This is a genomic window from Burkholderia sp. YHN3-13 (genome assembly GCF_055810675.1).
This window is the reverse complement of sequence record NZ_JBVVNQ010000009.1, coordinates 1-115033: the sequence shown is the minus strand read 5'-3', so window position 1 is coordinate 115033 and position 115033 is coordinate 1. Positions and strand designations below refer to the sequence as shown.

At 65.9% G+C, this 115033-nt stretch carries 102 protein-coding genes and 4 pseudogenes (1 of these 106 cut by a window edge); 50 read left to right on the top strand and 56 right to left on the bottom strand.

Features of this window, described 5'->3' with window-relative positions:
• The 3 genes from AC0KUR_RS20980 to AC0KUR_RS20970 form a co-directional block, all read right to left on the bottom strand.
• A protein-coding gene (locus AC0KUR_RS20980) for a sensor histidine kinase (protein WP_069705316.1) crosses the window boundary here: on the bottom strand, positions 1-901 show its 5' portion. Its footprint begins 521 nt before the window's first position; 901 of the gene's 1422 nt are visible here — the first part of the coding sequence; it begins with the start codon at positions 899-901; its stop codon lies off the left edge, out of view.
• The gene (locus AC0KUR_RS20975) at positions 898-1578 is read right to left on the bottom strand and encodes a response regulator (RefSeq protein WP_069705315.1); all 681 of its coding nucleotides are present in this window, start codon (positions 1576-1578) and stop codon (positions 898-900) included. Before AC0KUR_RS20975 ends, AC0KUR_RS20980 begins: the two co-directional genes overlap by 4 nt.
• 125 nt (positions 1579-1703) lie before the next feature.
• Positions 1704-2939, bottom strand: a complete 1236-nt coding sequence (locus tag AC0KUR_RS20970; RefSeq protein ID WP_473376376.1) for a multidrug effflux MFS transporter — start codon at positions 2937-2939, stop codon at positions 1704-1706.
• Between the two features lie 103 nt (positions 2940-3042).
• Here AC0KUR_RS20970 and pdxR point away from each other — a divergent pair, with 103 nt between their 5' ends.
• The 5 genes from pdxR (at position 3043) to AC0KUR_RS20945 (ending at position 10012) form a co-directional block, all read left to right on the top strand.
• Complete coding sequence (gene pdxR / locus AC0KUR_RS20965; protein WP_473376375.1) at positions 3043-4515, top strand: MocR-like pyridoxine biosynthesis transcription factor PdxR; 1473 nt, start codon at positions 3043-3045, stop codon at positions 4513-4515.
• Between the two features lie 216 nt (positions 4516-4731).
• A complete protein-coding gene (locus AC0KUR_RS20960; RefSeq protein ID WP_473376374.1) occupies positions 4732-5832 on the top strand; it encodes an ABC transporter substrate-binding protein in 1101 nt (366 codons plus the stop codon).
• A gap of 113 nt (positions 5833-5945) precedes the next feature.
• Positions 5946-7718: an ABC transporter permease gene (locus AC0KUR_RS20955; protein WP_034191530.1), complete on the top strand. Its 1773-nt coding sequence runs from the start codon at positions 5946-5948 to the stop codon at positions 7716-7718.
• On the top strand, positions 7711-8778 hold the full coding sequence (locus AC0KUR_RS20950) for an ABC transporter ATP-binding protein (protein WP_034191531.1): 1068 nt from the start codon (positions 7711-7713) through the stop codon (positions 8776-8778). The genes AC0KUR_RS20955 and AC0KUR_RS20950 overlap by 8 nt, the downstream gene beginning before the upstream one ends.
• A 142-nt stretch (positions 8779-8920) precedes the next feature.
• Positions 8921-10012 carry a porin gene (locus AC0KUR_RS20945; RefSeq protein ID WP_473376373.1) on the top strand — a complete coding sequence of 364 codons (1092 nt, stop codon included), beginning with the start codon at positions 8921-8923 and terminating at the stop codon, positions 10010-10012.
• Between the two features lie 141 nt (positions 10013-10153).
• On the opposite strand, the gene AC0KUR_RS20940 is transcribed toward AC0KUR_RS20945, so the two are convergent.
• Complete coding sequence (locus AC0KUR_RS20940; protein WP_473376372.1) at positions 10154-11119, bottom strand: quinone oxidoreductase family protein; 966 nt, start codon at positions 11117-11119, stop codon at positions 10154-10156.
• A gap of 46 nt (positions 11120-11165) precedes the next feature.
• Complete coding sequence (locus AC0KUR_RS20935) at positions 11166-11417, bottom strand: hypothetical protein (protein ID WP_034191534.1); 252 nt, start codon at positions 11415-11417, stop codon at positions 11166-11168.
• Positions 11418-11512: 95 nt separating this feature from the next.
• Here AC0KUR_RS20935 and AC0KUR_RS20930 point away from each other — a divergent pair, with 95 nt between their 5' ends.
• Entirely contained in the window at positions 11513-12313 is an 801-nt protein-coding gene (locus AC0KUR_RS20930) for an AraC family transcriptional regulator (RefSeq protein ID WP_301740848.1), read from the top strand.
• A gap of 239 nt (positions 12314-12552) precedes the next feature.
• On the opposite strand, the gene hpaI is transcribed toward AC0KUR_RS20930, so the two are convergent.
• The 7 genes from hpaI to AC0KUR_RS20895 are packed head-to-tail and all read right to left on the bottom strand — an operon-like array spanning position 12553 to position 18459.
• Positions 12553-13359, bottom strand: a complete 807-nt coding sequence (gene hpaI, locus AC0KUR_RS20925; protein ID WP_473376371.1) for a 4-hydroxy-2-oxoheptanedioate aldolase — start codon at positions 13357-13359, stop codon at positions 12553-12555.
• A gap of 11 nt (positions 13360-13370) precedes the next feature.
• Complete coding sequence (gene hpaH, locus AC0KUR_RS20920; RefSeq protein WP_473376370.1) at positions 13371-14174, bottom strand: 2-oxo-hept-4-ene-1,7-dioate hydratase; 804 nt, start codon at positions 14172-14174, stop codon at positions 13371-13373.
• 20 nt (positions 14175-14194) lie between these two features.
• Complete coding sequence (locus AC0KUR_RS20915) at positions 14195-14587, bottom strand: 5-carboxymethyl-2-hydroxymuconate Delta-isomerase (protein WP_034191538.1); 393 nt, start codon at positions 14585-14587, stop codon at positions 14195-14197.
• A 44-nt stretch (positions 14588-14631) separates the two neighbouring features.
• On the bottom strand, positions 14632-15480 hold the full coding sequence (gene hpaD, locus AC0KUR_RS20910; RefSeq protein WP_059556454.1) for a 3,4-dihydroxyphenylacetate 2,3-dioxygenase: 849 nt from the start codon (positions 15478-15480) through the stop codon (positions 14632-14634).
• 42 nt (positions 15481-15522) lie between these two features.
• Positions 15523-16986, bottom strand: coding sequence for a 5-carboxymethyl-2-hydroxymuconate semialdehyde dehydrogenase (hpaE, locus tag AC0KUR_RS20905; protein ID WP_034191540.1), 1464 nt, complete (start codon positions 16984-16986; stop codon positions 15523-15525).
• 22 nt (positions 16987-17008) lie between these two features.
• Entirely contained in the window at positions 17009-17773 is a 765-nt protein-coding gene (locus tag AC0KUR_RS20900; protein WP_034191541.1) for a fumarylacetoacetate hydrolase family protein, read from the bottom strand.
• Positions 17770-18459, bottom strand: coding sequence for a fumarylacetoacetate hydrolase family protein (locus AC0KUR_RS20895; RefSeq protein WP_473376369.1), 690 nt, complete (start codon positions 18457-18459; stop codon positions 17770-17772). Before AC0KUR_RS20895 ends, AC0KUR_RS20900 begins: the two co-directional genes overlap by 4 nt.
• A 152-nt stretch (positions 18460-18611) precedes the next feature.
• On the opposite strand from AC0KUR_RS20895, the gene hpaR reads away from it, so the two are divergent.
• Complete coding sequence (gene hpaR, locus AC0KUR_RS20890) at positions 18612-19052, top strand: homoprotocatechuate degradation operon regulator HpaR (RefSeq protein ID WP_034191543.1); 441 nt, start codon at positions 18612-18614, stop codon at positions 19050-19052.
• A 54-nt stretch (positions 19053-19106) separates the two neighbouring features.
• Here hpaR and AC0KUR_RS20885 read toward each other — a convergent pair whose 3' ends face one another.
• On the bottom strand, positions 19107-20318 hold the full coding sequence (locus tag AC0KUR_RS20885; protein WP_343727329.1) for an SDR family oxidoreductase: 1212 nt from the start codon (positions 20316-20318) through the stop codon (positions 19107-19109).
• A gap of 648 nt (positions 20319-20966) precedes the next feature.
• Here AC0KUR_RS20885 and AC0KUR_RS20880 point away from each other — a divergent pair.
• The 3 genes and pseudogenes from AC0KUR_RS20880 to AC0KUR_RS20870 form a co-directional block, all read left to right on the top strand.
• Positions 20967-21311: a DUF3564 family protein gene (locus AC0KUR_RS20880; RefSeq protein ID WP_034191545.1), complete on the top strand. Its 345-nt coding sequence runs from the start codon at positions 20967-20969 to the stop codon at positions 21309-21311.
• Between the two features lie 422 nt (positions 21312-21733).
• Entirely contained in the window at positions 21734-23626 is a 1893-nt protein-coding gene (locus AC0KUR_RS20875) for a peptidoglycan D,D-transpeptidase FtsI family protein (RefSeq protein WP_034191546.1), read from the top strand.
• Between the two features lie 139 nt (positions 23627-23765).
• A pseudogene (locus AC0KUR_RS20870) lies at positions 23766-24125 on the top strand (SDR family oxidoreductase); the annotation flags it as partial.
• 75 nt (positions 24126-24200) lie between these two features.
• Here AC0KUR_RS20870 and AC0KUR_RS20865 read toward each other — a convergent pair.
• The 4 genes from AC0KUR_RS20865 to AC0KUR_RS20850 all read right to left on the bottom strand — a co-directional run bounded on the left by AC0KUR_RS20865 (position 24201) and on the right by AC0KUR_RS20850 (position 30061).
• Positions 24201-25916, bottom strand: a complete 1716-nt coding sequence (locus tag AC0KUR_RS20865; protein ID WP_034191547.1) for a cation:proton antiporter domain-containing protein — start codon at positions 25914-25916, stop codon at positions 24201-24203.
• A 208-nt stretch (positions 25917-26124) separates the two neighbouring features.
• A complete protein-coding gene (locus AC0KUR_RS20860; protein WP_034191548.1) occupies positions 26125-27546 on the bottom strand; it encodes a cytochrome c in 1422 nt (473 codons plus the stop codon).
• The gene (locus tag AC0KUR_RS20855; RefSeq protein ID WP_034191549.1) at positions 27543-29321 is read right to left on the bottom strand and encodes a GMC family oxidoreductase; all 1779 of its coding nucleotides are present in this window, start codon (positions 29319-29321) and stop codon (positions 27543-27545) included. Before AC0KUR_RS20855 ends, AC0KUR_RS20860 begins: the two co-directional genes overlap by 4 nt.
• Positions 29321-30061 carry a gluconate 2-dehydrogenase subunit 3 family protein gene (locus AC0KUR_RS20850; protein WP_034191685.1) on the bottom strand — a complete coding sequence of 247 codons (741 nt, stop codon included), beginning with the start codon at positions 30059-30061 and terminating at the stop codon, positions 29321-29323. The genes AC0KUR_RS20855 and AC0KUR_RS20850 overlap by 1 nt, the downstream gene beginning before the upstream one ends.
• Positions 30062-30664: 603 nt before the next feature.
• On the opposite strand from AC0KUR_RS20850, the gene AC0KUR_RS20845 reads away from it, so the two are divergent.
• Positions 30665-31249, top strand: a complete 585-nt coding sequence (locus tag AC0KUR_RS20845) for an RNA 2'-phosphotransferase (RefSeq protein WP_069705309.1) — start codon at positions 30665-30667, stop codon at positions 31247-31249.
• Between the two features lie 12 nt (positions 31250-31261).
• Here AC0KUR_RS20845 and AC0KUR_RS20840 read toward each other — a convergent pair whose 3' ends face one another.
• Positions 31262-31678, bottom strand: coding sequence for a DUF3995 domain-containing protein (locus AC0KUR_RS20840; RefSeq protein WP_034191550.1), 417 nt, complete (start codon positions 31676-31678; stop codon positions 31262-31264).
• Between the two features lie 284 nt (positions 31679-31962).
• Between AC0KUR_RS20840 and ald the strand changes: the two genes are divergently transcribed.
• Entirely contained in the window at positions 31963-33078 is a 1116-nt protein-coding gene (gene ald / locus AC0KUR_RS20835) for an alanine dehydrogenase (protein WP_034191551.1), read from the top strand.
• A 53-nt stretch (positions 33079-33131) separates the two neighbouring features.
• Here ald and polX read toward each other — a convergent pair whose 3' ends face one another.
• The 5 genes from polX to AC0KUR_RS20810 form a co-directional block, all read right to left on the bottom strand.
• Positions 33132-34898: a DNA polymerase/3'-5' exonuclease PolX gene (polX, locus tag AC0KUR_RS20830; protein ID WP_473376368.1), complete on the bottom strand. Its 1767-nt coding sequence runs from the start codon at positions 34896-34898 to the stop codon at positions 33132-33134.
• Positions 34899-35050: 152 nt separating this feature from the next.
• Positions 35051-35443: a TraR/DksA family transcriptional regulator gene (locus AC0KUR_RS20825; protein ID WP_473376367.1), complete on the bottom strand. Its 393-nt coding sequence runs from the start codon at positions 35441-35443 to the stop codon at positions 35051-35053.
• A gap of 301 nt (positions 35444-35744) precedes the next feature.
• Entirely contained in the window at positions 35745-36917 is a 1173-nt protein-coding gene (locus AC0KUR_RS20820; RefSeq protein WP_034191553.1) for a glycosyltransferase family 4 protein, read from the bottom strand.
• 153 nt (positions 36918-37070) lie between these two features.
• Positions 37071-38486: an undecaprenyl-phosphate glucose phosphotransferase gene (locus tag AC0KUR_RS20815; protein WP_226193906.1), complete on the bottom strand. Its 1416-nt coding sequence runs from the start codon at positions 38484-38486 to the stop codon at positions 37071-37073.
• 2 nt (positions 38487-38488) lie between these two features.
• Complete coding sequence (locus tag AC0KUR_RS20810) at positions 38489-39271, bottom strand: Crp/Fnr family transcriptional regulator (protein WP_034191554.1); 783 nt, start codon at positions 39269-39271, stop codon at positions 38489-38491.
• A gap of 919 nt (positions 39272-40190) precedes the next feature.
• Here AC0KUR_RS20810 and AC0KUR_RS20805 point away from each other — a divergent pair.
• From AC0KUR_RS20805 to AC0KUR_RS20780, 6 genes are all read left to right on the top strand, one after another.
• Positions 40191-40973: a Crp/Fnr family transcriptional regulator gene (locus AC0KUR_RS20805; protein WP_473376366.1), complete on the top strand. Its 783-nt coding sequence runs from the start codon at positions 40191-40193 to the stop codon at positions 40971-40973.
• Positions 40974-41140: 167 nt separating this feature from the next.
• Positions 41141-41392 (top strand): acyl carrier protein, encoded by a 252-nt coding sequence (locus tag AC0KUR_RS20800; protein ID WP_006490451.1) that lies wholly within the window; start codon positions 41141-41143, stop codon positions 41390-41392.
• A complete protein-coding gene (locus AC0KUR_RS20795) occupies positions 41389-42585 on the top strand; it encodes an acyl-CoA dehydrogenase family protein (RefSeq protein WP_473376365.1) in 1197 nt (398 codons plus the stop codon). The genes AC0KUR_RS20800 and AC0KUR_RS20795 overlap by 4 nt, the downstream gene beginning before the upstream one ends.
• Positions 42582-43556: an amino acid--[acyl-carrier-protein] ligase gene (locus tag AC0KUR_RS20790; RefSeq protein ID WP_034191557.1), complete on the top strand. Its 975-nt coding sequence runs from the start codon at positions 42582-42584 to the stop codon at positions 43554-43556. Before AC0KUR_RS20795 ends, AC0KUR_RS20790 begins: the two co-directional genes overlap by 4 nt.
• A complete protein-coding gene (locus tag AC0KUR_RS20785; protein ID WP_034191689.1) occupies positions 43553-44608 on the top strand; it encodes a DUF1839 family protein in 1056 nt (351 codons plus the stop codon). Before AC0KUR_RS20790 ends, AC0KUR_RS20785 begins: the two co-directional genes overlap by 4 nt.
• A gap of 29 nt (positions 44609-44637) precedes the next feature.
• Positions 44638-47088: a glycoside hydrolase family 2 protein gene (locus AC0KUR_RS20780; RefSeq protein WP_233622837.1), complete on the top strand. Its 2451-nt coding sequence runs from the start codon at positions 44638-44640 to the stop codon at positions 47086-47088.
• 60 nt (positions 47089-47148) lie between these two features.
• Here the strand turns inward: AC0KUR_RS20780 and AC0KUR_RS20775 are convergent, their stop codons facing one another.
• Both AC0KUR_RS20775 and AC0KUR_RS20770 read right to left on the bottom strand, forming a co-directional pair.
• Positions 47149-48540, bottom strand: a complete 1392-nt coding sequence (locus AC0KUR_RS20775) for a sigma-54 dependent transcriptional regulator (protein WP_034191559.1) — start codon at positions 48538-48540, stop codon at positions 47149-47151.
• Between the two features lie 698 nt (positions 48541-49238).
• Positions 49239-50456, bottom strand: coding sequence for a glycosyltransferase family 4 protein (locus AC0KUR_RS20770; protein ID WP_082744626.1), 1218 nt, complete (start codon positions 50454-50456; stop codon positions 49239-49241).
• A 239-nt stretch (positions 50457-50695) separates the two neighbouring features.
• Here AC0KUR_RS20770 and AC0KUR_RS20765 point away from each other — a divergent pair, with 239 nt between their 5' ends.
• Together AC0KUR_RS20765 and AC0KUR_RS20760 are read left to right on the top strand one after the other, a co-directional pair.
• A complete protein-coding gene (locus tag AC0KUR_RS20765) occupies positions 50696-51358 on the top strand; it encodes a GNAT family N-acetyltransferase (RefSeq protein WP_080288009.1) in 663 nt (220 codons plus the stop codon).
• Positions 51355-52917: a mannose-1-phosphate guanylyltransferase/mannose-6-phosphate isomerase gene (locus AC0KUR_RS20760; protein ID WP_034191560.1), complete on the top strand. Its 1563-nt coding sequence runs from the start codon at positions 51355-51357 to the stop codon at positions 52915-52917. The genes AC0KUR_RS20765 and AC0KUR_RS20760 overlap by 4 nt, the downstream gene beginning before the upstream one ends.
• 36 nt (positions 52918-52953) lie before the next feature.
• On the opposite strand, the gene AC0KUR_RS20755 is transcribed toward AC0KUR_RS20760, so the two are convergent.
• The 7 genes from AC0KUR_RS20755 to AC0KUR_RS20725 form a co-directional block, all read right to left on the bottom strand.
• Complete coding sequence (locus tag AC0KUR_RS20755; protein ID WP_473376364.1) at positions 52954-54156, bottom strand: right-handed parallel beta-helix repeat-containing protein; 1203 nt, start codon at positions 54154-54156, stop codon at positions 52954-52956.
• 74 nt (positions 54157-54230) lie between these two features.
• Positions 54231-55289 (bottom strand): acyltransferase family protein, encoded by a 1059-nt coding sequence (locus tag AC0KUR_RS20750; protein ID WP_473376363.1) that lies wholly within the window; start codon positions 55287-55289, stop codon positions 54231-54233.
• A 108-nt stretch (positions 55290-55397) separates the two neighbouring features.
• Positions 55398-56750 carry a hypothetical protein gene (locus AC0KUR_RS20745; RefSeq protein ID WP_034191562.1) on the bottom strand — a complete coding sequence of 451 codons (1353 nt, stop codon included), beginning with the start codon at positions 56748-56750 and terminating at the stop codon, positions 55398-55400.
• A 61-nt stretch (positions 56751-56811) separates the two neighbouring features.
• Positions 56812-59079, bottom strand: coding sequence for a polysaccharide biosynthesis tyrosine autokinase (locus tag AC0KUR_RS20740; RefSeq protein ID WP_473376362.1), 2268 nt, complete (start codon positions 59077-59079; stop codon positions 56812-56814).
• A 55-nt stretch (positions 59080-59134) separates the two neighbouring features.
• The gene (locus AC0KUR_RS20735) at positions 59135-60343 is read right to left on the bottom strand and encodes a polysaccharide biosynthesis/export family protein (RefSeq protein ID WP_059556445.1); all 1209 of its coding nucleotides are present in this window, start codon (positions 60341-60343) and stop codon (positions 59135-59137) included.
• A 98-nt stretch (positions 60344-60441) separates the two neighbouring features.
• On the bottom strand, positions 60442-60849 hold the full coding sequence (locus AC0KUR_RS20730; protein WP_154233833.1) for a hypothetical protein: 408 nt from the start codon (positions 60847-60849) through the stop codon (positions 60442-60444).
• Positions 60850-61041: 192 nt separating this feature from the next.
• Positions 61042-62892 carry a serine aminopeptidase domain-containing protein gene (locus AC0KUR_RS20725; protein WP_034191565.1) on the bottom strand — a complete coding sequence of 617 codons (1851 nt, stop codon included), beginning with the start codon at positions 62890-62892 and terminating at the stop codon, positions 61042-61044.
• Between the two features lie 488 nt (positions 62893-63380).
• Here AC0KUR_RS20725 and AC0KUR_RS20720 point away from each other — a divergent pair, with 488 nt between their 5' ends.
• The 3 genes from AC0KUR_RS20720 to AC0KUR_RS20710 all read left to right on the top strand — a co-directional run bounded on the left by AC0KUR_RS20720 (position 63381) and on the right by AC0KUR_RS20710 (position 68423).
• Positions 63381-64637: an oligosaccharide flippase family protein gene (locus AC0KUR_RS20720; protein WP_034191694.1), complete on the top strand. Its 1257-nt coding sequence runs from the start codon at positions 63381-63383 to the stop codon at positions 64635-64637.
• A 75-nt stretch (positions 64638-64712) separates the two neighbouring features.
• A complete protein-coding gene (locus AC0KUR_RS20715) occupies positions 64713-65771 on the top strand; it encodes a glycosyltransferase family 2 protein (RefSeq protein ID WP_034191566.1) in 1059 nt (352 codons plus the stop codon).
• A 450-nt stretch (positions 65772-66221) separates the two neighbouring features.
• Positions 66222-68423 (top strand): glycoside hydrolase family 3 C-terminal domain-containing protein, encoded by a 2202-nt coding sequence (locus tag AC0KUR_RS20710; protein WP_473376361.1) that lies wholly within the window; start codon positions 66222-66224, stop codon positions 68421-68423.
• 65 nt (positions 68424-68488) lie between these two features.
• On the opposite strand, the gene AC0KUR_RS20705 is transcribed toward AC0KUR_RS20710, so the two are convergent.
• Positions 68489-68614 carry a hypothetical protein gene (locus AC0KUR_RS20705; protein WP_257786268.1) on the bottom strand — a complete coding sequence of 42 codons (126 nt, stop codon included), beginning with the start codon at positions 68612-68614 and terminating at the stop codon, positions 68489-68491.
• Positions 68611-69189: a DUF4865 family protein gene (locus tag AC0KUR_RS20700; protein ID WP_175029055.1), complete on the bottom strand. Its 579-nt coding sequence runs from the start codon at positions 69187-69189 to the stop codon at positions 68611-68613. The genes AC0KUR_RS20705 and AC0KUR_RS20700 overlap by 4 nt, the downstream gene beginning before the upstream one ends.
• Positions 69190-69319: 130 nt before the next feature.
• On the opposite strand from AC0KUR_RS20700, the gene AC0KUR_RS20695 reads away from it, so the two are divergent.
• Positions 69320-70177 (top strand): LysR family transcriptional regulator, encoded by an 858-nt coding sequence (locus AC0KUR_RS20695; RefSeq protein WP_059556698.1) that lies wholly within the window; start codon positions 69320-69322, stop codon positions 70175-70177.
• Positions 70178-70951: 774 nt separating this feature from the next.
• Complete coding sequence (locus AC0KUR_RS20690) at positions 70952-71203, top strand: topoisomerase DNA-binding C4 zinc finger domain-containing protein (RefSeq protein ID WP_431643447.1); 252 nt, start codon at positions 70952-70954, stop codon at positions 71201-71203.
• A 4-nt stretch (positions 71204-71207) separates the two neighbouring features.
• On the opposite strand, the gene AC0KUR_RS20685 is transcribed toward AC0KUR_RS20690, so the two are convergent.
• On the bottom strand, positions 71208-71831 hold the full coding sequence (locus AC0KUR_RS20685; RefSeq protein WP_431643449.1) for a hypothetical protein: 624 nt from the start codon (positions 71829-71831) through the stop codon (positions 71208-71210).
• A gap of 353 nt (positions 71832-72184) precedes the next feature.
• On the opposite strand from AC0KUR_RS20685, the gene AC0KUR_RS20680 reads away from it, so the two are divergent.
• The 7 genes from AC0KUR_RS20680 to AC0KUR_RS20650 all read left to right on the top strand — a co-directional run bounded on the left by AC0KUR_RS20680 (position 72185) and on the right by AC0KUR_RS20650 (position 77744).
• On the top strand, positions 72185-72994 hold the full coding sequence (locus AC0KUR_RS20680; protein WP_431643451.1) for a hypothetical protein: 810 nt from the start codon (positions 72185-72187) through the stop codon (positions 72992-72994).
• A gap of 117 nt (positions 72995-73111) precedes the next feature.
• Positions 73112-74077 (top strand): DUF932 domain-containing protein, encoded by a 966-nt coding sequence (locus tag AC0KUR_RS20675; RefSeq protein WP_431643453.1) that lies wholly within the window; start codon positions 73112-73114, stop codon positions 74075-74077.
• A gap of 72 nt (positions 74078-74149) precedes the next feature.
• Positions 74150-75142, top strand: coding sequence for a YqaJ viral recombinase family nuclease (locus tag AC0KUR_RS20670; RefSeq protein WP_440658747.1), 993 nt, complete (start codon positions 74150-74152; stop codon positions 75140-75142).
• 12 nt (positions 75143-75154) lie between these two features.
• Positions 75155-75382: a hypothetical protein gene (locus tag AC0KUR_RS20665; protein WP_440658746.1), complete on the top strand. Its 228-nt coding sequence runs from the start codon at positions 75155-75157 to the stop codon at positions 75380-75382.
• 59 nt (positions 75383-75441) lie between these two features.
• Positions 75442-76347 carry a recombination directionality factor gene (locus AC0KUR_RS20660; protein ID WP_431642885.1) on the top strand — a complete coding sequence of 302 codons (906 nt, stop codon included), beginning with the start codon at positions 75442-75444 and terminating at the stop codon, positions 76345-76347.
• Positions 76347-77345 carry a hypothetical protein gene (locus AC0KUR_RS20655; protein ID WP_431642888.1) on the top strand — a complete coding sequence of 333 codons (999 nt, stop codon included), beginning with the start codon at positions 76347-76349 and terminating at the stop codon, positions 77343-77345. Before AC0KUR_RS20660 ends, AC0KUR_RS20655 begins: the two co-directional genes overlap by 1 nt.
• Positions 77346-77444: 99 nt before the next feature.
• On the top strand, positions 77445-77744 hold the full coding sequence (locus AC0KUR_RS20650) for a hypothetical protein (RefSeq protein WP_124470068.1): 300 nt from the start codon (positions 77445-77447) through the stop codon (positions 77742-77744).
• A 54-nt stretch (positions 77745-77798) separates the two neighbouring features.
• Here the strand turns inward: AC0KUR_RS20650 and AC0KUR_RS20645 are convergent, their stop codons facing one another.
• Positions 77799-78128 (bottom strand): helix-turn-helix domain-containing protein, encoded by a 330-nt coding sequence (locus AC0KUR_RS20645; RefSeq protein WP_124470067.1) that lies wholly within the window; start codon positions 78126-78128, stop codon positions 77799-77801.
• A 220-nt stretch (positions 78129-78348) separates the two neighbouring features.
• On the opposite strand from AC0KUR_RS20645, the gene AC0KUR_RS20640 reads away from it, so the two are divergent.
• The 5 genes and pseudogenes from AC0KUR_RS20640 (at position 78349) to AC0KUR_RS20620 (ending at position 85167) form a co-directional block, all read left to right on the top strand.
• Positions 78349-80115 (top strand): hypothetical protein, encoded by a 1767-nt coding sequence (locus tag AC0KUR_RS20640; protein WP_431642883.1) that lies wholly within the window; start codon positions 78349-78351, stop codon positions 80113-80115.
• Positions 80116-80271: 156 nt separating this feature from the next.
• Complete coding sequence (locus tag AC0KUR_RS20635) at positions 80272-81429, top strand: toxin-antitoxin system YwqK family antitoxin (protein WP_431642881.1); 1158 nt, start codon at positions 80272-80274, stop codon at positions 81427-81429.
• Between the two features lie 568 nt (positions 81430-81997).
• Positions 81998-82549 carry a DUF1003 domain-containing protein gene (locus AC0KUR_RS20630; RefSeq protein WP_234743373.1) on the top strand — a complete coding sequence of 184 codons (552 nt, stop codon included), beginning with the start codon at positions 81998-82000 and terminating at the stop codon, positions 82547-82549.
• Positions 82550-83395: 846 nt separating this feature from the next.
• Positions 83396-83984: pseudogene (locus tag AC0KUR_RS20625) on the top strand (BPSL1445 family SYLF domain-containing lipoprotein).
• 463 nt (positions 83985-84447) lie between these two features.
• Positions 84448-85167, top strand: a complete 720-nt coding sequence (locus tag AC0KUR_RS20620) for a Crp/Fnr family transcriptional regulator (RefSeq protein ID WP_234743372.1) — start codon at positions 84448-84450, stop codon at positions 85165-85167.
• Between the two features lie 99 nt (positions 85168-85266).
• Here the strand turns inward: AC0KUR_RS20620 and AC0KUR_RS20615 are convergent, their stop codons facing one another.
• Entirely contained in the window at positions 85267-85695 is a 429-nt protein-coding gene (locus tag AC0KUR_RS20615) for a PRC-barrel domain-containing protein (protein WP_027792673.1), read from the bottom strand.
• A 244-nt stretch (positions 85696-85939) separates the two neighbouring features.
• Positions 85940-86122, bottom strand: coding sequence for a hypothetical protein (locus AC0KUR_RS20610; RefSeq protein ID WP_011548865.1), 183 nt, complete (start codon positions 86120-86122; stop codon positions 85940-85942).
• Positions 86123-86462: 340 nt separating this feature from the next.
• On the opposite strand from AC0KUR_RS20610, the gene AC0KUR_RS20605 reads away from it, so the two are divergent.
• The 4 genes from AC0KUR_RS20605 (at position 86463) to tkt (ending at position 90547) form a co-directional block, all read left to right on the top strand.
• Entirely contained in the window at positions 86463-86840 is a 378-nt protein-coding gene (locus AC0KUR_RS20605; RefSeq protein WP_011548864.1) for a Spy/CpxP family protein refolding chaperone, read from the top strand.
• Positions 86841-86930: 90 nt separating this feature from the next.
• Positions 86931-87293: a hypothetical protein gene (locus AC0KUR_RS20600; RefSeq protein WP_226153368.1), complete on the top strand. Its 363-nt coding sequence runs from the start codon at positions 86931-86933 to the stop codon at positions 87291-87293.
• A 323-nt stretch (positions 87294-87616) separates the two neighbouring features.
• The gene (locus tag AC0KUR_RS20595; RefSeq protein ID WP_473376360.1) at positions 87617-88396 is read left to right on the top strand and encodes a PRC-barrel domain-containing protein; all 780 of its coding nucleotides are present in this window, start codon (positions 87617-87619) and stop codon (positions 88394-88396) included.
• A gap of 75 nt (positions 88397-88471) precedes the next feature.
• Entirely contained in the window at positions 88472-90547 is a 2076-nt protein-coding gene (tkt, locus tag AC0KUR_RS20590) for a transketolase (protein ID WP_234743371.1), read from the top strand.
• A gap of 264 nt (positions 90548-90811) precedes the next feature.
• Here the strand turns inward: tkt and AC0KUR_RS20585 are convergent, their stop codons facing one another.
• Entirely contained in the window at positions 90812-91030 is a 219-nt protein-coding gene (locus AC0KUR_RS20585; RefSeq protein ID WP_125381365.1) for a hypothetical protein, read from the bottom strand.
• Between the two features lie 281 nt (positions 91031-91311).
• Between AC0KUR_RS20585 and AC0KUR_RS20580 the strand changes: the two genes are divergently transcribed.
• Positions 91312-92601 (top strand): cation:proton antiporter, encoded by a 1290-nt coding sequence (locus tag AC0KUR_RS20580; protein WP_125381367.1) that lies wholly within the window; start codon positions 91312-91314, stop codon positions 92599-92601.
• A 127-nt stretch (positions 92602-92728) separates the two neighbouring features.
• Here AC0KUR_RS20580 and AC0KUR_RS20575 read toward each other — a convergent pair whose 3' ends face one another.
• From AC0KUR_RS20575 to AC0KUR_RS20565, 3 genes are all read right to left on the bottom strand, one after another.
• On the bottom strand, positions 92729-92887 hold the full coding sequence (locus tag AC0KUR_RS20575) for a DUF3309 family protein (RefSeq protein ID WP_088924800.1): 159 nt from the start codon (positions 92885-92887) through the stop codon (positions 92729-92731).
• 15 nt (positions 92888-92902) lie between these two features.
• The gene (locus AC0KUR_RS20570; RefSeq protein ID WP_006413579.1) at positions 92903-93103 is read right to left on the bottom strand and encodes a hypothetical protein; all 201 of its coding nucleotides are present in this window, start codon (positions 93101-93103) and stop codon (positions 92903-92905) included.
• A gap of 208 nt (positions 93104-93311) precedes the next feature.
• Entirely contained in the window at positions 93312-93458 is a 147-nt protein-coding gene (locus tag AC0KUR_RS20565) for a DUF3096 domain-containing protein (RefSeq protein ID WP_006413561.1), read from the bottom strand.
• Between the two features lie 582 nt (positions 93459-94040).
• Between AC0KUR_RS20565 and AC0KUR_RS20560 the strand changes: the two genes are divergently transcribed.
• A complete protein-coding gene (locus tag AC0KUR_RS20560) occupies positions 94041-94217 on the top strand; it encodes a CsbD family protein (RefSeq protein ID WP_027792671.1) in 177 nt (58 codons plus the stop codon).
• 121 nt (positions 94218-94338) lie between these two features.
• Here the strand turns inward: AC0KUR_RS20560 and AC0KUR_RS20555 are convergent, their stop codons facing one another.
• Both AC0KUR_RS20555 and AC0KUR_RS20550 read right to left on the bottom strand, forming a co-directional pair.
• Entirely contained in the window at positions 94339-94686 is a 348-nt protein-coding gene (locus AC0KUR_RS20555) for a hypothetical protein (protein ID WP_011548858.1), read from the bottom strand.
• Positions 94687-94744: 58 nt separating this feature from the next.
• Positions 94745-94939 carry a hypothetical protein gene (locus tag AC0KUR_RS20550; protein WP_034196223.1) on the bottom strand — a complete coding sequence of 65 codons (195 nt, stop codon included), beginning with the start codon at positions 94937-94939 and terminating at the stop codon, positions 94745-94747.
• A gap of 262 nt (positions 94940-95201) precedes the next feature.
• Between AC0KUR_RS20550 and AC0KUR_RS20545 the strand changes: the two genes are divergently transcribed.
• Together AC0KUR_RS20545 and AC0KUR_RS20540 are read left to right on the top strand one after the other, a co-directional pair.
• Positions 95202-95474 (top strand): hypothetical protein, encoded by a 273-nt coding sequence (locus AC0KUR_RS20545; protein ID WP_006413577.1) that lies wholly within the window; start codon positions 95202-95204, stop codon positions 95472-95474.
• 67 nt (positions 95475-95541) lie between these two features.
• The gene (locus AC0KUR_RS20540; protein ID WP_006413543.1) at positions 95542-95721 is read left to right on the top strand and encodes a hypothetical protein; all 180 of its coding nucleotides are present in this window, start codon (positions 95542-95544) and stop codon (positions 95719-95721) included.
• Between the two features lie 64 nt (positions 95722-95785).
• Here the strand turns inward: AC0KUR_RS20540 and AC0KUR_RS20535 are convergent, their stop codons facing one another.
• Both AC0KUR_RS20535 and AC0KUR_RS20530 read right to left on the bottom strand, forming a co-directional pair.
• Complete coding sequence (locus AC0KUR_RS20535) at positions 95786-96967, bottom strand: DesA family fatty acid desaturase (RefSeq protein ID WP_027792669.1); 1182 nt, start codon at positions 96965-96967, stop codon at positions 95786-95788.
• Positions 96968-97058: 91 nt separating this feature from the next.
• Positions 97059-97277, bottom strand: a complete 219-nt coding sequence (locus tag AC0KUR_RS20530; protein WP_059236745.1) for a glycine zipper 2TM domain-containing protein — start codon at positions 97275-97277, stop codon at positions 97059-97061.
• Between the two features lie 425 nt (positions 97278-97702).
• Here AC0KUR_RS20530 and AC0KUR_RS20525 point away from each other — a divergent pair, with 425 nt between their 5' ends.
• On the top strand, positions 97703-98422 hold the full coding sequence (locus AC0KUR_RS20525; RefSeq protein WP_011548853.1) for a Crp/Fnr family transcriptional regulator: 720 nt from the start codon (positions 97703-97705) through the stop codon (positions 98420-98422).
• Between the two features lie 140 nt (positions 98423-98562).
• On the top strand, positions 98563-98766 hold the full coding sequence (locus tag AC0KUR_RS20520) for a hypothetical protein (RefSeq protein WP_006413539.1): 204 nt from the start codon (positions 98563-98565) through the stop codon (positions 98764-98766).
• Between the two features lie 174 nt (positions 98767-98940).
• On the opposite strand, the pseudogene AC0KUR_RS20515 reads toward AC0KUR_RS20520, so the two are convergent.
• From AC0KUR_RS20515 to AC0KUR_RS20500, 4 genes and pseudogenes are all read right to left on the bottom strand, one after another.
• Positions 98941-99287, bottom strand: a pseudogene (locus tag AC0KUR_RS20515) (transposase); the annotation flags it as partial.
• A gap of 240 nt (positions 99288-99527) precedes the next feature.
• Positions 99528-99845 (bottom strand): hypothetical protein, encoded by a 318-nt coding sequence (locus tag AC0KUR_RS20510; protein WP_226153369.1) that lies wholly within the window; start codon positions 99843-99845, stop codon positions 99528-99530.
• Positions 99842-100213, bottom strand: a complete 372-nt coding sequence (locus AC0KUR_RS20505; protein WP_127479540.1) for a hypothetical protein — start codon at positions 100211-100213, stop codon at positions 99842-99844. The genes AC0KUR_RS20510 and AC0KUR_RS20505 overlap by 4 nt, the downstream gene beginning before the upstream one ends.
• A 189-nt stretch (positions 100214-100402) precedes the next feature.
• Positions 100403-100744, bottom strand: coding sequence for a hypothetical protein (locus AC0KUR_RS20500; protein WP_234743370.1), 342 nt, complete (start codon positions 100742-100744; stop codon positions 100403-100405).
• Between the two features lie 140 nt (positions 100745-100884).
• On the opposite strand from AC0KUR_RS20500, the gene AC0KUR_RS20495 reads away from it, so the two are divergent.
• Complete coding sequence (locus AC0KUR_RS20495) at positions 100885-101946, top strand: helix-turn-helix domain-containing protein (RefSeq protein ID WP_226153370.1); 1062 nt, start codon at positions 100885-100887, stop codon at positions 101944-101946.
• A gap of 126 nt (positions 101947-102072) precedes the next feature.
• Here the strand turns inward: AC0KUR_RS20495 and AC0KUR_RS20490 are convergent, their stop codons facing one another.
• The 3 genes from AC0KUR_RS20490 to AC0KUR_RS20480 form a co-directional block, all read right to left on the bottom strand.
• The gene (locus AC0KUR_RS20490; protein ID WP_234743368.1) at positions 102073-102288 is read right to left on the bottom strand and encodes a glycine zipper 2TM domain-containing protein; all 216 of its coding nucleotides are present in this window, start codon (positions 102286-102288) and stop codon (positions 102073-102075) included.
• Positions 102289-102450: 162 nt separating this feature from the next.
• Positions 102451-111078, bottom strand: coding sequence for a GH36-type glycosyl hydrolase domain-containing protein (locus AC0KUR_RS20485; RefSeq protein WP_234743367.1), 8628 nt, complete (start codon positions 111076-111078; stop codon positions 102451-102453).
• A gap of 62 nt (positions 111079-111140) precedes the next feature.
• Positions 111141-111593 (bottom strand): type II toxin-antitoxin system HicB family antitoxin, encoded by a 453-nt coding sequence (locus AC0KUR_RS20480; RefSeq protein ID WP_234743366.1) that lies wholly within the window; start codon positions 111591-111593, stop codon positions 111141-111143.
• 327 nt (positions 111594-111920) lie between these two features.
• Between AC0KUR_RS20480 and AC0KUR_RS20475 the strand changes: the two genes are divergently transcribed.
• Positions 111921-112793: a slipin family protein gene (locus tag AC0KUR_RS20475; protein WP_473376359.1), complete on the top strand. Its 873-nt coding sequence runs from the start codon at positions 111921-111923 to the stop codon at positions 112791-112793.
• A 620-nt stretch (positions 112794-113413) separates the two neighbouring features.
• Positions 113414-113614: pseudogene (locus AC0KUR_RS20470) on the top strand (transposase domain-containing protein); the annotation flags it as partial.
• Here the strand turns inward: AC0KUR_RS20470 and AC0KUR_RS20465 are convergent.
• Genes AC0KUR_RS20465 through AC0KUR_RS20455 form a run of 3 tightly spaced genes read right to left on the bottom strand, consistent with a single transcriptional unit; the run spans position 113611 to position 114492 of the window.
• A complete protein-coding gene (locus tag AC0KUR_RS20465; RefSeq protein ID WP_234743365.1) occupies positions 113611-113862 on the bottom strand; it encodes a hypothetical protein in 252 nt (83 codons plus the stop codon). The pseudogene AC0KUR_RS20470 and the gene AC0KUR_RS20465 sit on opposite strands and share 4 nt — an antisense overlap.
• A 43-nt stretch (positions 113863-113905) precedes the next feature.
• Positions 113906-114289, bottom strand: a complete 384-nt coding sequence (locus tag AC0KUR_RS20460; RefSeq protein ID WP_234743364.1) for a type II toxin-antitoxin system VapC family toxin — start codon at positions 114287-114289, stop codon at positions 113906-113908.
• Positions 114286-114492, bottom strand: coding sequence for a type II toxin-antitoxin system VapB family antitoxin (locus tag AC0KUR_RS20455; RefSeq protein ID WP_234743363.1), 207 nt, complete (start codon positions 114490-114492; stop codon positions 114286-114288). The genes AC0KUR_RS20460 and AC0KUR_RS20455 overlap by 4 nt, the downstream gene beginning before the upstream one ends.
• Positions 114493-115033: the final 541 nt, after the last annotated feature.

Sequence of the window (115033 nt, the reverse complement as noted above, 5' to 3'; positions counted from 1 at the left end):
GCAGTTGCTGGACGATCTTCGCGGCCTGCCGCACCGCGCCGTTCGCACGCCGCAGGTGCCCGTTCGCGCGCGGCTGCTCGTCCGGCCGCAGCGCGAGTTCGACGCCGGCCTGCACGGCCGCGAGCGGCGTCTTCAGCTGATGGGCCGCATCGGCGAAGAAGCGGCGCCGCGCGACCTGCATCCGCTGCGTGCGGCCGATGTACTGGTTGATCGAATCGACGAGCGGCGTGAGCTCGCTCGGCATCGCACCGGTATCGAGCGGCGTCGTGTCGTCCTCGCTGCGCGCGGCCACGGTGGCCGACAGCCGGTTCAGCGGCCGCAGCCCGCGCCCGACGCCGAGCCACACGATCCCGAGCGCGAGCACGACGAGCAGGCCCTCCTGCAGCAGCGACCCGACCAGGATCTCGCGCGCGAGCGCCTGGCGCGCCTCGATCGTCTCGCCGACCATCACCCACACGATGCGCGACTGCGCGGTCGGCACGTCGTGCACCGGGATGCGCAGCGCGGCCATCCGCAACTGCTCGCCGCGATACACGACGTCGTAGTAGCGCGTGACGAACAGTTCGCCGTCGCCCGCGTCACGTCCCTGCGGCAGCGGCAAGTCCGGGTAGCCGGTGATCGTGTGGCCGTTGTCCTCGCGGATCAGGTAGTAGATCTTGCCGCCGTCGCTCGATTCGAGCATTTCGAGCGCGAGATACGGCAGGTCGACCTCGATCTCGCCGTCGTTGAGCCGCACGCCTTCGCGGATCGACTTCAGCGACGACGACAGCGTACGGTCGAATGCGACGTGCGCGGCGTTCATCGCGCGCTGGTACGTGAGCCACGAGTCGAGCGCGAGCAGCCCGAGCAGCGGCAGCAGCAGCCACAGCGCGACCTGCGTGCGCAGGTTCGGGCGAATCATTCGTCGTTCTCCGCCTTCGCTTCGAGCAGATAACCGAGCCCGCGCAGCGTGACGATCGCGACCCCCGTGTTCTCCAGCTTCTTGCGCAACCGGTACACGTAGATTTCGATCGCATCGGCATTGACCGACTCGTCGAGCCCGAAGATCTTCTCCGACAGCGTGTCCTTGTTGATCGCGCGGCCGTTGCGCAGGATCAGCACCTCGAGCACCGAGCGCTCGCGCGGCGTGAGCGACAGCGGCTCGCCCGCGAGATGGAAGCTGCGATCGATGCTGTCGTACGAAAGCGGCCCGCATGCCACGAGCGAATGCTCGTGGCCGAGGCTGCGCCGGATCAGCGCGCGGGCGCGCGCCTCCAGCTCGGTCAGCTCGAACGGCTTCGCGAGATAATCGTCGGCGCCGAGATCGAGCCCCTTCACGCGGTCCTCGACCGACCCGTGCGCGGTGAGGATCAGCACCGGCACCGGGTTGCGGCGCGCGCGCAGCCGCCGCAGCACCTCCAGCCCGTCGAGCTTCGGCAGCCCGAGATCGAGGATCACCAGCGCGTAATCCTGCGTGCGCAGCACGTGGTCCGCCGCCTCGCCGTCCGCCATGTGATCGACCGCGAAGCGCGCGGCGCTCAGCGCATCGCTCAGCGACTGGGCCAGGTTCGGATTGTCTTCGACGAGCAGCACGCGCATGGGGATTCCGGTAAGGTCAGCGACAGGCCGCTACATTACATGATCCTTTCCATGTCGACGCCTCGCGGAAACACGGGTTGCGCGGGGGCCGCCAAGCCGCCGCGCGCGCCGCCGACGGCCGCCGCTCAGCGTTCCGCGGCGGGATGACCGGGCGCCGCGAAGCGTGCATCGCCGGCCGCATGCCGCTCGCGAAGGCCGACGACCACCGCGACGAACGCGACGCTCGCGCCGGCCGTCACGACGATCATCGGGTGCGCGGTGCCGTCCGACAGCCACGCCAGCACGCCGCCGCACGCGGCCGTGATCGCCATCTGGATAAAGAAGAACAGCCCCGACGCGGTGCCGGCGATCTGCGTATACGGCTGCATCACCGCGAACTGGCACGCCGGAATCGCGATCCCGACCGCGATCATCACGACGAACATCGGCACGACCAGCGCGGCCACCGACATCGGGGCGAGCGCGCCGCCGGCCCACAGCATGGCGGCGCCGGCCAGATTCACGGCGGCCGCCGTCGCGATGACCGAATCGGCTTGCCAGCGCCCGCCGGTCCGCGCGAACGCGCTCGAGCCGATCAGGTAGCCGAACACGGTCACGCCGAAGATCGCCGCATAGACCGGGCCGGACACGCCGATCTGCCGCTGGAACAGCGTCGACGATTCCGCGATGAACGGGTAGTACGTGCAGTAAACGAAGCTGATCGCGAGCGAGTAGCGCAGGAAACGTCGCTCGCGCAGCAGGCCGGCGTAGGTCCGCAGGAGCCCGCGGCCCGGCGCCGGCCGCGCGGCCTGTTCGCGCGTCTCGGGCAGCGCGCGCAGCACCATCGCGGTCGCGACCAGCCCGCCCGCCGCGAGCCATCCGAACACGCCGCGCCAGCCGAGCCACGCGGCGATCGCGCTGCCTGCCAGCGGCGCGACCACCGGCGACAGCGCCATGCCGGCCGAGATATGGCCGAGCATCGTGGCCTGCGTCGCGGCCGGAAAGCGCTCGCGCACGATGACGCGGCCGATCACCGTGCCGGTGCAGCCGCCCAGCGCCTGAAAGATGCGCGCGACGATGAGGGCCGCGACGCCGCTCGACAGCGCGCATGCCACGCTCGCGACGACGTACACGCACAGACCGCCGAGCAGCACGGGACGGCGCCCGTAACGGTCGGACAACGGCCCCGACACCAGCATCGACAGCGCATAGCCGACCATGTAGAGGGTAAGCGTGAGCTGCAATTGGGCGTCGGTGCCGTGCAGCGCGTCCGCCATCGCGGGCAGCGACGGCAGGTATGCATCGATCGTGACGCGCGGCAGGCACACGACGAGCATCAACAGGAACAACCAGCCCCGCTGGGGCAATGAGCGTGTCTTCATGCGGCAAGTCCGTTTCCGGTCCGAGGAGAAAGGGTCGACAGCAATCTAAGGGGAAAGTGATATAAGCTGAAGGACCATTAAATCGACCACCGACTGGACCACTATGCCGCGAGGCAAAGCCGCGATTCCGCTCGACCTGCCGCGCCCTTCCAGGCTGTCGGCCGGCAGCCCGTCGTCGAAGCAGGAATGCATTGCCGACACGATTCGCGACGCGATCCTGAAGCGCCTGCTGCCTGCCGACAGCCCGCTGCCGTCCAGCCGGACGCTGGCCGTGCGCTGGGACATCGCGCGCGGCACCGTCGAAGCGGCGTACGACATCCTGTGCGCCGAGGGCTACATCGCCCGCACGCGAGGGTCCGGCACGCGCGTCTGCGCGGTGGTGCCGGACAGCTATCTGTGCGCGGCCGCGCAGCCTCGTCCCGGCAACGCACACCGCGAGCCGGCAGGCGGCCCGGACGAGTCCGAATCCGAACATGGCGTGCGCCCGGGCGTCCCGTTCGTCGCGCGGCTCGCCGATCCCGGCCTGATGCCGATGCAGCAATGGAAGAAGGCGCTCGGCGCGAGCCTGCTTGCCGCGACGGCCAACGAGCTCGGCGCGACGCCCGCGCAAGGCGTCGACAGCCTCCGCGACGAAATCGCCGCGTACCTGCGCGAATATCGCGGCATTCCGTGCGACGCCGGCGACATCTTCATCACGACCGGCATCCGCCATTCGATCGATCTCGTCGCGCGCACGGTGCTCGCGCCGGGCTCGACGGTACTGATGGAAGATCCCGGCTACGTGTCGGCGTGGCAGATCTTCACGATCGCGGGCGCGACCGTGATCGACGTGCCGGTCGATCGGGAAGGCATCGACACGGCGTCGCTGCACCGGCATCCCGATGCGCGTGCCGTCTACGTGACGCCCGCGCATCAGGCACCGCTCGGCGTCACGATGTCGGTGTCGCGCCGGCTCGAACTGCTCGACTGGGCGCAGCGCGGCCGCGCGTGGATCGTCGAAGACGACTACGACGGCGAATTCAGCTACCAGACCGCCCCGCTGCCCGCGCTGAAATCGCTCGACGCGTGCGACCGCGTGATCTACTGCGGCTCGTTCAACAAGACGCTGTTCTCGGGGCTGCGCATCGGCTTCATGGTCGTACCGAAAGCGCTGCGGCCGGCGCTGTCGGCCGTGTGGCATGCGACCGCGCGCGCGGTCGGCGCGGCGCCGCAACTGGCGCTGGCCCGCTTCATCGCCAGCGGCGATTTCGCGAAGCACCTGCGCGCCGCGCGGCACACGTACCGCCAGCGGCGCGACATCGTGCTCGAGCAGCTGGCGAAGCACGCCGGCGGCCGGTTCGCGGTATCCGGCGAGCACGCGGGCTTTCATTTCGTGCTGTGGCTGCCGCCCGGGACGGACGACGCAACGGTTGTCGCCCGGGCCCGCGCGGCCGGCATCGCGTTGCAGCCGATCCGCGAATTCTGCCGAAGCGCCCGGCGTGAAGCGGGTGTCGTCGTCGGATATTCCGCGCTGACGGCCGCGCATGCACGGCATGGCGGCCGGATCCTCGGCCAGTTGCTGGCGGCCTCCGCCTAGCGGTCGTTGCGGGCGTTCCCGCGCCTGCCCGGCCCCGCTTCTGTTCCCGTCCGAACCATGCCGCACGCCGCGCAACCCGCGGCGGCGGCCGCCGCGACCTCGGGAAATCCATGACGCAAACGACGCGATTGTGAACGGGAATGAAAGCAGGCTGAAAGTGCCCCGCAATTAACATCCGCGTCACTCGAACAACACCACGCATAACTGGAGGAAGACATGTCGTTTGCACCGAAGCGCGTTGCCGCCGCACTGGCGATCGTCCTGGGCACTGCCGCCGGCGGCGCCGTCGCGCAGGTTCCGGCCGGGTATCCGGGTAATTACCAGGGCGTGATCGACGCCGCGAAGAAGGAAGGCAAGCTGATCGTCTACTCGACGACCGACACGGGCCTCGTGCGCCCGCTGATCAAGGACTTCGAAAGCCTGTACGGCGTGAAGGTCGAGTACAACGACATGAACAGCACCGAGCTGTACAACCGCTACATCAGCGAAAACGCGGCGAGCAGCACCAGCGCCGACGTGCTGTGGAGCTCCGCGATGGACCTGCAGGTCAAGCTCGTCAACGACGGCCTGATGGCGGCCTACGATTCGCCCGAAAGCCCGAACGTGCCGCAATGGGCGCAGTACCAGAAGCAGGCGTACGGCACGACCTTCGAGCCGCTCGCGATCGTCTACAACAAGCGCCTGATCCCCGAGAACGAAGTGCCGAAGACGCGCGCCGAGCTGATCAAGCTGCTCGCGTCGCAACCGGACAAGTTCAAGGGCAAGCTCACGACGTACGACGTCGAGAAATCCGGCGTCGGCTTCAACGCGCTGACGCAGGACGCGCACCTGAACGAGAAGGTCACGTGGGAACTCGTGAAGGCGATCGGCGCGACGGGCCCGAAGCTGCAGTCGAGCACCGGCGCGATGATGGAGCGCATCTCGTCGGGCGAGAACCTGATCGGCTACAACATCATCGGTTCGTATGCGTACGCGAAGGCGAAGAAGGACAAGTCCATCGGATACGTGTTTCCGAAGGACTACACGCAGATCGTGAGCCGCCTCGCCACCATCTCGAAGAAGGCGAAAAACCCGAACGCCGCCAAGCTGTGGGTGGACTACCTGCTGTCGAAACGCGGCCAGACCATGATCGCGAACCAGGCGAACCTGTACGCGATCCGCGCGGACGTGACCGGCGAGACGTCGGCCGCGAGCCTCACGAAGGAACTCGGCGATTCGCTGAAGCCGATCCAGATCGGCACCGGCCTGCTCGTCTATCTGGACCAGTCGAAGCGGCTCGCGTTCCTGAAGCAATGGCAGCAGGCGATCAAGAGCTGATCCGCTGACCGGCTCCGGCCGACCCACGGCCGCCCGCCGCACGTCGCGCGGGCGGCCCTTCCCCTTACCGACTTCCTTGAGGCGGCCATCCGGATGGCCGCAGGGGCGAACTCATGCTTTCAACCAGCACCCCCGGCACGGCACCGGCCGCGCCACCCGCCGCCGGCCCGCGCGACGCGATTCCCGCGCTGCCGGTCAACAGCCTGCAGCCACTCGCCGGCATGCTGCGCTGGATCGTCGTCGCGGTACTCACCATCGCGGTCGCACTGCCGCTCGGCTTCATCCTGTTCCAGAGCCTGCTGTCCGCGCCGTTCTTCGACGCGAACAAGACGCTCGGCATCGACGGCTTCCGTTTCGTCTTCAGCGATCCCGATTTCTGGTCGGCCGTGAAGAACTCGTTCATCATCGCCGGCGGGATGCTGTTCATCTCGATCCCGCTCGGCGGCATCCTCGCGTTCCTGATGGTGCGCACCGACCTGCCCGGCCGTCGCTGGCTCGAACCGCTGCTGCTCACGCCCGTGTTCGTGTCGCCGATGGTGCTCGCGTTCGGCTACGTGGTCGCGGCCGGACCGGTCGGCTTCTACTCGGTGTGGTTCAAGGAACTGTTCGGGGTACAGAACATCCCATGGAACGTGTACTCGGTCTTCGCGATCACGGTGATCGTCGGCCTCACGCACGTGCCGCACGTGTACCTGTATTCGTCGGCCGCGTTGCGCAACCTCGGCTCGGACGTCGAGGAAGCCGCGCGCGTGGCGGGCGCCCGCCCGTTCCGCGTCGCGCTCGACGTGAGCCTGCCGATGACGATGCCCGCGCTGCTGTTCGCCGGCGTGCTCGTGTTCTTCCTCGGCTTCGAAGTGTTCGGGCTGCCGCTCGTGCTCGGCGATCCGGAAGGCCACCTGGTGCTCGCGACCTACCTGTACAAGCTGACCAACAAGCTCGGCGTGCCGTCGTATCACCTGATGGCCGCGGTCGCCGTGTGCATCGTCGCGATCACGTTCCCGCTCGTGCTGCTGCAGCGCCGCCTGCTGAAGACCGCGAACCGCTTCGTCACCGTGAAGGGCAAGGCCGGCCGGACGACGGTGCTGCCGCTCGGCGTGTGGCGCTGGGTCGCGCTCGCGATCGTCGTGCTGTGGCTGATGCTGACCGTGATCGTGCCGATCTCGGGCATCGTGCTGCGCGCATTCGTGACCAACTGGGGCGAAGGCGTCGCGCTCGCCGAAGTGCTGACGCTGTCGAACTTCATCGAGCTGTTCGAGCAGGACAACCTGGTGCGCGCGATCGTCAACACGCTCGGCATCGGCGTGATCGGCGGCGCGCTCGCGATCGGCTTCTACTCGCTCGTCGCGTTCGCCGGCCACCGCCGCCCCGACTGGGCGACCAAGCTGCTCGACTACCTCGTGCTGCTGCCGCGCGCGGTGCCGGGCCTGCTCGCCGGTCTCGCGTTCCTGTGGATCTTCCTGTTCGTGCCGGGCCTGCGCGAACTGAAGAACTCGATGTGGAGCATCTGGATCGCGTACACGGTCGTGTGGCTCGCGTACGGGATGCGCCTCATCCAGAGCGCGCTGCTGCAGGTCGGCCCGGAACTCGAGGAAGCCGGCCGCAGCGTCGGCGCGACGCGCAGCCGCGTGTCGCTCGACGTGACGCTGCCGCTCGTGCGCTTCGGCCTGCTCGCCGCGTGGCTGCTGATCTTCATGATCTTCGAGCGCGAATACTCGACGGCCGTCTACCTGCTGTCGCCCGGCACCGAAGTGATCGGCGCGCTGCTCGTGTCGCTGTGGGCGACCGGCGCCGTCGACCAGGTCGCCGCGCTTTCTGTCATCAACATCGCGATGGTCGGCGCCGGTCTCGGCGTGGCCCTGCGCTTCGGAGTGAAACTTCATGGATAAGCTCATCGTCGACGACCTGCACCTCAGCTACGGCGCCAATCCGATCCTCAAGGGCGTGTCGTTCGAACTGAAGGCCGGCGAAGTCGTGTGCCTGCTCGGCGCGTCGGGCAGCGGCAAGACCACGCTGCTGCGCGCGGTGGCCGGCCTCGAACAGCCGTCCGACGGCCGCATCCAGCTCGACGACCGCGTGTTCTTCGACGGCGCGAAACGCGTCGACCTGCCCGTCGAGCAGCGCTCGCTCGGCCTCGTGTTCCAGTCGTACGCGCTGTGGCCGCACCGCACCGTCGCCGACAACGTCGGCTACGGACTGAAGCTGCGCCGCGTCGCCCCGGCCGAACAGAAGCGCCGCGTGCAGACCGCGCTCGACCAGCTCGGCCTCGGCCATCTCGCGGAACGTTTTCCGCACCAGCTGTCGGGTGGCCAGCAGCAGCGCGTCGCGATTGCACGCGCGCTCGTCTACAACCCGCCGGTGATCCTGCTCGACGAGCCGCTGTCGAACCTCGACGCGAAGCTGCGCGAGGAAGCGCGTGCGTGGCTGCGCGAGCTGATCGTGTCGCTCGGGCTGTCGGCCCTGTGCGTGACGCACGACCAGACCGAGGCGATGGCGATGTCCGACCGCATCCTGCTGCTGCGCAACGGCCGCATCGAACAGGAAGGCACGCCGGCCGAGCTGTACGGCGCGCCGCGCTCGCTGTACACGGCCGAATTCATGGGCAGCAACAACCGGATCGATGCGCGCGTCGCCGCGATCGACGGCGAATGCGTGACGCTCGCCGGCGACGGCTGGGAGCTGCGGGCGCTGGCCCGCGACACGCTCGCGCCGGGCCAGGACGCGCAGGCCGTGATCCGCCTCGAACGCGTGCAGGTCACCGACGGCCCGGGCGCGAACCGGCTGCAGGCCGACCTCGTCACGTCGATGTATCTCGGCGACCGCTGGGAATACCTGTTCCATTGCGGCGACATGCGCCTGCGCGCGTTCGGCCACGTGCCGCGCGCGGCCGGCAAGCACTGGATCGAATTCCCGACCAACGACTGCTGGGCGTTCGCGAAAGCGGGCTGACCCGGTCGCGGCGGCTCACGTGCCGCCGCGCATCCCGCCACGCATGGACTTCCCGTCCGGCGGACGCCTCCCGGTGTCCGCCGCGGGCGGATGCGCGCCTAACCGACTCACCCAACCCACAAGAACCAAGGAGACACCGCCAATGAAATCATGCGCAAAGCGTTCCCTTCGCGCCGCCGTCCTGACCGGATCGGCCGCCGTCGCCGGACTCGCGGCAGGCGCCGCGCACGCGCAGTCGTCGGTCACGATGTACGGGATCATGGATGCCGGCATCGAATACACGAACCATGCGGCGCCCGAAGGCGGCAGTTCGGTCAAGCTCAAGTCGGGCAACAAGAACACCTCGCGCTGGGGCTTGCGCGGCGTCGAGGATCTCGGCGGCGGGCTGAAGGCCGTGTTCCGACTCGAAAGCGGGATCGACCTCGCGAACGGCGCGCTCGACGACGGCCCCGACTCGATCTTCGCGCGCCGCGCGACGGTCGGCCTGAAGAGCAAATGGGGCGAACTGACGCTCGGCCGCAACTACACCGTCACCTACGACTACATGCTGCCGTTCGACCCGATGGGTTACGCGCAGAACTACTCGTGGGCCTCGGCGTCGACGGCGACGGGCGGCCGCAAGGACGGCATGTTCACGCGCTCGTCGAACGCGGTGCGCTACGACGGCGAATTCAGCGGCTTCAAGTTCGGCGCGTTGTACGGCTTCGGCAACGTGCCGGGCAGCGTGAAGACCAGCTCGAAATACGACTTCGCGGTCGGCTACGAGAAAGGCCCGTTCGCGGCGGTCGTCACGTTCGACCGGCAGAACGGCGCGGCCGACAGCGTCACGCCGGCCGATACGGTCAACTATATCCAGGGCGTCCATGCCGGCCTGAGCTACGACTTCGGCAACCTGAAGACGATGGCCGGCTACCGCAACTACAAACGCACGTTCCGCACCACGGCGGCGAACCAGCTGAGCGACACGTACTGGCTCGGCGGGTCGTATCAGTTCACGCCGGCGTTCTCGCTGATCGCGGCCGTCTATCACCAGAACATCAAGGGCGGCAGCGATGCCGATCCGACGCTGGTGTCGATGCGCGCGAACTACGCGCTGTCGAAGCGCACGGTGCTGTACGCGGCCGGCGCGTTCGCGATCGCGAAACACGACCAGAAGGTTGGCGTGTCGCGCGATTTCGCGGGATACGGCACGACCCAGGTCGGCGTCACGGCGGGGATCCAGCAGCGGTTCTGACACCCGGGCCGGCGGGCGGCGGCAGTCGGTCGACCGCCGTTCAGCCAGGCCACGCGCGGCGGCATCGCGGCGAACCGCCGGCCGCCGCCGCCCAGCGTGCCCCTCGCGTCACGTCCGGCGCGCTGCGTTTCGATGCGCCGCTCACTCGCCGCGCATCGTGAACACCGGGCGCACGAGACTGTTCGTATCGCCCCAGTGTTCGCCCACGGCCGACAGCGGCACCGTGCGCGTGTCGATCGCGAGGCCGGCCGGCCCGGCCGCGTCGAACACACCGCGCACCGACGCCAGCAAGCGGGGCAGCGATACGCTGCCGATGCCGCTGCCCATCAGTTCGATCGCGGTCGCCCGCAGCACCGCGCCCGGCAGCAGCACGTCCGCGCCGCCGATCGAGCCGATCTGCACGAATCGCAGCCGGCGGCCGTCGGGCGTCGCCTTCGCGGCGGCAAGCAACAGCGTCTGCGCGCTGGCGCCCCACAGATAGTCGAGCACGACGTCCACACCTTCGCGGAAATGCGGTTCGAGCGCGCGTGCCAGATGTGCGTCGTCCTGCTGCAGCGACACGACCGCATCCGCACCGGCGCTCGGCAATGCCTGCAGCGCGGCTGCGTTGCGGCCCGTCGCGATCACCTTCGCGGCGCCGAGATGCTTCGCGATCCGCACTGCCAGCCGCCCCGACGTACCCGTCGCACCGTTGACGAGTACCGTCTCGCCCGCGACGAGCCGCGCGCGCTCGGTCAGCGCCGCCCACGACGACATCCCGGGAATCGCGATCACCGCCGCCGTGACGTCGTCGAGCGAATCGGGCAGCGGCACGCACCGCGTATCGGGCGCGATCGTGCGCTCGGCCATCGCGCCGAACGGGGCGGGTGCGCCGAAGAAGTAGACGCGCTGCCCGTCGTCGAGACGGCGGCCCACCCCGTCGACGCCGACGACGAACGGATAACGCCCGTCCGACGAGTAATGCGTGCCGGCCGCGCGCGCCTGCGCGAGCCGGCTCAGCGCGGACGCCGTCACGTCGATCAGGCCGTGGCCCGGCATCGCGCGCGGCGCATCGAATTCCATCTGAACGGGACGCTCGCCGGCGCCCGTCACGACTGCTGCTTTCATGGTGACTCCTTGAATCGGGGATCTCGATCGACGGTTCAGCTGCGCATCAGCGTGCGTCGAGCCACGCGCGCAGCGCGGGATCGCGCACTTCCAGCACGTCGAACAGGCCGAGCGCGCGCAGCGCCGGCAATGCGTCGATCGCGTCGGCCTCCGCGCGCGCCCGGTCGGCGGGCTCTGCGTGCGGGTCGGTCAACACGCGCGCGTTGACCAGGAACGCGCCGACGGTCCCCTTGCGGATCGTCGTTCCGCCGGTTTCGATCCGGTCGGCATGGTCGGGAAGCATCTGTTCGGCTCGCATCGCGTCGTACTCCGGTTGTCATCGATGGATGCAGTGTAGGCGTGCGAAGCCGGCCAATCTCCGGTATAACAGCCATTCGATACCGATATCCGGCCATGTCCGATCCGCTTCTGCCCGCCCGATTCGTCACGTCCGACGACGGCCCGTTCGTGGTCGCCGCCGTGCTGTCGCAACGCGACCCGCGCGTGACCGCGCCGCATTCGCATGCGCGCGGCCAGCTCGTCGGCGCGCTGAGCGGGCTGCTGACGATCGGCCTCGATGACCAGGCCTGGGTCGTGCCGGCCATTCACGCGATCTGGATTCCGCCGCATTGCCGGCATTCGTTGCGTTCGTTCGGGCCGATTTCCGGCTGGTCGGCGTTCGTCGCCGAAGCACGCTGCGCGGCACTGCCGGCCGCGCCGCGCGCGATCCGCACGACACCGCTGCTGCGTGAAGCCGTGCAGCGCGCGGCAAGCTGGGGCGATTCGGAACTGGATGCCGCGCAAACGCGCATCGCCGACGTGATCCTCGACGAAATCGCGTCGTCGGAGGTCGAGGCATTGGGACTGGTACGGCCGCGAGACGCGCGGCTGATGAAGATCACCGATGCGCTGGCCACGAATCTCGCGGACAACCGGCGGCTGGAGGAATGGGCCGCATGGGCCGGCATCAGTGCGCGAACGATGAGCCGCCGCTTCGTCGCCGAGACGGGGCTGACGTTCGCGCAGTGGCGTCAGCAGGCCAGGTTGCTGCGGGCGCTGGAGAGAATCGCCGATGACGTACCGGTGACGACGATCGCGCTCGATCTCGGGTACGACAACGTGAGCGCGTTCATCGACATGTTCCGGCGGGCGTTGGGGACGACGCCTGGACGGTATTTGGAGAACGGGGGGACATCGACAATCGACGCACGGTAACAACACACGACCGGCTTGAAACGTCAAACGATTCGCGGAATCCGGTTCAATTCAGATGATCGTCCGGTAGGCGCGCTGCCCTTCGACAGCCGCCCGCATCTCGCGCTCGACGGGCAAGATCGTAGCGGACATCGTGGTGTGGGGCATCGCGCGCTCCAAACTGGGGTTCTGGATGTCATGATTTTTTCGCAATAAACGAAAAGTGATATCGCCCTCTATAAACGGTCTGTCCGTTTCGTTCAATACGTGCCGTCGCCCTTCTCCGCGGCCTTGCCCCCCTTCCCCTTGAACTGCGCCGCCAGCCGCTCCGCGCTCCTCGCGAGCAGCGTCGTATCGACCCCGACCGCGACGAATAGCGCGCCCGCATCCAGATAGCGTCGCGCGGCCGCCTCATCCACGCTCAGAATACCCGGCGACTTGCCGGCCGCCTTGATCATCCGGATCGCGCCGTCGATCGCGGCCTGCACGACCGGGTGGCCCGGATTGCCGAGATGCCCGAGATCGGCGGCCAGGTCAGCCGGCCCGATGAACACGCCGTCGACGCCTTCGACCCGCGCGATCGCATCGATCGCATCGAGCCCCGCGCGTGTCTCGACCTGCACGAGCACGGCCATCTCGTCGTTCGCGCGATGCAGGTAGTCGCCCACACGACTCCACCGCGACGCGCGTGCCAGCGCACTGCCGACGCCGCGCATCCCGTGCGGCGGGTAACGCGTCGCGGCCACGGCCGCGCGCGCTTCGTCGGCGCTCTGCACCATCGGGACCAGCAGCGTCTGCGCCCCGAGATCGAGCACCTGCTTGACGATCACCGGATCGTTCCACGGCACGCGCACGACCGGATGCGACGGATACGGCGCGATCGCCTGCAACTGCGCGAGGATCGTCGGCACCGTGTTCGGCGCATGCTCGCCGTCGATCAGCAACCAGTCGAATCCCGCGCCCGCGACGACCTCGGCGCTGTACGGATTCGCGAGCCCGAGCCACAGCCCGATCTGCGCGTCGCCGCGCGCGAGCGCGGCCTTGAAGACATTCGACGGAATCTGCATCGTTCGCTACCTCACGCGAAATGGCACTGGATCGTCCCGAGCGGGCCGTAGTCGACGCTGAACGTATCGCCCGGCCGCGCCGCACACGGCCGCGTGAACGACCCGCCAAGCACGATCTGCCCGGGTTCCAGCGCGACGCCGAAACGCGACAGCCGGTTCGCGAGCCACGCGACGCCGTTCGCCGGATGGTTCAGCACGCCGGCCGCGACGCCCGTTTCCTCGACCACGCCGTTGCGCGACATGATCGCCGCGACCCAGCGCAGGTCGACGTCCTGCGGCCGCACCGGCCGGCCGCCGATCACGACGCCCGCGTTCGCGGCGTTGTCGGCGATCGTGTCGAACACCTTGCGCGGCCGTTTCGTATCGGGGTCGATGGACTGGCTGCGCGCGTCGATGATCTCGAGCGCGGGCACGACGTAATCGACCGCGTCGTACACGTCGAAGATCGTGCAGTTCGGGCCCGAGAGCCGCTTGCCGAGCACGAACGCGAGTTCGACCTCGACGCGCGGCACGATGAAGCGGCCGGTCGGGATCGTGCCGCCGTCGTCGAAGAACATGTCGTCGAGCAGCGCGCCGTAGTCGGGCTCGTCGATCTGCGACGTGTTCTGCATCGCCTTCGACGTGAGGCCGATCTTGTGCCCCTTCAGCGTGCGGCCTTCCGCGAGCTTGAGGGTCACCCACGCGCGCTGGATCGCATACGCGTCGTCGATCGTGATGTCGGGATGGTCGAGCGAGATCTGGCGGATCTGCGTGCGCTCGCGCTCGGCGTCGTGCAGACGCCGCGCGAGCTGGTCGATGAGGGCGGGTTCGAGCATGGTCGGATCGGAAATGGGGTTCAGCCGGCCCGCTTGTAGCGGGCGTGGATGTTGTTGTGCTTGTACGAGCCGCTTTCGCTGAACTCGGTCAGTTCCATCGACAGCGCGAGGTAGCGTTTCGCGTACAGCTCGGCGAAATGCGCCTTGATCGCATCGAACAGCGCATCGCACGCGGCCTTCTTCTGCGCGTCGGTACGCCCCGAGCCGATCTTCAGCGTCACGTGGACGAAGGCGTCGTCCTCCGTGCCGTCGGCGACGCAGTAGTCCTGCAGTTCGAGCGCGCGCGAGCGGATGCCGCCGGTCGGGAACACGCCGCCCTGCGCGATCAGCGTCGCGTTGATCGTGCGCAGCAGCGCGGGAATGCGCGCGTCGTCGCGGATGTTCGCGGTGTATTCGACGACGATGTGTGGCATGGCAAATCTCCGTTCGGATTCGATTGCTTGGCAGGCGGCAGCGCTCAGGCGAGCGGAAAGATCGCGTTGATCTGCCCGGTGCCCGAACTCGCGAAATAGTCGGTGACGATCTCGACCGGCTTGTCGTAACGATCCCAGCCGAGCAGCCCGAGCAGCATCGCCGTGTCGTGCATCCCGCCTTCGCCGTGGCAATGGAGGTTGTACTCGGGCAGCATCGCGCAGAAGGTCTTGAAATCGCCCTGCTTCCACAGCTCGACCACGCGCAGGTCGACCTGGCGGAAGAATTCGCGGCTGATCTGGTGGATCGATTCCTCGGGGCTGCCGTTGTCGTTGAAGCGGTGCGACAACGAGCCGCTCGCGAGGAACGCGACGTTCGAATCGCTCTTCTCGATCGCCTCGAGCAGCGCCTCGCCGAAGCGGCGGCTTTCGTCGAGCTGATGCCACATGCACCAGCCGGCGATCGACACGACCTTGAAATGCTGGTCGCCGTTCATGTAGCGCATCGGCACGAGCGTGCCGTATTCGAGTTCCAGGCTGTCGATCTCGTGCGCGCGCGTCGCGATGCCGCGCCCGGTGGCCGTCTCGGCGATCAGCCGGCCGAGCGCCGGGTTGCCCGGATACGCGTACGTCATGTCGCGGATGAAATGCGGCAGCTCGTTGCTCGTGTACGTGCCCGAGAACCGCGCGTTGCAGTTCACGTGATAACCGGCATTGACGAGCCAGTGCACGTCCGACACGACGATCGTGTCGACGCCGAGCGCGCGGCAGCGCTCGCCGATCAGCTGGTGGCCGCGGATCGCCGCCTCGCGGCAACCGTGATGCCTGCCGGGCAGTTCCGACAGATACATCGACGGCACGTGCGTGATCTTCGCGGCGAGGGACAGTTTGCCCATCGTTCAGTCTCCATTTGGTTCGTTATCGCGGCGAAACGACCGTCACACGCCCCAGCGCGGGATGTGGTGCGAACCCATCGAGATGCACACGTTCTTGATCTCCGCGAACACCTCGAAACTGTACTCGCCGCCCTCGCGCCCGGTGCCCGACTCCTTCACGCCGCCGAACGGCTGGCGCAGGTCGCGCACGTTCTGACTGTTCACGAACACCATCCCGGCCTCGATCCCGCGTGCGAGACGATGCACCTTGCCGACGTCCTGCGTCCAGATATACGACGCAAGGCCATACGCGGTGTCGTTCGCGAGCCGCAGCCCTTCGTCTTCGTCCTCGAACGGAATGATGCAGGCGACCGGCCCGAAGATCTCTTCCTGCGCGATACGCATCCGGTTGTCGACGTCGGCGAACACGGTCGGGCGCACGAAGTTGCCGTTGCGCAGATGCGCGGGCAGCCCGGCCGGCTTGTCCGCGCCGCCCGCGACCACGCGCGCGCCTTCCTGCTCGCCGATGCGAATGTAGCCCGTCACCTTCTCCCAGTGCTGGCGCGTGATCATCGCGCCGAGATTCGTGCCCGGATCGGCCGGGTCGCCGACCACCAGGTTGTTCGCGCGGCGCGCGAATTCCTGCACGAAGCGGTCGTAGATCGTGCGCTGCACGAAGATCCGCGAACCGGCGGTGCACCGTTCGCCGTTGATCGAGAAGATCGTGAACAGCGACGCGTCGAGCGCACGGTCGAAATCGGCGTCGTCGAAGATCAGCACCGGCGACTTGCCGCCGAGCTCCATCGAATACTTCTTGAGGCCCGCGCGCTCCATGATCCGCTTGCCCGTCACGGTGCCGCCGGTGAACGACACCGCGCGCACGTCGGGATGGCGCACAAGCGCGTCGCCGGCCGTCGCGCCGTAGCCCTGCACGACGTTCAGCACGCCGGGCGGAATGCCGGCTTCGAGCGCGAGCCGGCCGAGCTGGTCGGCCGTCAGCGGCGACAGTTCCGACATCTTCAGCACGGCCGTATTGCCGAGCGCGAGGCACGGCGCCGTCTTCCACGTGGCCGTCATGAACGGCACGTTCCATGGCGACACCAGCGCGCACACGCCCACCGGCTGGTACAGCGTGTAGTTCAACATCTGGTCGTCGACCGGATACGTGCGGCCGTTCATCTGCACGCACACTTCCGCGAAGAAATTGAAGTTCTCCGAGGCGCGCGGAATCAGCTGCTTGCTCGTCTGCGCGATCGGCAGGCCGGTGTCCTGCGTCTCCAGCGCCGCGAGCATCGGCACGTTCTTCTCGATCAGCTCGCCGAGCTTGCGCATCAGCTTCGCGCGCGCCTTCGCGGGCGTGTTCGCCCATTTCGGGAACGCCGCCTTCGCCGCGCGCACGGCCGCGTCGACCTCGGCCTCGCCGCCCGACGCGACGTCGGTGATGACGTCGCCCGTCGCGGGGTTCAGCGTCGTGAAGGTCTCGCGGCTCTCGACTTCGCGGCCGTCGATCCAGTGCTTGATGGTCATGTGCTCTCCTTGAGCGACGGGCTCAGCCGGCGCGATAGTAGTCTGCTTCGCCGACGATCGTGTTCACGAGCCGGCCAATCCCTTCGATCTCGGTCACGACCTCGTCGCCCGGCTGCGTGTCCGCCAGCCCCTCGGGCGTGCCGGTCAGGATCAGGTCGCCCGGCGCGAGCGTCATGAAGCCGCTGATGTGCTCGATCAGCGCCGGCACGTCGAAGATCATGTCGCGCGTGCTGCCGCGCTGCGTCTCGTGGCCGTTCACGGTCGTGCGCAGCATCAGGTCGCCCGCGTCGCCGATCTCGTCGCGGCTGACGAACCACGGCCCGAGCGGCGTGCAGGTATCGCGGTTCTTCACGCGCAGGTTCGGGCGATAGTAGTTCTCGAGATAGTCGCGGATCGCGTAGTCGTTCGCGACCGTGTAGCCGGCCACGTAGTCGACGGCCTGCGCACGGCTCACGTTGCGCGCGGGCCGGCCGATCACGACGGCCAGTTCGCACTCGTAGTGCATGTGCGTCGCATCCGCCGGGCGCACGGTGCGCGACCGGTGGCCGATGAACGTGTTCGGTCCCTTCAGGAAGATCAGCGGCTCGCTCGGCGCCTTGAACGCGAGTTCCTTCGCGTGGTCGGCGTAGTTGAGGCCGAGCGCGAACGTCGTGCGCGGCGCGACGGGCGGCAGCCACGCCACCGCCTCCTCGGCGACCACGCGCCCCGTATCGAGGCGGATCGTGCCGTCGCCGGCCGGTTCGGCCGCATGCAGTGCGCCGTTGTAGATCACGCGCGCCGTCTTCATCGTGCTTCCTCCGCAATCAGCGTATGCCGCAGCGTGCCGATGCCGGCGGCCGAAATCTCGATCGTGCTGCCCGCGCGGGCGCGCGGTGCGCCGCCCGCGACGCCGAGCAACAGCACGTCGCCCGCGTCGAACGACATGAACGCGGTCACATCGGCGATCAGTTCGCGCACCGGGCGGATAAGCGTGGCGGTCGACGCGGACACGGCCAGTTCGCCGTCGATCCGCACCGTCAGGCCGATCGCGTCGACGTCGCCGAGCGCGGCGGCCGGCCCGATGGCCGGGCCCAGCGGGCAGAAGCCGTCACGGCACTTGAAGCGCACGGCCGGGCGGTAGTAATCGGGGTGCGGCACCGACACGTCGCTCGCGAGCGTGAAGCCGTGCACGTAGTCGAGCGCCTGCGCGGCCGGCACGCGCGTCGCGCGCCGGGCGAACACGACGGCCACCGACGCGCCGATTTCCAGCGCGTCGACGCCGGCCGGCACGACGACGGCGGCGCCGTCGCCCGCATGCGTGTTCGCGGGTTTGATGTACAGGATCGGCGCCTGCGGCGGGCGGCCGTAAGGCGGCGCGTTCACGGCGTCGCCGAGCGCGTCGAGCGCGACGCGCTCGTTGAGCAGTGCGCCATAGACGGTACCGATGGCGACCGGCAACGGCGGCGCCGCGGCGGTCGTGCAAGACAGCTCCATGCGTCATTCCCCTGCCGCGCGTCGCGGCGCATCGTCAATATTTAATATCTTAAGTAAACAATCGAACGCTGGCAACCTCGATTACCCTGATACGCGAAATCCATCTCCTTCGGCTGTTAAGATTGATACGTCCCCGTCCTTTACCCACCCCGATGAACCGTACGCTCGACCATCGCAACCTGGCCATGCTGCTGCTCGAGGCCCGCGAAACGCTGATGGGTCTGTTTCGCCCCATTCTCAAGGAATTCGCGTTGACCGAACAGCAATGGCGGATCATCCGCGTGCTCGACGGCGAACCGGCGCAGGCGCTCGAGGCGGGACAGATCGCCAGGCGCTGCTGCATCCTGAGCCCGAGCCTCACCGGCGTGCTGGAACGGATGGAGCGCGACGGCCTGATCACGCGCACGCGCGCGCAGGAAGATCAGCGCCGGCTGCTGGTCAGCCTGACGCCGCAAAGCAGGAAACTGGTGACGGAGATCGGTCCGCGCATCGACGAGCAGTACCGGCAACTCGAGTCGCGCTTCGGCGAGGACGGCCTCGAAGACATCTACCGCGCGCTCGACCGGCTCATCGAACTCGGCGGCAACGCATAAGGAAAGCGCCCGCTCCCGCCGCGCGCGGAAACGGGTGCGGTGCGGCGCGGGCAGTCAGTGCAACGCGCCGCGCATCAACTCGGTCACGGCCACGCCGCGCGACGTGCGCATGCACTCCTCGACGTAATCGATGAACGGCAACGGCTCGAAATCGATTTCGTCGCGCACGCGGCGGTTGTCGAACACGCGATCGACCGTCGCGAATTCCCCGCAGCGCTGCAATGCACGGCCGATCACGCGTTCGAGTGCCGGATCGGCCCGCCCGAGCACGTCTCGCACCACGAGCGGCAGTTCCGCCGGCGCACACGCGGCGTAGCGTGGCGCACCCGTCATCCCCGCCGCCTCGTCCATCGCCCGCACGATCTGCGCGACCTGCGGCGCCTCGTCGCCGGCCGACACGTGATAGACGTCGTGGGCGAGCGTCGGCTTCACGGCCAGCAGCATCGTCGCGCGCGCCACGTCGTCCACCGACACGATGTCGATGCGCGTCATCGGCCGCGCGGTGAAGCGACGCGCGGCATGCGCGAGGCGGAACATCCAGAACGAATTCGGCGCGGGCCGCGTGCCGAGCACCGTATGACCGACCACATGCGACGGCCGCACGACGACGAGCGGCAGCCCGAGCGCGCGCAGGCGCTGTTCGGTTTCGGCCTTCGCGTGCAGATAATCGGCCGCGAGCACCGCACCCGGCAGGCCTTCGTCGTCGTGCGCCGGGTCGTTCGCCACAGCGCCCGCCGCCTGTTCCTGCACGATCCCGCCGCGGCCCGCGTGCGCATAGGCCGTGCCGACGTACACGAAACGCTGCAGGCGCGGCGCGCGCGCGAAGCGTTCGGCGAAATGCACCGCATCGGCGATGTCGGCCTGCAGATGCGCGCCGTCGGCCGGCGAAGCATGGCCGGCGCAGTGAATCACGTGCGTCGCCCCGGCGAGGCGCGGCGCATCGGCGCCGTGCCACACGTCGCCGAGCGCGCCGACGATCACGTTCGCATCGGTCAGGCGCGACGCCCAGTACGGCGCAAGCCCCGCGCGCAGCGCCGCCTCGCGCAGCCGCGCGACGGCGTGGCCGCGATCCTGCGCGCGCACGACGCACACGATGCGTTCGAGCAGCCCCGCATTGACGAGCGCCGTCAGCACGGTACTGCCGATGAAGCCGGTTGCGCCGGTCAGCACCAGGCGCCCGACGTTCGCCGCCGCGACCGGTGCGCTGGCCGGCGACACGAGGCTCGTCCGCCAGTTGAGCGACAACGCGGTTTTCCAGATCAGCACGATAGTCTCCTTCGAAGAATCGGCCGGGCGGCGCGGTGCCCGCGGTTGCGGGCCGCGCACGGCTCACCGGCCGGGCCGGGGCTGACGCGGCCCCGGCAGTCCCGATCGGGCGTGCGGCCTGCGATCGCGTCGATCGCTCTCTGGCACGAGATGGCGGCAGCCGCCGCGGACGGGCGTCCGCGGCACAGGATCGGGACCTTCCCAGTGTGGGGCCCGACCGAATGCAAGTCTGTCCCGAAAGTTTCGTGAAAGTGTGCCGATTTGTACGCGATTGTCGGAGTGTGTCGTGCCGGACCCGCCGTCGGCACGACGAAACGTCCGCCCGGTCGGTGTCCCGACTGCGCCGTGTCGCATCCGTCGGCACCGTTTCGGTGGCCGGTCGCGCGCGACAGATCGACGCGCCCCGCGCGCGGGTCATCCCATCTCTCGACCGCCTTCGACGCGCCTCTCGACACCGCGATCCCCGCTAACGCCCGTGATGGCAAGTGCCTCCGAAACGACCATGAATCGTCAGACGTCGTTCCATCTGAAACCGGAATGAACTCAATAAGGATTGTTTGAGGATTATCACTTGCGTTTCACACCAGTCTATCTAGACTGATCAAGTCAAAACGGTCGAATGCGTCAATTTTTCAGGAGACGATCACAATGCGCCTCACCATTCGGATTAATGGCAGCGAATCGGCAACCCGGCACGCTTTCGCGGTTCTATGGGTCGATACCGACGAGGGACTGTGGTCGCGCGAGGCACATCAGGGCATCGATCTCCCTGCCTGGGGCAAGGTCCGCGACGTCGAGGGCGCGATGGCGCTCTGCGCGGCCGATGGCGGCAACGCCGTGTGCCAGTTGAAGGGGCTGTCGTTCGGCGCGACGCAGCGCGAACAGGGCCCTGCCGTCCTCGCCGGCGACCACGCCGGTGCATGGCGGCTGCAGGCGGTCGATCGCTGCACGACCCAGCCGGAATACCGGGAATTCATTTCCGTTGCCCGATAGCATTCATCGAGGTAAATCGTCTGCGGTTTTCGGGTTTATTCCGGTGCCAGTGATATTCATTTCGATATTCATGATTATCGACGCCCCCTTTCGGGGCGTTTCTCATTTTCGGGCATAAAGAAATAATCGAGGCCCGGGCAATTGATCGCGCTGCGTCGGCGGTCGCGCTCGACCGGCACCCGAATCCGCCTACCCGGATCGCCCCCCCTGCCGAGCATCCCCCCGTTGCCTGCCGTGACGTCGGCCGCCCGCTTTCGTCGTGCTTTTTTACTGCCTTCGTTTTTCATGTCCGGCCAAGTCGCCGTTTTGACGTTTTTTCACGGGGCCGGAACACACTTTCCCCACACGACGTTTACTCATTTATTACAATCGCATTATCCAGACTGATTTGCCGCCGACGGGCGGCCCGAACCGGCCATTGCATGAGCGTGAAAAAGAAGACCCACCCCGCCGATCCGTACGCGGCCGCGACCAAGAATCCGATGCTCGCGTCGCGCCTGCCGATGTGGCGCTCGAGGTTGATCGTGATCGTCGTGTTCCTCGCGTTCGCCGCGCTGATCGCGCGGGCCTTCTGGGTGCAGGTCGCGAACCAGGATTTCTATGTCGGACAGGGCCAGAAGCGCTACCAGCGCACGATCGAGCTCGACGCGATGCGCGGTCGCATCGTCGACCGCAACGGCGCGATGCTCGCGGTCAGCCTGTCGACCTATGAAATCTGGGCGAACCCGAAACAGGTCGCCGATACCGACTACCCGCAGATCGCCAAGCTGCTCGACATGCCGCTCGTCGAGGTGAAGCGGCGTCTGGGCAACGAGAAGACCTTCGTGCTGCTCAAGCGGCAAGTGGACGCCGATACCGCGGGCCGCCTCGACAAGCTCGCGATCGACGGCATCACGCAGATCGCCGATTCGAAGCGCTTCTATCCGGAAGGCGAATCGGCCGCGCACGTGGTCGGCTTCACGAACGTCGAGGACAAGGGCCAGGAAGGCGTCGAACTCGCGGCGAATGCACGCCTGCAAGGCACGTCGGGGCAACGCGAGGTGATCCGCGATCGGCTCGGCCGCATCGTGTCGGATACGCGCCCGCTCGTCCCCGCGCAGCACGGCGCGACGATCGAGCTGACGATCGATCGCCGCATCCAGCAGCTCGCGTACAGCCAGCTCAAGGCCGCCGTGATCGAGAACAACGCGGTGGCAGGCAGCGTCGTCGTGCTCGACGCGCAGAACGGCGAGATCCTCGCGCTCGCGAACTACCCGACCTTCGACCCGAACGATCGTGCCCGCCTGACCGGCCAGCAGTTGCGCAACCGCGCGGTGATCGACACGTTCGAACCGGGCTCGACGATCAAGCCGCTCGTCGTCGCGCTGTCGATCGACGAACGCAAGGTCACGCCGAACACGATCATCAACACGTCGCCCGGCACCTACAAGATCGGCCCGGCCGTGATTCACGACACGTCGAACCACGGGTCGCTGACGGTTTCGCAGGCGCTGCAGAAGTCGAGCAACGTCGCGCTCGCGAAGCTCGCGCTGAACCTGCCCGCCGAAACGATCTGGAACAAGTACCAGGAGTACGGGATCGGCCGCGCGCCGGAACTGACGTTCCCGGGCGTCGCGTCGGGCCGGCTGCGCGGCTACAAGCGCTGGCGGCCGATCGAGCAGGCGACGATGGCTTACGGCTACGGCCTGTCAATGTCGCTGCTGCAGATCGCGCAGACCTACACGGCTTATGCGGGCGACGGCACGCTGCACCCGGTGTCGCTGCTGAAGAACGGCACCGATCAGCAGACGATCGACGCGCATCGCGGCCACCGCGTGACGTCGCCGCAAACGGCCGCGTCGATCCGCTCGATGCTCGAGATGGCGGTCGGCGAAGGCGGTACGGGGCGCCGCGCGCGCGTCGACGGCTACCGGATCGGCGGCAAGACCGGTACCGCGCGCAAGCAGGTCGGCGCGACCTATGCAAAGGGCAAGTACCGCGCGCTGTTCGCGGGGATGGCGCCGATGAGCAACCCGCGCCTGATCGTCGCCGTGATGATCGACGAGCCGCGCGGCAAGGGCTACTACGGCGGCACGGTGGCCGGCCCGGTGTTCGCGTCGGTCACGAGCGGCTCGCTGCAATTGCTCGGCGTACCGCCCGATGCGCCGGTCGAGCCCGAGAAGAATGCGCCGGCAAAAGCGGCTGCGCCGCAGAAGACGGTAGCCGCGCCGAAGGCTTCGCCGGCCCGGACGGCTGCCGCGCGGAAACCATCCGCGCCGCTCGAGACGGCCGCACGATCCGGCACGGCCGCGCCGGCGAAGGCTGCCGCAGGCTGACGACGCCGTCCGGGCGATGCCGGATGCGCGTCACTCCTTCCCGCTTTCATCTCACGTTCCAGGAACGCCCCGCATCATTTGAGGGTTCCCGCCGCGTCCTCCTGCAATATTTGCGCGCCGCAGGTGGCCTTGCCTGTGCGCCCGACTACAACATCCGGCCTACAGCGCGGCCCAGGCCGGGCTGATCAGCGGCACGAAATCGCTGGCGATCGAATAGGGCCGCGACGGCGTGCGCGCGAACATCGTGCTGCCCGGCACGGTGAAGACACCCGCGTCGGAAGCGCGCGTGCGGCGCAATCCGCAGGTGTTCGAGCAATCGAGAAAGGGGTATCCGCCCGACGATTTCGCGACGCCCGACGACGTCGCGCAGGCCGCGCCGTTCCTGAGTTCGCCGGCCGCTCGGATCATCACCGGCGTCGCGCTGCCGGTGGGCGGCGGCCTGCTGGCCGGCAATCGCGTGGTGATGGCGCGGAAACCGACGCTCGAGACGTTCTACTGACACCGAAGCCCGCAGGGCCGGCGGCCGCCCGGGCCGCCGCGCGCTGCCCGGTGCGCGGCGCGATGCCGCGCGCCGTCAATGCGCGGCCGCGACCGGCTTCACCATCCGGCCGAGCACGTGCTCGGTCATCCCGCGCGCGAGTTCGGTCTCGCCCATGAACACGGTGCCGACACCCTCGCTGGACAGCAGCGCGGCCTCGTCGCCGCTGTTGGTGCACAGCACGACTTCGAGCGTCGGGTTGAGCGTGCGCGAGATCTCGACGATCTGCCGCACGTCGAACACGTCGGGCAGCGTGACGACCAGCATCCCGGCCCGCGCGATATGCGCCTGCACGAGCACGATCGGCTCGATCGCGTCGCCCGACACGGCCGCGATGCCGTCCGCGCGCAGCTTCTCGACGAGCTCGCGATTCTGCTCGACGACGACATAGGCGATCCCGCGCTCGTCCAGCGCATGCGCGATCCGCGTGCCGACCTTGCCGTAGCCGACGATCACGACCTGCCCGGTCAAGTGGGTCTGCGGCGTCGACATCGGCAGCGCGGCGAGCGGATCGTCGCGCGCCTCGAGCTTGCGCGCGAACGCCGAATGCTTGCGGATCCACACGAGCGCCGGGTCGATCATCGCGAACAGCAGCGTGTTCATCGCGATCGAAATCAGCGCGACCGCCAGGATCAGGCTCTGCCCCTCGGCCGACAAGAGCCCGAGCGCACGCCCGAGCCCCGCGAGAATGAACGAGAATTCGCCGATCTGCGCGAGGCCCGCGCCGACCGTCAGCGCGGTGTTCAGCGGATAGCGGAACGCGATCACGAGCGCGACGGCCGCGAGCGTCTTGCCGACCAGCACGATCGCCGCGACCTCGATCACGTGCAGCGGCTCCTCGAGCAGCACCTTCGGGTCGAACAGCATGCCGACCGAGATGAAGAACAGCACCGAGAACGCGTCGCGCAGCGGCAAGGTCTCATCGGCCGCGCGCCGACTGAATTCCGACTCGCGCATCATCATCCCGGCGAAGAACGCGCCAAGCGCGAACGACACGTCGAACAGCTTCGCCGCGCCGAACGCGATCCCGACCGCGGCCGCGATCATGCACAGCGTGAACAGCTCGCGCGAGCCGGTGCGCGCGACGAGCCACAGAATGCGCGGAAACACGCGCTTGCCGACCACCAGCATCAGCGCGATGAACGCCGCGACCTTCAGCATCGTGACGCCGAGCGTGCCCCACACGCTGCCGCCCGCCGCATGCGTATCGCCGGGCGGCGTGCCGCCGAGCAGCCCCGCGACGGGCGGCAGCAGCACCAGCACGAGCACCATGACGAGATCCTCGACGACCAGCCAGCCGACCGCGATGCGCCCGTTGACCGTCTCGACGAGCCCGCGTCCTTCCAGCGCGCGCAGCAGCACGACGGTACTCGCGACCGACAAGGCGAGCCCGAACACCAGCGCCGCGCCGAGGCTCCAGCCCCACGTGAGCGCGAGCCCGCCGCCGAGCAGCGTCGCGACGGTAATCTGGACGACCGCGCCCGGCAGCGCGATCTTGCGCACCGCGAGCAGATCGCCGAGCGAAAAATGCAGGCCGACGCCGAACATCAGCAGCATCACGCCCACTTCCGCGAGCTGCTGCGCGAGCGACAGGTCGCCGACGAAACCGGGCGTGCCGGGGCCGATCACGATCCCGGCAAGCAGATAGCCGACCAGCGGCGGCATTTTCAGCAGCGACGCGAGGTAACCGAAGATCATCGCGAGACCGAAACCGGCCGCGAGCAACGCAATCAGGCTGACGTCATGAGGCATCCCCCCTCCCAAGCTCTTGTAACTATTTAGTAAGGTTCAAGAGTGAAAGGATAAGGGATGAGGCGGAAGAATGGCGCGCGGCCGCGAAAAATTCACGCTGCCGCGCGCTTTTGCGGGGTGCAACCCCGGCGAAACGACGGGCGCCGCACGTCGCGGCCGGCGCCCTGAAACGGGTCGAACCGGCGGGGCCGGCGCCCCGCCGCCCGCGTCAGCGCGACGCTTGCGGGAACCGCGCGCCCGGCGGCGGCTCCGGCCGCGTCGACGGCACGCTCTTGCGCACCTTCGCGACTTGCGCGGCCGTCACCGGCGCACCCGTGTTGCCCCAGCTCGTGCGCACGAAGTTCGACACGTCGGCGACTTCCTGGTCCGACAGGCGCCAGCCGAACGGCGGCATCGTGAAGGTCGACGGCGCGGTGCGCGTCCCCTCCAGCGCGCTGCCTTCCAGCACGACGTGGATCAGCGAGGTCGGATCGTCCCCCTGCACGACCGGGTTGCCGGCCAGCGCCGGGAACACGCGCGTGTAGCCGTGGCCGTCGCTGCGGTGGCAGGCCATGCAGTTGTCGCGATAGACGGCCGCGCCCGGCTTGCTCGCGTCGCCCGTCTGCAGCGCCTTCGCGGCGGCCGCGTCGTATACGTGCGGCTGCTCGCCCTGCACGCGCGGCGGCAGCGTCTTCAGGTAGCGCGCGATCGCGTTCAGGTCGTCGTCGGTCATGTGCTGCATGCTGTGGCCGACCACGTCCGTCATCCCGCCGAACGCGGCCGTGCGCAGCGTGCGGCCCGTCTTCAGGAACTGCACGATCTCGGCTTCGTTCCACGTCCCCAGGCCCGTGCGCGGCTCGCCGCGCAGGCTCGTCGGCACCCAGCCGTCGATCGCCGCGCCGCCGGCCAGGAAGTCCGGGCCGTCCGCATCGGTCAGCCCGCGCTCCTGCATCGTCGGCGCGCGCGGCGTGTGGCACGCGCCGCAGTGGCCGAGGCCCTGTACGAGATACGCGCCGCGCGCGACCACCGGATCGGTGTACGGCGCCGCATCGAACGGCTTCGGCGCCGGCGCGAACAGCTTGCGCCAGATCCCGAGCGGCCAGCGCATCGACAGCGGCCACACGATGTCGACCGCGCGGTTCTCGTGCTCGACGGGCGCGACGCCGTGCATGAAGTACGCGTACAGCGCCTTCATGTCGTCGTCGGTCAGGCGCGAATACGACGGGAACGGCATGGCCGGATACATCGTGTCGCCGTTCTTGCGCACGCCCTCGCGCACCGCGCGCGTGAAGTCCTCGTAAGTCCAGCCGCCGAGACCCGTCTTCGGGTCCGGCGTGATGTTCGTCGAGTAGATGCCGCCGATCGGCGTGTCGAACTTCAGCCCGCCGGCGAACGGCTTGCCGCCGCTCGCGGTGTGGCATGCGATACAGTCGCCGGCGCGCGCGAGGTATTCGCCGCGCTTGACCAGGCTCGCGTCGGCCGACCGGGCCACCGGTGCAGCCGCCGGGCCGGAAGCCGCGGCGGGCGCCGCCGGTTGCGCGACGGCCGTCGTGCCGGCGAGGCCGAACACGGCCCAGCTCGCCGCGGCCGCCAGGGCACGCGACCACGAGGACATGCGGCGCGTGGCGAGGGAATTCATCGTCCTCTTCATACGGTCACCAGCGGGGCAGGATTTTTCAGGTATTGCTCGCGGATCGCGCGTGCCGACCAGTAGGCCAGCGCCGCGATGATCCCGGTCGGGTTGTAGCCGATGCCCTGCGGCAGCGCGGACGCGCCCATCACGAACACGTTGTGCACGTCCCAGCACTGCAGGTAGCGGTTCAGCACGCTCGTCTTCGGGTCGGTGCCCATGATCGCGCCGCCGACGAGGTGGGTCGTCTGGTAGGCGCGCGAATCGAAGTGCTTGCCGAACTCGCGCGTCGACACGCTGATCGCCTTCGGCCCCATCGCTTCCGCGATCTTCTTCATCTGCCCGGTCACGTATTGCGCCATCTTGATGTCGTTGTCCTTCCAGTCGAACGTCATCCGCAACAGCGGCTGACCGTACGAATCGCGATAGGTCGGGTCGAGGTCGAGATACACGTCGCGGTACGACATGTTGGTGCCGTGCGCGTCCATCGAGATCGTGTGCGCGTAGTTGTCCTTGACGGCCTTCTTCCACGCGGAACCCCACTGCGGCGTGCCGGGCGGCGTCGCGATGCCGCTGATCGGCTTCACGCCGGCCTGGTTCACCCACAGCGGCGAACCGCCGACGAAGCCGAGCGGGCCGTGGTCGAAGTTGTCCGCGTTGAAATCGTCCACCGCGACGCCGTTGCCGCCCGCGCCGATGAACGGATTCGTGTAGGTGTCCTTGTCGAAGAACGCCTTGATCGTCGACAGGTTCTGGTACGCGAAATTGCGGCCCACGACACCCTCGCCCGAGACCGGGTCGTACGGCTTGCCGATGCCCGACAGCAGCAGCAGGTGCACGTTGTGATACTGGAACGCGGCCACGATCACGAGATCGGCCGGCTGGTGCACTTCGCGCCCGGCCGGATCGACGTAGGTCACGCCGGTCGCGCGCTTCTTCGTGTCGTCGAGGTCGACGCGCAGCACGTGGCACTTCGAGCGCAGCTCGAAGTTCGGCGCCTGCTTCAGCGCGGGCAGGATGTTCAGGTTCGGCGACGCCTTCGAGTACATGTAGCACGCGTAACCGCTGCAGTAGCCGCAGAAGTTGCACGGGCCCATCTGCACGCCGTACGGGTTCGTGTACGGGCCCGACGTGTTCGCCGACGGCAGCCGGTACGGATGCAGGCCGAGCGACTTGGCGGCGTCGAAGAAGCGCTGCGCCGAATACGTATTGAGCTGCGCGGGCAGCGGGAAGTTGTCGCTGCGGTTCGCCTCGAACACGTTGCCGTCGCCGACCACCTTGCCGCCGACCTTGTACGCCTGCCCCGACGTGCCGAACACCTTTTCGGCGAAGTCGAAATGCGGTTCGAGCTCGTCGTAGGTCACGCCCGTATCCTGGATCGTCATCCCTTCGGGGATGAACTTCCGGCCGTAGCGCTCTTCATAGTGGCTGCGCAAGCGCAGCTCTTCCGGCGTGATCCGGAAATGCACGCCCGACCAGTGCAGCCCCGCGCCGCCGACGCCTTCGCCCGGCAGGAACGCGGCGAGCTGCCGGTACGGCAGCGCGGTGTCCTGCAGGCCGTGGCGGATCGACACGGTCGTCTTCGACAGGTCGAGGAACAGCTTCTTGCGGATGTTGTACGTCAGCTCGTCGATCGTGTTCGGATACGCGCCGTCCGGGTACGTATCGCGATATTCGCCGCGCTCGAGCGCGACGACCTTCAGGCCCGCTTCGGTCAGTTCCTTCGCGAGAATCGCACCGGTCCAGCCGAAGCCGACGATCACCGCATCGACATGCGGCTTTTTCTCTGCGGCCATCAGCTGCGCTCCCCGTTGATCGAGACGGGCCCGTACGGATAGGGCTTGCCGCTCTGGTTGACGAAATCCATGAAGTCCGCGCGTGCGCCCGGAAAGCCGATCATCTTCCACGCGGCCATGTCGTGATTGCCGCCGTGCACCGGATCGCAGAAATAACCTTCGCGCGTGTTCTGCAGCAACTGGCCGAAGAACACGCCGGGCGGGACGTCGTCGATCTGCGCGGCGCCCTTCTCCAGCGCGCCGAGCACGGTGTCGCGCGTCGGTGCGTCGAGATCCGCGAACGCCTTGCCGTGCGCCTTTTCGCAATAACGGTTGACGGCCGCGATGCCGAGCCGGTAGATGTCGCGGGGCACCAGCTTCAACTGGTAACCCAGCTCGGGCACGCCCTGCTGGAACGGCCCCTGCATGTACCACGTCGCGCCGTGCGCATACGGCGTCTCCATCTGGCGGTCGATGAATTCGGGCACGCCCGATTCGAGCGCGCCGGGGCCTTCGGCGTCGGCCGGGATGAGCCGGTCGACGGCGGCCTGGACGAACGCCCACTCCTTCGCATCGAAGAAGGTCGGCTTGTACGGGGCGCGCTCGGCGCTGGACGATGCGGCGGGCGCGCTGCCGGCCGTCGTCGCGGACGGCGACGACGAGCGCAGGTCGCAGCCGGCGACCGACGCGATCGGCACGAGCGCGACCGACGTGCGCAGGAAACGGCGGCGCGAGTTGGGTTTGTCAGGTGGCGTGGACATGGTCGGATGTTGATCGTTGGGGATCGGCGCCGGCCACGCGCATTCCGCATGCCGCGTGGCCGGCCGGAAGCCGTGCCGCATGCGGCTGGCCGTCCTGTTCTTCATATGTTGCGAACAACCTCGATGCGGGCAACGGCCGCGCGATGCACGGTGACGCCTTCATGCGGCCGCGCGTCGCGCCGGCGACGGCGGCGCGCTGCACGGATCGACCTCTTAACGGGCCCTATCGTCAGACAAATAGCGGCCTTTCGACCGGCATCTGCTGCCATCGCCATGACCCTTGTTCAACTTAGACGCCGCGTTTGCCGACGGCAAGCGCAACGTGCACGACCCTCTTTAGGGCCCGGCGACGAGTGCGGCGAATTATAGCTGGAACCGGTTCCATTGCTACAGGGTTCGATGCAATTCAATGCATCGAAAATCGCAACAATTGAAAAATCTGAAAACCGGAATGCGCAAGGATGCGCGCGATCGCAGGTGGATGAAGGGGGCAGGCAGGCGTTCGTTGCCTGGAGGACCTACCCGGAGAGCTGCCTCTTTCCAGTCACGCGGCACCACGCGACGGCGTCGGAGCGCGCCGTGCTCTGGTAGCCTCCTCCGCTCATGAACACCCGGAAAAACAAATCGCTGGCGCCCGATTCGACCAGCATCAGCAAATATCTGAGCTACCTGCTACGCCACGAGCCGCAGGCGATCGGCCTGCAACTCGATGCGCAAGGCTGGGCCGATATCGGTCGGTTGATTGCCGGCGCCGCCCGTCACGGACACCGGCTCGATCGCGCGACGATCGAAAGCGTCTGTGCAACCAGCGACAAGCAGCGCTTCGCGCTTTCCGACGACGGTCAGCGCATTCGCGCGGTGCAGGGCCATTCGACGCCCGTCGTGCAACGGCGTTATCCGGCCGCGCAGCCGCCCGAGCGCCTCTATCACGGCACGGCGACGCGCTTCCTCGATTCGATTCGTGCGCAAGGACTGAAACCCGGCGCCCGGCATCACGTGCACCTGTCGGCCGACATCGGGACGGCACGGGCGGTTGGCGCGCGCTACGGCGTGCCGGTGATTCTCGAGGTCGACGCGCAGCGCATGCACCGGCAGGGCCGCACGTTCTTCATTGCCGAAAACGGCGTCTGGCTGACCGACGCCGTGCCGGCCGAATGCCTTGCGCCGATCGATGCGCCCGCGGGTTGAACCGCCCGCCGCTCACCGCGTCCAGAACATCGACGCAATGGACAGCGCCAGCGCCGCGCACAGCGGCGAGTAATACAGCGAGTCCATCCGTGCGAAACGCGACCCGCGAATGCGCTTGAAGAAGCCGACGTAGCGGAAATCGCCGACGGCGCGCACCGCGAAGATCAGTGCGAGCGCAACGACCGCGAACGCGATCGTGCCGGGATACGCGTTACGCCCCAGCCAGCCGGCACGCGCGGCCACCACGCATGCGCCGCCCAGCAGCGCCGCCGCGACGGCAAGCGTGCCGATCGCGGTCGGCCGCAGCAGCGGCACGCCATCCAGTTCCGGAATCGCCGCACGCTTGCCGCGCCGCCCGCCCAACGCCCAGTAGACGTGTACGAGCGCGATCGCGCAAAGCGTCGGCACGCTGAAATACGCGCCGGTCATGTCGTTCGTGTCCTTGTCTCGTTGTTCTGCCGGAAGGGTTCCGGCGCGCGGCCCCGGCCCGCGCCACGCATGACGATACCGAAACCCGGCGACGCGTGCATTGCGACCTGCGGTCGCAACCCGTGGCAGCACGTGGTGCGATGCAGTGCGCGTGCCGGTCGCCCGGGCCGGCCGCTTGACTTCCCTTCGCGCGCTACTACCCTGTTATTCCAGTACCGCGGTCGGCACGCCGCAGCATCGTACCGACCGCACGACAACGATAATGAAGGCCATGGAGGCGACTCATGCTGATCGGTGTGCCGAAGGAGATCAAGAACCACGAATATCGCGTCGGCCTCACGCCGGCCGGCGCGCACGAACTCACGCGGCACGGCCATCGCGTGCTCGTGCAGCGCGGCGCGGGCACCGCGATCGGCCTGCTCGACGACGACTACACCGCCGCCGGCGCATCGCTCTGCGACGGCGCCGACGAAGTCTTCGCGCGCGCCGACATGATCATCAAGGTCAAGGAGCCGCAGCCGGCCGAATGCGCGATGCTGCGACGCGGCCAGATCCTCTACGCGTACCTGCATCTCGCGCCCGATCCCGACCAGGCGGCCGCGCTCGTGAAATCCGGCGCGGTCTGCATCGCGTACGAAACCGTGACGGGCCCCGGCGGCGGCCTGCCGCTGCTCGCGCCGATGAGCGAGGTGGCCGGACGCATGTCGATCCAGGTCGCGGCAACCCACCTCGAAAGCCCGCGCGGCGGCCGCGGCCTGCTGATGGCCGGCGTGCCCGGCGTGCCGGCCGCGCACGTCGTCGTGCTCGGCGCGGGTGTCGTGGGCACCGGCGCGCTGCAGATGGCGGTCGGCCTCGGCGCACGCGTCACCGTGCTCGACAACAACGTCAACCGGTTGCGCCAGCTCGACCTCGTGTTCGCCAACCGGATTTCGACCGTCTGCTCGAACGCGCATACGGTCGACGCAGCCGTGCGCGACGCCGACGTCGTGATCGGTGCGGTGCTCGTGCCGGGCGCATCGGCGCCGCGCCTCGTCACGCGCGACATGATCGCGACGATGCGCAAGGGTGCCGTCGTCGTCGACGTCGCGATCGACCAGGGCGGCTGCTTCGAGACCTCGCATGCGACGACGCATGCCGACCCGACCTTCGTCGTCGACGGCGTCGTGCACTACTGCGTCGCGAACATGCCCGGCGCGGTCGCGCGCACGTCGACCTTCGCGCTGAACAACGCGACGCTCGGGCATGCGCTCGCGCTCGCCGACAAGGGCTGGAAGCAGGCGATGACCGACGATCCGCATCTGCGCGCGGGCCTGAACGTCTGCGACGGGCACATCACGTACGAAGCGGTCGCGCTGGCGCTCGGCCTGCCCTATGTACCGGCGACCGGCATGCTCGCGTGACCGTGCCGGAATGACATGAACGCACGGCGGGCAGCATGCGTTGCCGCCCGCGTTCATCCCCCCTTCGACCGGCTCCGCTTCGTCCCGCCGCCCTCGCCCATCGTCCGTGCCAGCAGCGGCCGCAGTTGCGCGAGCGTGCACGTGTTCAGCACATCCCGCCGCGTGAGCCAGCCGCGTCGCGCCTGATCGATGCCGTACGCGAGATTGTCGAATTCGTCCGTGCCGTACGCATCGGAACCGATCGCGACCCGCACGCCGGCCCGCGCGGCCTCGCGGCACCAGATGTCGGGCAAATCGAGCCGCCGCGGCTGTGCATCGAGTTCGACGAAGCAGCCGCGCGCCGCGGCCTGGGCAATCACGCGCGGCACGTCGAGTTCGACTGCCTCGCGTTCGCCGAGCATGCGGCCGGTCGGGTGCGCGAGAATCGTGAAATGCGGGTGGTCCATCGCGCGCAGCAGGCGATCGGTCTGTGCCTGGCGCGGCAAGTCGAAGTGATCGCGGACGGCTCCGACCACGAGATCGAGCCGGCCGAGCATCGCGTCGGGCACATCGAGGCTGCCGTCCTCGCGAATACCGGCCTCCACGCCCCTGAGCAGCACGAAATCGTCGAACGACGCATTGATGCGATCGATCTCGTCCAGCTGTCGCGCAAGCCACTCGAAGTCGTGGCGGCCGCCGTCGGCAGGCGGGGCGCGATCGGTGATCGCCAGATAAGCGAGCCCGCGCGCACGGGCCGCGTCGGCCATCGCGCGCAGGCCGTCGCGGCCGCCCGACGCGTCGGTATGCGCATGCAGGTCGCCGTGGAGATGCCTGCGTTCGACCAGGGCCGGCAGCGTGCCGGCGCGCGACGCATCGATCTCGCCGCGATCCTCGCGCAGCTCGGGCGGCACCTCGTGCAACCCGATGGCGGCATAGACCGAGGCCTCCGTGTCGCCGGCAATCCGCTCGTCGCCGCGAAACACGCCGTATTCGTTGATCTTCAGCCCGCCGGCCTGCGCGATCCTGCGCAGCGCAATATTGTGCGCCTTCGATCCGGTGAAGTAGACGAGCGCCGCGCCGAACGCATCGGCATCGACCACGCGCAGGTCGACCTGCAAACCGTTGGCGAGTACGACGCTCGACTTCGTCTTGCCGTGCGCGAGCACACGCGCCACATCGCCGTGGCCGACGAACGCATCGGCGACGGCGGCCGAGTCGCGTGCGGTGACGAGGATGTCGAGATCGCCGACGGTTTCGCGGCGACGACGAAAACTGCCGGCCGGCACGGCCTTGCCGACGCCCGCGACCGCGCGCAGGCGGTCGAGCAACGGCATCAGCGACCGCGCGGCGTCGGGCAGCAGGAAGCGTTGCGGCTCGCGCTGCAGGCGATCGTCGATCGCTTCGAGCAGATGGGCTTCGGTTTTCGCGCCGAAGCCCGGCAGCTCGCGCACGTGACCGTTTTTCGCTTCGGCACGCAACTGTTCGAGCGAATCGACGTGCAGCGCATCATGCAGCGCCTTCACGCGTTTCGCGCCCAGCCCCGGCACGTCGAGCAACTCGACGATCGCACCCGGCAACGCATGGCGCAGCGTTTGCTGCAGCTCGCAGGTGCCGGTCGCGGCGATCTCGCGCAGCTTCGACGCAAGATCCGGACCGATCGACGGAATCTTGCCGAGATCGTCGCCGTTCGCGATCATCGTCGGAATATCGCGACCGTAGTCGGCAATCGTCCGTGCGGCGTTGCGGTAGGCCCGCACGCGAAACGGATTGGCGCCCTGGATCTCGAGCATGTCGGCGATCTCGGCGAATACGGCCGCGCACTCGGCATTGTGGATCGGCATGATCGGCGTGGCTCCCTTCCACGTGGATGGCGCCGCGTACTGGCGCCACGGCGCCTGCCCGCCCGTCGGCATCGCAGGTCGACGCCACCGGGCGCCCGTCCTTCATCGTACGCCCGCTGCGCATCGCGTGCAGCGCCGTTGCGGCCGCGACGTCAGAGGGAAGCGCGCGGGGTCGTCGCGTAGTGCCGCTCGTAGATCGACTGGCAATGCGTGCAGCGCTCGGCGGCCGGGCGCGCCAGCAGCCGCTCGTAGCCCACCGCGCCGTCGCAATCGATGCATTCGCCGTAGCTGCCGTCGCGCATCCGCTGCAGGGCGCGGCCGATCGCGCGCAGTTCGGTCAGTCTCATGCCGATCAATGCGTGATCGACGTCGACGAACAGGTCCGCGTTCGCCTCGTCGCCCTCGTCCGGCGCCGCGCCGGCAAGGTCCGCGTAGGATTCCGACGCGCGCTGGTCCTCGCTCGCGCGGATCTCCGCACGCAGCGCCTGCTCGCTCTCGTTCAGCCGCTGTTTCAGCGTCTGCCGTTGTTGTGGGTCGAGCGACATGGCCGTCTCTCCTGTTCCGGGTTCCGCGCGAAAGCGTACGGCGCGCGGTGTCGCGCCGGTGCGCGGCGAAACTGCGTGACCGCCGTCGCCGCGCGTCCGGATACGCGCCCGGCAGCACGAAGCGCCGGACGCATTCGACGCAGGATAAACCCATTGAACACGCGTGTGTTGACCGGAATCAGCAGGCCGTCCGCACGCCCGAAAATCGGGGACGGATATGAAACGCGGCCTCGCCGGATTCGTCCGACGCAGACGCCGCCGGGATCGACCCAGCCGTTGCGTCGGACCGCGTCACCGCCCGTCAGGTATCGGCACGGACGATATCGAGCAACGCGCGCGCCGAGCGCTGCCAGCTGTACCGCCGCGCATGCTCGCGGCCCGTCGTGCGCAGCCGCGCCCGCAGTTCGGGATCGTCCATCACGCGAGCGATTGCGGCGGCGATGTCCGGCGGCGAATAGGCATCGCAGAACAGCGCCGCGCCGCCGCAGACTTCCGGCAGCGAGCCCTCGTGAGACACGATGACGGGGCAACCGCACCGCATCGCCTCGAGCGGCGGCAAGCCAAATCCTTCGTACAACGATGGGAAAACGAAGCATCCGGCGTGCTCGTACAGCGCTTTCAGTTCGCCATCGGTCACGTAACCGGCCCACGTGACGTAGGGATCGTCCTCGCGCAGGCCTGCCTCCCGTACCCCGAATATCTTCGCATTGGCACCGCCCGCGATCACGAAGCGCAACGTCGGGTGCGACGCCCGCATCAACGCGATCGCGGCCAGTGCGCGCACGAGATTCTTTCCCGGCGCGAGCGACCCGACGAACAGCACATAGCCGTCCGTCTCGAGATTCAGGCGCGACAGCACGCCCGGATCGGCGTCGATCCGGTCGATGTGATCGACCGCGCCCGGTACGACGGACAGGCGCGCCGGCGGTACCCCGAGCCGGGCGGCCAGCCGTGCCCGCGAAAAATGCGACACCGTCACGATATGACGCGCGCGCCGCTTCAGGATCGAGAACGCGAAGCGGTACCACAGACGGAATGCGAGCGAATAACCGGCCGGCAGATCGAAGACCGCCGCATCGTGAATCATCAGCAGCTGATCGCGCTTCACCAGCGGGCCGATGTTGCACAGGCTCAACAGGGTTCGTCCGCGCGTCGTGCGCGGCAGCGTCCATTGCTCCCACAGCGCGCCGTGCCGGCGCCCGACGGTCTGCGGCCGTGCGCCGGCCGGCATGGCCGCCGGATCGTGATCGACCGGCACGACGAGCGACGGTTCGTCACCGGCATTCGCGAGGCGCGCGAGTTCGGCCGTCAGTTCGTAGGCCACGCGCTGAACGCCGGTCATGCGCTGCGCCGTGAATTTTCCGTTGATTGCGAGGCGCCGCAACCGCGCGGTTTGCGCGGCGGCGCCGACGCCCCGTTCCGCGCGCGCTTCCTGCAGTACCGGTGCGCTGCGCTCCCGAATCGACGTTGACATGATCGTGACTGTTCCGATGGCTGCGGCACGATGAGGCGCCGCCGGACACCCCGCTGAGCGGAATGCTGCTGTGCCGTCAGTGTGTCCGCCGCCGCCGATCCGGTCGGTACGTTCGACCGCACAACGCCCGGCTTTCCGGACGATTCGCCATCCTCAGAAAGCGTTGCGGCCGATGAAGCCGCGCACGACCGTCAACAGGATGATCTTCATGTCGAACCAGAAGCTCCAGTTCTGCATGTAGAAAAGATCGAATTTCACGCGCGCCGCCATCGCCTCGACCTTGCGCGTCTCGCCGCGATAGCCGTTCACCTGCGCCCATCCGGTGATGCCCGGACGCACGCGATAGCGGTACATGTAGCAGTCGATCAGTTGCCGATAGAGGTCGTCGTGTTCGATCGCGTGCGGGCGCGGCCCGACGACCGACATCTGCCCGAACAGCACGTTGAAGAACTGCGGCAGCTCGTCGAGCGACGTGCGCCGCAGGAATGCGCCGACGCGCGTGATGCGCGCGTCGTTGCGCGAGGCCTGCCGCAAGACGCCCGGCTGCGCGCGATGCACACGCATCGTCCGGAACTTCAGGATGTCGAACTCGCGGCCGTCCACGCCCTTGCGGCGCTGCCTGAACAGCACGGGCCCCGGCGACGACAGCTTGACCGCGATCGCCAGGATCGACAGCAGCGGCAGCAACGGAATCAGCACGCCGAATGCGAACAGCCGGTCGAACGCGAACTTCGCCCACAGCTCCGGCGCCGAGCTCGGCGTGGTCGCGAGATTGATCGCCGGCATGCCGAGCACGTCGGTCGCGGAGCGATCGACGACCGCCATCTGCCGCACATCGGGCAGCAGCCGCAGCTCGACGAACTCGTCGCGCAACTCGCGCACGATGCGCTGGATCCGCCATTCGTGCGACATCGGCAACGTGAGCCACACTTCGTCGATCTCGCCGTTGCGGATCATGTCGCGCAGCGTGGCCCAGTCGTCGATCACCGGCACGCCGCCGATGCCGTTCGCGGCGGCCGGTGCGTCGTCATCGAAGACGCATGCCGCCACGAACGGGCCGTTCGGCGCGAGCTGCATCCGCTCGACCGCCACGCGCCCGTATGCCGTTGCGCCGACCACGGCGACACGGCGTTGCCGCGCACGCGGGTCGTTGCGTGTCAGCACGACGGCCAGCAGCGCGGCGCGGCCGAGCAGCAACGCCGCGTCGCCGGCCAGCACCGTGTGCACGAGCCAGCGTGTCGTGACGGTGCCGCCTCGATTCATGATCCACATCGCGGCGGCCACCGTCAGCACGCTCGCGCAGACGACCGCCACCATCGTCTGGGTCAGCACGTGCGCGCCGCCCCGCACCGCCACGCCGCCACGCACGGCGCGCAGGTAGCGCGGCAGCAGCGCCACCGTCAGCACGCACAGCAGCGCGATCGCACCGCGCTGCGCATCGGACAACTCACGCCATGCGAGGCCGGACGCGGCCTGCGCCGCAAGCGCCCCCGCCAGCACGAGCACGACATCGAGCGCCGCGATCGCGGCACGCCGCATCGCATTCGTTCCACCGGACGTCGACTGCATCGTCATGCACCATGTGCCGGGAATCCGCGATGCACCTCCGGCAGGCGCGGGCGAACCGGCGCCGGCCTCGCATTCCCGCGCGCCCCGAGCAACCGGCGATAGTCGGCGCGAATCAGGTCGTAGCATTCGCACGCATGGTGTTCGAGACCGTCGCGGTCGAGCACCGTGATGCGGCCGCGGCGCTGCCGGATCAATCCGGCTTCCTGCAGGTTGCCGGCGGCCTCCGTCACGCCTTCGCGCCGCACGCCGAGCATGTTCGCGATCGTCTGCTGCGTGACGGCCAGCTCGTCGCCGTCGATGCGATCGTGCGCGAGCAGCAGCCAGCGGCTCAACTGCTCGCTGACCGAGTGATGACGGTTGCACAGCGCGCTGCGCGAGATCTGCGCCATCGTCGCCTGGCAGTAGTTGAGCAGCAGCCGGTACGTCTGCGGCGATCGCTCGAATTCGGCACGCATCACGCAACTCGGCACGCGATACGCCATCCCGCCGATGCGCACCTCGACCCGGTTCGACGCCGCGATGCCGCCCACCAGCGTCCCGAGGCCGACCACGCCTTCACGGCCGACCACCGCCACCTCGACCATCGCGCCGTCCTCCATCAGGTGCTGCACCGACATCATCGCCGTCGTCGGAAAATACAGATGACGCATCGGCTCGCCGACCCGGTCGAGCATGCCGGCCTTGATCCGGACCAGTTCGAGATGCGGTGCGATAGTGCGGATGCTGTCCTCCGGGAGTGCATCGAGGATGGCGTTCGCCGTGTAGCTCGAGTGAAGATGAAGCATGTCTGTATCCCTTTATTGTCCGCACCGCCTGCAGCCGCGTGCACGGAACTCGTTATCGCAATGCGCGTCCGGACGTTGACAACGGTTGCGGCCCACAACCCTGATTCCGACCGACCATCGACTTGTTACCGCCGAATTGAGTCGGCCGCCCCGTTTCGACACGCGAATTCGAATAAGCGATTTACGTGCCAATAGCCGCCCATCCTTAATATATGAATCACACTCGATTTGGATCGCCCGAATATTCGGCCTCGCACCATAAAAAGCGTCTCATTTCCGGACACTCTTCCGGCGACGGACACCGCAATTGATTTGACTGAACAATTCTTCTGCATCGAGCCGGGGCAAACGGATCGGGGCCGCGAAGCTTGTCGTTCAAACACTTACAGCCGATTTTCAATTGTTTCCGTGATGTTCAGGACCACGCTTCCCGATGTCGCCGTGCTTCACACGTTCGTTTGAAACTGTCTCAAATTTGAATCGGCATACGCATTCCCCGTTCTGTAACCTGTCGCACACATCGCATGCAAGCCATTGATCCTGATGGACATTCAGGCAGACCCCGTTTATTTGTCAAATAATGTTCAACGTGCGCCCGATGATTTTCACGTACGATGCACACCGTCATCCGATTGATTCCCGAACAAGATCGAATGACGGACCCGCTCGGCATTCCATTTCCGGATGATTAATTCGACGGAAATGAACCATTAAATCCGCATGACGTTTGCACTCGACCAAAATCGTCAAACTTTGCAAGATGACGTAATGTGCAATTGATCGATTTCAATCGCGTGCTAGCCTTTTCGCAGCATCGTCATTCGATTTTCGATGAACACAAATTCGCACGATCGTGCTGAATCCCGTTTTCACGGGACCGCCACGACGACGCGAGATCGCCACCCTACGAGGATGTGCCGTGACTCTCCAGGCCAACGACGCCGTCGCCTATGCGAACGGCATGATCGAGCTTTCCCACAGCTTCGATGCCAACCGGTTTCTCGCGGCCATCGACCGCGACGAACTCGCCACGCTGGCACCCCACCTGCAGCTCGTTCACCTGAAATCGGGGCAAGTGCTGTGCGAACCCGGTGAAACGCTCACCGCGGTGTACCTGCCGGTCACGACGGCGATCTCGCTGCAGTACGTGTCGTCCGGCGGCATGACGCTGGAGGTGGCGGAGATCGGCAGCGAGAGCGTGGTCTGCGACGACGTGATCGGCGGCAGCGGCCGGATGCCCTGCCGTGCGGTGGCCTGCCGCGACGGCTTCGTCTACCGGCTCGACCGGCGCGTATTCGCCGCCGCGTTCGACGCATCGCCGGTGATCCGCCATCTCGTGTTCGTCTGCGTGCGTCTGCTGATGGCGCAGGTGTCGCAGATCACGTTCTGCAGCCGGCATCACGTGCTGAAACATCAGCTATGCAGATGGTTCCTGCTCGCGTACGACCGCACGCGCAGCATCGAGATCCAGGTGACTCACAGCATGCTCGCGCAGATGCTCGGCGTGCGGCGCGAAACGGTCACGGATGCCGCCGGCGAAATCCAGAAGCTCGGCCTGATCCGGCAATACCGCAGCTCGATCGAGCTTGCCGACCTCGACGGCCTCGAAAGGATGTCGTGTGGCTGCCGCGCGATCGTGCGCGACGAAATGAAGCGCATTCTGTCGGCCGACTCGGGCGTGCCGGCCGCATCGCGCGCGTGATCGACGGACCGGCCCGGCACCGCGAGCACGCCGGGTCAGCCGATTGTAGGGTGGCGAACAGAACGCCGTGCCTGCCAATGGTCTACTGATGCCGGACTGCCGGGGGGACGTCAGCGCACATCGCGCGTCTGCCCGAGCGGACGACACCACGCACGCCGGAGCAGCACGTGAAAAACGAAATCAGAACCATCCTCAAGCACGTCGCCCACCTCGAAGCCGCGATCGATTCGATCGGCGACGGGGACGACCTCTACGAAGCGGGCCTCTCCTCGCTCGACACGATCCAGCTGATGCTCGCGATCGAGAAGCAGTTCAACATCGAGATTCCCGACGAGATGCTGAACCGCAACCTGTTCCGCAGCATCGACGCACTCGCGGACACGATCGCCACCCTGCAACGCACCGAGCATTCCGCATGAGCGCGCCGCTTCCCGAACTCGCGGCCGACAGCGAATCGCATCGGCTCGACGAGGCCGCGCACGCCGTCGCACAGATCGCCGCGCAGCACGCGGATGCGGTCGATCGCGACGCGCGCTGCCCCGTCGAGGCGATCGAGGCAATGCGCGCGCGCCGGCTGCTCGGCGCGATGGTGCCGACCCATCTCGGCGGTGCGGGCGCGTCGCTGGAAGATATCGCGTCGGCCTGCTCGATCCTCGGCCAGGCCTGCGCGTCGTCGGCGATGGTGTTCGCGATGCACCAGATCCAGGTCGCCTGCATCGTCGACCATGCTGCCGACCAGGGCTGGCACAAGCTGTTCCTGCAACAGCTCGTGCGCCACCAGTGGCTGCTCGCGTCGGCGACGTCGGAAGACGGCGTCGGCGGCAACCTGCGGGCGAGCCAGTGCGCGCTCGAAACCGACGGCGGCGGGTTCCGGCTGCACAAATCCGCGCCGACGATCTCGTACGGCGACTATGCGGACGGCATCCTCGCGACCGCACGCCGCGACGCCGACGCCCCGGCCTCCGAGCAGGTGCTCGTCACGCTGCTGCGCGACGGCTATACGCTCACGCGCCGCGGCGAATGGGACACGCTCGGGATGCGCGGCACCTGCAGCAACGGCTTCGTGCTCGATGCGCAAGGCGCCGCCGTCCAGTGCCTGCCGGTCCCGTTCACGAAGATCGCCGAAGAAACGATGGTGCCGGTGTCGCACATCCTGTGGGCCGCCGTCTGGATCGGCGTGGCCGGCGACGCGTTCCATCGCGCGCACCAGTTCTTCCGCGCACAGGCGCGCCAGACCGACGGCGCGCCGTCGCCCGCGGCGCGGCGCATCGCCGAATCGCTCGCGCTGATGCAGGCGATGCAGGCCCGTGTCGACGCCGTGCTGCGCCTCCACGCGAACGCGTCGACCAGCTCGTGGTCGGCCAGCATGGCCCGGGCCGCCGAGATCAACACGCTGAAGACCTACGTGTCGACGACCGCGCTCGAAGTCGCGCACCAGGCGATGATGATCTGCGGGATGGCCGGCTACAAGCAAGGCACGCCGTTCAGCATCGGCCGTCACATTCGCGACCTGCTCGCGGCGCCGCTGATGATCAGCAACGACCGCATTGCCGTCAACACTGCGAGCCTGCTGCTCGCGCTGCGTCCTGCGACGCTGGAGAAACATACGTGAACGATCGCCTCGCCGTGCCCTCCGCCGCCTCCACTCCCGCCGACGCGCCGCTCGACCGCGCGGGCGTCAACCCGCTGCGCGACGAACTGATCGACGCGGGCCTGCTGGTCTCGACCGGCATCCAGGGCCTGTTCGGCCGCAGCGAACGATTCGAGCGCGTCGTCGAAGCGCTCGACGCATTCGTCACGCGCGTCGGCGCCGACCAGCAAGCCGAAGTGCTGCGCTTCCCGCCGGCGATGAGCCGCATCGAGTTCGAGCGCAGCGAATACATGAAGAGCTTCCCGCAGCTGGCCGGCAGCGTGCACGCGTTCTGCGGCGACGAACACCAGCACCAGCGCGTGCTGCAGTGCCTCGATCGCGGCGACGACTGGACCGAAAGCCAGAAGCCGACCTACGTCGTGATGACGCCGGCCGCGTGCTACCCGGTCTATCCGGTCGTCGCGCGCGCGGGGGCGCTGCCCGCCGACGGCCGGATCGTCGACGTGTTCTCGTACTGCTTCCGGCACGAGCCGTCGCTCGACCCGACCCGCATGCAGCTGTTCCGGATGCGCGAGTACGTGCGCATCGGCACGCCCGAACAGATCGTCGCGTTCCGCGAAACGTGGATCGAGCGCGGCACGCGGATGATCGAGGCGCTGCGCCTGCCGAATGCGATCGATCTCGCCAACGATCCGTTCTTCGGCCGGGGCGGCAAGATCGTCGCGAACAGCCAGCGCGAGCAGAACCTGAAGTTCGAGCTGCTGATCCCGATCGAGCACGACGACCGTCAGACCGCGTGCCTGAGCTTCAACTACCACATGGACCATTTCGGCCTGCTGTGGAACATCCGCACCGCAACGGACGACGTCGCGCACACGGGCTGCGTCGGCTTCGGCCTCGAACGGCTCACGCTCGCGCTGTTCCGCCACCACGGCTTCGACATCGACGCATGGCCGGTCGAGGTGCGCGACGTACTGTGGGGCGCGCGATGAGGTTCGTCTCCCGCGACGGCGAAGACGCGTCGTTCGAGGACGTGCGCCACCGCGCACGCCACTACCGGCCGCACCCGCTGCACAGTCAGGAGATGGTCTGGAAGCAGACCAACTGCTACGTCGACATGTGGCTCGAGGTGCTCCGGTGGTGGGGCCTGAATCCGTACGCGGCGCTGCCGTTTACGATCGCGCTCGATTTCGAGGGCGACCAGTTCACGTTCTTCAAGTTTCCGCACGACGAACTGGAGCGGCTCTACGGGATCGTCGTGCAGGAACATTCGATCTACGAACCGCTCGACCAGCACATCGAGACCCAGGTCGCGCGCGGGCACCTGATGATCGTCGAGGTCGACGCGTGGTTCCTGCCCGACACGCGCGGCAGCAGCTATCGCACACAACACACGAAGACGACGATCGGCATCGACGCCATCGACCGCGTGAAGCACCAGATCGGCTATTTCCACAATAGCGGTTACTACGTGGCCGAGGATTTCGACTACAACGGGCTCGTCGGCGGCAGTTCGCCGATGACGCTGCCGCCGTACGTCGAATGCGCGAAACGGCGGTTTACGCCGCTCGACGAGCGCGCGCTCTGCGACGCATCGCTCGCCGCGCTGCAGCGTCACCTGCGGCGCCTGCCGGTCGTCAATCCGATCGCCGCCTTCCGGCGGCAGTTGCAGACCGATGCACGGACCCTCGCCGATGCACCGCTCGAGCACTTCCACGCATACTCGTTCAATTCGGTGCGGCAGCTCGGCGCAAACTTCGAACTGTTCGGCCACTACGCACGCTGGCTGCAGGCCAGCGGCTGCGTCGGGCCGTTCGCCGAGATCCGCGCCGCGTGCGATCGCATCGCGTCGGAAGCGATGGTGCTGGAATTCCGGCTTGCGCGCGCCTGCGCGCGCGGCAAGGAAGAACGCGGCGACTCGACGCTCGAGGCGATCGAGGCCGCGTATGCCGACCTCGTCGCCTGCGCGCGGCAGATCGGCGCGCCGCTGCGACATGTCGCGCCCGTGCGCAGCGACGCGGCGCCCGTGCCGGTCATGCGGTGACGCGCGCGCGAGCCCTGCCCGCGTGGTCGATGCTCGCGACGGCCGCGGGCGCCGTGCGGGAACCGTGCGACCTTCCGGCGGATGACGCCGGCTGGATCGCGGCGCCCGTGCCCGGCACGGTCGCGCAGGCGCTCACGCTGGCCGGCCGGGTCGACGATGCGCGCTCGCTCGACGAGCGCGACCACTGGTACCGGATCGAGCTGCGCGGGCACGGGCCGCGCGTGCTGCGCTTCCACGGCCTCGCGACGCTCGCGCAGGCCTGGCTCGACGACACGCCGATCCTCCGCTCCGACAGCATGTTCGTCACGCACGACGTACCCGTGTCGCTCGACGGCACGCACCGGCTGACGCTCTGCTTTCGCGCGCTCGCGCCGCGGCTGCGCGACGCGCGCGCGCCGCGCCGGGCGCGCTGGCGCACGCGGCTCGCCGAGCCGGCCGCGTTGCGCACGGTCCGCGCATCGTTGTTCGGGCACATGCCGGGCTGGTTTCCGCCGGTGGTACCGGCCGGCCCGTGGCGGCCCGTCGAGGTGCTCGATCCGGCCCACGGCCCCGTCCTGGTCGATGCGCGCCTGCAGGCGCGCATCGAAGGCGACACGGGCTGGCTCGACGCGGAACTGGCGTTCGCCGCGCCGCTGCCCGACAGCATCGCCGCGCGGCTGTCGTGCGGCGAGCATCATGCGACGCTGGAACGCACCGGCACCGACCGCCTGCGCGCCAGCGTCGCCGTGCCCAGCGTGCGTCGCTGGTGGCCGCATACGCACGGCGAACCGGCACTCTACGAGATCACGCTGCATATCGGCGACGAACGGCGGCCGCTCGGCTCGACCGGCTTCCGCACGATCGAGGTCGACGGCGGCGCCGACGGCAAGGGCTTCGGGTTGCGCATCAACGGCGTACCGGTGTTCGCGCGCGGCGCGTGCTGGAGCAGCGCCGCCCCGCTCGCGCTGCACGCGGACGACGCGGCCTACGGCCGCCTGCTCGGGCTCGCACGCGACGCCGGCTTCAACATGATCCGCGTCGGCGGCACGATGACCTATGAGGCCGACGCGTTCCACGCATGGTGCGACCGGCTCGGGCTGCTGGTCTGGCAGGACTTCATGTTCGCGAACTTCGACTACGCGCTCGACGATCCCGCGTTCGCGGACAACGTCGATCGCGAGGCGGATCAGTTTCTCGCGCGCCGCGGCGCTTCGCCGTCGCTGGCGGTGCTGTGCGGCGGCAGCGAGATCGCACAACAGGCCGCGATGTCGGGACTCGCGCCGAAGCAGCGCTTCCTCGAGCTGACGGCCGAGCGGCTGGCCGGCCATGCGGCCGCACGCCGCCCCGACGTCCCGTACGTGCCCGATTCGCCCGACGGCGGCGTGCTGCCGTTCACGCCGCGCGAACGCGTGTCGCACTACTACGGCGTCGGCGCGTACCTGCGCCCGCTCGACGACGCGCGCCGCGCCGACGTGCGCTTCGCGAGCGAATGCCTCGCGTTCGCGAACGTGCCGTGCGATGCGACGCTCGCGGAGCTCGGCTGGCCCGGCGTGCACGAGCCGCGCTGGAAGACGGCCGTGCCGCGCGACCCCGGCACGTCGTGGGATTTCGAGGATGTCCGCGACCACTATCTGCGGACGCTGTACGACGTCGCGCCCGACCGGCTGCGGCGCGAGGATCCGGCCCGCTACTTCGAGCTGTCGCGCGCGGTGATCGCCGACCTGATGCGCGAAACGTTCTCGGAGTGGCGGCGCACCGGCTCGCGCTGCGCCGGCGCGCTCGTGTGGCAGTTCCAGGACGTGATGCCCGGAGCAGGATGGGGGGTGATCGACGCCGCGCACCGGCCGAAATCGGCGTGGTATGCGCTGCGGCAGGTGCTGCAGCCAGTCCAGGTGCTGCTCGTCGACGAAGGCTTGAACGGGCTCGACGTGCATGTGGTCAACGAGCACCCGGCGCCGCTGTCGGCGGCGATCGAGCTGGTCGCGCTGCGCGACGGCCGCACGCCGGTCGCGCGGGCCGGCTGCCCGGTGCGGATCGCCGCGCACGACGCGATGCGGATCGGCTCGGCCGACCTGCTCGGCCGTTTCTTCGACTGGACCTATGCATACCGTTTCGGGCCCTGCGAACACGACACCGTTGTCGCGACGCTGCGCACCGACGACGGCACCCTGCTGTCGCAGGCGTTCCATTTCCCGTCCCGCACCCATCCGGCCGTACTGGCGCGCCGCGAACTCGGAATCGAGGCGTGCGTATCGCGCACCGGTGGCACGTGGCATGTCGACATCGACACGCGGCACGTCGCGCGCCACGTGCAGATCGACGCACCGGGCTTCATGCCGCGCGACGACTGGTTCCACCTCGCGCCGGGCACGCCGGCGCGCGTCGCGCTCGTTCCGCTGCAATCGGCCGGGCACAACCCGGCGAGCGACGACGTGCCGCCTGCGGTGGACATCCGTGCAGTGAATGCCGCGCGCGCGGTGCGCGCGACGCACGCCGGTTGATGCGGCGCTCGCGGCCGCCGTGTGCCGCGAGCGTGTTCCATCCCCGCCCGATCGAACCGCTCAGTCGGACGAGCCCGTCCCGCGCGGCCGCTCGATGCCGTACGCCTCCATCCAGCGATACAGCGTCGCGCGCGACACGCCGAGTTCGCGCGCGGAAGCCGCGACGCGGCCGCGCGTGCGCAGCAGCGCCGTTTCGATCGCCTCGCGCTCGATCGACTTGCGGATGTCGGCCACCGACGGCGACGCCGCATCGAGACAGTATTCGAGCTCGAGATCCCGCGCGGTGATCAGCCGCCCTTCCGTCATCACGACCGCACGGCGCACGCGGTTGATCAGTTCGCGGACATTGCCCGGCCAATCGTGCTTGTACAGCGCGGTGATCGCATCGGTCGAGAAACCGCGCACGCGATGGCGCGCGTCGCCGCGGAAACGTTCGAGCATGTGATGCGCGAGCAGTTCGATGTCCTTGCCGCGCGCGCGCAGCGGCGGCTGGTCGATACGCATCACGCACAGACGGTGGAACAGGTCGGCACGAAAACGGCCCTCCTCCATCGCATCGCGCAGGTCGACGTGCGTGGCCGACACGATCCGGACGTCGACCGGCACCGGATCGCTGCCGCCGAGCCGGTGAATCGAACGCTCCTGCAGAAACCGCAGCAGGCTCGCCTGGCTCTCGTGCGGCAGGTCGCCGATTTCGTCGAGCAGCAGCGTGCCGCCGTTCGCGGCTTCGACATAGCCGATCTTGCGCGCGTTCGCGCCGGTAAACGCGCCGCGCTCGTAGCCGAACAACTCGGACTGCAGCAGATGCGGCGGAATCGCGCCGCAGTTGACCGCGACGAACGGGCCGTTGCGCCGTTCCGAATGGCGATGGATCGCGACGGCCGTCAGTTCCTTGCCGGTGCCCGTTTCGCCGAACACGAATACCGGTGCGTCGGTGCGCGCGAAACGCCGCACCGTATCGAACAGCCGCAGCATCGCGCTGCAGGTGCCGACGATGCCCTTCTCCTCCGATTCGAGCTGTTCGCGGTCGCGGGCAAACAGGCACTCCATGCCGTACGCATGGCCGACCGTATCGGCGATCCGCTGATGCGACGCGGGCAACGTGACGTAGTCGAAGCAATAGTCGCGCAACAGTGCGCGCACGTTCGGCGACGCGGTCTGGCCGACGTCGACGAGCGCGACCCACACGACGTCGCGCATCGACGCGCAGGTCGACGCGATGCTGCCGATCGCATCGGCATGGCCGCCGCTGAGATCGAGGATGCCGCAGGTGATTTCGCCGGACGTGTCGCGCAACTCGTTCGCATGCGCGACGACCGACACTTTCCAGTCGCGGCGCGACAATTCCTTTCGCAGCATCACGGAAGGCGACTGCGTCCAGTAGATCAGCGGACGCTGCCCGTTACCGCTCCCCGCGCCGGCGCTCTTATCGCGCGTTATTGGCATATTCATAACGACCCATCACTTTCTTCACTCCGTGACCCGTTCGTGTGCGCCGCGGCCGGCGGCGCATGGCCGCCTTTTCGCGCTGCGTTGCCGCAGTCTTGGCGAAGATCGAATCTGCACACGGCGAGAACCCCCGGAGGTCGAGCCGGATGTGTCACCCGGCCTCGTTGTCATCGAACTCGAACGAAACGCGCGGCTGCGGGAGCCGCGACATTCCGGCTTTGAAGCGACCCGCCGTCAGGCGGGACACGTCGGCAAACGGAACATCCGTCCGCATGTGCGTCGCGTCGTACACGACAGTCGCGCCCGATGCTGAACCGGACGGCGGCCAACCCGCTTGCGGAATGACCGCCGCATGTGATCCGTTCGTGAATTTACACCCCGTTTCGCGATGGTCTTGTTACCAAAAGATAATCCTGAATCAGGCGGTTACGCAGCCGGGTCGCCCCGCGCGACACCCCTTTGGCCACTGAGATTTGATTATCTACGAGCATTCCCGTCAATCAGTGCCAAATACTACTTTTCCGCGAGATTGGCGCCGTCGATTGGATGTGATTTTCATCGAAATCCGAGAAAAAACCGGCACCGCATTCCATGTACCGCATAATCGTGCGTGCCGCCGGCCGGCCGGGCCGTCTCGGCGCCGCGCGCGGGTCGCCCGACCGTTACATACCGTAATCAACCGGCACGATCGCCGCCCGGGCTCACAGTGCCGTCTCGCCCTGCCGGACCGGCCGGTCGCGCATGCCGTCCACGGCGGATGCGTCGTCGCCCGGCGTGAAACCGGCGGGGCCGGCCATTTCCTCCTGTAACGCAGCATAGCCGTCCATCACGAAGCGCGTAAACTCGTCCCGAAAGCGCGCAGAGCCGAAGAATTCGGCATTCGCGCGACATGCATGCGGATCGATCGACCCGCGCGGCAGCGCTTCGAAACGGACCAGTGCGTCGAGCAGCGCGTCGACCGTCTGTGCGCGGTAGAACAGCCCCGTTGCGCCGGTGCCCGGCCATGCGCGCACCGATTCGCGCACGCCGCCCTTCCCGTACGCGATCACCGGCGTGCCGCAGGCCTGTGCCTCGACCGGCGAAATGCCGAAATCCTCTTCCGCCGCGAACACGAATGCGCGCGCGCGCTGCAGGTGGTCGTGCAGCACGTCGAACGGCTGGTAGCCGAGCAGGGTGACGTTCGGCCCGGCCAGCGCACGGATTTTCGCCATCTCCGGCCCGTCGCCGATCACGACGAGGCGGCGTTCGGGCGTACGCGAGAACGCCTCGACGATCAGGTCGATCCGCTTGTACGGCACGAGCCGCGACGCGGTCAGGTAGAACGCGTCCTTGTCCGGGCGCAGCGACAGGTGGTCGACGTCGACCGGCGGATAGATCACCGTCGCGTCGCGCCGGTAGGTCTTGCGAATGCGGCGTGCGATGAAGTGCGAATTCGCGGCCACGCGATCGACGCCGTTCGCCGAGCGCGCATCCCAGTTGCGGATGTAATGCAGGAGCGCCCGCGCGATCGCCGATTTCGGCCCGCGCGCGAGCCCGGCCTCGTTCAGGTACTGGTGCTGCAGGTCCCATGCGTAGCGCACGGGCGAATGCACGTAGCTGGCGTGAAACTGGTCCGGGCCGGTCAGCACGCCCTTCGCGACCGCATACGAGCTCGACAGCACGACGTCGTAGGCCGACAGGTCGAACTGCTCGATCGCCAGCGGAAACAACGGCAGGTAGCTGCGGTAGCGCGTGCGCGCGAACGGCAGCTTCTGGATGAAGGACGTGCGCACCGCGCGGCCGCGCAGGCAGTCACGATCCTCGAGGAAATCGACGAGGCTGTAGACGTCGGCCTGCGGAAAGCAGTCGATCATGTGCGCCAGCACGCGTTCGGCGCCGCCAGGCACGACCAGCCAGTCATGAACGATCGCAATCTTCAAGTACCGCTCCCGATTCTTCATTGACGTTCGATATGGGTCAGCCGCGCAACACGGCCCCATGTCGTGCCAATTATCGGAAAGCCCCGCCACGACCGATGTGTGCTATCGCACATTGCGCTGCTGTCGGCGCGCCGGAACCGTCGTGCCGTTCACGGTCCGGTTTGCCGGACTGCGAGCGGGACGACAAACCGGACCGTGAGTGCGCTTTCGAACAGACCGGCGCGCACGCCATCCGCATCATGGTCATCGCCACACCGCACGGAACGAACGCGTCCGTGCGGCACGGCGTGCTGAAGGTTTCACACGAGGACCGCATCATGGAATGGCATTGTTGTGAATTCGAACATCTGAGCGCCGTCGATCTCTATGCAATCCTGCGCGCACGCAACGCCGTGCTGGTCGTCGAGGATGCGCATACCCATCTCGACATCGACGGCAAGGACGCGGGCGCATTGCACGTCTATGCGACCGTGTGCAACGGCGACACGGCGGAAGTCGCGGCCTACGCACGGATCCTGCCCGGCGACGACATCGATCCGGACGTCGTGATCGACAAGGTACTGACGAGCGAAGCGTGCCGCGACGGCGATACGCTCGAGCACCTGCTCGAACGTGCCCTGACCGCCGCGCTGGCCGCGTGGCCGGACGCCGCGCTGCGCATGCATGTCCCCGAGCCGCGCCAGGCGTTCTACAAACGTTTCGGATTCCGCAAGGCATACGGACCGTATCTCGAACAGGGCGCGCCGTTCGTCGGCATGATCCGGCCGGCCGACCGCGCCGCCGGCGCGCTGCGCCAGCTGCTGTCCCGGGCCGTTTCGACCGCCCGGCCCCGAACCGAAGACGCGCGCGCCGACGGCCGCGTACACAACCGGCTGCCCGCCGATACCGGAGCCAACCGATGACCCGCACCCTACGCCCGGTTCCCGAGCCTGACCTGCCACGCATCCTGCCGGTCATCCTCGCCGGCGGTTCCGGCACGCGCCTCTGGCCGCTGTCGCGCGAACAGTATCCGAAGCAGCTGATCGAACTGACGTCGAACGAATCGCCGCTGTCGGCGACCGCACGCCGCCTGAACGGCATCGCGAACGCGGCGCTGGGCGACACGCTGTTGCTGGTATGCGGCGAACAGCATCGCATCATGAGCGCCGCTCAAGTGGTCGACCGTGCGGCGCCCGCGCGCATCCTGCTCGAACCGGCCGCGCGCAATACGGCACCGGCGCTCACGCTCGCCGCGCTCGACGCCAGCGCGCTGGCGGACGATCCCGTGCTCGCCGTGATGCCGGCCGATCACGTGATCGCCGATGTCGGCGCGTTCCAGGACGCGATCGCACGCGCGGCGCGTTACGCGCAGGAAGGCGCGATCGTCACGCTCGGCGTGCTGCCGCGCCGCGCGGAAACGGGCTACGGCTATATCCGGGTGGGCGAGCCGCGGACGAGCCGCCATGGCGGTCAAGGCGGCTATTCGATCGGACGCTTCGTCGAGAAACCCGACGCGGTGCTCGCCGAGCGCTACCTGCAATCGGGCGACTACTGGTGGAACAGCGGGATTTTCGTCACGCGCGCCTCGGTCTGGCTCAACGCGATTCGCGCGCTGGCGCCCGAGATCCACACGGCCTGCGAGTCGGCATGGCGAGCGGGCGTCGCCGAGGATCCGTTCTTCCGGATCGACGCGGCGGCCTTCGACGCCTGCCCGTCCGACTCGATCGACTACGCGGTCATGGAGCGTCTCGCCGACCACAGCGAACTCGGCATCGAGGGCATCGTGGTGCCGCTTTCGGCCGGCTGGTCGGACGTCGGCACGTGGGATGCGATCTGGGAAATCATGCCGAAGGACGATCACGGCAACGTCGCCCGCGGCCCGATCGTGTTCGAGGACACGCAGGACAGCCTCGTGCGCTCCGAGGGTCGTCTCGTCGCGTGCGTCGGGATGAAGGATGTCGTCGTGATCGAAACGCCCGACGCGGTGCTCGTCGCGAACAAGCACGACGTGCAGCGCGTGAAGAACATCGTCGCGCGCCTGAAGAGCGACCGGCGCCCGCAGGCGAGCGAGCACCGCAAGGTGCAGCGTCCGTGGGGGCACTACGATTCGATCGATCTCGGCGAGCGGTTCCAGGTGAAGCGGATCGTCGTCGAACCGGGCAAGCGGCTGTCGTTGCAGATGCACTATCACCGCGCCGAGCACTGGATCGTCGTGCGCGGCACCGCGAAGGTGACGCGCGGCAACGAGACCTTTCTGCTCAGCGAGAACGAGTCGACGTACATCGCCGTCGGCGAAGTCCATCGTCTCGAGAATCCCGGCCGGATTCCGCTGGAAATCATCGAGGTGCAGTCGGGCAACTATCTCGGCGAGGACGACATCGTGCGCTTCGACGACCAGTACGGGCGCCCCGTCGTCGACACGCTGCCGGAACGGCACGCGGTGTCGAACGTGCAAGTGGTGGAGGGAGACGTCGTCCGCTAATCGCGGGCCGCGCCTGCCGGCGCGTGCATCGAGTCGTCAATCGATGCCGCGCCGCGACGGGCGCGCCTGCCTGAGCGCTTCACGCACGCGCGGCAACGCCGAGGGGTCCGCCCCGACCTTGTCGGCCAATGCTTGCTGCACAACCTGCGCCCCGCACGACCCGGCCTGCGCGCTACCCGAGGGGCAGCCTCCGCCCCCGCCTACCTGCACGGGCATGCCGCCGATCGCGGAGAAGCGGTTGTCCGCGATCCGGTACTGCGATACGTTTCCCCACACGCGAATGCCGGCGAACCGTGCGCGCGACACGCGGTTGCCGATCACGGCCACGCGCGTCACCGAGCCCGACCACGTGCTGACGTCGATCGCGGCCTGCTGCGTGAGCGGGCGCGGATCGGTACGCACGGCCGCGGTCTGGATATCCGAAATCTCGTTGTTCTCGACCAGCACGCCGGATGCGCCGTAAGTCCGGAAGCTGTCCTCCTGCGCGACGAGAATGCCCGCGCTCACCTGCACGTTGCGCACGACGTTGTTCTCGATCGTCACGTCGGCACCGCCGACCACCGTGATGCCGCGCCCCCACGCGTTGCCTTCGAGCGAGTTGCCGGTGATCAGCACGTTGCGGCTGAGCACGCCGTCGCCCTGGTAGCTCACCACGGCGATCATGTCGTCGCCGGTGCCGCGCACGAGGTTGCCCTTGACCAGCACGTTGCGCGCGCCATGCGTGATGTGGATGCCGTCGGCCAGCGTCGACAGCACCTCGTTGCCGACGATCGCGACGTCCGTTCCGCCGAATACGAAGATGCCGCCACCACCACCGTCGATCGCGTTGTCGAGCACCTGCACGTCGTGCCCCGTCACTTCGATCTTGGTCGACCCGGGCGTGCCCATCCGCGTCGTACCCGTTCCCACCAGCCTGAATCCGGCGATCGTCGTGCCGGTGCCGCGCATCTCGATCGTCTGGTCGTCCGGCACGGTCGCGATCAGCGTCGCGCCGTAGCCCGACAGCACGACCTGCGCCTGCCGAACGACGAGCGAGCGGTCAACGATGTAGCGCCCCGGCGCGAACACGAGTCGCTGGCCCGGCTGCAGCGCATCCAGCGCGCGTTGCAGTGCGTCGGCCTGATCGGCGCCGTCGGGCGCCGGGGCGACACGGGCATCCGGCACGGCCGAGCCGATCGACGTCTGTTCGGTTTGAAATGCCGTCCCAGCGTGGACCGTGACGGTGGGACCGGTGATCATCCACATACCAAGCATCACACAGCAAAGACGGGAACGGCATCGGCGCCCGGTCTTGTGAGTCAAGCCCACGCGTGTCATGCCGGTTGCGGACGCGCCGCCGCGCCGCGCCCAGGCCACGCCGGAAAGCCGGCGATACGCGCGGTGCCAGTGCGCAGCGCAATCAGATAAGCCATCATCGGCACCGCCACGCCGGCGAGCGTACCGAGCACGAGGTGCGTCGCGAGACTGCCGACGCCGACGCGCATCAGCACGATGCGCACGCCGGCCATCACCAGGATATGCATCAGGTAGATCGGCATCGACGCGTAGCCGATCGCCGCGAGCCAGCCGGCACGCGCGGACGACGCTGCATGGCGGTATGCAAGCTGCAGCATCAGCGTGATGCCGGCGAACGCGGCGGGAACGGCCCAAATGCTCGTCGCGCTTCCGACGCCGTGCGCGAAGGCGACTGCCGCGACAAAGGCGACCGCCGTCAGCCCGCACATCGCAGGATGGCTGTTGCGTTCGAGCCAGCCCGGCAACGCACGCGACGCGACGACGCCGGCCACGAAGAACGGCCAGTTCATCAGCGCGGTCGACACGATGCCCCATTGCGTCACCGTTCCGATCGCGAACCCGAGCACCGCGCTTGCCAGGAGCGCACCACGGATGCGCGGCGCCATCGGCACCTGGGGGAACACCGGCACCCATCGTGCAAACAGCCACGCGGCGATCATGCATAGCATCAGCGCGTACAGGAACCAGAACTGCGCGAACGGCCGCCATCCGATCGAGAGCAGGTCTCCGAACGTGAACGGATGATTGGTGCCACGCGACGCCATCGCAATCTGCACGCCGCCTTGCAGGACCGACCACAACAGGTACGGATAGACGATCGTGCGCACTTTCGATCCGATGAACCGTTTCGGCGCGCCACGCAACGAGTGGCAGACGTGCAGCCCGGACAGGAAGAAGAACAGTGGCATGTGAAACGTGTAGATCACGTAGTCGATCCACGCAAACACGGTATCGGGCACGCCGGCCGGCACGAGCCCCGACGAAACGGCGCCGCGCAGGACGTGCCCGTATACGACAAGAATGATGCCGGCGCCGCGGGCGACATCCAGGCTGGTTTCGCGTGCAGTCGTATTCATGTAAAGGTCGATGCCGCGGCCCCGTCCGGGCCCGCTCGCGTGGCGAATGGTCGTGAGAAGCTCCACTCTATGCACGCTCGCCGCGGAATACTGTGGGCTGGACGACAGTTAACCGATGTCGGGCGTGTGCCGGATCGCTGCGCCGCGTACGGCCACGGACGATGTCCGTTCCGGCCGCTTTACGAAGTATCGGAACACGACGACCAGCAGCACGATCGGCACGAAGTCCCGGCCACTGAACAGGTTTGGAATCCGCAGTATTTCCATCAGAGACACGTACAGCACCGCGTGCGCGCAGCACCAGAATCCGCTCCCGCGACGCCACCCCGCGTAGCCGCGCCCGAACACCCAGCCGGCGAACGCCGCGTTCAACAGCCCGAACCAGCCCCACTCGTAGAAGTGGACGAAGATGCCGGATGGATTGTTGAACTCGGGATCGGCATAGCTGTTCAGGAACAGGTCGACACTGTCGCCCGAGTCGAGCCACGGCTGGAGCGTCGCGCCGATCAGCGGAAAGTGCAACAGCCAGTCGAACGTGAACATCGGATGCCCGCTGCCCCAGCCGAGCACGTTGAGGATCCCGGCACCGTTGTTCAGCGACGTCGAGTAGTACAGGCCCAGGCGTTCGAGTGCGAAATCGAGGATGTTGTCGTAGATGTTGATGTAGTAGGTTTCCCACGACCGGTTGTATTCGTTCACGATGAACAGGCCGAGCAGCAGCGGGATCGCCGCGTACGGCCCAAGCGCCAGCAGTCGCAGCCGCTTGCGGCCGAGCCGGAACCGCACGACCATCAGCGCGAACGGCAGCGCAACCTCGATGATCGCGAGCCGCTCCGCGAAGATGAAACTGCGCAACAGCGTCAGTACGACCAGCACGGCCAGGTACGCCTTGTAGCGGTTGAAGCCCTTGACCGGCGTCCTGAATACGTAGAAATAGAGCGCGACGAACGGTGCCGTAGCCTGCGTGAACGAACTCAGGCCCGTGACGCGCCCTTTCAGTTCGATCAGCTCGAACGTGTTCGCCGTGCCGGTGAGGAACGACAGCAGCACGGCCGGATGTGCAAGCACGCCGCTCATCATCACGAGATAGCCGAACAGCGCGAGCGCGAACACGAAATCGAGCACGTGCGGCGACAGCTCGGCCGCTCTGTCGCCTGGCCCCTTCCGGACCTGCGCATCGGTCGTCGCGAACCACGCGGCCGCTGTCAGCACCAGCAGGAACAGGCCGCCCGCAAACGCGGAATACCCGTCGAAATAGATGCGCGCGATCGACTTCTGATCGCCGAGCAGGCTCATCGAAAGCAGCCCGTACAACGGCAGGATGAAGAGCAGCACGAGCCGTGCCGGATCCTCCCACCAGTAACCTGCGTAACCGGCCGCGCGGCCGGTGTGCGCCGCTCCGCCGCGCCTCGCCGGCCGCTGCAGTCGCGCTCGCGAGCCGGCCGCCACTCGTTTGTTCATGATGTCCGTTCCATTGCTTCACGCACATGCGCCTCGCCGGGCGACGCCACGCATCCGCCGCTCAGCGGGCCGGGCCGCGCGCGCCCATTACGCCTGCGTAGCCGGATGCGGCCTGATGAGTGTTCTCATGCGTGTAACCGTAGTCGTACCGCCCCGGCGAGCCCTTGAAGTCGTTCAGGATCACGCCGCGTACGGCGATTTGCGCGTGCTCGAGCCGTCGCGCGCTTTCGTCGAGTTCCGTCAGCGTCGTCACACCGCTGCGCGCGACGAGAAACACGGTTCCGGCCAGACGCCCAAGTACCAGCGCGTCGGCCACCGGCAGCAGCGGCGGACCGTCGATCACGACCATGTCGTAATGTGACGCGGCGCGCTCGATCAGTTCGGTGAACGCGGGCTGGAGCAGCAATTCACCCGGGTCGGGCACGACGTTGCCCATCGGCATGAAATCGAGACCGGGCATCGCGTCGCGCTTGAGCGCATGGTCGAACCCGTGCGTGCCGGCCACGACATCCGACAGGCCCGGCGCACGACTGAAGCGGAACTGCTCGTGCAGTGAACCCTTCCGCAGATCCGCGTCGATCAACAGCACGCGCCGTTTCGCGGCGCCCGCCAGCGACGCGAGATTCGCCGCGACGAACGACTTGCCGACGCCCGTCGTCGGCCCTGAGATCAGCACGATGCGATTCGGCGCGTCGGGCATCGCCAGTTGCAGCGCCGTGCGGAAATTGCGCAGGCTTTCGAGCGCCGCGCCCTCCGGTGCCGTCGGCAGTGACGGCTGGCGCCCGTTGCGCCGCCGCGCGGCCTTCGACGGCGGCGGGTTCTGTCCAGACGGCGGGCTGTGTGGCACCGCCGCGAACACCGTCAGGCCCGTCGACCATTCGATTTCCTCGGCATCACCGATCGTGCCGGCAACGCGCTGTCGCACGATCACGATCGCGGCGCCCGCCAGCAGGCCGAGAAGCAACGACGCGATCACGGCCATCCCGCGATGCGGCCCGGTGGGCGTCTCGGCGATCCTTGCCGCATCGACGATGCGCACCGTTCCGGTCTTGCTAGCCCGCGCGAGGATCATCTGCTGACGCGTGTTGAGCAGGTTCGTATAGAGCGCGGTATCGACGGCCACGTCACGCTGCAGCTGCAGCACGCCCTGCTCGACGGTCGGCAGTTGCTGGATCTGCTTGCGCACCGTGTCGAGCGAGTGTTGCGCATCGGCGAGCTGCGCATCGACGGCCACGACGGCCGGATGCTTGGGCATGAACCGCGTCAGCAATTCCTCGCGGCGCTGCTGCAGCGTCTGCACGCGCGTCTCGATGTCGACCGACTGCTGACGCAACGCGAGCCCTTCATCGCTCGTATTGACTGTGCCGTGCGATGCGCGAAACGCGTTGAAGCGGCTTTCGGCCTTTTCGAGTTGCGCCTTCAGTTGCGGCAGCTGTGCATCCATGAAGCGGATCAGCTTGTCGGCCGCTTCGGACTTGCGCTGCGTGTTCTGCGCCAGATACGCGTCGCCGACCGCATTGAGCACGCGGCTGTCGTGCACGGGATCGGGGCCGTCGAGCGTCACGCCGATCATGTTCGACTGCTTGCCGCGCTCCGAGATCAGTGCGTTCTTCTGCAGCCACGCGGTCGCCTCTTCGTCGCCGTAGCGCGTCAAGTCGAAGCGTGCGCCCGGCTCGCCCGCGACTTCGCGCACGAACACGTCGAGCGGCCCCTGCGGTGTCTCGACGTGCAGTGGTTGGCCGATCCTGCCCTGCCAGACGGGCCCGCTCCTGCCGAGCCACCCCGTGCGCTGCAGCGTATAGGTGCCGCCGTTGCCGACGACGAGTGCGAAACGCTTACCGACGAAACGCTTCGGCACGTCGAAGGTCGGGACGTCGATGCGCTCCGTGCCATACACGTAACCGCCGGGCAGCGGCGACGACAGCCCGTCGGCCGCGTTCACCAGCCGCCAGCCGATGACCGGCAGGTAATGCGGCCGCGCATCGATGGCCAGATTGGTATCGTCGACCGCACGCGCCATCACCGCTCGCGATTTCAGCACCTCGATCTCGGTCGATGCATCGGTTTTCAGGTCGAACACCGAAGACGGATCGCCGGGCGGCGAGTTCGTTTTCGACTCGGTCGGGCTCTGCTCGACCTGAAACAGGATGTCGGTCCGGTAGACCGGGCGCGCGCAGAGCGCATAGAGGGTCCCGGCCAGCGCACCGGCGAGCGCCGTGCACAGAATCAGCCGCCGCCCACCATGGAGCATGGCCCAGTAGCGGCGGTACGGATAGGACGGCCGCAACGTGGGTCCGTCGTGCGGGTCGGGGAGAGTCTGAGCGTTCATACAGGATCGGTCCCGTAGACGCGACGCATCGCGATTATGCGATCCGTCACGAGGTTCACGGCGAAATGGCCTTGGCCGTCAGCGCACCCTGCGCGGACGACGGAATCAGCAAGTTGACGACGCGGCTCCAGCGCACCAGCGACGACGCGTCGACGAACACCACATCGCGGCGCTCGAGCGGGAACCGGTCGGCCAGCGCGAACGACGCCGGCGAGCGTCCGTCGAGGTGATAGACCTGCGGCCGGTTGCCGGGCCCGCGCCGCACCACGAACACCTGCCGCGCATCCGCGGTGTACTGGCTGACGCCGCCCGTGTCGCCGAGCGCTTCGCCAAGGCTCATCCGGCCATCGGTCAGCGTCAGCGTCGCCGGACGCGACACTTCGCCTAGCACGAACACCTTGCTGTCGCTCGCCGCGCGCACGCGCACGAGATCACCGTCCCGCAGCAGGATGTTCGTCGGGTTGATGCCTGCGGCCAGCATCGCCGGAAGGCTCACCATCACGGTCTTGTCGCCGCGCGTCACTGATACCTGCGAGCGGTCGGCCGTCGCGGTAAATCCGCCTGCGCGGTCGATTGCCTCGGGCAGCGTCATCGGCATGTCGTTGACGATCTGCAGCCCCGGAGTGCGTACTTCGCCGTCGAGATAGACGCGCTTGCTGCGATACGCCTGGACGCGCACCGCGATCTGCGGATTGCGCACGTACTCGCCGAGCCGCTTGGTCAGCACCGCGCGCGCTTGCGCCTCGGTCAGCCCCGCCACGTGCACGAGGCCGGCATACGCGAATTGCACGCTGCCGCTTGCGTCCACCGTGTAGCCGGTCGCGACCGAACTCGCGCCCACGCCATCGCCGCCGCCCGTCGTCTGGGTCGTCGGCAGGTTCAGTTCGGGGTGATCCCACACGACGATGTTCAGCACGTCGCCGGGGCCAATCACGTAGGGCTTCGGCGTACCGAACAACTGGCGGATTTCGGCGTCGACGTTCGCATGCTGTGCCGCATGCTGCTGCTCGACGAATGCCGGTGTGATCTCGATCAGGTCTTCGCTCGACACGTTCTGCACGCCGTCGAGGCCACCCGCGCCCGATGCGTCGGCGCTCACGCGCGCGTTCGCGTCGCGTTCGGCCGGCGGGTGATACGTCATGCCCGGTGAAAGCGCACACGCGCTCAGCGTGCACACGGTCGCCGCCAGCGCCACGTGCGACAGCCAGCGCGTGCGTGACTGCCGCATCGCGTATGTCGATTGCCTTTGCGTCGTCGTTGACATGGTGTCCTTCCGAAACTGTGCGGTAACCCGCCGAATGCGACAGGTTCCGGCATTACGCTTGCCTGCGCGGCTCGCATTGCGGTGCCGCGCGCCCCTCGTCACCGCACGTCTTCCGTACGATTCGTCATGAACTGCTCTTTATCGCTTTCGTCGCTCATCTGCATCCTGTCGGCCGGCATCGCCTGCGCCGCCGATGCCCAATCGTTGCACCCCGACCCGGCCGATACGTCGACCTTCATCTCGCCGAGGGCAGTCTTGCCGGCCCTGCCGATCCCCCGGCAACGTTCCGCCCAGACGGCGACGGTCAGCTCCGCGACGCCGAATTCCGATTCCGCTGCGCCCGGCCTTGCGCTTCCCGGCATCCACGCCGACGCGGAGCCGGAATCGCGTGCCCGCGGGGCGCTGCGCCGGCCGCTCGTGCCGAAGCGGCCGGGCCGCCCGAAAGAGGCCAGCGCACCCGGCGATGGCGCATGGGATACCGGCACGCTGTACGCATCGCCGTACACCGCTTCGCCCTATACGCAACGTGGTGACACGAACTGAAGCCGCCCCGTCGCGCGCCGACGCAATGGCTCGGGCGCCGATACGGGATTGGACACCAGCGCGACAGGCACGTCTGTGATCAAGCCCACCGAAAGCCGATCTTCATACGAACGAGGATCGCACCCCGCTAACCGCCCAGCGTCGCGCGATGCGCATCAGGAACTTCTGACCGACACGTTCGCATAAGGTCGATCGGCCGTGTCGGGTGCCGACGGATTGGCGTCGCGTACTACCATCCAGCCCCAGTCGCCGCTCAACGCCTGCGTGCAGAGATCGATCACGGCGGCGGTTCCCGCAATGCCATACAAGGCGTGGTCGACCTGCGGCATCAGGTGCAGGCGCACGTGGCGCGAGCGCCGAAACGCATGTTCGACCGCGCCGAAGTGACGTCGGACGTCGTCGATACCGGGATCGAGTGCACCGTAGACGAGCATCGTCCGGACGTTGCGTTGCGCAAGTTCGCGCATCACGCCGCGCGGCGTACCGGCGCGCGGCTTCCAGCCGACGCGCGCGGCCGCCGTCTTCACGGGCACGCTGACGCGCGCGATAACGTTGGCGGCCACCGCGCGCAGGATCGGGCGCACGTCGCGCCGTTCGAGGACGAGCCGCTTCCAGCGCCGCCAGTCACGCACCGACAGCCAGTAGCCGCGCACCGAGTTGATCCGCTGCTTCTGCGCCGCTTCGAGCGTGAGCCCGGCCGGCCACACGAAACGCGCGAGGTTGATCGCGATCACGCCGCCGAGCGATACCGTTTTCACTGCCGCATGCAACGCCGCATAGGCGCCCGAACAGATGCCGGCCGCGACGACGTCCGGATGACCGAGCGCGCGCAACCAGTCCGCCGCTGCCGCGACGTCGTCGATCGCCTGCGGCGAATACACGACGCCCGACTGGTCGTCCGGTGCATCGGGCCCGCTGTCGCCGACACCATTCACGTCGATCCGCAACGTCGTCACGCCGGCCCGCGCCAGCGTGCGGGCCAGTCGCACGCCAAAGCGCCCTTCGCCACTGCGTGGATTCGTCGACGTGTTCGCGATCACGAGCGCCGGACCGACCGGCGTGGCAGGCGGCATGTCGGCCGGGCGGCACAGCACGCCAACCAGCCGGCCCGGGCCGACCGCGACGACTTGCTCCGTCATGTCGCCCATGTCGAGCGCAACGGCCGACTCACCACTCCATGCGTGGGCGGCGCGTAGCGGAACGCCGGCAGCGACGCCCCGGCCCGGAGCACGCGCGACGACCCAGTTCACCACCGTGTCGATCGCCGCGTGTGGCAGGTGCGAGCGCGTGCCGTCCAGCATCGTCGTCGGCCATTCACGGAACGGTTCGCACGTCACGTTCACGCCGCGCGCCAGCAGTGCGTCGCGCAACGCCGGTCCGTCGCCCTGCTCCGGCTGGATCAGCAGCATCGCGCCGGGCAGCGCCAGCGCATCGCGCACGACGTCGCACAGATCGACGGCCTTCAGCGCATCGACAAATTCGGCCGGGAAGCGATGTCCGAGCACGTTCATGCACGGTTCGTCGCGATGCGCGGCGCGGGTCGCAGGCGGCATCGTATCGAGCCACTGACGATGCACGAACGACAGCTCGCGCAGGTACGCACGGCCGCGCACGACCGGCGACAGCGCGACCACCGCATCGACGCGCGGCAACGTGCACCGACCTGCAGCGGCCAGCATCGCGAACAGCGCGCCCGCCCGAATGCCGACGAGCGTCACGGTGGTCACGCCGGCTTCGTCCCGCAACAGGTCGATCGCACGATGAATGCTGTCGATGCTGGCGGCATGCCGCCCGGCATCGAGGTCGTCGCCGGGCGAATCGCCGGCGCATGGATAGTTGAACCGCAACACCGTCACGCCCGCACGGGCGAGACGCTCCGCGACGGCCCGCATGAGCTTGTGCGTCCATGCAGCTTCGTGGCCCAGCGATTCGCACAGGATCACGCCCTGCGCCGTCTGTCCTTCGTGCAGCCACCCAACGCAGCTGCCGAACGTTATCGGCTTCACTCGGTACTCCTCGGAGCAGTATTTGTTATTCCGTGCACAACCGTGCCAGCGGCGACACCGGAATACACGATGTCGCGACTCCGGCCGCTGGCCGGTGCTGGCAGGAACCGGCCGCAGTCATCCGCCGCGCCCCTGCGCGGCCCGCTTGCCGTGTTCCATGCGTGTGATTAGATCATTGGGCCCGATCGGGCTTCGGTGCGCCAGCTTACAAATGCATTCATCACCGACACGACGCAACGCCGTGCCCCTTTAGCGATTCGTTCCGTCATGCGAACGGAATCCGCGAACGGTAGGCTCGCGAACAATGCCGCGTTGCTCGCCCCGTATCATGGCCACCATCCGATGTGGCCGTGCCGGCATCGCCGGTCGAAACCGGCACCGGAACGGTTCGCGAATCCTCGCAGCCGGGTCAGCGCCGACCGGCCGCGCATCCGTACGGCTGCACGCAACCCGCCGCCATGCGATACCCAACGGCGCCGACCGAGCGAATGTCAAACCTCAAGAAGAACTTCCTGCTGCTGCTGACGCTGCAGATTTCGATGTATGCGGTGCCGCTGCTGATCGCGCCGCTGCTGACGCACGCACTGGGCCCGGAAGGCTATGGCCAGCTCGCGTTCTCGCTGGCGGTGATCGCGTATCTCACCAACTGCACGAGCTACAGCTTCGACCTGACCGCCACGCCGCGCATAGCACTCGCACGCGACGACCGCGCCGAGCGCTCACGCATCTTCTGGGCGACGCTGTATGCGCAGATCGGAATCGCGGCCATCTGCTTCGTCGTGCTGGTGCTGCTGACCCTGCTGATCGGGCGCTTCGGCGATGACCGCGACCTGCTGCTGATCGGCTTCGGCATGGTGGCCGGCGTCGCATTCACGCCCGGCTGGTATTTCCAGGGCATGGAGAAGCTGCGCGCACTCAGCGTGATCCTGTTCGTCGGCCGGGTGTTGAGCCTGCCCGCGATGTTCGCGCTCGTACACAGCCCGGCGGACATCGATCGCGCGATGATCGTCAACGCCGCTGTGCCGGTACTATCGGCGATCGCGCTGGCCGTCTACCTGTACTTTCATCGCGAAATCGACTTCGTCCGCGTCGGCGTGGCCGACATCGCCGAATCGCTGAAAGGCGGCTGGCAAGTGTTTCTCGCGTCGACGTCGATTGCGTTCTATGCGTCGACCAACACCGTGTTGCTCGGCTTCGTGTCGGGCAACGTCGCGGCCGGCTACTTCGCGGCCGGCGACAAGCTGATCCGCGCGGCGCTCAGCCTGCTCCAGCCGCTGAAGGCCGCCACCTATCCGCGCATCAACTACCTGATGCGGCATGCGCGCAACGACGCGTTCTCGTTCCTGCGCAAACTGTTCGTCGTACAGGTCGTGATGGTGCTCGGCATCTCGCTCGTGATTTTCTTCGGGGCGCCGCTGGCCGTGCGTATCCTGTATGGCCCGTCGTACGAGCCGACGGTTCACGTACTGCGCTGGATGGCATTCATCCCGTTCATGGCCGGCATGACCGACCTGTTCGGCGTGCAGACCATGCTGCCACTCGGCATGAAGACGGCATTCACGCGTATCCTGATGTCGTCCGGCATCCTGAACATCGTGCTGCTTCCCGTCCTCGCGAAGTACTTTGCGGAACTGGGTGCCGCGGCCGCCGTTCTGCTCGCGGAGGCCGCAGTCGCCGCCGCGCTCGCGGCCGTCGTCTATCGTGCCGGCATTCCGCTGCCCGGCAGTTCCATTGCGCGCCGCTAGCACGCGGCCGCACGATGGCGTGGCACCCGTTCCCCGCGCCGAAATGCCTGAACCGAATTCACGCGGGAGCCGCTCATGGCAGACCTGACCATTGCAATCTGCAACTACAACCACGGCGTCTATCTGCGTGCCGCGATCGACTCCGCGCTTGCCCAGACCGCCAACGACATCCGCGTCCTCGTGGTCGACGACGGTTCGACCGACGACTCCCGCGACATCATCCGCTCGTACGGGGATCGCATCGTGGCAGTCTTCCAGGAGAATTGCGGCCAGGTCGCCGCCTACAACCGCGCGCTGGAGCATGTCCTGACCCCTTACGTGCTGCTGCTCGACGCGGACGACCTGCTCTACCGCGACGCGGCCGCCCGCGTGCTGGCCGCGTTCGCCTCCGGCGACTTCGTGAAGGTGCATTTCCGGCTCGACGTGATGACGCGGGAAGGCATCGCGACGGGCGTCACGGTCCCACAGTCGGGCGTGGCCACCGATTGCGGCCGCCTGCTGCGCGCGGGCTGGCTTTATCCGTCGCCGCCTGCGTCGGGTAACGCATACCGGAGCGACGCGCTCAGGCGCATCTTCCCGGTACCCGTCACGCCCGACAACCTGCACGGCGCCGATTTCTATGCGATCTACGGGATCGCGCTGCTCGGTGCCATTCACATGATCGACGCGACGCTCGGCGGCTATCGTGTTCATCGGCCGGCTACCCCTGCCGATAGCGAAGTCAACCGCGACACGGCCGATCTTGCATTTGCCAATGCGGAAGATGCGGCCACGGGTGCGTTGAAGGCGGCGCGCCGATGGTCGACGCTGCGTGCCATTGCCGGCTCGCGGCTTCACGAAGCGCTGCCGGGCGAACCGTTCGACTTCTCGATCGAAAAGGCGCACTTCGCGAGCACGCTGTACCGCGCGCCGCTCGCGCGCCGCTGGCGCTGGTTCCTGTCCGATTCGGGACGCTACTGGCATACCGTGCTGCGCAATCCGTTCTGGCGGCCGTTCAAGAAACTGGCCGTCACCGGCCTGTCTCTCGCGTGCCTGCTGCCATCGTCGACGCTCAGCGACCGCGCGATTCGCTATATCGCGAATCCGCTCGCGCGCGTTCGCCCGACGACCGAACCGCGAACCGCGGCCCGCTAGCGACGGCTGGAGTCAATTCGATGCACGCGCAACGAGACGGGTCTCCTGCACCGCTGCATTGCCGCATGAAAACACCTGTATCCAGGTACTTCTTACCCCGCCATCCGATCCCCATCGGGAACGTTGACCGCCTTTTCCTCCCACCGCTCCACCGCGTCGAAAAAAGATCGTACGTATCGGTACAAACACCGATGCTGTAGTCAAACTACATTCGTACGATTGGTCGCTGCAGAGAATCGCTACATCCGATTCGGCAGTGTCGGACGGTCCGCGTCGCCGTCCTCGATGTTCGATCGGGCCCAACCGGCCGTAACGATTCCCCGCCCGGCCTGGCATGCCGACGCGCAACCACCCTGCATCGCCAGCCGAATACGTCCGGTGCGAATCCATCGGACGTACGCAGCTCCAGACATCATTCGAACAACCGGCAATACGATCATGGAGAGCAACATGCGGGACACCCTCTGGCCGGCCGTCGTGCTGGCAGCGACCCTCTGCACCACCGCCTACGCCGGCAACGCCGATTTCAATTCGCAGGGCGACGCGACCGACGCATTCGCGTCAGCCGCCGCGCAGCGGCGCGCCGACCTGCTCGTGCGCAAGATGACGCTCGACGAGAAGCTCCAGTTCATTCATTCGCAATACGAAATGTCCAAGGTGCCGGGCGGCGGTGCCGGCTACATTCAGGGTGTGCCTCGGCTCGGCATTCCCGATCTCAACATGGTGGATTCGGCGACGGGCTCCGGCAGCACCTCGCAGGCCAGCACCACGTTCCCGGCGACGATCGCCGTCGCCGCGAGCTGGGATCGCCGGCTGTCGTACGACTATGGCAAGCAGGTCGCGATCCAGTTGCGCGCGCAAGGATTCGGCATGGGCCTCGCGGGCGGCACCAATCTCGCGCGCGAGCCGCGCGGCGGCCGCCTGTTCGAGTATCTCGGCGAAGATCCGCTGCTTGCCGGCGACCTGCTCGCCGAACGCACGCTCGCCACGCAGCGGCAGAAGGTCATCGCGACGATCAAGCACTACGCCGGCAACGAACAGGAGCACGGCCGGATGGGCGGCAACACGCAGATCGACGAACGCACGCTGCGCGAGCTTTACCTGCTGCCGTTCGAGATCGCCGCGAAGCGCGGCCGCCCCGGCAGCGTGATGTGCAGCTACAACCGCCTGAACGGTGCGTATGCGTGCGAAAACCCTCACCTGCTGAACGACGTGCTGAAGAACGAATGGGGCTTCCAGGGCCAGGTGCAGTCCGACTGGGGCGCCGCGCACAGCACCGCGGCCGCGATCAACGCCGGGCTCGACGAGGAAGAAGACGTCGGGCCCACCGTCTACCTCACCCCGGCGACCGTCAAGCAGGCGATCGCGAACGGCTCGGTGTCGACCGCGCGCCTCGACGACATGGTGCGCCGCAAGCTCGCCGTGATGATCCGCGTCGGCGTGATGGACGATCCGGCCAAGGGCGGCGGCACGATCGATTTCGCGGCCGCGAACCGGTTCGCGCAGGCAGCCGCCGAGCAGTCGATCGTGCTGCTGAAGAACGACGGCAACCAGTTGCCGCTGGCCGCGGCGGCGCTGTCGCGTATCGCCGTGATCGGCGGCCACGCGGATGCGGCCGTGCTGTCCGGCGGCGGCTCCGGCAACACGCGCGATCCGGTTTCGGGTTCGTTCGCGGGCTGCGGCGGCCTGACGTTCGGGTCGTCGACGGGCTGCAGCTGGTGGCGCAATCCGTGGCTGAAGGTCGACGTGCCGATCGTCGCGGCCATTCGCGCGCTCGCGCCGGCCGCGCAGGTCACGTACGCGGGCAACAGCGATCAGCAGTCGCCGTTCCGCGCGTACACGCAGCAGGAGATCGACCAGGCCGCGGCGCTCGCGGGCCGCTCGGACGTCGCGATCGTCGTGGTCGCGCAACCGGCCGGCGAGGATTTCGGCGACCTGCAGAGCCTGAGCCTCGCGAATCCGTCGAACCAGGATGCGCTCGTCGAAGCCGTCGCGCGTGCGAATCCGCACACGATCGTCGTCGTCCAGAGCGGCAATCCGGTGCTGATGCCTTGGAAGGACAACGTATCGGCGATCGTCGAGGCGTGGTATCCGGGCGAAGCCGGCGGCAAGGCGATCGCGAACGTGCTGTTCGGCGCGGTGAATCCGTCCGGCAAGCTGCCCGTCACGTTCCCGGCGCGCGATCAGGACTCGCCGACCTGGGGGCAAAACGGCGCGTTCGACAACGATCCCGTCTACGCGGAAAAGCTGAACATGGGCTATCGCTGGTACGACGCGCGCAACATCAAGCCGATGTTCGAGTTCGGCTACGGGCTGTCCTATACGCACTTCGCGTACTCGGGACTGTCGGTGTCGAGACAATGGGACGGCTCGCTGAGCGTCGCATTCACGGTGCGCAACGACGGGCGTGTCGCCGGCGCGGAAACGCCGCAGGTCTATCTCGGCGTGCCGTACAAGGACGAGCCGCCGAAACGGCTGGTCGGCTGGGAGAAGATCCGGCTGAATCCGGGCGAAGCGCGGCGCGTGCGCGTGACCGTGTCGCCGCGGATGCAAAGCGTGTGGGACACGTCGCGTAACGGCTGGCGGGTCGTCTCGGGCGGGACGGTGTATGTCGGTGCGTCGTCGCGCGATATCCGGCTTCAAGGCAACTGATCGCCGGTGAACCCACGGGGAGCCGCGTGCCCGGCTCCCCGTCTTTGCCGATCATTCGAGCGGCGTTACCGGAGCAGCAGCGCCAGCACCGCCGCGAGCGCGGCCATCGCGACGATCGCCGCGGCCACGCCGGCCAGATGCGCAGCAACCACCAGGCCGGCCGGCAATCGCGACCCGATGCCGGCCATCACGCACCACCCGCTTCCAGCGTATCGAGCAACGGCCGCGCCAGGTGCAGGACCTGATACACCGTACCCGCGCCACCCTCGTCCGGTTCGTGCTCCGTGACGACGGCCCGCGTCAGTCGCCAGCGCAGCGGGTCGAGACTGACGACAGCGGCCACCACGCCCTGCCGTGCCGCCGTTTCGCGATTGCGCGCGATCTCTCCTGCAAGCGTCGCGTCGAGGTCGGCATCCGGCGGAATATCGAGGGTTTCCAGACGCGCGAAGCGTCCCGTCGACGCACGGCCCTTGCGCGCCTCGAGCACGACCTGGGTTTCGATCGGCGCGCGCCCGAAGCTGTCCGTCACGACCCGATAGCGGCCGGCCGTCACGAACCGCGCGAACGCCTGTTCGTGACGCCACAGATAAAAAGACGCATAGCCGTTTTCCGTCGCGCCGTAACGGCCGGCCTCGCGCAGCAGGAACCCCTTGAACAGCAGATCGGGCGTGTCGTCCCAGAGCGCGCCGCGTTCGCGCACGCGGTTGCGGATGATGTCGAGGTCGTAGTCCGCCGGCAGGCGGTGCACGTAGTACGCGGTCAGCATGGTCGACTCCTGGCGAAAGCAACGGGTGACATTCAGGAAAACGTGCGAACAGCGTAGAAGACCTTGAATCATTTGAAAAGACGATGGCATCATATTTCAATGATTCGATTCTTAAATGGATGAGTGCGCGATGAAAACGCTCGACATCGAAGCCGTGCAAGCGTTCGTGCTGACCGCCGACCTCAAGAGCTTCACGCGAGCCGCGGAAGCGATGGACACGACGCAATCGGCCGTGAGCCTGAAGATCAAGCGGCTCGAAGAGGGGCTCGGCCGCCGCCTGCTGGAGCGCACGCCGCGGCAGGTCCGCCTGTCGGCCGACGGCACCGCGTTCCTCGAGCCGGCGCGCGAGCTGGTGGCCGCGCACCACGGCGCAATCGGCGCGTTCGGCACGGGCCAGCGGCGGCTGGTGATCGGCGTCAGCCACCATGTCGTCGGCGCCGATCTGCCGATGCTGCTGCGACGCATGAGCGAAGCGGAGCCGACACTCGTGCTGGAGATCCGCGTCGCGGCGTCGCGCGACGTGCTCGATGCATTCGACCGCGGCCAGCTCGACGCGGCCGTCGCGCTGCAGCACGACAGCCGGCGGCTCGACGGCGAGACCATCCTGTCGGAGTCGTTCGGCTGGATGGCCGCAGCCGATTTCGAGTACCATCCGCCGCAACCGCTGCGGCTGGCCACGCAGGCCGAACCTTGCAGCGTGCGGCGCATGGCCGTTGGCGCACTGGACGAGGCCGGTGTTCCGTGGACCGAGGTGTTCGTCGGCGGCGGTATCGCGACGATCGGCGCGGCGGTATCCGCGGGGCTGGCCGTCGCGGCGCTCGGGCATCGCGTGGCGCCCGCCGGCACGGTCGACGTCGGAACGCGATACGGGCTGCCGCCGTTGCCGGCGCGCGACGTGGTGCTCCATTCCAGCCTGACCGACGCGCGCGCCCGGCAGGCACTGCGCACGCTCGGCGCGGCGCTGCGGTCGTCGATCGGGGTACGTTGACGTCGCACGCACGGGTGCGTTCCGAAGCCCTCACGGGGAAAACCATGCGCCCGCTGCGCGAACGGTTCAACGAGCGCGGGGCCGCCCTTCAGCTATCCACGCGATCGACCTCGGGAGCCCACGGTCGTTCGACGGGCGGCATGCTCGCGCACGGTGGCCATCTTCGTCTTCGTCTTCGTCTTCGTCTTCGTATCCGGCACATCGCCCGAGCCGGGTTTCGACCGCATCGAAATGCTTCGATGCGCACCACGGTAAAATCCCCGTTTCGTCCCGTCCGCGCGTGCAGGTGCCATCCACGTGCGGGCCGATATCCCACGCTAGGCCATCATCACCTTGACTTCCTTACCCGTTGCTCGCGGCGCATGAGTTACACGCTCGCCACCACCTATATCCGCGAACTCGAGATCCGCAAGATTCGCGAGTCAAGACACAAAAAATACATTTAAAAACAATACGTTAATAGAGTAACACCCTAAAAAGAAAATATGTTATCAAGCCTGTGTAGGCGTGATGTAGGCATCTTAGAGCACTGCCAAACCATGCCAATCAACATCGCCACCCGGCTCCACCGTCCTAGAAGCCCTATGGACAACGTCGGGCACGTTGCTGAAGCTCAGCGCTCCCACATGGGTTTGGTTACGGTAGCTTCCCGAACACGCGCGCTGACGATCCAGTACTGGCGTTGGCCATGCCCGCCGGGGACAACTACCCGGACGGGGAAGAGCGCCGACTGTTCTACGTGGCCCTGACTAGGGCGCGGCGCAGCGTGGGGCCATGTTCACGGCACGCGGTCAGCGTTCGAGCTTCTTGCGGGAACTCGAGCAGGACGGCGCGGTGTCGATCACCGACACCGACGACCAGGTCGTTCAGGAGGAGGAATGCCCCTCGTGCAAGCAAGGGGTTCGGGTGTTGCGCAACGGCCCCTATGGGGAGTTTCGTTCCTGTTCCAACTTCCCTGCCTGCAAGTACAAGAAGCGGGGAAACGCGCCACTGCTTGCGTCGGAGAAGGCGATAAGGGCTCGCTGAATAGTCAACCGAACTCGCACAGATAGGCGCTTGGTCGCGTTCCGTACCTGCGCCTTTTACTCGTTGGGTTGCCGCCGTTTTGCCTTCGGTCTTGCCAGGGTTCAGTGCTCGTTGCCCCGGAGAACGCTGGGCCACGGTCCACCCGCATGATTCGCCCCAGGCGGTCGGTAGTCGCCGGGTGATTCGACAAGATCATGTCCCATTGTCGATCACGGGCATTCTGCCCGGTACACGAGACGACGTCCTGACGGATCTCGCTTGACATGCGCTCGTCGATACCAATTGGCTTGTCGGCAACGAGCCAGCGCGCACGTTCGGCCGCCTCCTGCTGCCGCCTACGAGCCTCCGTTTGCTCCCGCTGCCGTGCAGCCTCCGCCTGCTCCGCGCGCTCCAACAATTGCCCCTCCTCGCGCCCCTTCTCAAGGCCACGATCGAAGCCCACTGAGTCACCGTCGTCTTTTCCTTCACCGTAGCCCTCTGCTTTAGCTACCTGAACTCGTTTGTTGACTTCGGCCGTGTGGAGCTCCGCATTGGTCTCTAGGATTTCTTGGTGGCGAGCAAGCCTCATCAACGACAGTTTGCCTAACCAGCGGTCGACCCTGGACTGCAACTCGTCTTCCTCTTGCATCTACGTCCTCGTAAATTCCTACCTGTTCCGACACCCCAAGCGGCAACGAGCCACCGAATTATCAGACGATTCTACGTCGAATGGGGCCGGGAATTGAAGGAGGCAACACAGCAAATAGCAACCGCAAGCCCCAAGGGGAAGGGCATGCTTGTTCATTTGGCGGCCACACCGCAGCCGACCGACGTGTCACGCCTAGCCTGTCTCGTGTCAATCACGGCCCTCCTCATCCTATCGTTCGTGTTCTCGCGTCAATGTAGATTTTCTCGGTCACATATGACCTATCTGAGTACGGTTGGCTACAGCCGCTCCACCGCTGCACTCCCGCATCGGCGCACTTCGCTCAGGAACTCCCCATGCATCCCATTCTTACCTTCGCCATTGGCAATGCCGTTGTCGCAATTCTTATCTCTACCGGCATCCTGCTGTTTCTCAGGCGGCGCGCAACTCCAACGCCCACCCCAACGTCGCCTACACCTATCACCGTTACCTCCCCGGTTCAGTACGAGCTACTCGATCCAACGATCGAAGAATGGGAAGCCCAAACCCCCTACCCTGATCACGCACTACATGCTTTTCGACATACGCCGCCGACATCCTCTCAGACATCAGACTACCCCACTCGCTGTTTACCCGATCCATTTCCCGACGACAGTGAATCGTTCGAAACCCAATCCTTTCGACGCCGTTTTGAATCGCCAGCACGCAACGAACCTCTCGACTCTCCATCGTCGTTCCCGGCTACGCCCCATTCGTCCAAAACAACAGCTACCGATTCCACTCACTTCTCGTACGCGCCTGCGTGGGCGACAGGGGCTCTGTCGCCTAGCGGAGAGACACGAGCCTGTCCTCAATGTGACTCCCCCCATGTCGACGTGCTCAACGTCGGCCGGAAAGCTGGCAGTACGCTTGGCAGCGTCGCCGGCGCGACGAGCGGTGTCGCCATGGCGCTGTCCGGGGCCGAGGCGGGCGCGGCCGTCGGTGCCATTGGTGGTCCGCTTGGCGCTGTGTTCGGTGGCCTGACGGGCGCCGTCATCGCCGGGTTGATTGGCAGCGCAGCCGGCTCGGTCGCTGGTTCCGCTGTCGGCGGCGTACTTGACGACAGTCTTCTCGACAATTACCGGTGCGTATCGTGCGGTCACACCTTCGGCGCGCAATACCGCTGATCACCGCCGTCGTGGCAGTCGTTCTCGCCATCCGCCTCTTCCGCTCCCCGCTCATTCAAACCAATCTGCCCGACATTAGTCGGGCGCTATGCCATTTCTATCGAAAAGGAGTATTCAATGCATCTCCTCCAAACCATGGCCTACGTCGGTCGAGAGCCCTGGCACGGTCTCGGCAACCGCCTCGCCGCCAACCAACCGATCGACGTCTGGGCCGATCGCGCCGGTATGAACTGGTCGATCGAATCGTCCGAAGTCCGGTACGTGTCCGGCTCCGCCGGCATCGGCTCGATCCACGCCTTTCCCGACCAGAAGGTGCTGTATCGGTCGGATACCAAGGCACCGTTGTCCGTTGTCTCCGCGCGCTATCAGGTCGTCCAACCCCGCGAGATCCTCGAGTTCTACCGAGACCTGACGGAAGTCGGCGGATTCGAACTCGAAACGGCTGGCGTGCTCAAGGAGGGTCGCAAATTCTGGGCACTCGCCAACACCGGTCAATCCGGCATATTGAAGGGTAAGGATAACGTCAAAGGCTATCTGCTGCTGGCGACCGCCTGTGATGGCACACTCGCCACGACGGCGCAATTCACCTCGGTCCGAGTTGTCTGCAACAACACGCTGGCGATCGCGCTCGGTGACGGCACGGGTGTCGTCAAGGTACCCCATCGTTCGCAGTTCGATGCCACCGCCGTCAAACGTCAGCTCGGAATCGCCGTGTCGTCGTGGGATGCATTCATGGTCCGCACGAAGGCGATGGCCGAGCGCAAGGTAACCGATTCGGCTGCCGATGCCTTCTTCCGGCGGGTGCTGACCTACACCGTCACGAATCCCGGCGAGCGTGACGGGACGACAGTCAACGAACGGGCACTCCGTGCGGTGAGCGAACTCTATGCCGGGCGCGGCAAAGGTGCGCAGCTGCCCTCCGCATCCGGTACGGCTTGGGGGCTGCTCAACAGCATCACCGAGTATGTCGACCACCATCGCCGCGCTCGCAGCGACGACCACCGGCGCGATGCCGCATGGTTCGGGCAAGGCGCGCTTATCAAGCAAAAAGCCTGGGACGAAGCGCTCAAGCTCGTCGTATAGCTCCCGTCTCGTATTCACTCACCCCGGCCCGGTCAGGTTCGCCTGCCGGGCCGTTCTGTTTCTGGAGGTTTCATGAGCATACCATCCAGTCGCGTTCGTTCGCGACGCCCTGCATTGAAGCTTGCCAGAACCGCCGAGCTATCGCGCGAGGACTGGCTCGCGGTTCGACGCACCGGCATTGGTGGATCGGACGCCGCGGCAGCAGTGGGCCTGAATCCCTATATGAGTCCGCTTGAGCTATGGCTCGACAAGACCGGCCGCGCGGACGGTTTGCCCGGGCCCGATCCGGACGACACAAGTTCGCCGACCTACTGGGGCACGTTACTCGAACCTATTGTCGCCGCGTCCTACACCAAGCAGACCGGCAATCGAGTTCGACGGATCAACGCCGTGCTGCGTCACCCGACGATCCCTTTCATGCTCGCCAACCTCGACCGGGAGATCGTTGGCGTGCCCGACGTCCAGATTCTCGAATGTAAGACAGCGGGAGAGTTCGGGGCCCGGCTCTGGCGGGAAGGCGTGCCCGAGTACGTACAAATTCAGGTTCAGCATCAGCTTGCAGTAACAGGCAAATCTGCTGCACACGTCGCCGTCCTGTTGTGCGGCCAGGCACTGGAAGTTCATCGGATCGAACGGGACGAGGCATTGATCGAGCGACTGGTCGAACTCGAAGCCCGTTTCTGGCGTTTCGTGGAGAGCGATACGCCACCGCCCGCAGACGGATCGGAGTCAGCCGATCGCGCCCTACGCCATCTGTATCCCGGCAACGGCGAAACGATCGATTTCAGCGGTGATCGTCACCTGTCTTCCGTGTTTGCCGATCTGGTCGTCGTACGGACCGAGATCGAGACGCGCCAGCAGCTCGAGGCGCAGTTCAAGCAGGCAATCCAGGAAGCCATGGGGGACGCCACGCGAGCCCTGTTCGAAACCGGCTCGGTCTCATTCAAGCGCAGCAAGGATTCGTCGTCGATCGATCTGGAGCGGCTACTGGCCGATCACCCCTCGCTCGAACAGCAATACGCCATCTCGAAGCCCGGTTCTCGGCGCTTCCTCATTTCTACCTAACCCCTACCGACCATGACAAATCTCGAATGTCTCACCGACATCATGACTTTTTCACGATATGGCGCGCTTGCCCAGGCGTTCGTCATGGACGCGCTCAGCAAGCATGCCGAGCGGGTTGCGACGGTGCCACTCGACCAGTTGCAAGCGCAATTTGGCGTTCACCCGATGATCAGCGTTCAAGCCTGGCAAGGCGTCGCGCGCGAGATCCACGACAAGCTCGAAGCACATTTCGCTCGGTAGCCAGTGCGGCAACTCGAAATCGCATCCCTCCACTTTACCTATTCAGCTTAGAGGCCATCATGCTCAAAGGTCTTGCTATCACTCCGCCCGTTGTCGGGCGCATCTCCATCGGTCGCATCGTCGAGAAAAACGGCAAGCGCATTCCCGAGAAGGACGACCAGTTCACGCTCACCACCCAGGTACAACAGCGTGGCGAGTGGATGTTGCATCCACTGAATGAAACGCTGCGCAAGGCGGCGTCCGGCAAGCTCCGCGCGATTCCGGTCCGCATGCTCTTCAACGATCCGGATCTCAACCTGCGTGCCGACTACAGCCTGTTCGACCGGGACACCGGGCGGCCGGTGTGCGTCGGCAACGGGGAAACGTGTCGTCGCGCGGGTGACGCCGGCATCGAAAACCTACCCTGCCCGTCGCCGGACGGCTGTGCCTTCGCGCGCCAGGGCGGTTGCAAGCCCTATGCGCGACTGAATGTGATCGTTGGCGACGAAGACGAGATGGGTTCGTTCATCTTCCGCACCACCTCGTACAACTCGATTCGCACCCTTGCCGCTCGGTTGCACTACTTCCGTGCCGTGTCCGGCAACCTGCTCGCCAGTCTGTCGCTGGAGCTTCGGCTGCGCGGAAAATCAACCACGCAGAGCTATCGGTCCGCAATCTATTACGTCGATCTAGGCGTGCGATCGGGCAGTACGCTCGAAGACACGCTGATGCAGGCGCGCGAACTCGATGCGCGGCGGCGAGCGGCAGGGTTCGATCAGGCCGCACTCGACGCGGCAGCACGGTCTGGCTTCGCGAATGGCGCGTTCGAAGACAGTCCTGACGAACGCGCCGCCGTGGCCGAGGAGTTCTATCCCGAGTCGGCGGGCCATCCGGATACCGGAAGCGGCGACGATACCGGTCAATCCGCGACGCTGCGCGGCAAGCTCGAGCGCAAAGCCGTGTTGCTGGGCGGCAAGGCAGCATGATGCGGTCATCTCGCTGGATTATTGCTCTGGCGATGTCGGCCACGGCCACTGCGCTCAGTCTGTCTGTATTGGCGGGTTGGCAACGCGGTGGCACGTGGCCGGAACGGCTCATCTGGATCGCGATTGGCGTGGTGCTCATCACGAGCGCGCATCTACTGCCGGCGCTCATCCGAGGTAAGCCGCTTGGCGTCAGAGTGATCGGCGGCCTGTTGTGGTTGGCATGCATGGCAACCGCCTGTTACGGCCACGTCACCTTCTTTCTGCTTGCCCAGCAGCATGCAGGTGCCCGGCGGATGGCCACTGCAGTTGCTTTCCCGCCCGCACCGCGCCGTAGCCTGACCGTCGTCATGGATGATCGGGCCACGATCATGCAGCAGCTCGCGACAATCGACGCACTACGGTGTCGTCGTGACTGCGTGATGCAAGAGGCACGCCACGTGACGCTGGTCGCGAAACTTGACGCGCTGAACGCAGAAGCCGACGAGGTGCGACACGTCGAAGCCGAACGCGATCGAGTCACCGATCAGCGCGACGCGTTACTCGTCGATCCGGTCACGTCGCGACTCGCGGCGTTACTCGGTGCGACGACTGCGCGTGTCGATCTGCTGTCGGGGTTGACGTTCGCGACCGTACTGGAAAGCGCCGCCTGTTTGCTGTGGGTCATCGTGCTCGGGCGCTCTTCTGCCGAAGCGACGTCCCGTGACGCGACTCCCATGGAAATCCCGGTCGTCGCAGCCATGACTACGGCGGTACCCACAGTCGCGGCGGCAAGTTCGATGATGGAAACGGGTGAGACCGTTAGTCGCAATTTAGACGATCCGAATGAAAGGCCGTCGATCGTGACACGGCCTGACGACGCGGTGACTCGACTCGCGCACGACGTTGCGGCCGGTCTGGTCCGCCCCACCGTCGCAGACATCCGTATCCACCTCGGCTGTTCACAAGCCAAAGCGTTGGCACTTCGCCGGCGACTCGCCGAACTCAACCTGCCGGCATAAACCGGGCTTTCGCCCGGTTCTCTTTTCTTAATTCCCCCGGACGTCCTCGCATCCAGCCAAGCCTGGAGGCCGTTGCTCGTCCACTCACTGGAGAACACCATGAATTCGACATCCAACCGTCTGCCCGGCCCGCGCTTCAAGCTCGGCCGAGTCCTTGCCACACCCGCCGCGCTGAGTGTCGTCGCCAATGCGAACGTCTCGATCATCAATCTGTTGATCCGACACGCCTGCGGGGACTGGGGAGATCTATCTGAATCCGATCGGGAACAAAACGAACTGGCCGTCGATGCTGGATCACGGATCCTGTCCAGTTATGTCCTCGCTGATGGACAGACCGTTTGGCTCATTACTGAATGGGATCGGTCCGTGACAACGCTTCTGCTACCTGGCGATTATTGAACGGCACTCCGCCTAGCGAATAGTCGCCGTCTAGGCAACTCGAGGCGGTGACCGTTAACGCAGACGCTGCCGCTTGATTTCCGGCGGCGTCGCCGCATTCGCTCGGCGCTCTCCCGTCGGTTTCAGCGACACGCCATCCAACGGCGCAAAGAGTTCGGCCAACGTCACATTGAGGACGTAGCAGATGTTCGCGAGCGTTTCGACAGATGGATTGGCGATACCACGCTCGATCGCGGAGATATACGTGCGGTCAACGTGCGCTTCGAAAGCCAATGTTTCCTGAGATTTCTCGGCCGCATGTCGACACTCCTTGACTCGCTTGCCAAGAGCAATCGAGATCGGGGCAGGTCTTGATGCAGCGGAAGTTGAGCGCCTAGTAGCCATGGCGTGCAGGATGCCCGCCCGTCGACTGATTAACGACGCTGTAAACACTTCAATTATAGACGTATATAATCTACATTACGACGTCCATTGGCTGCCTCGAGCGTCCTGCTGGTTCGAGCTCGTATCGATCCAGCTATATCCGTGCGCCTTGAATTGTCGAGTAAACACTACATCCAATGTGCCCATCCGTACGGGACGAGCACGTCAAACGGAGAAAGCAATGAAAGCCAAAAAACATACGGGGTTCAGCAAACACATCCTGGGCCTGTCTGTCGCGACCGCCCTTGCCGCCTGCGGCGGTGGCGGCAATTCTAGCCCCAGTCAGCCGTCACCCGGGGGCGGAGGCACGCCGACAACGCCGGCACCTGCGGTCACCGGTAAAGCCATCGACGGTTACCTGGTCGGTGCAACGGTCTGCTTGGACCTGAACAACAACGGGGTTTGTGATTCTGGAGAGCCCACGGCGGTCACGGACGGGACCGGCCAGTTCTCGATTCCGTATAGCGGCGACACAACCGGAAAAACGCTACTCGTCCAGGTCACACCGACGACCAAGGACCAGTCTCGCCCAGCGGGATTCCAGTTCCCCGCCACCTTCACGCTGTCGCAGGTCATCCAACCCACGACATCGCAGGTTATCAGTCCGCTCACGACACTGGTTGGCGCCCAAATGCAGACCGGTTTGAGCCACCCGCAGGCCATCGCTGCCGTGCAAAACCTGCTTGGCAAACAGGTCGATCCGAATGCCGACTACCTCGCGAACAGCGATGCGGCGACCCAAGCGCTCGCAGCGCAGATCGTGGACAAGCTCGGAACCTTCTCGGTCAAGGGCGCGGTCGATGCCGCGACGCTTCGCAATGCCCTGAACGCCATGGTCGCCAAGGGCAGCGTGACGGCGATCACTCAGGACGATCTAGCCACCCAAGCGGCAAAACCGGTCTACCAGATCGCGGACGCCTCGCAGGTCCTCGCCAAACCCACCTACAGCTTTGTCGATTACCTGATCTCGTTCTTCGGCGGATACAACCCGACGCCGGGCTCGACCAATCAAGCGCTGGTTCGCAATGTCCGCCAGATCGTCAATGGGGCCCTGCAGACCGATCGACAGGAAAACCTGCCGGCCGGAACCGACAACTGGACCAATGTCGGTCTCGGTGCGTACAACGGCGACAAATACGACGGGCTTGCCGGCGAGTACGCGCTGAAGAAAGACGGAACGTGGTCGAACCTCGTCTCGGAGACTCAGCGGCTCACCCCGCTGCCTCTTTCGCGTATCGGCGCGACGCTATCCGGCTCCGACCCGGTATCGGGTATGGGGTTCACGTATGAGGCACGTTCCGTTGACCTGTCCGGCCAACCCTTGTCGTTCGCCGCGCCTGCCGTACCGGGCTTCTATGACTTCGCTCATGCATCGCAATTGACCGGCACCATATTCCCGAGTGGCACGACTGCATACCTCGGCATCCAGACCTATTCGGCCGACCGCGTCGTACTGCCGGTATCCGTTCCGATGTGTGACAACGCTGTTGTGCAAGGCGGGTTGGTCTGCGGTGGAGTTCCCGCCTATATGGACGGCAACACGATCGTCATGACGTCCGGCAGTTCGACTACGACGTACAACTCGGTTCAACAGGCTGTCGGCATCGCTATGGCCGGACTGAATGTCGGACTGGGCACGATTCAGCTGTCGGCAGATCATCGCGCCGTCGTCGACAACACGCTTGGCACGTGGTCCGCATACGCCAGAAACGCCAATGTGCTGGTACTCGACTTCGCGACCGCCGATATTTCGGCACTGACTTCGGGGAACGCTCGACTCCAACCTCTCGCCCTCGGCGCCAAGCTTGTCGTTGCACTTCGCGCTGGACGACTGCAGGTCGGCTGGCTGTACCCGTCTACTTACACCGACAAATCCCTGCAGTTCGCATCCGATCTTCCTGGCACCTTGTTGACCGCACTTAACTCGGTCGTCGCCGCGCCGCATTGAACTAAACAGCTTGCAATGCTTGGCCTGGGTTCTGGCATGTACCCCCCTCGGATAGCCAGAACCATTTCAGCCGACCGGCTCGCCGGTCGGTTTTTTTGTACCCGCGGTCGCTCAAACCACCGCGTCACGATCGCGTCTTCAATCATATTTCCAGCCATGGCAACCACCCACTTTCGCCAACGTCTCGCAGTACCAATTGCGATCGCTTTCGCAGCCCTCATCCTCAGTGGCTGCAAGGGCGATGCCCTCGACTACCGTAACACTCAGATCGTCAACGGCAAGGTCTATGCTGGTGACGCGAACTCACCGTTCTCCGGAAAAGTCACAAACGTGCCAGTCCCCGACATTCTGAATAACCAGCCGGGCTACCAACGGATGATGCAAAGCAGCGCGTACGTCGTGCCCGAAGCTTATCGTGATGGCATCAGTCCGATGGCCATCCATCAGTTCCTCTGCGATGCAAAGGTGACCGAGGGCATACTCGATGGTGATGTCGTCTGCAAGGCGCCGCAATCGGATACCGTTCGCATGAAAATGTCGTTCAGCAGCGCTGCACTCACCGGCTCGATGCAGGTCTTTGATAACACCGGTGATCGTACCGTCCTAGATGTCAATTTTAGCAACGGCAAGCCGGACGGGGCAGAGAAGGTCTACTACGCACCGACCAGACAGCTCATCGGGGAATTTCCATGGAAGCACGGATGGCTCGACGGCACGGTCAAGACGTACGACGGCAAGACCGGAAACACGCTCCTGGAAGCACACTATGAAAACGGTGCGGCCAACGGGCAAATGATCCGCTATGCACCCGATGGCAAGCGCGTCATCTACCGCTCATCATTTTCCAACGACAAACTCGACGGTGCCGAGGATCGATTCGATCCCAACACTGGCGAACTCATCAGCCACGACGTATGGCAAATGGGCACGCGGGTACCAACGCCAGAAGAAGCACAGACTACAGCGAACACGCTCGCAACCCTTGAGCATAGCAAAAAGGTGAAAGCCTGTATCCGCGACCTTCGAAACGCTACGCCACCGGACCCGATGGACGTTAGTGGTCAGCAAGAAGCAAAGTGGTCAGAGGAATGTGAGCAACGCTTCCCGCCTGTCGGCAACAATGCAGCAGCATCCGCGTCGCCCTCTTCATCGGCCCCTACCGAGGATCGCAACGCGTGGCCGACCGAAGAAAACGCGTGTACACAAAAGTGGCAGAATAATTTCGTAGCCAAGAATGGTCCCGATGCGATCATCCCGTACGACATGGCATGGGAATGGGTCGACAACTGCCGAGCCGGGAAGCAGCCGTCGTAATCCACCGTTTCCGGCGGGTCTGCGGGATATCGTTCGAAGATTCGCCGTTTCATTTTTTTGACTATTCGCGCTGAATCTGGACGTAGATGGATTATTCGATTCAGAATAACGAACAATTAAGCGAGCGGTATTCTTGGCCAGTCGGTGCTGGTGATCCAGACTCGGATGCTCCGCGACTACTCGTTTCAGACGAGAGATTCCATTATGTCAAATTAAAATGATCCAAATGGAATCCGCGAGCCGCTGCCGCTCTTTTCCGTAAAGCTGTTCCCGTTTCTATTGCAATTTGTTCCTGGCTGTCGGCCACGCTCGGACTTCGCTCTCACCCGTGGTTTATGCGCCGCAGTCGGCGCCAGGCGTCAGCCTGTTCATACCGCTCCGGTTCCGGTAGGGTGCGGGATCGCGCGGGACTTTGTCCATTGGGTCGGATGGCAACGAAACCGGGAGAGGCCGCTGTTCGGGCCGTTTCGGTTTCGTTGCTTCGCGGTTGCCGAGCAACCAGCCTTTTGCAATGACCTGACTGCGGTTCTATTCTGTTCTGATTGTGCGACCGCGCGCGGAGAGCAACATGCGTAAACCTGCGGAGCTTGCCGAAAAATTCTTTGGCGTCCCCTATGAATCACTGGACGAGCGCACGAAGAATGTTGCACATCTCATCTCGGAGCGAAAGCACGTCGCGAGAGACCCCACGAAAGAACTGGATGCAGCGGCAACGCGCGGCCAGCGCGCAGCGGATGCCGTTGCCGCCTTCGGCGGGTCGTGGATATTCATCACGTGCTTTGTCGTCGTCATGGTCGCCTGGGTCAGTCTGAATTCGCTGATTCTGGCAACGTACAGCAAGGCCTTCGATCCTTACCCGTATATCCTGCTCAACCTGTTTCTCTCGATGCTGGCAGCTATCCAGGCACCCATTATCCTGATGGCGCAGAACCGGCAGTCATACAAGGACCGGGTCTCTGCCGAACACGATTACGAAATCAATCTGAAGGCCGAACTCGAGATCATGTTGCTCCATGAAAAATTGGACGGGTTGCGCGAGGAGCAATGTACTGAATTGCTGAACATGCAGAAGGAACAAATGGCGGCGCTGAAGAACCTGCTCGAGTCTGGCAGGACGTGAGCAATGGGGTATCCGGGGCGCCAGCTTCGCGAAACGACGCGATCGAATGGCGAACGACGCGGCCCGGCCATCCATGGCGACTGCCGGTCGTTTCTTCCGATCGATCTGTTTGGGAGAATCGCCGTACAACGGGATATGAAAGGAGAACTTCGACACGGCGACGTGTGCGTTGCCGAGCCGCGGCATCGGTCATGATGAAGCGCACCGGAAGGACGCTGTTTTCATGTGACGCCCGCAGCCCTGACCTACCATCCTTCCCGTTGCCCTGCCCCATGCGGCCCCTGGTCATCGGAACGCCCGGAATGATTCATGTGGTCGCGCGAAGTGTCGCCTCGATTCCATCCGCTTTCGTGATTGCCGCCATACGCACCGCCATACCCCCCGTTTCGATCGCCGCGATAGCCCTCACCGGGTACCCAAAAGCATCCGGCAAGCACGGTCGCAATAGCCGCAAGACAGACGTAGACAGACGCACGCATGTTGCTCTCCTTGCCGGTCGGATCCAGGCACGTTGCTTCGTTTGATCGACCGGAGACGAATGACGGAATCATTCACCGCTGACGTGAACCACGTCGATGTGCGTGTACAGGTCACGCACGAACGAACGGATGGTTGCAGAGGACATCGTCCCGACAACGAGATGGCGTGTCTGTACGGTGAAGGACGCTTGCGGAGACGGACCGGTTGCGCGGCATCGACCGACATTCACCCGCACACGCTGCACGTGCCGCGAAGCCGAACGCGACGCGGGACAACGCGGATGTTGCGCCTTTGTACGCTGTCGTACCGCATCCGTGGCCGTCCTGACGTAGCCTCGAAAGCTCGGGCAACAATCAGGAGACGATGATGCTACGACGAACATTTCTATGGGGTACGCCGGGATCGATCCTGGCTGTTTCCCCTCGCGGTTTCAGGTTGCACGATGACCGGAACATCCGACGCCAGCGGCCACCAGACCGACAAACGCCACACCATCGATGCGGGTGTCGACTCGACCCTCGCACGTCTTTACTCCAGCGCCAACGGCTTACATGAACTTGTCGGTAAGGCGCGTGGCGTGCTGGTGTTCCCATCGGTCATCGCGGCCGGCTTCTGGATCGGCGGTCAGTACGGTGAAGGCTCGCTGCGCGTGGCCGGCAGCACCGTCGGGTACTACAGCACCACGACCGGCTCGATCGGGCTGCAGATCGGCGCACAATCGAAAGCCATCATTTTCCTGTTCATGACCGAGGACGCGCTTAATCGGTTCCGTAGCAGCGAAGGCTGGTCGGCAGGCGGCGACGCATCAGTTGCAGTCCTGAAAGTTGGTGCGAACGGCAATGTCGACACCATCACCGCGACCGCGCCGATCGAAGCATTCGTGCTGACGAACAGCGGGTTGATGGCGGGTGTGACGCTTGAAGGAACGAAGATCTCGAAGCTGAAGACACTGTAGTGCTCAGCGTGAGCCGGCAGACGCGGCGCCCTGAGGACGCGGCGGCGGATCTGAATTCGACTCGCCTGAACGGCGCGTAACCGTGCTCGTGTGGCACCTGTCCGGCAACGGAGCGGACGCGCGCGCGCTTCATCGCGGCTCATCCTTCCGCGGTCGACACCGCTCAGGCCTGCCGACCGCGATCGATTTCCCGTCAACTGCTCCGTGAAATATCGGTTCCGTATCGAGTGCGCGTGATTGCGCCCACCTTGATGAGACATGTGCCGGCACTATAATTTTTGATGCAGGATTCCCGCTCGAACGGTCTCCCGAACTCATCGAGAAAAGGGACATATTGCTGCCGCCATCCCGTCCGGTCGTCGGATCGGTAAAGTGTGAGGATTGGCCTCTCCCGCCGATTCCCACTGCGCCCCTAATGGCTGGATTCTTCATCGTCGCCCGAGCGCGAGCGCAGGAGCCACGCATGCAGGACAACCCGCCCATCACCGAAAATCACCTGCTTGCCGCGCTGCCGGAAAACGAACGCGCTCACCTCGCCGCTTACCTGACGCTCGTCGACATGCCGTTGGGAAAGGTGCTGTACGAGTCGGGCGGCCAGCTTCATCACGTCTATTTTCCGACCACGTCGATCGTGTCGCTGCTGTACGTGATGGAGGACGGCTCGTCTGCGGAAATCGCGATCGTCGGGCATGAGGGCATGATCGGTGTGTCGCTGTTCATGGGCGGCGAAACGACGCCGAGTCGCGCCGTCGTGCAAAGCGCTGGGCAGGCCTACCGGCTCGACGCGAGCGTCCTGAAAGAAGAATTCAGGCGTGGCAATGCGATGCAACGCCTGTTGTTGCGCTATACGCAGGCGCTCATCACGCAGATGGCGCAGACCGCGGTGTGCAACCGCCATCATTCCATCGATCAGCAGCTGTGCCGCTGGCTGCTGCTCAGTCTCGACCGCCTGCCGTCGAACCAGTTGCGCATGACGCAGGAACTGATCGCCAACATGCTGGGCGTGCGGCGGTCGGGCGTGACGGAGGCTGCATTGAAGCTGCAGGACGCGGGCCTCATCCGCTACAACTACGGCCATATCGAAGTGCTGGACCGACCCGGGCTCGAAACGCGCGTGTGCGAATGCTATGCGGTGGTCAAACGCGAATTCGATCGCCTGCTTCCCGATCTGAAGAGACTCTAGCCGCCACTGAGCCGCATCGTGCCGGCCTTCCCCGCAACTGCACTCGATGCCCGAGAAGGCCCGGAAGCGGCCGATCGACACCTTGCCGCCAACCTCGCCTCATCCGACGACCCAGTACGGCGCCCGATTGTAGTACTGGTGAAGCGACAATCCCCACTGCGATTGCGTCATCACCGGCCAATGCTCGTCGTCGAAGCCAGGGGTGCTTTTGACATGCGCGGCGGTCACGTCCAGGTGGAAACATTTGTCACCGACATCGTATTTCATCGCACTCCACGGAATGGCACAAAGCATCTCGCCCATGCCGCCGCTGGACGCTACCGCGTAGGCAATTTTGCCGTGGTGCAAATCGAGCACGATGTCGAACACGTTGCCGATATCCTCACCGTCCGACGCGATGATCTTGCTGCCCCTCAGGACATCGGCGGTCGTCACCATATGACCGGGTTCATCGCCAGCATCGCGTTCGACGAGCTTGCCCCCGTTGCCGTCATCCCCGGATCGGTCGGGGGTGTGGAGCATCCTCATGATGTCCTCCTTGGACAAGTTCCGGGAATATCCGTCTCGTACACGGCCTCGACATCGAAAGCGGCACTCGACGCACGAGGAAACGCTGCGCGCACCGGCATTGGAAGTCGGTACGGTTCCGTACCCGAGCACCTCGGGAATATTGGCTCGCCGACGCTCCGACCGATTCCGCCACGCTTATCGATATCGCCGAATACCGGCGACGACTCGATCCTTCGTAGTCTCGCAGGGCGCTGCCCCTGCGCTAGCGGTGCTTGATGTGCAACGACTTCCGGTGATGCTTTCGATGGGCCGGGCGGGAGATCATCCTCGTGACACCACCGATCGACGGCGGATCGCTGGCGGGGAACGTCCCCTCCACCGCCTCGTCGACATTGCGCTCGCTCTTGCCACCGTTCGTATGCTGCTCTCGATACCTGCTGCGCATAACCGCCTCCGTGGAGTTGATGGTCGGATCGGGCCGGATTCATCTGGCCCACCAGCGTGAAACGCCTCCGGTCACGATGCCAGCATAGGCCCGATTGGAATATTCCGCCCGGTGCGAGCGTGATCCGCCGGACATCGCGAAACGGCCACGTACACCGGCAAACCGTCCGGCATCGGACAGACTGAGCCCGCGCATCCCGCGTATAGCTGGGCTACCGGGCCGAAATTCGCCGCCGACCGGATGCGTCGCGGTACGTCGACTTCTTCCCAATTTTTCACCAGGATCCGCCACGACACTCGTTCTTCTCGCTCTCCCCCGACAGATTGCCGGCGAGTTCTCCGTGGCGGCGACAGTCGCCCTCGGCGCGGCCGTCTTCCCCTCACTCTCGAATGCCCGCGGCTCCGCACCGGATCAAGCACCGCCCCACATCATGCCCGTGGCGGCGCAAAGGTCGATCGACGGGCGCATCAACAGCCTGCACCAGCGGCTTGGCATCACGCCTGGCCAGGAATCGCTGTGGCAGCCGGTGGCGCAGGTGATGCGCGACAACGCGAACGCGATGGAATCGCTCAGGAAGGCACGTAGCGATCACGCGAACGACATGAGCGCGATGGGCGATCTTCATTCCTATGGCGAAGTCACCAACGTGCACGCAGATGGCGTCAAAAAGCTGACCACGGCGTTTCAGCCGCTTTACGACAAGATGTCCGATACGTAAAAGCAGAACGCGAATGCGATTTTCCGTGGCAACGGTCGCCACCTGATCAAGGAGCAATAGTTCCGGACCTTCTGCCGATACCGACTGTCGATGACAGCCGCTGACCGGCAGATTGCGGATCGTACACGGGAGAACATGATGGACGTTTCTGCCGGACACGCACGTCGAAACACGGTGGCGCCGAGATCAGGCACGCGGCTCGTCGGCATGATCGTTGCGTTCGGCTGCCTTGTCGTTGCACCGCAGTTGCATGCGGAGAGAATGAATCACGGCTGGGACAAGGGCAATCACGCGCGCATGACACATCAGGGCGGTCGCTACTACGACCATCACCGGCATGGAGGCGACGGCTATTACGATGGCGAGGATGACGCTTATGCCGCGCCTCCGATGGTTTACGAGCCGGCACCGGCGCCCGGCGTCTCGCTGTTCATCCCGCTGCGGCTGCGTTGACGTACGAATCCAGTCCGGCGGACGGGTACACCTGGCGGCACGTGGATGTGGCGATCCTCACTGCTTCGTGATCCTGATGACGAAGCTGGCGAGGAGGTGTCGCGACATGCCGGGAGGGGCGGTTCGCGCCCGTGCGCGCATTGTACGGTTTCGTACCGCATCGGGCATTCGTCGCGTGTAGCGTCTCAATCATGCCGGCCACCCGAGGGGACGCGCTTGGCAGGCATCGCTCCGCATCGGCGGGCGAACGGCTGGATACCACTGCACGGCAGGCAGGTCAGCCGGATCACCGAAGTGCCGGGCATCGCTCTGACGAGGACATCATGTTGCGAAGCATCCGAAGGTTGCACGGAGACACGGTTCGAGCGAAGGACGGCGATATCGGGCACATTAACCAGGCCTACTTCGACGACGACAACTGGTGTATTCGCTACCTCGTCGTCGAGACGGGCGACTGGCTGCACGACAGACGGGTTCTAATCTCGCCATATTCCGTAACACATCCCGAATTCCGCACGCTATATGTCAGTCTGTCGCAAGAGCAGGTGAGAGACAGCCCGAATCTGGACACGCACAAGCCGGTATCGCGCCAGCACGAGATCGAGTACCTGCGTTACTACAACTACCCGACTTACTGGGGCGGCCCGAACCTTTGGGGGATGGGTGCTTACCCGGCTTTCGATCCGGCCGGACCGTCGCAGGATCTCGATGCCGGCGACCCGCTGTTCTCGCACGGCGCGCCGGCCAGTGCGCCGACGGATACGCATTTGCGCAGCACCGGCGAGGTCGACGGATATCGGCTCGAAGCCACGGACGGACATATCGGTCACGTGTCCGACTTCATTTACGACGATGAAGCCTGGGTGATCCGCTATCTGGCGATCGACACGTCGAGCTGGTGGTCGACCGGCAAGGAAGTCCTGATCGCGACGCACTGGCTTGACCAGGTGGAATGGCATACGGAAACGGTGTCGGCCACGCTCACGCGCGACGCGATCCGCCGCAGCCCTCCCTACGACGACTCGCAGCTCGTGCATCGAAGCTACGAAATCGAGTTGCACGAATTCTACGGCAAGCACGGCTACTGGCCCCGAGACCGATAACGCGGACGACGGGCCGTCAACGCAACCACCATCCCGTTTGGGATGTTGCGTGACCGAACGCCAAGGAGCAGTTGCATGACCTCAACCGATTTCCCGTCAATCCAAGGGGCGGCACTCGATGCGCTCTGCATCAATACGCTGCGCTTCCTGTCGATCGATGCCGTGCAGAAAGCGGCGAGCGGCCATCCAGGCCTGCCGCTCGGCGCCGCGCCGATGGCCTATGCGCTATGGATGCGTCATCTCAAGCATCACCCGGCCAATCCGGCATGGTTCGATCGCGATCGCTTCATCCTGTCGGCCGGACATGGATCGATGCTGTTGTACAGCCTGCTCCACCTCACCGGCTACGACCTGCCGCTAGATCAGATCGGCCGCTTCCGGCAATCGGGCAGCCTCACGCCCGGCCATCCGGAGCGCGGCCTCACTCCGGGTGTCGAGACGACGACCGGCCCGCTCGGCCAGGGTTTCGCCAACGCCGTCGGCATGGCGATGGCGGAAACGCAGCTCGCCGCGTGCTACAACCGTCCCGGCTTCGAGATCGTGGATCACCGCACCTACGCACTCGTCAGCGACGGCGACCTGATGGAAGGCGTCGCGGCGGAAGCGGCATCGCTTGCCGGCCATCTCCAGCTCGGCAAGCTGATCTGCCTGTACGACGATAATCGCGTCACGCTGTCCGCCGGCACCGCGATCACCTTCACCGAAGATCGCGCACAACGGTTCGACGCCTACGGCTGGCATACCGAAACGGTCGAAGACGGCAACGACCTGGCCGCCATCGATGCGGCGCTGGTCAACGCACGCGCCGAGCAGCGACGTCCGTCGTTGATCCTCGTGCGCACGCATCTCGGCTATGGCTCGCCCAACCGGCAAGACACGTACCAGGCTCACGGATCGCCACTCGGCGATGCCGAGGTGCGCCTGACCAAGCACAACCTCGGCTGGCCGCCCGATCCCGCGTTTCATATTCCCCCACCGGCGCTCGCGCATTTTCGCCGGGCGCTGGCGGAGGGGCGAGTACGGGAAGAGCAGTGGAACGCGCGGTTCGAGGCCTATACGCGCGCGTTCCCCGAGCTGGCTCGGATGCTGCTGAACACTGTGCACGGCAAGCTGCCCGACGGTTGGGACCGCGATATCCCGGTCTTTCCGGCCGATCCGAAAGGCATGGCGACGCGGGTCGCATCCGGCAAGGTGTTGAACGCCCTCGCCTCCCGCGTCCCGTCGCTGGTCGGCGGCTCCGCCGACCTAAACCCCTCCACCTTCACCGCGCTAATCGGGCTCGGCGATTTCGAGGCCGCCGGCGTGAACGCGCTCGACCGACAAGGGTCCGACGGCGGCGGCTGGAGCCGTAGCGGCCGCAATCTGCATTTCGGCGTGCGCGAGCATGCGATGGGCGCGATCCTGAACGGCTTGGCGGCCCACGGCGGCATCCGGCCATTCGGCGCGACCTTTCTGATCTTTTCCGACTACATGCGTCCGCCGATCCGGCTCGCCGCATTGATGCGTCTGCAGGTGATCTACGTGTTCACGCACGACAGTCTCGCCGTCGGCGAGGACGGTGCGACACATCAGCCGATGGAGCAGCTTGCCGGACTGCGTGCGGTCCCGGGCCTGCTGGTGATTCGACCGGCCGATGCCAATGAAACCGCCGTCGCGTGGCGTGTGGCGCTCGAAGCGCGGGAGCGACCGACTGCGCTGGTACTGACCCGCCAGGACGTGCCGACCATCGATCGCCTCCGGTTCGCGCCGGCCGAGGGCTTGCGGCGTGGCGGCTACGTCTTGGCCGATGCCCCCGATGGCCACCCCACGCTGATCCTGATCGCGACGGGCTCGGAAGTCACGCTCGCGCTGGCAGCACAAGTCGAATTGCTCGCGCGCGGCGTAGCGGTTCGGGTGGTGTCGCTGCCCTGTTGGAGATTATTCGACGCTCAGCCCCAGCCATATCAGGACGCCGTGCTGCCGAAGTCGGTCGGCGCGCGGCTGGCGATCGAAGCGGGTGTGTCACAAGGCTGGCACCGCTATGTCGGCGATCGTGGCGACGTACTCGGCATCGCGGGTTTCGGCGCGTCGGCGCCGGGCGCCCAGCTGATGCGAGATTTCGGCTTCACGGTCGAGAACGTCTGCGACCACGCACTGAAACTGCTCGCCTGATCCGTGGACGGCCCGTACGCGTATCAACCGTTCGGGCCGCAGCTGGCATGGCACATACCGGCTTCGAGTACCGCGTCGACCATCGACTGGGCATCGGGCACGATGCGCCACGTGATCCGCTCCGCTCTCCTGTATAAGGCACTGGCGCATTCTCGTTCGCGCACGGCCGTGACTGCCGGCATGCGCGTGGCGGACGGCGGGCGCCGGGACCTTCCACAACCAACCGAACGCGCGAAGCGCCGCCCATTCCGCCACCCGCCATGCTCAAGCGGTGGCGGGCTTGCCGGCTCGGCGCTCGAGCATGAGAATAAGGGCGATGATGCTGACGACATGCATGCGTTCAGATGGCGTCGGACTGCCGTGTTCGAGAATCGATTCCAGCCTAATTCGCCAGAGTGCCCATGGCGCAGGCTCACCGGGGGCGACGCGTGCAATGAGTCGTTCGAGTGAACGGAGGTCTTCCTCGATTGCTGTGTGGGCCATGGCAATGCTCCGGTTGTCGTGAGGAACGGCGGACAGTCTATGCCGAAGCACTGCGCCGCTCTGCCCGCTACCGTACATCGCATGCGCGCGGGGCACTTCCCGGCAGCGACGGCCGCAATGCAGGCGCCCGGCGCGATACTGTGCGACGGGCGCGGGGGGCATCGGCGCCCCGTCCGGCGCGAGCCGTCCCGTGCGTGCCGCGCACCACCCTCCACGACGTCGCATGGCGACCTGCGGCCGACACGCGGCGAGCACAACGTGATCCACGCGAGGTATGCAAAGTGACCGAAACGATCGGATGCCTCATCTTCGGAGCCCTGCTGATTTTCATGGGACTCATCGGATCGTCGCTTAAGCGCCTGCCGCTGAGTGCGGCCATGGTGTATCTCGGGATCGGCTTTCTGGTCGGACCGGCCGGCACCGGCTTCCTGTCGCTGAAATTGCCGGACGACGTCACGAACTTGCGCATTGCTGCCGAAATCGGCTTGCTGATCTCGCTGTTCGCGATCGGCCTGAGGCTGCGTGTCCCGCCCGCCGATCCCCGCTGGATGCTGCCGCTGCGGCTCGGCGTCGTCGCAATGATCTTCACCGTGGCGTCGATCGCCGCGCTCGGCGTGCTGGTGCTGAATTTGAATCTCGGTGTCGCGGTACTTCTCGGCGCGATGATCGCGCCGACCGACCCCGTGCTCGCTCATGACGTCGGCGTGCGCGACGCGGGTGACGTCGAGCTGGTACGTTTTTCGTTGTCCGCCGAAGGTGGGATCAACGACGGCACGGCCTACCCGTGCGCGGTACTCGGCATGCTTTTGTGCGGTTCCGGCACGACGTCGGCGCTTTACTGGAGCATGGTCGGCGGCATTGCATGGGGTATCGCGTCCGGTGCGGGCGCAGGCTGGCTGCTCGGCTTCGTCACGGCCCGGCTCGTCGCATTCCTGCGCAGCCGTCACAGCCAGGCGCTCGGCCTCGAAGGGTTCTTCGCGCTCGGCCTGATCATGCTGTCGTACGGTGTGGCGCTCGCCATTCATGGCTACGGGTTCCTGGCCGTGTTCGCGGCGGGCGTCGCGATGCGGCGCGTCGAACATCGAACGAGCGGCCAGAAGACGTCGAAGGAGACGGTCGGCGTCGTGAACAGCGAAGATGTCGAAGCCACCGCCACCGATCCCGACAAAGCCCATGCCTTCGTCGCGGAATCGGTCATGGGATTCACAATCGAGCTTGAACACATCGTCGAAGCCGTCCTGATCCTGCTGATCGGCGCGCTCGTCTCACGGTATTGGGCTGACATGCTCACCTGGGCGGGCGCGGCCGTGGTCGCGACACTGCTGTTCGTCATCCGGCCGGCCGCCACCCAGCTTGCGCTGATCGGCTCCCGGGCGTCGCACCACCAGCGCCGGCTGATCAGCTGGTTCGGCATTCGCGGCGTGGGTTCCCTGTATTACCTGATGCTGGCCATCGAGCAAGAGCCGCGCGCGCAACTGTTGCCGATGGTTCCGTGGGTACTGGCCATCATCGCCGTGTCGATCGTGCTGCACGGTATTTCAGCTGCGCCGCTGATGCGTCGTTATGCGTGAGACCCAGGACGGGCGTAGTGACGCGATGCGTGGGCTGGTCGAACGGTTTGGCGCGATGCCACACCCGACACTCAAGGTGCCGGGCGACAGTCCTTCCATGAACTTGCAGCGTCGATGATGTCCCGCGTCACAGCCTGCCCAGCCGCATCAGTATGAGTAACACGACCAATACCAAGCCCAGCAATCCGCTTGGACCATAACCCCAGCCGTTGCTGTAGCGCCGGGTCGGGATCATCCCGACCATCAGCAGCACGGCAACGATCAGTAGAAGTAGTCCCAGTGACATGCCGTCTCTCTTCAATCAATCCGGCCAGTCATGCCGCGATGCGTCCGCATCGTTGGCCTCGCCGAATGCAATCGAACCGATGTTTCCGTCGAAACGCTCCCGAGCGATTCCACGTCGACGCGCGCACGCGCCGTTCGTCGCCGGTCGCGTCGAAATTCGCGGGGTCGCCTCTCGAATGCCGGAGTTACCCGGACGGAAGTCGTCCTGCTTCTTCATGCAGGGCTCGTGCGCGATGCACCCGGTTCGGGACGTGCATCGACTCTTTCGATATCAAGGTAGGCGGACGCGGGCGTGGAGTATGTCCGGCGACGTACCGGACGCACGGCACCGCGCGACGGATCGACCTGTCGACACCGACGAGCCGACGATCGTGGGTACCACCTGCGAAGTTCGTCACCTGCTTTTTCGGGTGACGGGACCCGGTTCAGTGGAGATGCCCTCCGAACAAACCGAGCAACCCGATGACGATCAGGTAGATCGCAACGATGTAATTCAACAGCCGCGGCACGACGAGAATCAGAATGCCGGCGATCAGCGAAACCAGTGGGCCTGCGCTCGTGAGGATGTGCATATGCCCTCCGCAAGATTGAAAACGACAGATGGATACGAATCCGCGCTGCCTCCGATGCTCGTTACAGCGACTTGACCCAGGCGACACGCGGGCTCTTGGCGGTCGCGCAAGAGCGCGCAAGGAGCGAGCCGACGCCGGCGGCGGTGATGTGGCATTCGTCGATCTGGCGGCCGCTCGCGTCGGATGTGCCGGTCGTCGTGCATCCCTGCACCACGACGCAGATAGCAAGACGCGATCCCTGCGTACCTCATGTAAGTGTTTTTCGCTGCATGATTCGCCTCAGGCAGTTCGTGGATATCCCCGACGCTACACACTGGCGAACGTGAATGCGGTACGAAAGCGTACCAAGCATGTAAAAACAGACAACCACCCTTCGCAGCGATCGACCCGGGAGCCGCCCGCATACACCTGCTCGCGTGGCGGTGCCGGTTCACGTACGGCATCGTACCGACTTCCGTCACGAACGCGCTCAACCTGTATTCCGGCATCCTGATTGTCGCGCGCCGAAGCACCAGTACGACGCTTCGATGGTTCAGGATTTCGTACCGGTGAAACATGCGATCCATGTCAAGGAGCAAGATGATGAACAGGGATCAGATGAGAGGCCGCATCGCGGAAGCGAAGGGCAAACTGAAGGAAATGGTCGGCAGAATCATGGGAAATCGATCGACCAGGATGCAGGGCAAGGTCGAACAGGTCATCGGAAAGACGCAAGCGTCATTCGGTGACGCGAAGGAGCAACTCAGGAAGCGGCCGTAGGATGCTCACGCGAACGGTTCGGTTCTATCGCACCGCGCGATCGGGCAACGTGACGCGAATTCACCGGATGTTGACGGCGCGTGCAGGCAACATCCGGCGCTACCCGCTTCCCGACCGACCTTCAAGATATCGCAATGCGTCGAGGGTGGTCGCTGTGCACGTCGGCAAGCGGCTTGTGCTGCGCGTCTCCCACGCCGGGAAAGAACGTGTCCCACGCGTCCCGGACACCTTTCGCCGCGGTCGCATCTGCGGTCGCATCCACTGCAAGCGTCTCCTGGTCGCTCGACTTGGCCGGATCGGAACACAAGCCTCGCCAGCGCGTAAAGGTGAGCATCGGCTTTTCCGTCCATTCGCCGTCGCCGAACTTCGCAAACGCCGTGTCTCCGCTCACCAGTCGAACCTCATACCATCCGTCGCGCACAGGCGCATATTGGTCCAGCGTAAACCATCGTGTAGATTGGATTTTCATCGTTGCCTCATGGGTCCATGGATCGTTGTACAGGAAAAACCCGGTCGACGCGTGCGCGCTAATCGGCGCACCGATTCAGCCACAGCCGGCCTGCGGCGGTCATGTTGATCGAACCGCCGGTGCGCGACTCGTATGCAAGCCCGTGAGTCAACAGTTCATCGGCTATGACGCGTGGAATATCGGCTTGTGAATCGGGAATCCGATCAAGCGATTTGAGGGTCTCGACAACCTCGGGTGAAAGTGGGATGCACATGGCGGCCTCCTCGGTATTGACTTCATGTTGAACCGAGCGACACGCGCGGGTCTGTACGGTATCGACTATTTGGACGCAGGTTTTGCGGCACCTCGCTGACGCCAGATGATCAACCTGAATCGACAATATGATTCGGTATCCGATATTTTTATTGCGCAACCGGTTTTGAACGCGCACACTACAGAGACCTGCCGGTTCGTTGTCAAGGCATCGGCGCCCTCGAATCCTTCGGCGCCAACGGTCGCTCTGTCAGGAGCACATCATGACCATTCCCACTCTCGAATATCGCGGCCGTGAACTCCGCGTCTATTCACAAATGCTTTTCCCGCCGTTCGGCGATCCCCACGCCCCCGGTCCGAAACGTTTCGGTTCAATCGTACGCATCGACACGATTCCGTCGACCTCGGCAACGGCGCCGCGTTACTCGACCATTTTCGAGCATGGCGCTCCGCAAACGGCGGCGCTCGCCCTCGATCTGGCGATGCAATTCGGCAAGGACATCGTCGACGGCAGAATCGCCCCTACGGCGATCTGATCCATCCGCCGCATCGGACTCGATGCGGCGTCTCGCGACGCGAGCACATCTCACTCAGGAGCGATCCATGAAATATTACTCAAGCACCTCGATCGACCGGCGCGATGACGCGACCCGGAAAAAACAGCGGGACGATCTCGCGCGTGCCGATGTCGAACGCGCCGAAAAGCGCATCCGTCAGGATGCCGGCATCAACTCCAATGCGAGCAAGTGGCGTTATTTGCGCCCCGACAATCGGGCGAGATGAGCGACGGATGCGCCACGCGCCGTGGCACACCGGTCCCGCACCGCAGGTCGCGGGCGGGCCGGGATCACGCATACCGGCGCAGGTGTATCGAGAATTCGGCGATCGCGTCGATGCCGCTCTGCTCCGCGCAGCGGCACCAATCCTGTAACTGAGCCAGCAATTGCTCGTGCGACGCGTGTGGCCACGTCCATAGCTCGAGCAACGCGTCGTACATATCCACATACACGCGTATTCGCCGGTTGGCATTGGGGCTCGTCAGCACGCGCAGGTCGGGCTTGTTCCGATGGCCCCAGGCCTGGCGCAGCCAGTGTTTCATGCCGAGCGCGAACGCGCGCTTGTCGTCTCGACTCATGTCCTCGACGCGGCGCAGTTCCCGCCGGCAGGCGGACTCGAGCGTGCGCGCAAAGGCGGCCATCACCGCATGCCGGTTGCGGATGACCGCTTGCAGCGTCGCGTCGTCGGCGACTGCCTTGACCGGGAGCAGGCGCGGCTGCGTTGCGACTCGCCGAACGGTCGCCAGCCGCAATGCCGCCAGCAGGCGGATGTACGCCCAGCCGATATCGAACTCGAACCAGCGATTCGACAGCCTGGCGGACGTCACGTACGCGTGATGATTGTTGTGCAGCTCTTCGCCGCCGATCAGGATGCCCAGCGGGAAAAGGTTGGTACTCGCATCGGGTGTCGCGAAATTCCGATAGCCGCTGAAATGGCCTAAGCCATTGATCACGCCACCGGCCCAGAACGGAATCCATATCATCTGGATCGCCCACGCCGCCACGCCGGGCAACCCGAACAGCCCGACGTCGATCACGACCAGCAGCCCGACGCCGAGATTCGGATAGCGGGCATAGACGTGGCGTTCGAGCCAGTCGTCCGGCGTCCCCGATCCGTATCTGCGCGCCGTTTCCTCGTTCCGCACTTCCGCACGGTACAGTTCCGCGCCGCGCAGCAGCACGGTCGCGAGGCCGCGGGTTCGCGGGCTATGCGGATCGTCCGGGGTCTCGCTCCGCGCGTGATGCTTGCGATGCACCGCGACCCATTGCGAGGTCAGCATGCCGGTCGTCAACCACAGCCAGAACCGGAAGAAGTGACTGATGCACGGGTGCAGATCCAGCGCCCGGTGCGCCTGGCAGCGGTGCAGGTACACGGTCACGCTGATGATGGTGACATGCGTGAGCACGAACACGACCCACGCAAGCTGCAACCAGGACAGCCTCAGTTCGCCGTTCAGAAGAAATGCCGACATTCCGTTCGCACTCCGCGCCACACTGGTATCCGCGCACGCTTCGCCGTGACGACGCGTGCGCGTGCCGATTCCCTGCCCTTCGACGAGCCTCCTATTTCCCGACCTGATTGCCGACAACCCCTCCGACGGCGGCACCGCCAACGGTGCCCAACGCACTGCCGCCCGTCAGGACCGCACCGGCGACGCCGCCGACACCCGCCCCGATCACGGTATCCGTTCCGCGGTGGGACATGTCGCCGCAACCCGCCAGTACGATCATCGTTATGGTGACTATCGCCGTCCCGACCGGCACGGAATGTAGCTTTCTCATGATCATCTCCTCGGGTCGCCGCTACGCTGTCCGATCCCGCACGGCGCGCGGAACCCCCTGGGCTGACGTCCCGATGAAATTCGAGACGTCGAATCACGATGGGGGGTAAATCGCGCGAAGTCCGTCCGCTAACGTACCGGACTGGATGCCGGCCGACCGTCTCACGGAAGCGCCGCTTGCACCGCGCCCGGCGCCAAAGCCGGCGTTGACCTGACTTCCTTGTAGTCGACATCGCGCGGCGAACAGCTCCCTGAGCCTTGCCGATCACGGCCGTCCCTGGCTCGTCAGGAAATCGGGCTTATTTTCAGCTACCGTACCGTCAAGCTGCGAACGACGAGATACGATAGTGAATCCCGCTCACTCCCCGCTGCGCTCGAAGCGACCAGACAACGCCATCGCGCCAGATGCGAGCCTAGGAACCACGCATGCCAGACATCCCCCCCATCACTGAAAATCACCTGCTTGCCGCACTGCCGGAGAACGAGCTTGCACGCATCATCCCGAACCTGACGATCGTCGACATGCCGCTCGGGAAAGTGCTGTACGAATCGGGCGGCCAGCTTCATCACGTCTATTTTCCGACCACGACGATCGTGTCGCTGCTGTACGTGATGGAGGATGGCTCGTCTGCGGAAATCGCGATCGTCGGGCATGAGGGCATGATCGGCGTGTCGCTGTTCATGGGTGGTGAAACGACGCCGAGTCGCGCCGTCGTGCAAAGCGCTGGGCAGGCCTACCGGCTCGACGCGAGCGTCCTGAAAGAAGAATTCCGGCGCGGCAACTCGATGCAGCGTCTGTTGTTGCGCTATACGCAGGCGCTCATCACGCAGATGGCGCAGACCGCGGTATGCAACCGTCATCACTCGATCGATCAGCAGCTGTGTCGCTGGCTGCTGCTCAGCCTCGACCGTCTGCCATCGAACCAGTTGCGCATGACGCAGGAGCTGATCGCCAACATGCTGGGCGTGCGCAGGTCGGGCGTGACGGAAGCGGCATTGAAACTGCAGGACGCTGGCCTCATCCGCTACAACTACGGCCATATCGAGGTGCTGGACCGACCCGGGCTCGAAAAGCGTGTGTGCGAATGCTACAGCGTGGTCAAACGCGAATTCGATCGCCTGCTTCCTGACCTGAAGCGGCTCTAGGAATCCGTCAGCAACGGCGCTGGCCGACACTGCGCGGCATCGTACCGACTTCTTCGTCCGGCCCGGTCATCCTGTATTCGACACGCGTGCGTCGTCGATGCCGATACGCCCGCGCAAGGCGAATTCACGGGAGCAGGCAGATGAACGACCGCAAGCAGAAAGACGACGCTGTCGGGCAGCAACGCCGTAAATACGAGCAGGACAATGCAACGGACGACGGTATGCCCGCCGCGCCCGAAGTGCCGACGCATACGTGCCCGACCGAGCAAGAACGATTGCGGACCGCGAAGCAACGGATCGCCGATTCGAGAAAGCGCTGGGGTATGGCCTATCCGCCGAATTGAGCACGCACTGTGATCATGATACGGCGTTGCTCCCGACACAGGCGGAGCATGACATTCGCGCTCCGCGTTGTCGTGCGCGCGTCCCGCAGGCTACGTCGCCGACGTTCCGGCATCGGGCCTACTGGCACAGGCGGATCAAGAATTCGGCAATGGCCTTGATCCGCGCTGTTCCGTTCGGGTCACGATTCCATGCCAGTAGCCCTGCAAACGTCCGGCGAACTTTTGCAGGGCGGCCATCCCGCTTTCCCGAGCCTGTTCGAATCATTGCCTCCCAAGCCTTTTTCGCCCAGGCCGGCTTGCGGTAGAACTTTGCCGCGACGCGATACAGATCAAAGATGATTTCTGCTTGCGGGCACTGTGCCTTGATCCCCAGCTCATAGGCCGTAGTCATGTCGATGGTGACCGTTTCGATGCGCGCGGCGATGCCTTCAGGCAACTGTTCGATGCAGGTTCGAAACGTGTCGCGCGAGCCATCCATCCCCCCCAACCCACAGCACTCACCGGCCAATCGGATCGGCCATTCCCCACGCTTTAACCAATAACTCGCCCAGCAACCCGGCGCCTGAAGTGCCTAGGGTCGAGTAATTATCTTTCCCGCTCCCTTTAAGGTCAGGCGTCAGATTACGCAATCGCCCTCAAGCCCTCCACGATTTTCCGCGAAGCATCTTGATGAAGGGCGGTAAAGTGATCGAGAAAGATTGCCTTTTCAAGTTCGATTGAAGGCGGCATCGTATGGATGCCCTGCCCGCTAGACGCGCCGGTCACACTAACTTGCGGAAGATGGCGTCGAATTTGTTTCGGGAAAAGCAACGGCCGGAAAGTTCATCCGCGAACCGGTTATCCTGGAACCACTGGATCAAGCAGTGCCACTGGCGCATCGATTCGACGGCGATCATGCGATAGGGAACCCCGGAGTCATTCCGGACGGCGATCTGCATGCGGGGAAGCGACGCCCACAGGCGGACGGTCTCGATCGAAAGCCCCGCCACGATTTCCGCGTCGAACGTCGCGAGGCTCGCGCCGGCGAGGATGCGGCTTTTCGTGGCGACGAGCGGCAGCACGGCCTGGTCGGGGATCACGCCGGCGACATCCGATGGCGATGCGAGCAGACCCTCATCACAAGCCAGTGCCGTTCGTTTACAACGAAAGGCGTGCCCTCGGTCCAGCACACGATGACGTAACCGTTCGAATGCGCGAGGTATCGCAGGCGTCTGCCGCTACCGCCATCCACGCGATCCCTGCAATCGAATGCTGGCTTCCTGACGGTAGTGGGCAAATCGTCGGGATTGAGTCTGTCGTGCACAACGGCAAATGTGCCCTTTTCCAGAATGAGGGCCGCACGCTCGCCATTCGCCCGACAGCGCTTCAATTCGGCGAGCGCCAGTCCGGCCAGACTCTGCGGACCGAACGTCTGCGCCAGTCGGGCAGCCAGTGCTTCGATATTCATGTCGCCGCTCCCCCAGCAATCGCTTAGCCACCCTTCGATGGATGGCTTAATCATCATCAATCGGTATGCCGATCGATCCGTCTGAGTGCTTGAGCAGTCTAGTATCGTGCGAACAATTCTTCTGTCCGCTACCGTGCCCGGGATTTGCCGCCGAGCGCAGCACGCGGCCGCGCGGCGTGGAATAGCCGGTCAACAGATTGCGGGCGGTGAAGCCGGTTCAGGTGGGCTGCCGTCGGGCTCATCAACGAGCATCCGGAGAATTTGCTGCAGTTGCCGCGCGCATCGGCGAGCATCCTCGGGGGCATTTGCATCGATCGCCTCGAGCAGGCTAACGAATGCAATGAGGAAGGAATCGGAGACGGGCGTCTCACGCGCATGCTCGCGCAGATAAGCGCTATAACTGAAAACGCGCTGGATGAATTCGATCTGGTGAGCGGCAAATTCGTCATCGCCCACGGAAGGTGGCACAACGGCGAGAACACTGTCGGACAACGAAGGAGGAAGACGGATGTAAGACGGGCGATCACTCATGCGGATCTCGTGAAACGCACGAACGCGGCGTGAATGCCCGAAGCACGGACGCTGTTTCACGACGGAAGGCGCCTATGCTATAAGTGTCTCTAGGATTTGACATACCAACGCTCATCGTATTTTTTCATCGACCAGGCGTGGTGTCAAATCAATTTGACACCAAACTTAACTATCGATCGATGCGATTTGATTGGAGCAAGCTGTTCGACGAACTGAAGCGCGAGGGGCAGTTCGGCAGCGATGCGCAACTGGCCGACAGCCTTGGGCTTACGCGCGCGCAAATCTCGGCATGGCGCACCGGCAAAAGCGATCTCGGCATCCTGACCAAGATCAAGATCCTCGATGCACTGGGTCACGACACGTTGCGTACGTCGCTGTCGAGCTTGCTGCCCGAGAAAAACCGGGAAACACAGGCAGCACAGCATGCAAAGCTTCTTGCGCGCATCGACCGAATCCGATCGGGAGTAGGCGTCGTGCCCGCAGAGCGGGACGACGCGGCCGACTCGCCCGTAGTAGCGAACAATCTTCTCGGCGAATTGCCCATGGACGAGCGCAAGCGCATCGAGCCCCATCTGTCGTGGGTCGCGCTGCCGCTCGGGCATGTAGTGTATGAACCGGGCGATCACCTGAGCCACGTCTACCTGCCGACGACTGCGATCATTTCGATGCTGTACGTGATGGAAAACGGTTCGTCCGCGGAAATTGCCGTGGTCGGACGCGACGGGCTGCTTGGCGTCGCGCTGTTCATGGGCGGTGAAACGATGCCGAACCGGGCCATCGTCCAGAGCGCGGGCGAAGCGTTCCGCCTGAGCGGACAGATCGTGAAAGAGGAATTCGCGCGCGGCGGTGCATTGCAGCGCGTGTTTCTGCGCTACACGCAGGCGCTCATCACCCAGATGGCGCAGACGGCCGTGTGCAATCGCCATCACTCGATCGCGCAGCAATTCTGCCGTTGGCTGCTGCTGAGCCTTGACCGGCTGGATTCGCGCAACGTGCGGATGACGCAGGAACTGATTGCCGACATGCTCGGCGTGCGCAGAGCCAGTGTGACGGAAACCGCAAAACGGCTTCAGGAAGAAGGCATCATCCGTTATTCGCGCGGATTGATTGAAGTCGTCGATCGCAGCGCCCTCGAGCGGCGCGTGTGCGAATGCTACATGGTAGTCAAGAAGGAAAGCGACCGGCTGCTGTCGCAAAAGTAGGTACTGCCTGGGCTGCGTCCCGCCATCGACATAACACGGATGCCTGCCGAACACGTTTCTCAGCCAGTCGATGTCCATGCTGTCCCAATTGCCCATGTACCGGGTCTTCCGAAAACGCCCGATCTATTACCCGACCTGATTGCCGACCACCCCGCCGACGGCCGCGCCGCCCACCGTGCCCAATGCACTGCCGCCCGTCAGTACCGCGCCGGCGACGCCGCCGACACCCGCCCCGATCACGGTGTCCGTTCCACGGTGAGACATCCCACCGCAACCTGCCAGCACGACAATCGTCATGGTGACTATCGCCATCTCGAGTGCCACGGAATCTAGCTTTCTCATGATCATCTCCTTTGGGGTGCCGCGGCGCCGTCTGATCCGGCACGGCGTACGGAGGCCCATGCGCTGACATCTCGATGAAATTCGGGACATCGGTTCATGATGGCCGGTCGATCGCGCGCAGTCCGTCCGCTAACGTACCGGCGCGGATGCCGATCTGCCGCGTCACAGAAGCACCGCTTGCGCCGCCCCCAGCGTCACGACCACGCTGTGGCGGCGGCCGTCGTCCACGAGCCGCACCGCCGCTTCGCCGGCGGCGAGCCGCACGCCATCGACCACGAGGCGGGACACGCCGCCGCTGGCGCCGCCCGGATTCTCGACGACGATGTCGTAGTGCGACGCGCCGTGACGCAGCGTGGCCCTAAAGCCCGGCCAGGACAGCGGGATGCACGGTTGAATGGACAGCATGTCGCCATGCCTGCGCAGACCGAGCACGCCTTCGACGCCCGCGCGATAGAGCCAGCCGGCCGAGCCGGTGTACCACGTCCAGCCGCCGCGGCCGACATGCGGCGCGACGGAATATACGTCGGCCGCGACCACGTACGGCTCGACCCGATAGCGATTCGCCCCGCTGCGCGTGCGGCTGCGATTGACCGGATTGAGCAGCGCGAACAGATTCGCGGCGCGATCGCCGTCGCCCATTTGCGCGAACGCGAGCACCGACCACGTGGCCGCATGCGTGTACTGGCCGCCGTTCTCCCGGATGCCCGGCGGATAGCCCTTGATATAACCGGGATCGACCGACGAACGATCGAACGGCGGTGCGAACAGCAGGGCCAGGCCATCGTCGCGGCGGATCAACTGCGCTTCCAGCGCGTCCATTGCCTGAGCGGCGCGCATCGGGTCCGCCGCGCGCGACAGCACGCTCCACGACTGCGCGATCGCGTCGATCGAGCATTCGGCGTTGCCGGCCGAGCCGAGCGGCGTACCGTCGTCGAAGTAGCCGCGCCGATACCATGCGCCGTCCCATCCCGCATCGGCAAGCGCATCGCGCAACGCGGCGGCACGCGTCGACCAGCGCGCCGCCAGGTCGGCCGAGCCGCGCGCCGCCGCGAGCGGGGCGAACGCCGTGAGCGTCGCATGCAGAAACCACCCGAGCCAGACACTTTCACCCCGCCCGGCTTCGCCGACCCGGTTCATGCCGTCGTTCCAGTCGCCCGTGCCGATCAGCGGCAGGCCATGCTCGCCGACCTGCGCGAGACTGGCCTCCAGTCCGCGCACGCAATGCTCGAACAGCGACGCGCTCGTTTCCGAGATGCGCGGGATGAAGAACGCGTCCTGCTCGTCGGCGGCCAGCGGTCGTCCGTCGATGAACGGGATCGATACATCGAGAATCGCGCGGTCGCCGCTGACGTCGACGTAGTGCGCAACCGCATGCGCGAGCCAGACGCGGTCGTCGGAGATCCGTGTGCGTACGCCGCTGCCGCTTTCCGGCAGCCACCAGTGCTGCATGTCGCCTTCCGGAAACTGGCGCGCCGCCGCCCGCAGCAGATGCTCGCGCGCCAGGGCCGGGCGGGCGATGGCGAGCGCCATGCCGTCCTGCAACTGGTCGCGAAAGCCGTACGCGCCGCTCGCCTGATAGAAGCCCGCACGCGCCCAGATCCGGCAAGACAGCGTCTGGTACAGCAGCCAGCGGTTCAGCATCAGATCCATCGCGCGGTCCGGTGTCTCGACCTGGATCGCGCCGAGCGTCTCGTCCCAGAACGCCGTCACGGCGGCGAATATCGCGTCGAGATCCGCCTGACGGTAATGCGCGATCAACTGTCGCGCCGCTGCCGCGTCGGCGCCCTCGCCGAGCAGCAAGACGATTTCGATGCTGCCGCCGGGTTCGAGATCGACCGTGGTCTGCAACGCGGCACACGGGTCGAGCCCGGCGCCGACGCGGCCCGACAACGGCGACGCGCCGGCCCTGCCCGGAAAACCGGCGGGATCGCTCAGGACGCCATTGCGGCCGATGAACTCGCGCCGGTCCGCGCTCCACGAGGTTTGCAGGCCGCATAAATCGGCGAACGCCACCCTGCCGCGATACACCTGACTCCAGTCGTTGCGGGCAAACAGCGCTCCGGTCGGCTGATCGATCTCGCTCGCGGTGTGCGGCGCCGCGACGCTGCGCGACGAACCCAGCGCCCACTCCGCATAGGTTGCGACGGACAGCCGGCGAGTCCGGTCGGACAGGTTGCGCAAGGTCAGGCGGGAAATCTTGACAGGATCGGCCAGGGGCACGAACTGCAGCAACTCGACGGCGACGTCGGCGGCGGAATGCGCAAACCGGCTGTAGCCCTGGCCATGACTCGCCACGAAAGCGGTCGCGCCCGGCGCGTCGTCGCCGATCGAGGCCGCTTGCGGCCCCCAGCGCACGCCGGTCTCGTCGTCGCGGATGTAGAACACTTCGCTCGGCGGATCGGTGACCGGGTCGTTCGACCACGGCGTCAGCGGATGCTCGCGGCTGTTCGTCACCCAGGTATAGCCGCCCCCCTCCGCCGACGTCAGGAAGCCGCACGAGGGATTCGCGACGACGTTGACCCACGGCATCGGCGTGCATTGACCGGGCTGCAGGATCACGACGTATTCGCGGCCGCCACGCGCGAAACCGCCGATTCCGTTGAAGTACTCGAGACCGGCGCCGGCCTGCGCGCCCTTCGGCGGCGCAATCGTGGGCGGCGGCAGCGGCGCGCGCGCGGGATCCGGTCGCGTGGGCAGCGGTGAACCCGCGAGGCGCCGCAACTGGTCCACCAGCCGGCCGTTGCGCGCGGCGAGCACGGCGCGCGCGACCGCCGGAAACAGCGCGCGCGCCGCGGCCGCCATCAGATCCTCGCGCAGCACGAAAATACTGCCGCGCCCGGCTTCGTCCGGCTGCTGCCGGGTCCGCACCAGCCCCTCGAGCGCCGCCTGCAAATCCTGCACGTACGACGCCGCGCGCTCGTTGATGATGACCAGATCGACCTCGAGCCGCTTCATCCGCCAGTACTCGTGCGCGCGGATCAGCTGCCGCACCATCGCGATGTGCTCGATGTCGTCGATCCGCACCAGCAGGATCGGCAGATCGCCCGATACGCCATGGGTCCATAGCGGCGCCGCGCCCACGCCGCCCGCCGCGGACACCGCTGCCGCATGTCGTATCAGCGCGGCGGACCCCGGCCGCATCGACGCATCGCTGTAGAGCATGTATCCGGCCAGTTGCTGGAACAACGCGGCCTCGTCGAGGCTCACCGCGCTATGCCGCAGCTGCACCTGCGCCTGGGTCCACGCGAGCATCGCCGCCCGCGCGAACGATTCGCCGTCGCGATGCTTGTCGATCAGGTCGAGCAGCTGCGCGCGCGAATCCGCGACGATGGTCCAATAGACGATGCTCGCCTTCGCGCCCGGCTCGATGCGCAGCCGCTGCCGCAGCGTGAACGCCGCGTCCAGTACCGCGCCTTCGCAAGCGCCCAGCGCACGCTGTTCGGTCAGCGCAAGCGGCAGGCGAACGCTGCGCCCGCGTCCGATGACGCGCAATCGATCGGTGTCGAATTCTTCCGCGCCGACGGTTTCGCCGGAGGTCACGGCCAGATGCGCGGCCCAAACTTCCGCCTCGTTCGGCGCGCGCTTGCGCCGCGTCGCCAGAATCGCGCCAGACGCCGGCACGTACTCGGTTTCGATGAACAGTTTCGAGAATGCGGGATGGGCGTGATCGGCGGCGGGCGGAGCGAGCACGATTTCCGCGTAGGACGTGAATTCGATCACGCGTGGCCGGGAGCCGGTATTGGCCACCGACACCCGCCGCACTTCCGCATCGTCCTCGGCGGATACCACCACCTCAAGCGACGTCGTCAAGGTGCCGTCGCGACGCACGAACTCGGCGCGATCTTCGGTGAACGTCACTTCGTAGCTGTCCGGCACCACGCCGGTGGGCTGCCACGTGGCCGACCAGACCTCGCCGCTCTCGGCGTCGCGCAGATACAGATAGCTACCCCAATCGTCGCGCGTCGCGTCTTCCCGCCAGCGCGTGACGGCCAGATCGTCGCGGCGGCTGTAGCCGGAGCCCGCGGCCGTGAGCATCACGGCGTAGCGGCCGTTGGACAGCAGATGCGTGACGGGCGCGGGATCGTCCGCCGACAGCAGGCGCCGTGCAACGCCGGCGTCGACGCCATGCATCCTGCCGGCGGGTCTGGCGTCGACCCGCGGCCGCCCTGCCGCGACCCGGCCCGGCACCCGTTCCTGCAACAGCAACTCGGTGGCGCGCACGGCCGGCTCGCCATGGAAGAAGGCGCGAATGCGCCCGCCCAGCAGTGCATTGGCGATCGACACGATCGACATGCCCTGGTGATGCGCCATGAATGCCCGCACGATCGCAACTGGCATGCCTTCCGGCACGCGCGCGGGCGTGTAGTCGAGCGCTTCGTAGAAGCCGAAGCGCCCGCACGCGCCGGCTGCACGCAACCGCTCAAAGTTGCGCGCGGCGGCGTTCGGCGCGACCATCGCCGCGAGCGCGGTCGCATAGGGCGCGACCACCAGGTTCTGGTCGAGATCGCGCTTGAGCCCCAACTCCGGCACGCCGAAGCTCGAATACTGATAGGTTAGCTCGATGTCGCGTGTGTTGTACGCCGATTCGGACATGCCCCACGGCAGGCGCAGCCCGTCGCCGTAGGCGATCTGGCGACGCACCACCAGCTGATTGGTGCGCGCGAGCAGGCTGCTGTCCGGCGCGCGCATCACGAGCGACGGCATCAGGTATTCGAACATCGATCCCGACCACGAGATCAGCGCCGCGCCGTGCCCGATCGGCGTCGCCAGGCGGCCGAGCCGGAACCAGTGCCGCGCCGGGACATCACCCTTCGCGATCGCGACGAAACTCGCGAGGCGCGCCTCCGATGCCAGCAGATCGTAGTTGCCCGGATCGAGCCGCCCGTCGCCCACCGCGTAACCAATCGACAGCAGATTGCGCACCGGGTCGAGCAGAAAGCCGAACTCCATCGCATAGGCTATCTGCAACGCGGTATCGGCCAGCGTATGCAGGCGCTTGTTCAGCACGTCCGCTTCGTCCGGCGTGCGCGTCGCGTCGCGGCAATGCCCTTGCACCGCGTGCTCCAGCGCCTGCGCCCAAAACAGCACGTCGTCGACGTCGCCGCGCCGCACCCCGCCGACCTCGTCCGTCAGCGCGCGCGCGACATCGGCGACCGTCGCGGTGAGGATCGTGATCTCGGACCATTCCGGCGCTGCGGGGCCGTCCGGGGCGCCGACTTCCCGGGCCGGCGCGGCGAGCGTCTCATCCAGCTCGGTCGCGGCCTGCTCGAATTCGCCGTGCAAGGTCGTCCGGGCATCGCCATCGCGGCACACGGCCTTGCGCAACAGCGCGAGCGTGTCACCGATCCCTTCGTACGCGGCCTGCCACCCCACACCGGCGGGCTGATTCGCCCAGGCCCGGCAACCGTTGCCGAGGGCGATCAGGTGGCCGGCAAGATTGCCGCTGTCGACCGACGACACGTACTTCGGCTCGAGGGGCCGCAGGTCGCGCGTGTCGTACCAGTTATAAAAGTGGCCGCGATAGCGTGACATCAGTCGCATCGTCGCGACGGTCGCCTCCAGCCGCGATACCGCGTCCAGCGTACCGAGCCAGCCAAACTCGCGGGCGCTGACGGCAGACAGCAGGTATAGCCCGATGTTGGTGGGCGAAGTCCGGTGCGCGACGACGGGCTTCGGGTCCTCCTGGAAATTGTCCAGCGGCAGCATCTGATCGTCCGCCGTCACGAACGTCTCGAAATAACGCCAGGTCCGGCGCGCGTCGCGCCGCAGTTGACGCGCATCGTGCGGGGCCACCGGCAGCTCGCCCGCCGACCGTGGTGCGCGGCTCAGCCAATACGCGATCGCCGGCGCGGCAAGCCAGACGAGTACGAACGGCACGGCCAGCCAGCCCGTATGACGATCGAGGCGCCAGCCCGCCATCAGACTGGCAGCCGCGACAAGCAGCGCGAGCGTCACACCGCCGCGCATTTGCAGATAGGTGGGCGCGAGGGTCCGCCGGTCGCGCGCACCCGCTGCGGCCGCCGTGGTCCATTCGAGCAGATGGCGACGGCTGATCGCCACACGAAACAGCGTACGCGCGATCGCGTCGCCCATCGACCACGCCTGCTGCGGCAACATGACGATCGACAGGCCGAACCGCGTCAACGCGAACCGCAACTCCATCGACCATGCATGGAGCACGCTGCGCGTGGTCATCTTCACGTGCGTGCGCCGCCAGCGCGGCACCAGCCCGCTCAATACAGGCAACAGGAACGGCAGCGCGATCGTCACCAGCACGAAGGCGCTCCAGGCGAGCGATACGGGGAGCGGCAGCATCCATCCGGCCAGTAGCGCGACCAGCATGGCGGGCGCCGTGAGTGTGCGGCGCAGGTTGTCCAGCATCTTCCAGCGGCCGACCGCCGTCAACGGTTCGTGGCCGAACAGCAACCAGGGCAGGAGCTGCCAGTCGCCGCGCGCCCATCGGTGCAGGCGGCTCGCGGCGACGTCGTAGCGGGACGGCGACGCTTCGACAACCTCGATATCCGACGCCAGTCCGGCCCGCGCGAAAATACCTTCGAACAGATCGTGACTGAGCACCGCGTTCTCCGGCACGCGACCGGCGAGCACCGCCTCGAACGCGTCGACGTCGTAGATGCCCTTGCCCGCATAGGATCCTTCGTCGAACAGATCCTGATAGACATCCGATACGGCTGACACGTAAGGATCGATGCCGTGCGCGCTCGACGACACGCGCTGGAACAGCGAACCCTCGTCGCCGCTCGCGAGCGAGGACGTGACGCGCGGCTGAAGGACGCCGTAGCCGCCGACGATGCGCCGGCTCGCCGAATCGAATACCGGCCGGTTGAGCGGATGCGCCATCTTGCCGACCAGGCGGCGCACGGTATCGCGCAGCAACCGCGTATCGGCATCGAGCGTGATCACGTAGCGCACGTCCGGCGGCACGTGCGGCGTCCGGCCGGCCGCCGCGATGAACGTCGTGTCCGATGCGCCGCGCAGCAATCGATTCAGCTCGTGCAGCTTGCCGCGCTTGCGCTCCCAGCCCATCCAGCACCGTTCGCCGTCGTTCCATACGCGCTTGCGGTGCAGCAGCAGGAAGCGCTCGCCTTCGCCCGGCGCAGCCGGATAAAGGCGATTCAACCGGTCGATGCCCTCCGTCGCGGATGCCAGCAACCTGTCGTCGCTGTCGGCGTGCGGCGTGGACGCGTCCATCCAGTCGGAGAGCAAAGCGAAGTAAAGCGCGCCGTTGGGGCTCGCCAGATGATGAATTTCCAGTTGCTCGATCTGCTCGCCGAGCACAGCTTCCGTTGTCAGCAGCACCGGCACGGCGACCATCGTGCGCAGGTCCGGCGGAATGCCGTCGAGCAATGCGAGGCCGGGCAGGATCTTCGCGCCGACATCGCGCATCACGCCGCGATTGACGAGCGCGACCGCGGCATCCAGCGCGGGTAGCAGGCCGGCGACGCCGAGCCAGATCAGCCAGTGACCGGGCGGTTCGACACGCGTGAGCCACGCCAGCATGCCCGCCAGCAGCAGCGCGACGATCAGCCCGATCCGGCCGAGATAACCGCCGAGACCGGCGTGGCGTGTCAGGCGCCGCAGCCACAACGCGACGGGCGGCCGATAGCCGATCTCCGCTTCGAGCGCGGCGCGGCCGTTCGCCAGCAGGTAGTAACCTGGATCCGTCTCGGCGGCCGGCCCGCAGCCTGCACCCTGCGCCGCCGCATCGGCGACGACGCGGCGGGCAATCTCGAGCTCGCTGACGGGTGCGCCGCGGGCCAGCGCTTCAACCGCGTCGCGATACAGGTTGCGCGTGGGGAAATCCATCTCCGCGAAGCCTGGGTGGCTGCGCAGTACCTGATCGACCAGGCTGACGCGCTCGAACAGATCGGTCCAGTCCACCTCCGAAATCAGCCGCATGCTGGTGATCACGTTGCGCACGGTCAGGCTGGCGGCGCCCTGCTGATGGTTGACGGACGCGACAATTTGGTCCGGCGTCGCGCCGCGCGCCGCCAGGTGCCGATGCAGCCACGCCAGTGCCGGCGCGACGGCCGGATTGGGATCGTGCAGCCGCTGAATCAGCTGCACCGCGAACGCATCGTGCAATACGGCCTGCTCGTAATTGGCGACGAGCGGCTCCGCCGCGACCCGCGCCTGGCCGCCCTCGCCGAGCAGGCGATCCGCGAGCGCGTCGGCGTCGAGTCTCGCGCGCCGGTCGTCGATGATCTGATCCGCGAGCCGTCGCAGGTTCTCGATCAGCACGATCCGCAGCGTGATCGCCACCGCCCACAGTTCGCCGATCGTCAACGGTTCCACGGCCTGATAGGCAAGCATGAAACGACATAGCGCATCGGGATCGAAACGGCTGTCGGTGTGGGCGACGAAGGCCCAGTTGATCTCGAACACGCGCGGATAACCGGCGAACGGGCCGTTGCCGAGTTTGGGCAGTTGCCGGTAATAACGCGGGGAGAGATCATCCCGGATCTGCCGCACCTGTTCCGCGACAAGATAGTAGTTGTCGAGCAACCACTCTGCCGCAGGCGTGATTTCTTCGCCGCGTGCGTCTGCGGCCGCCGTGTTCCGGTAGGCCTTCAGCAGATGATCCGCGTTGTCCTTCAGCCGCGTGGCGAGCGACGGGCCCGCTGCCACACCGGGCAGCACCTTCTGCGCGCGAGCCAGGCTGCCCGCATGCTGCGCCAGTCGCTCCTCGCCGAAGAACTCCTCGCGAATCGGCCGGGCATTGCTCCATGGCGATGTCCGGCGTCGCGACACTCGCGCAACGTGAATCTTCAAGGCGCTTCCTCCCCCATCGCCGCACCATCCGCAGCGGCTTCATGCCCGGCACGCCCGGGCCGTCAGGCCGCTTCCGACAGCGATTTCGCGACGGGTTCGCACCGCAACGCCCCGTGCTGCGTGGATTGGACGGCTGCGTTCTCGCACGCCAGCGACACGAAGGCATCGCGAGTCGTATGCAGCGCGTTCGCCGTCCGATCGATGTCGTGCACGATGCGCTTCGGCAAGCACAGCTCGATGCGCACCGAACTCGACGTCATCCGGCTCAGGTCCAGATCGATGAACCGCCAGATCCCGTCCTCGGCATCGACTTCCGACGCCTGCAATACCGACATGTCCGTGGTCGGTGGCGGAACGAGACGCGCGGAGCGGTCGTAGCGGGCCATGACCCGTTGCTCGGCGGCCGCTTGCAGCTCGCCATACGAGTCGCCCTCCACGCCGACCTCGGGGAAATCCGGAAGCGCGCCGCGATAGCGGGGCTGCCCATGCTGCGTGATGTAGATCGGATATTTCATGAACCGCTCCCCGCTGAAGAACGTGACGAACGTCATCGTGCATCGCGCAGGCTCGTCGAGTCGGTACGCTGAAGAACAGTCTCCGGGAAGCGTCTCGTGGTGCGCTGCACGTCATTCACACACCGGATCACCCGATATTTCGCTATCCGGTCACGCAAGCGCAGCGCGCGCGATCGAGGTACGGCACCGTACCGATCGGCATGGCGTTAGGGCGCACGCTCGCATCAGGGCTTCTGCCCTTGTTGCCAGAACGCCCAAGACGACCCGAGATGCAGTGCGCCTCATCGCTCATGCGCCAGGTTGTCGTCACCGAAACGGAGCGTCACCATGAATCCCATCACACTCGTGTTATCTGCCGCGTTCGTCCTCGCGGCATTCGCCATCGGCGCGTGGGGCCACCTGTATCTTGCGGCCCTCCTTTTCATCGTCGCGGTCCTGATCGCACTGTCCGTGCGGGTCGCCAACGTCTGGGAGAAGTTCGTGATCCTGCGGATTGGCAAGCTGCAAAGCGTCAAGGGTGCCGGTTTTTTCATGATCATTCCAATCCTGGACAATGTTGTCGCGATCATCGACGAACGCATTCAAACCACCGCCTTCAACGCCGAACAAGCGCTGACCAAGGACACCGTGCCCGTCAACGTCGACGCCGTGATTTTCTGGCACGTCCATGACGCGCAGAAAGCCGCGCTCGCCATCACCGACTACCGGCAAGCAATCGACCGCGTTGCGCAAACCTCGCTGCGGGAAATGATCGGGGCATCGATGCTGGCTGCCTTGTTGTCGGATCGCAAGGCGGCCGACATGCACCTGCGCGACGAGATCGGCAGAAAGACCGTGGATTGGGGCGTGACCGTCCGCTCGGTCGAGACCCGCGATGTTGCGATCCCAGTCGCGCTGCAGGATTCGATGTCGCGCCAGGCGCAAGCCGAGCGCGAAAAGCAGGCACGGGTGATCCTCGGCTCGGCGGAGGCCGAGATCGCGACCAAGTTCGTCGAAGCGGCGCAGGTCTACGAAAATCATCCAGGTGCGCTTCAGTTGCGAGCGATGAACATCATCTACGAAACGACGAAGGAACGCGGCGCGACGATCCTGATCCCCAGTGCGATGGTTGACAGCCTGAATCCCGTGCTCGCGCTTGCGATTGCCGGGTATGACGCGGCGGGCGCCGCACCGGCGCCTGCGCTCAAGACAGCAGCGTGATCGCTAGCTCGTATTCACTCCCCCGCGACGCCTTGCGCAGATCGCCCGAACATTGCTAGAGCGGGGGGTACCCCACACGATTTGATGATGAGACTGTTGCGAATACTTCACCGAAGGCAGGAGGCGGAAATTGCTTCATCACGTTACAACGCGGGGTTGGTCGTGGCGGGGGCGAGTCCCCCTCTCATTCGAGGTCGGCCGTGGATCCTCACATAGCATCGATTGATGACCGCCATGAACATATCGTTGCAAGAAGATAGTGGCCGCGTTCACCTCACAAAGGCTGATCGTCGAATTGCAACTGGTTCGTCACCGAGACGATGCCGTCGACGCGCCAGGCGACTGTTGCTACGAAATTCGCCTCGTTCGCGTCGGCAACCGAGCCGACAAGCGTTGCGATGACGGTGCATCACCTTGCGGGCGACCCACGCGCCCTTTTCCGTGCCTTCATTTCTTGTTACTCGTTGGTTGGATGGTATGTCTGTAGCCCGCTGGCTTGAAAAACAGACAGCAACCATTTGATTTTAAAAAAATACTTAGAGGCGGCGGGGCGTAACCCCGCATGCAGTCCAGATCGCTCTAACCGGAAAATTGCACGGAGATCAAGGTTACCCCCTATCGGACGGCGCAACTACTTGTTCGCGGGGGCAGACTCAGGTGGCGAGCGCGCTGCCGCTATCTACAGCCTGATTGTCACCGCCAAGCTCAATGACGTCGATCCGGAAGCATATCTGCGCCATGTGCTGGCGCGCATTGCGGATCATCCGATCAACCGGATTGATGACCTGCTGCCCTGGCATCTGGCACAGGATCTGGCTTAGTCCTCGTACGAGATCGGCGCTTCGGCGCAATCCAGGACAATCGAGTGCATGCGGATCTCGCACCACTCCTTGAATAGCTTGAGCGTACGACCTTGCGGCCATAGACGCTCGTCGACATACCAGTCCTCGAGCATGCGTTCGAAAATGACCTGCCAGTGCTTCTGTAACCAACGCTTGGCAGCGGCATCGGGATCGCTACCGGATGCAGGAACCAGAAAAGCGTTTGCGTTCTCGCTGGCTTGTTCCAAGCCGCCATGCTAAAGCAATACGGTGTCGGTGCCACGCTTACGCTCAATGCAGGTCAGGCGGTACGTATTGGGCCCCGAATCGCTCTGCCAGTTGCGCGAGCCGCCGATCACGCGTCCAGAGCCGGGTGCTCGGGGTCAACAGCACCGATGCAAGCAGCGTGCAATCCACGGCACCGCATCCGCGCCCATACAGCCGTTCCCGCTCGATCCAGTCCGCTACTTCGCCTGGCGTCGCGAGGCGCGTTTGGCGCAATAACGCGAGATCTCCCAGCGTTCGTGCCCGCGGTTCGGGTGGTGTCCCGCACGTGAGCTCAAGTATCACCAGCGGATGTGTAAGGATGCTATCGACGCGCAGAAGTTGGATAAGTGCCGGGAGTGGCCGCCGGAAATGCTCGACCCACACGGACGTGTCGACCAAGACACTCATCGGGCGGTTGCCTCAGCGGCGCGGCGCGGGACATCTGCCATGTCGGGCGCGCGACCGCCCAGGGCGGCTAGGCGTTGACCGGCCTGAACACGCACGAAGGTTTCAAGTGCCGCCCGGAACAGGTCGGCCGGCGGCATGCCCGGTTCGGCGAGTTCGAGTGCGCGCGCATAGAGAGTGTCGTCGACGGTGACGGTGGTACGCATGATGCCTCCTTCGATGCATTTTCGCATCAATTATAGCATCAATTCAATAGCAGCTCAGTCGCTGATAAACGGATCGCCCGCCGGCCTGAACTGGGGCCGTGACACTTTCGTGGGCCAGAGCCGAATACGAAGACAGTCGCGGCTGGCGAAAATTCGTCACGACGTTGCTGGCGCACGTCTGGGCGGGTGTTATGGTCAACACGCTGCGCGGCCATCCGTGCTCGAATCCGCATACCAAGGCAGGTACGGGCTGTCGTCAGTCTTGTCGTGTCACCACGGTAATTGTGCAGCGCGCTACTGCACAAATCCCGGCCGCGAAAGGTTGTTGTGACTGGAGGCATATTATTTCGGTGCAGCCGGAAACCGAAATGAGCGCAAGGTCTGGAGCATTAATTATGACTCCGACCCCATATATGTGATAATGTTAATTATGTCAAATTGATCGAATATTCGTTCTCCTGGGTCGGATACCAGGCGACCCCGCACGCCATCCCGCCCGCCTGATGTCTCTATTATCATGCTCGCCGCGCAGGCGCACCTG

Coding starts and splice junctions, on each gene's coding strand:
- AC0KUR_RS20740 (WP_473376362.1), bottom strand. CDS start 59,079: ATGAACGCTCAGACTCTCCCCGACCCGCACGACGGACCCACGTTGCGG.
- AC0KUR_RS20875 (WP_034191546.1), top strand. CDS start 21,734: ATGAGCGTGAAAAAGAAGACCCACCCCGCCGATCCGTACGCGGCCGCG.
- AC0KUR_RS20760 (WP_034191560.1), top strand. CDS start 51,355: ATGACCCGCACCCTACGCCCGGTTCCCGAGCCTGACCTGCCACGCATC.
- AC0KUR_RS20735 (WP_059556445.1), bottom strand. CDS start 60,343: ATGTCAACGACGACGCAAAGGCAATCGACATACGCGATGCGGCAGTCA.
- AC0KUR_RS20785 (WP_034191689.1), top strand. CDS start 43,553: ATGAGGTTCGTCTCCCGCGACGGCGAAGACGCGTCGTTCGAGGACGTG.
- AC0KUR_RS20970 (WP_473376376.1), bottom strand. CDS start 2,939: ATGAAGACACGCTCATTGCCCCAGCGGGGCTGGTTGTTCCTGTTGATG.
- AC0KUR_RS20560 (WP_027792671.1), top strand. CDS start 94,041: ATGAACAGGGATCAGATGAGAGGCCGCATCGCGGAAGCGAAGGGCAAA.
- AC0KUR_RS20710 (WP_473376361.1), top strand. CDS start 66,222: ATGCGGGACACCCTCTGGCCGGCCGTCGTGCTGGCAGCGACCCTCTGC.
- AC0KUR_RS20700 (WP_175029055.1), bottom strand. CDS start 69,189: ATGCTGACCGCGTACTACGTGCACCGCCTGCCGGCGGACTACGACCTC.
- AC0KUR_RS20940 (WP_473376372.1), bottom strand. CDS start 11,119: ATGAAAGCAGCAGTCGTGACGGGCGCCGGCGAGCGTCCCGTTCAGATG.
- AC0KUR_RS20660 (WP_431642885.1), top strand. CDS start 75,442: ATGCTCAAAGGTCTTGCTATCACTCCGCCCGTTGTCGGGCGCATCTCC.
- AC0KUR_RS20645 (WP_124470067.1), bottom strand. CDS start 78,128: ATGGCTACTAGGCGCTCAACTTCCGCTGCATCAAGACCTGCCCCGATC.
- AC0KUR_RS20555 (WP_011548858.1), bottom strand. CDS start 94,686: ATGAAAATCCAATCTACACGATGGTTTACGCTGGACCAATATGCGCCT.
- AC0KUR_RS20520 (WP_006413539.1), top strand. CDS start 98,563: ATGAACGACCGCAAGCAGAAAGACGACGCTGTCGGGCAGCAACGCCGT.
- AC0KUR_RS20795 (WP_473376365.1), top strand. CDS start 41,389: ATGAGCGCGCCGCTTCCCGAACTCGCGGCCGACAGCGAATCGCATCGG.
- AC0KUR_RS20565 (WP_006413561.1), bottom strand. CDS start 93,458: ATGCACATCCTCACGAGCGCAGGCCCACTGGTTTCGCTGATCGCCGGC.
- AC0KUR_RS20620 (WP_234743372.1), top strand. CDS start 84,448: ATGCAGGACAACCCGCCCATCACCGAAAATCACCTGCTTGCCGCGCTG.
- hpaD (WP_059556454.1), bottom strand. CDS start 15,480: ATGGGCAAACTGTCCCTCGCCGCGAAGATCACGCACGTGCCGTCGATG.
- AC0KUR_RS20695 (WP_059556698.1), top strand. CDS start 69,320: ATGAAAACGCTCGACATCGAAGCCGTGCAAGCGTTCGTGCTGACCGCC.
- AC0KUR_RS20595 (WP_473376360.1), top strand. CDS start 87,617: ATGTTGCGAAGCATCCGAAGGTTGCACGGAGACACGGTTCGAGCGAAG.
- AC0KUR_RS20720 (WP_034191694.1), top strand. CDS start 63,381: ATGTCAAACCTCAAGAAGAACTTCCTGCTGCTGCTGACGCTGCAGATT.
- AC0KUR_RS20930 (WP_301740848.1), top strand. CDS start 11,513: ATGTCCGATCCGCTTCTGCCCGCCCGATTCGTCACGTCCGACGACGGC.
- AC0KUR_RS20675 (WP_431643453.1), top strand. CDS start 73,112: ATGCATCTCCTCCAAACCATGGCCTACGTCGGTCGAGAGCCCTGGCAC.
- AC0KUR_RS20915 (WP_034191538.1), bottom strand. CDS start 14,587: ATGCCACACATCGTCGTCGAATACACCGCGAACATCCGCGACGACGCG.
- AC0KUR_RS20500 (WP_234743370.1), bottom strand. CDS start 100,744: ATGAGTGATCGCCCGTCTTACATCCGTCTTCCTCCTTCGTTGTCCGAC.
- AC0KUR_RS20610 (WP_011548865.1), bottom strand. CDS start 86,122: ATGCGCAGCAGGTATCGAGAGCAGCATACGAACGGTGGCAAGAGCGAG.
- AC0KUR_RS20545 (WP_006413577.1), top strand. CDS start 95,202: ATGACCATTCCCACTCTCGAATATCGCGGCCGTGAACTCCGCGTCTAT.
- AC0KUR_RS20505 (WP_127479540.1), bottom strand. CDS start 100,213: ATGAATATCGAAGCACTGGCTGCCCGACTGGCGCAGACGTTCGGTCCG.
- AC0KUR_RS20820 (WP_034191553.1), bottom strand. CDS start 36,917: ATGTCAACGTCGATTCGGGAGCGCAGCGCACCGGTACTGCAGGAAGCG.
- AC0KUR_RS20630 (WP_234743373.1), top strand. CDS start 81,998: ATGCGTAAACCTGCGGAGCTTGCCGAAAAATTCTTTGGCGTCCCCTAT.
- AC0KUR_RS20570 (WP_006413579.1), bottom strand. CDS start 93,103: ATGAAGAAGCAGGACGACTTCCGTCCGGGTAACTCCGGCATTCGAGAG.
- AC0KUR_RS20640 (WP_431642883.1), top strand. CDS start 78,349: ATGAAAGCCAAAAAACATACGGGGTTCAGCAAACACATCCTGGGCCTG.
- tkt (WP_234743371.1), top strand. CDS start 88,472: ATGACCTCAACCGATTTCCCGTCAATCCAAGGGGCGGCACTCGATGCG.
- AC0KUR_RS20715 (WP_034191566.1), top strand. CDS start 64,713: ATGGCAGACCTGACCATTGCAATCTGCAACTACAACCACGGCGTCTAT.
- AC0KUR_RS20950 (WP_034191531.1), top strand. CDS start 7,711: ATGGATAAGCTCATCGTCGACGACCTGCACCTCAGCTACGGCGCCAAT.
- AC0KUR_RS20845 (WP_069705309.1), top strand. CDS start 30,665: ATGAACACCCGGAAAAACAAATCGCTGGCGCCCGATTCGACCAGCATC.
- hpaI (WP_473376371.1), bottom strand. CDS start 13,359: ATGCAGATTCCGTCGAATGTCTTCAAGGCCGCGCTCGCGCGCGGCGAC.
- AC0KUR_RS20680 (WP_431643451.1), top strand. CDS start 72,185: ATGCATCCCATTCTTACCTTCGCCATTGGCAATGCCGTTGTCGCAATT.
- AC0KUR_RS20815 (WP_226193906.1), bottom strand. CDS start 38,486: ATGCAGTCGACGTCCGGTGGAACGAATGCGATGCGGCGTGCCGCGATC.
- AC0KUR_RS20750 (WP_473376363.1), bottom strand. CDS start 55,289: ATGAATACGACTGCACGCGAAACCAGCCTGGATGTCGCCCGCGGCGCC.
- AC0KUR_RS20780 (WP_233622837.1), top strand. CDS start 44,638: ATGCTCGCGACGGCCGCGGGCGCCGTGCGGGAACCGTGCGACCTTCCG.
- AC0KUR_RS20655 (WP_431642888.1), top strand. CDS start 76,347: ATGCGGTCATCTCGCTGGATTATTGCTCTGGCGATGTCGGCCACGGCC.
- AC0KUR_RS20650 (WP_124470068.1), top strand. CDS start 77,445: ATGAATTCGACATCCAACCGTCTGCCCGGCCCGCGCTTCAAGCTCGGC.
- AC0KUR_RS20745 (WP_034191562.1), bottom strand. CDS start 56,750: ATGAACAAACGAGTGGCGGCCGGCTCGCGAGCGCGACTGCAGCGGCCG.
- AC0KUR_RS20860 (WP_034191548.1), bottom strand. CDS start 27,546: ATGAAGAGGACGATGAATTCCCTCGCCACGCGCCGCATGTCCTCGTGG.
- AC0KUR_RS20895 (WP_473376369.1), bottom strand. CDS start 18,459: ATGGAGCTGTCTTGCACGACCGCCGCGGCGCCGCCGTTGCCGGTCGCC.
- AC0KUR_RS20585 (WP_125381365.1), bottom strand. CDS start 91,030: ATGGCCCACACAGCAATCGAGGAAGACCTCCGTTCACTCGAACGACTC.
- AC0KUR_RS20550 (WP_034196223.1), bottom strand. CDS start 94,939: ATGTGCATCCCACTTTCACCCGAGGTTGTCGAGACCCTCAAATCGCTT.
- polX (WP_473376368.1), bottom strand. CDS start 34,898: ATGCCGATCCACAATGCCGAGTGCGCGGCCGTATTCGCCGAGATCGCC.
- AC0KUR_RS20945 (WP_473376373.1), top strand. CDS start 8,921: ATGAAATCATGCGCAAAGCGTTCCCTTCGCGCCGCCGTCCTGACCGGA.
- hpaE (WP_034191540.1), bottom strand. CDS start 16,986: ATGACCATCAAGCACTGGATCGACGGCCGCGAAGTCGAGAGCCGCGAG.
- AC0KUR_RS20855 (WP_034191549.1), bottom strand. CDS start 29,321: ATGGCCGCAGAGAAAAAGCCGCATGTCGATGCGGTGATCGTCGGCTTC.
- AC0KUR_RS20575 (WP_088924800.1), bottom strand. CDS start 92,887: ATGTCACTGGGACTACTTCTACTGATCGTTGCCGTGCTGCTGATGGTC.
- AC0KUR_RS20865 (WP_034191547.1), bottom strand. CDS start 25,916: ATGCCTCATGACGTCAGCCTGATTGCGTTGCTCGCGGCCGGTTTCGGT.
- AC0KUR_RS20665 (WP_440658746.1), top strand. CDS start 75,155: ATGACAAATCTCGAATGTCTCACCGACATCATGACTTTTTCACGATAT.
- AC0KUR_RS20880 (WP_034191545.1), top strand. CDS start 20,967: ATGCGCCTCACCATTCGGATTAATGGCAGCGAATCGGCAACCCGGCAC.
- AC0KUR_RS20775 (WP_034191559.1), bottom strand. CDS start 48,540: ATGAATATGCCAATAACGCGCGATAAGAGCGCCGGCGCGGGGAGCGGT.
- AC0KUR_RS20935 (WP_034191534.1), bottom strand. CDS start 11,417: ATGCGAGCCGAACAGATGCTTCCCGACCATGCCGACCGGATCGAAACC.
- AC0KUR_RS20615 (WP_027792673.1), bottom strand. CDS start 85,695: ATGAGGATGCTCCACACCCCCGACCGATCCGGGGATGACGGCAACGGG.
- AC0KUR_RS20840 (WP_034191550.1), bottom strand. CDS start 31,678: ATGACCGGCGCGTATTTCAGCGTGCCGACGCTTTGCGCGATCGCGCTC.
- AC0KUR_RS20490 (WP_234743368.1), bottom strand. CDS start 102,288: ATGAGAAAGCTAGATTCCGTGGCACTCGAGATGGCGATAGTCACCATG.
- AC0KUR_RS20635 (WP_431642881.1), top strand. CDS start 80,272: ATGGCAACCACCCACTTTCGCCAACGTCTCGCAGTACCAATTGCGATC.
- AC0KUR_RS20530 (WP_059236745.1), bottom strand. CDS start 97,277: ATGAGAAAGCTACATTCCGTGCCGGTCGGGACGGCGATAGTCACCATA.
- AC0KUR_RS20900 (WP_034191541.1), bottom strand. CDS start 17,773: ATGAAGACGGCGCGCGTGATCTACAACGGCGCACTGCATGCGGCCGAA.
- AC0KUR_RS20810 (WP_034191554.1), bottom strand. CDS start 39,271: ATGCTTCATCTTCACTCGAGCTACACGGCGAACGCCATCCTCGATGCA.
- AC0KUR_RS20850 (WP_034191685.1), bottom strand. CDS start 30,061: ATGTCCACGCCACCTGACAAACCCAACTCGCGCCGCCGTTTCCTGCGC.
- ald (WP_034191551.1), top strand. CDS start 31,963: ATGCTGATCGGTGTGCCGAAGGAGATCAAGAACCACGAATATCGCGTC.
- AC0KUR_RS20670 (WP_440658747.1), top strand. CDS start 74,150: ATGAGCATACCATCCAGTCGCGTTCGTTCGCGACGCCCTGCATTGAAG.
- AC0KUR_RS20525 (WP_011548853.1), top strand. CDS start 97,703: ATGCCAGACATCCCCCCCATCACTGAAAATCACCTGCTTGCCGCACTG.
- hpaH (WP_473376370.1), bottom strand. CDS start 14,174: ATGCTCGAACCCGCCCTCATCGACCAGCTCGCGCGGCGTCTGCACGAC.
- AC0KUR_RS20535 (WP_027792669.1), bottom strand. CDS start 96,967: ATGTCGGCATTTCTTCTGAACGGCGAACTGAGGCTGTCCTGGTTGCAG.
- AC0KUR_RS20455 (WP_234743363.1), bottom strand. CDS start 114,492: ATGCGTACCACCGTCACCGTCGACGACACTCTCTATGCGCGCGCACTC.
- hpaR (WP_034191543.1), top strand. CDS start 18,612: ATGAACCGTACGCTCGACCATCGCAACCTGGCCATGCTGCTGCTCGAG.
- AC0KUR_RS20975 (WP_069705315.1), bottom strand. CDS start 1,578: ATGCGCGTGCTGCTCGTCGAAGACAATCCGAACCTGGCCCAGTCGCTG.
- AC0KUR_RS20540 (WP_006413543.1), top strand. CDS start 95,542: ATGAAATATTACTCAAGCACCTCGATCGACCGGCGCGATGACGCGACC.
- pdxR (WP_473376375.1), top strand. CDS start 3,043: ATGCCGCGAGGCAAAGCCGCGATTCCGCTCGACCTGCCGCGCCCTTCC.
- AC0KUR_RS20960 (WP_473376374.1), top strand. CDS start 4,732: ATGTCGTTTGCACCGAAGCGCGTTGCCGCCGCACTGGCGATCGTCCTG.
- AC0KUR_RS20825 (WP_473376367.1), bottom strand. CDS start 35,443: ATGTCGCTCGACCCACAACAACGGCAGACGCTGAAACAGCGGCTGAAC.
- AC0KUR_RS20600 (WP_226153368.1), top strand. CDS start 86,931: ATGACAGCCGCTGACCGGCAGATTGCGGATCGTACACGGGAGAACATG.
- AC0KUR_RS20460 (WP_234743364.1), bottom strand. CDS start 114,289: ATGAGTGTCTTGGTCGACACGTCCGTGTGGGTCGAGCATTTCCGGCGG.
- AC0KUR_RS20475 (WP_473376359.1), top strand. CDS start 111,921: ATGAATCCCATCACACTCGTGTTATCTGCCGCGTTCGTCCTCGCGGCA.
- AC0KUR_RS20955 (WP_034191530.1), top strand. CDS start 5,946: ATGCTTTCAACCAGCACCCCCGGCACGGCACCGGCCGCGCCACCCGCC.
- AC0KUR_RS20755 (WP_473376364.1), bottom strand. CDS start 54,156: ATGATCACCGGTCCCACCGTCACGGTCCACGCTGGGACGGCATTTCAA.
- AC0KUR_RS20480 (WP_234743366.1), bottom strand. CDS start 111,593: ATGAAATATCCGATCTACATCACGCAGCATGGGCAGCCCCGCTATCGC.
- AC0KUR_RS20690 (WP_431643447.1), top strand. CDS start 70,952: ATGTTCACGGCACGCGGTCAGCGTTCGAGCTTCTTGCGGGAACTCGAG.
- AC0KUR_RS20685 (WP_431643449.1), bottom strand. CDS start 71,831: ATGCAAGAGGAAGACGAGTTGCAGTCCAGGGTCGACCGCTGGTTAGGC.
- AC0KUR_RS20765 (WP_080288009.1), top strand. CDS start 50,696: ATGGTCATCGCCACACCGCACGGAACGAACGCGTCCGTGCGGCACGGC.